This window comes from Bradyrhizobium sp. CSA207 (genome assembly GCF_029051685.1).
GTDB lineage: Bacteria > Pseudomonadota > Alphaproteobacteria > Rhizobiales > Xanthobacteraceae > Bradyrhizobium.
In genome coordinates, this window is sequence record NZ_JAACFT010000012.1 from 112,596 (window position 1) to 222,695 (window position 110,100).

Sequence of the window (110,100 nt, forward strand, 5' to 3'; positions counted from 1 at the left end):
GCGCGCACGCTGGTGCATGCGCTGAAATACCAGGACCGCACCGATCTGGCGCCTGCCATGGGCCGCTGGATGGCGCGCGCCGGCACCGAACTGCTCATCGGGGCCGATATGCTAATTCCCGTTCCCCTGCATTGGCGACGGGCCTGGCGGCGCCGCTACAACCAGTCCGGGGCGCTGGCGCGAATCATCGAGCGGCAGAGCGGGGTTAAGGTGCGGGGCGAGGTGCTGCGCCGGGTGCGCGCCACCGAGCAGCAGATCGGCCTGTCGCGCGCCCAGCGCGCCACCAATGTACAGGGCGCATTCCAGGTATCCCCCGACCGTCAGGCCGAGGTTCAAGGCCGCCGAATCGTGCTGATCGACGACGTCCTGACGTCAGGCGCGACGCTGGATGCCTGCGCACGGGCTTTGCTGCGCGCCAAAGCGGCCCAGGTCGACGTGCTGGTGTTCGCCCGGGTTGTCGAGAGCCGGTGAAGTCCCATATAGTTCAATGAATTCATGACATGAGAGCGCCAGACAACATGACCGCTGCTGTCGAGATCTACACGAGGCCGGGCTGCGGCTATTGTTCCGCCGCCAGGTCGCTTCTGACCCGCAAGAAGGCCGCCTTCACGGAATTCGACGTCGCCAAGAACCTGTCCTGGCGTGAGGAGATGTACGATCGTGCCGGTGACGACGCGACCTTCCCGCAGATCTGGATCGGCGGAACCCATGTCGGCGGCTGCGACGATCTCTATGCGCTCGACCGCGAAGGCAAGCTCGACGGGATGCTCGAAAGCATCAAGGCCGTCTCATGAGCCAGGATCAAGCGAAGGAACATCAAGCCAACGATCGTAGCTTCACCGCCGCCATGGTGCAGATGCGCACCGGCCTGATGCCCGAGCCGAGCCTCGATCAGGCAACCAAGCTGATCCGGCAAGCGGCGGCGAACGGCGCCGACTACGTGCAGACGCCCGAAGTCAGCAACATGATGCAGCTGAATCGGAAGGCGCTGTTCGAGCAGCTTCAGAGCGAAGACGACGACATATCGCTGAAGGCCTACCGCGCGCTCGCGTCCGAGCTGAAGATTCACATCCATGTCGGCTCGCTGGCGCTGCGGTTCTCGCCGGAGAAGGCGGTCAACCGCTCATTCCTGATCGGGCCCGAGGGCAATGTGCTCGCGAGCTACGACAAGATCCACATGTTCGACATCGAACTGCCGGACGGCGAGAGCTATCGCGAATCCGCCAATTACCAACCGGGCGAGACCGCCGTAATTTCCGACCTGCCCTGGGGCCGCATCGGGCTGACGATCTGCTACGACGTGCGGTTTCCCGCACTCTATCGCGCGCTCGCTGAGAGCGGCGCGTCCTTCATCACGGTGCCCTCTGCCTTCACCCGCAAGACCGGCGAAGCGCACTGGCACGTGCTGCTGCGTTCGCGCGCGATCGAGACCGGCTGCTTCATCTTTGCCGCAGCACAGGCCGGCCTGCATGAGAACAAGCGCGAGACCTTCGGCCATTCGCTGATCATCGATCCCTGGGGCGAGATCCTCGCCGAGGGCGGCGTCGAGCCCGGCATCATCATGGCGAAGATCGACCCCGCCAAGGTGGAGACGGCGCGGAGGGCGATCCCGTCGCTGCAGCACGGCCGCCGCTTCGGCGTCACCGACCCCAAAGCAGGCCCCGACCACCTGCACCTCGTGCGGGGATCGGCATGATCCGCTACGCGCTTCACTGCGATCGGGGCCACGCATTCGAAAGCTGGTTCCAGAGCTCGTCCGCGTACGATTCGCAAGTGAAGCGCAAGCTTGTGACCTGCCCGGCCTGCGGCTCGGCCAAGGTCGACAAGGCGATCATGGCCCCGCGCATCGTCGGCAAGAAGGGCCGCGGACGCGCCACGCCGCCGTCGGAGCCAGCCGCCGCGACGACGCCCGAGGCTGCATCCTCCGGACCGACATCGCTGATGATGGCGCAGGAGCGCGAGCTGCGCGCCAAGCTCAAAGAGCTGCGTGATCACATCGTCAAGAACGCCGACAATGTCGGCGAGCGCTTTGCGAACGAAGCGCGCGCGATGCATTACGGCGACAAGGAGCACCGGCCGATCTATGGCGAGGCCTCGCCCGACGAGGCGAAATCGCTGATCGAGGAAGGCATCGAGGTCTCGCCGCTGCCGACGCTGCCGGAAGACCGGAACTAGACTCCCACCAGCACCGCAACGCCGATCACAATCAACGCGATACCTGCCAGCTCACGCGGCGCGATCGGTTGCTTGAACGAGTAGTAGGCGACGCCTTGCGCGAACAGGACCTCGATCAGTGCGAGCGTGCGGACATTGGCGGCCGCCGTCAGCGCGAAGGCCAGGAACCAGAACTGCGAAGAGAAGGCGCCCATGAAGCCGGCGAACAGCGACGGTTTCCACAAGTCCAAAATCGCCTGGAGCACCTTTGGCGCACGCCACAGCAGGTAGATGGTCAGGATCAGCGTCTGCACGAACAGGCCGAGCACCAGCGTGAACGAGGCGGCCGTCACGAAGGACACGCCCGGCACGGCGATAATGGCTCCGCGGAAGCCGACCGCGGATAGCGCGAATGCCGCGGCCGCCACAAGCCCCAGGATGGTCGGCTTCAGTTCGGCAAAACTTTTCTCGCCGCCGGGCCGCAACGCGGTGATGACGACGCCGACGGTTGCGATCACGATCGCGAGCACCTTCAGCCAGGTCAGGTGATCGCCGAGAAAGACGAAGCCGAAGATCGCGGTCTGGATCGCCTCGGTCTTGAGGTACGCCGTCGTCACGACGAAGGAGCGGTCATTCATCGCCAGCAGCATCAAGCCGGTGCCGACGATCTGACTGAGTGCTCCGAGCAGCAGCCACGGCCAGAATGCCGATGGCGGCATGCCGAGATGATCGCCGGAGAAGATCAGCACCACGCCCAAGAACAGCACCGAGAACGGGAAGCCGAACAGGAAGCGAATATTGGTCGCGCCCCAGGTCCCCAGCGGCTTGGTCAGCGACCGCTGCATCGCATTGCGCGCGACCTGCCCGGACGCGGCAATGATCGTGAAGGGAATCCAGAGGCTGGTGATGGAGAGCATGGGGGGATGCAGGTGGGAGAGGAAGTTACGGCCAACGTGCCGTCAGTGCTCCAGCAGGTCAATCACGCCCACGTCATAGGAGCGATGCTCTCGCCACAAATTCAGTGTCGTCCCGGCCTAGTGCGCAATTGCGCACTAGGCCGGGACGACAGCTTTGTAGTTGCTGCAGCTGACCTCTTACAAGCAACTCAGCCACTATGGGCAACGCCTCACACCATCGCTTCCGCCACGACCATGTAGTTCACGTCCATATCGGAGGAGAGCGTCCATTTGTCGGCGAAGGGGCTGTAGACGACGCCGGCCTGCTCGGTAATGACGAGGCGATTGTCGAGGAGATGTTTGATCAACTCGTCGGGGGTGACGAACTTGTTCCACTCGTGAGTGCCGCGCGGCAGCCAGCGCAGGACGTATTCGGCGCCGACAATGGCGAGCGCAAAACTCTTCCAGTTTCGGTTCAGCGTCGAGACCACCATCAGGCCGTTCGGCTTCAGCATCGAAGCACAGCGCTTCAGGAACATGCCGACATCTGTGACGTGCTCAACCACCTCCATCGCGAGCACGATGTCGAAGCGCTCGCGCGGGTCGACTTCCTCGACCGTGGTGCAGCGATAGTCGATCGCAAGATGCCCCTTGTCGGCGTGCAGCTTGGCGGCGGCGATGTTGCTCTGGGACGGATCGATGCCGATGACCTGCGCCCCCAGCCGCGACAGCGGCTCGCACAGCAGGCCGGCGCCGCAGCCGATATCCAGCACGCGCAGGCCGCCGAGGCAGTTGAGGCTGCGTACATTGCGCTCGAACTTGCGGCAGGCGGCGTCGCGGATGTAGCCGAGGCGCAGCGGATTGATCCGGTGCAGCGGCGCCATCTTGCCCTTGGGGTCCCACCACTCCGCCGAGAGTTTTGAGAACTTCGCGATCTCGGCGGCGTCGACGGTCGAGCCCGGCTGGGGGGCTGCGGTTGCGGAAGTATTTTGCTGCATGCTCATGGTTACGCGCGGTCCTACCGCGTGGTGATCGAACTACGGAAGGCGAGCGGCGAGGCGATGGTCTCGATCGTCTCGATTCCCTCGCCGACGCCGCGAATCGTCACGTCGCCATAGTTAAGAATACGTCCAAGAATCGTCTGGTCGACGTCGACGCTCTCGACCTTGTCCAGCGCCATCTCGAAGGTGCGGCGCTTGATGAAGCCGGTCTTGTGCACGACCCGCAAATTGGTGACGTCGGTCTCGGTCGTGAAGCGGTGGAACCAGCCCTTCACGGTCCAGTAGAGCGCTGCCAGCGCCGCCAGGCCGGAGGCGACGAGACACAGCAGCACGAGCCCCTCGACGATGGTTTGCCGGGACAGGATGAATAGGATGAGGGCTGCGATCCAGGCCAGAATGGCAGGAAAATAAAAGATCCAGTGCGCATTGGTCGAATACAGTACCCGCTCGCCCGGCTGGAGGATCTCGTCGATATAGCGCGCCATAATCTCGATTAACCCATTACCCCCGTATCCGAGGCCGCAGGACCCGCTTGCCCCCGGCCCCGCCGCTATGTATACGCGCGGTCGGCATCCGTGGGCCCGTCTCGCGCGGGTCACCATACTTATCCTTATAAGGGAATGCACGCGTCGTCATGAGCCGCCTCGTGATGAAATTCGGCGGCACATCCGTCGCCAACATCGAACGTATCCGCAACGTCGCACGCCATGTGAAGCGTGAGGTCGACGCTGGCCACGAAGTGGCCGTGGTCGTCTCCGCGATGTCCGGCAAGACCAACGAGCTGGTAGCGTGGTGCACCGAGGCCTCGCCCATGCACGACGCGCGCGAATATGACGCCGTGGTCGCCTCGGGCGAACAGGTCACCTCTGGCCTGCTCGCCATCGCGCTCCAGGGCATGGGCATCCAGGCCCGATCCTGGCAGGGCTGGCAGATCCCGGTCAAGACCAGCGACGCCCATGCCTCGGCCCGGATCGAGGACATCGACGGCACCGAGATCATCAGCCGCTTCAAGGAGCGGAAGGAGGTCGCGGTCATCGCCGGCTTTCAGGGCATCAACCCCGCGACCGGCCGCATCACGACGCTCGGCCGCGGCGGCTCCGACACCTCGGCGGTCGCGATCGCCGCCGCCGTCAAGGCGGACCGCTGCGACATCTACACCGACGTCGACGGGGTCTACACCACCGACCCGCGAATCGTGCCGAAGGCGCGCCGGCTCGACAAGATCGCGTTCGAAGACATGCTGGAACTGGCTTCCCAGGGCGCAAAAGTGCTCCAGGTCCGCTCGGTGGAACTCGGCATGGTCTACAACATGCCGATCTTCGTCCGCTCCAGCTTCGATAAGCCTGAGGATATCGACCCGCATGCCAACCAGCCGCCCGGCACGCTGATCTGCAGCGAGGAGGAGATCATGGAAAGCCACGTCGTCACCGGCATCGCCTTTTCGAAGGACGAGGCCCAGATCTCGGTGCGCCAGATCGAGGACAAGCCCGGCGTCGCGGCGTCGATCTTCGGCCCGCTGGCGAACGCCAACATCAACGTCGACATGATCGTGCAGAACGTCTCCGAGGACGGCAAGACCACCGATCTCACCTTCACGGTGCCCGCCGCGGACTTCACCCGGGCCAGGGACACGATCACCGCGGCCAAGGGCCAGATCGGTTACGCCCGGCTCGATACCGCCACCGACGTCGCCAAGATCTCGGTGATCGGCAGCGGCATGCGCAGCCATGCCGGCGTTGCAGCCCAGGCGTTCTCGGCCCTCGCCGGACGGAATATCAACATCCGGGCCATTACAACCTCCGAGATCAAATTCTCGGTTCTGATCGACACCGCCTATACCGAGCTTGCGGTGCGCACCCTGCACACGCTCTACGGCCTTGATCAGACTTAGACGAATTTTCTCTTAGCAGTCGCAGCAAACGAGAAGGTGTACACACCTTTGCGTCTGGCAGGCGTTTTGCTTGGCAAAACAAGCCCCAATTCGCTATACGGCGAACAGGGTGGGCTGCCACAAACTGTGCCCCAGTGGAGGCGGTGCTGATTCGGCTCTGGCGATCGCCCGGGCCGGCGCCGGATGAGCAAATTCGTTGTTTTTCTGGATTTTCGGGCGAGCCGCCGGAGCCCCTCTCGGGCCCGGCTGACTGAGGAGATTGGCGGCACATGCGGAGCGCGTCGGGAGGTCCCCGCGTCTTGTTGAGACGGCTCCGCGAAACCATGGCGGAGCAGGTCTCGGCCCAGGAGCGGCTGGACAAGATCGTGGTGCTGATCGCCGCCAACATGGTGGCCGAGGTGTGCTCGGTCTACGTGCTGCGCGTCGACAACACGCTCGAACTCTACGCCACCGAAGGCCTCAAGCGCGAGGCGGTGCACCACACCGTGCTGAGCGCCCATGAGGGCCTGGTCGGCCTCGTCGCCAGCGAGGCGACGCCGCTCAATTTGAGCGATGCGCAGAGCCACCCGGCGTTCTCGTTCCGCCCCGAGACCGGCGAAGAAATCTACCACTCCTTCCTCGGCGTCCCGATCCTGCGCGCCGGCAACACGCTCGGCGTGCTGGTGGTGCAGAACCGCGCCAAGCGCACCTATGTCGAGGAGGAGCTCGAGGCGCTGCAAACCACCGCCATGGTGCTGGCGGAACTGATCGCCTCCGGCGAATTGTCCGCGCTGGCCCAGCCGGGCCAGGAGCCGGCCGCGCGGCATTCCATGCAGAAGGTCGGCGCCATCCTGTCGGAAGGCATCGCGCTCGGCCATGTCGTGCTGCACGAGCCGCGCGTCGTCATCAAGGACTACATCGCCGAGGATCTGCCGAAGGAAATCAAGCGGCTCGATACCGCGCTCGCCAAGCTGCGCTCCGACCTCGACCGCATGCTGGAGCGCGGTGACGTCGCCGAAGGCGGCGAGCATCGCGACGTGCTCGAAGCCTATCGCATGTTCGCCAACGACCAGGGCTGGTCGCACAAGCTGCACGAGGCCGTTGCCACCGGCCTCACGGCGGAAGCCGCCGTCGAGCGCGTACAGTCCGACACCCGCGCCCGCATGCTGCGTTCGACCGATCCTTATTTGCGCGACCGGCTGCATGATCTGGAAGATCTCGGCTACCGGCTGATGCGGCAGCTGGTCGGCCAGGACCACGCGCCCTCGCGCGAGCAACTGCCCGACAATGCCATCGTCATCGCGCGCGCGATGGGACCGGCGGCGCTGCTCGACTACGACCGCAAGCGCCTGCGCGGCATCATATTGGAGGAAGGCACCGCCAATTCCCACGTCTCGATCGTGGCGCGCGCGCTTGGCATTCCCGCGGTCGGCGAGGTGCCGAACGCGCCGGGCATCGCCGATCCCGGCGACGCCGTCATCGTCGACGGCACATCCGGCTCGATCTATGTGCGTCCCTCGCAGGAAATCGAGGCGGCCTTTGCCGAGCGCGTGCGCTTCCGCGCGCGCCGCCAGGCGCAGTATCTGGCGCTGCGCGACCGGCCTTGCGTCACCAAGGACGGCGAGAAGGTCGAACTGCTGATCAACGCCGGCCTCGCCATCGACCTGCCGCATATCGAGGACACCGGCAGCGCCGGCATCGGCCTGTTCCGCACCGAGCTGCAATTCATGGTCGGCCAGAGCCTGCCGCGCACCAGCGACCAGCTCGCGCTCTACCGCACCGTGCTGGATGCCGCGGGCAACAAGCCGGTCACCTTCCGCACCCTCGACATTGGCGGCGACAAGGCGCTGCCTTACATGGAGACGGTGATCGAGGAGAATCCAGCGCTGGGCTGGCGCGCGATCCGGCTCGGGCTCGACCGTCCCGGCCTGCTGCGCGGCCAGATCCGCGCATTGCTGCGGGCTGGCGGCGGCCGTGCATTGCGCGTGATGTTTCCGATGATCTCGGAGGTTGCCGAATTCGACGCGGCGAAGGCGCTGGTCGAGCGCGAGCTCACTTACTTGCGCCAGCACGGCCACACGCTGCCGGAGCGCATCGACATCGGCACCATGGTCGAGGTGCCGGCGCTGCTCTATCAGCTCGATGAGCTGCTGAAGAAGGTCGACTTCATCTCGGTCGGCTCCAACGATCTGTTCCAGTTCCTGTTCGCGGTCGACCGCGGCAACGCCAAGGTCTCGGAGCGGTTCGACACCATGTCGGCGCCGATCCTGCGCGCGCTTCGCGACATTGCCCGCAAGTCCCACGCGGCGAAGAAATCGCTCTCGCTCTGCGGCGAGATGGCCTCGAAGCCGATCGGCGCGCTGGCCCTGATCGCGTTGGGCTATCGCTCGCTGTCGCTCTCGGCGAGCGCGCTCGGCCCGGTCAAGGCGATGGTGATCGATCTCGATGCCGGGAAGGCCGAAGCAATGCTCGGCCCGCTGCTGGACGCACCGGCCGGCAGCGTCTCGATCCGGCAGAAGCTGACGGAATTTGCCGAGGCCGAGGGCCTGGCGTTGTAGCGGGCCTGTCCGCTCGCGCGTTCCGCCCTCCGTCCGCCCTTTGAGACCAGAACCGATGTCGTCACTCCCCGAAGCCAAACTGGACGTCCTGCTCGCGCATCACGCCTCGCTCGAGGCCGAATCGCTCGGCCAGCTCGCCTCCGAGCGCTACGTGCAGATCACGCGCGAGCTCGCCGAGCTCACGCCGCTGATCGAGGCGGTCAAGGCGTATCGTTCTGCCGTGAAAGAACTCGCCGACACCGAAGCGCTGATCGCCGATCCCTCGACGGATGCCGAAATGCGCAGCATGGCGGAGGCCGAACGCGACGAACTCAATCCCAGGATCGAAGAGCTCGTGCAGAAGATCCGCGTTGCGCTCTTGCCCAAGGACGCCATGGACGACCGCAACGTGGTGCTGGAAATCCGCGCCGGCACCGGCGGCGACGAGGCCTCGCTGTTCGCCGGCGATTTGTTCCGGATGTACGAGCGCTTTGCCAGCCTTCAGGGCTGGAAGGTCGAGGTGATCTCAGCCAGCGAGGGCACCGTCGGCGGCTACAAGGAAATCATCGCCGAGGTGCAGGGCCGCGGCGCATTCTCCAAGCTGAAATTCGAATCCGGCGTGCACCGGGTGCAGCGCGTGCCCGACACCGAGACGCAGGGGCGCATCCACACCTCCGCCGCGACGGTGGCGGTGCTGCCCGAGGTCGAGGACGTCGATGTCGACATCAAGAACGACGATCTGCGCATCGAGACCATGCGCGCGCAGGGCGCCGGCGGCCAGCACGTCAACAAGACCGAATCGGCGATCCGCATCACCCACATCCCGACCGGCATCGTGGTGATGATGCAGGACAGCCGCTCGCAGCACAAGAACCGCGCCTCCGCCATGAACATCCTGCGCTCGCGCATCTACGACGCCGAGCAGCAGCGCGTCGATGCCGTTCGTTCCGCCGAGCGCAAGGAGAAGGTCGGTTCCGGCGATCGCAGCGAGCGCATCCGCACCTATAACTTTCCGCAAGGACGCGTCACCGACCATCGCATCAACCTGACGCTCTACAAGCTGCCGCAGGTCATCGCAGGCGAGGCGCTTGGGGAGCTGATCGATGCGCTGACCACCGAGCATCAGGCCGCGCAGCTCGCTGCCCAGGGCGCTGCGGCGTGACCGGCGCGTGAGCAATCCCTTCACCGGACTATCCGTCGAGCGCGCGCGGCGCGCGCTGGCCGCGCAACTGAGATCGGCGCAGCTGGGCGAAGCCGAGCTCGACGCCCGTATCCTGCTCGGCGCGGCGCTTGGCCTCGATCTCACCGGCCTGGTTGCGCAGGCCGCCCGCCTCCTCACCGACGCCGAGGCGTTGCAGCTCGCGCGCCAAGCGCAGCGGCGGATCGCGGGCGAACCGGTGGCGCGCATTCTCGGGGTCAGGGAATTTTGGGGCCTGCCATTTCGCCTGTCGGAAGCAACGCTGGTGCCGCGTCCCGATACCGAGACCGTGGTCGAGCTTGCGCTCGAAATCTTTCGCGAACGGCGAGCTTCCGATCAAGTGCGCATCGCCGACATCGGCACCGGCTCGGGCGCGATCCTGCTGGCGCTGCTGCACGAAATTCCCGGCGCTTTCGGCGTCGGCACCGATCTCAGCCTGACCGCGCTCGACACTGCGAGGAGCAATGCCGCAGCCTTGGGTCTTGGCGGGCGTTCCGCCTTCGTCGCCTGCTCCTATGCGGCGGCGCTCAGCGGCCCGTTCGATCTCATCGTGTCGAATCCGCCCTATATCCCCTCGGGAGAAATCCCAAAACTGGGCATCGAAGTGCGCGAGCACGATCCGCATCTGGCGCTCGACGGCGGCAACGACGGCTATGACGCCTATCGCGCCCTGATCCCGCAGGCGGCGGAACGCCTCGCGCCCGGCGGGGCGCTGATCGTCGAAGCCGGGCAGGGCCAGGCGCGAAATATTGAAACCTTGATGGTGGCTGCCGCGTTGCTGGTGGACAGGCCGCCGAGGGCCGACTTGGCGGGTATCCTGAGGGCCGTTTCGGCCCGAAAAATGCCCCTATAAAAGCCGGATTGGGCTGCAAAAACCTCTTGGAATATCCCGTTGGAACGACTACCTTCTGTTCAGCACATCGGTGTCGGCCCCGTAGACTTACGGGCGAAAGCCGGGCTCTCGGGCGAGAGCTTCACTGATTTACGGTTCCAAGCGAGGTCCTGTGAAGCGCGATGGCCATTTGAGCTGCGCTGCTTCCGACCGCAACGTGAACGAAAGCCTGAAATTGCGCGCGAAGACTAACGCAAGAAACCAGGGCTTGTTTTGGCAGGCAAAATGAATGGGTTCGCTGGCGATGAATGCTGGCGGGTGGGGAACGCGTCTTTGTTGAACGCGATGGTCGACGAACATCGGCAGGGCTCAATCCGCTCTTGTGCGCGGTGCGCGCGAGAAGCGTGAACCGTTGTCATTAGGTCACTCTCAGCAATCAGTAATGCGTGCAACCTTTAGGGCTGGAATTGAAGGCAGGACATGAGAAACGGTCAGAATAAGCAGCGGATGCGCAACCGGAATAACAACAATAATAACAACAATCATAACCGGCGCGGCCAGAACCCGATGACCCGGGTCTACGAATCGAACGGTCCCGACATCAAGATCCGCGGCACCGCTTCGCACATCGCCGAGAAGTACCTTCAGCTCGCACGCGACGCGCGCTCTTCCGGCGATCCGGTCGCTGCCGAGAATTACTACCAGCACGCGGAGCATTATTTCCGCCTAATCGCCACCGCCCAGGAGCAGTTCCGCCAGAGCCAGCAGCCGCGCGGCGACGAACCCTTGAGCAGCAGCGACGACGGCGAGGACGACGGCGAGAATTTCTCGAATTTCGGCCAGGAGCCGGGCTTCGTTCCCCAGCCCCCACAGCCGTCTTTCGTCCGCGACGGCCAGCGTGACCATCAGCAGCGAGATCATCAGCCCCGCGACAATCAGCCCTATCAGCGCGAGAACCAGCAGCCGCGCGAGCACCGCGAGCGCGACCACCGTCCGCAGCCGCAATATCAGCCGCAACCCCAGCCGCAGCCGCTCCCGCTGAACCAGCCGCAGCCTGTCGTCGCCGAAGCCGGCAACGTCGATCGCCTGCCCTCCTTCATCACCGGCGCACAGCCGCAGGTGAACGGTGGTGAGGGTAGCGGTGGCGGCGAACGCTTTCCGCGGCGCCGCCGCCGGCCGCATGGCGGCCCGCGCCCCGAGCGCGAAGCTGCTCCGGCCACCTCCAGCGACGATCTCGCTCCCGGCGAGTGAGCCGCAACGGTTCTTCTGTTTTGCTGAACTGCATCGTCCCGGCCTCGCCGGGACGATTTGCTTTCAGGTGTGCGTCACCGTCGTCGAAGACGGCACCAGCACCGGCTTCAAGGAGGGAATCAGCCGCGCCCGTTCCCGCTTGGCGGGGATCGCGCGGTAGACCTGTTTGGTGGCCTCGACGATATGGACGCCGGCAAATGGCAGCGACAACGCCGCGCCGGCCCGCTCCCACATTTGCGCCGATTTCAATACCCAGCGGCCGGCATAGGGCGGCATGAACAGCGCCTCGCCCCAGGCGGTCGGTGTGAACCAGGTCTGGCGCAACAGATCCGTGATCTGCGAGCGCGAATAGGGCCGGCCGTGACCGAATGGCGTATTGTCGGAGCGGGTCCACACCCCGCGCCGGTTCGGGATCACCGCCATGACACGGCCCGACGGCGACAGCACCCGCCACACCTCGCGCAACAGCGCAGCCGGGTCGTCCGACATTTCCAGCGCATGGACCAGCAGGATGCGGTCGACCGCGGCGTCCGGCAGTGGCAGCGAGAATTCGTCGACCAGCGAGGCCAGCGCGGGACGCCCCGTTGGCCATTTCAACACGCCCTGGGCCGCCGGCATGAAGGCGATGCAGCGCTCCGCATCCTCGCGGAACAATCCGAGATAGGGCGTGGGATAGCCGATGCCGAGCACGCGTTGGCCCTCGGCGCCCGGCCAGCGCTCCCTGATGCCGCGATTGATCATCTGCCGCGCCACGATCCCGAGGCGGCGGGAATAGAACTCGCGGAGATCGACGACGTCGATGGTCATGATGGCAATGTAACATGCGCAAGGCCGCCGCCGCGCGCTGAATATTGCATTGCCTGCGCAACGTTAACGCCATATTTGTCTGACGGGGCTGAGCGTGATGGAGATGTCATGGCCGCCGAAATTCGTACTTTCAGCTGTTTAAACGACAATTTCGGCTATCTGATCCACGATGTGGAAACCAAGGCGACGGCGTCGATCGACGCGCCGGAGGCGGGCCCCATCCTGGCGGCGCTGGAGCGCGAGGGCTGGCAGCTCACCGACATCCTGATCACCCACCATCACGGCGATCATGTCGGCGGGGTCGCCGAACTCAAGCAGAAATACAATTGCCGCGTCGTCGCGCCGCATGACAAGACGACGAAGATTGCAAATGTCGACCTGCGCGTCGCCAATGCCGACGTGGTCAAGGTCGGCACCCTGCTGGCGCGGGTGCTGGAGACGCCCGGACACACCCTCGACCACGTCTCCTACGTTTTCGACACCGAGAAGACGCTGTTCGCCGCCGACACGCTGTTCTCGATCGGCTGCGGCCGCGTGTTCGAGGGCACTTATCCGATGATGTGGGATTCGCTGTTGAAGCTGCGCGCTCTGCCCGACGACTTCAAGCTCTATTGCGGCCACGAATACACGGCGTCCAACGTCAAGTTCGCGCTGACCGTCGAGCCCGACAATGCGGCGCTTCAGGCGCGCGCGGCGGAGGTCGCAAAGCTGCGTGCCGAGAACAAGCCGACCATTCCGTCACTGCTTGGTGACGAGAAGCGAACAAACGTGTTCCTGCGGGCCGATGAACCCTCGGTCGCGGCCAGGCTACACATGAAGGGTGCGGATGCCGCCGCGGTGTTCGGCGAATTGCGCGAACGCAAGAACAAGTCCTGAAGGGGATCGATGCCGACCGCAGCCCAGATCATCGCGCGCCTTGAACTGCGGCCGCATCCCGAAGGCGGCCATTATCGCGAGACATTTCGCGACCAGACCACGGACGCCAATGGCCGTTCGCGCTCGACCCTGATCTATTTTCTGCTGGCGCGCGGCGAGCGTTCGCATTGGCATCGCATCGATGCGGTCGAGATCTGGCACTATTATGCCGGCAGCCCGTTGATGCTGCGCATCGCCCACGAAGGCTGCTCCCAGCACGAAGTGCGGCTCGGCACGGATCTGCTCGGCGGCGAGCGGCCGCAGGCGATCGTGCCGGCAGACGCCTGGCAGATGGCCGAGACCACCGGCGAATGGACGCTGGTCGGCTGCACCGTAGCGCCCGCATTCGAGTTTGCCAAATTCGAGCTCGCACCGAAGGGCTGGGAGCCGTAGGGCAAGCCGAATGCGCCAGCTTCCGTCCGCCTCGTCTCGAGCGATCTAGTCTTTCCGGTCGTTGGGCACGGGGATCCGCACCGGCAATCGCCGGACGACAATCATCGGAAGCGCTTCGTAGAGAGGCCAATAGCCCGCCGCCCTATACTCCTGCACAGTCAATCGAATGAAGGATTTTCCGTCGGTTACCGTGACGGTCTCGGGTTGGCCGCGCACGCCTTCGTTGCGATGAAGGCCGGTGAATGTTTCGGCGTTCGCGCTGACCTGCGCCTCGACGCTCGCACCGGAGAGCACTACGATCAGCATGAGGCTAACAGAGATCAAACGAGTCATCGCTTCCACACCATGTCCTTCGCCGCGATCAGGCCGCCGCCGGCGATCAGGATCGCGGCAATCGCGATGTTGGCGCTCGCCTTCGCGAAGCCGGCGGCGATGAGGAATCCGGTCGAGAGCAGCGGCGTCGCGTAGGACGCCGCACCGAGCACGCGGATGTCGCCGCGCTTCATGCCGATGTCCCAGGCGTAGAACGCGGCACCCACGGGGCCGACGCCGAGCGCGATCACGGAGATCCACTGCAGCGGCGTATCCGGCCACACCGTCGTCTCGAGCGCGGCATGCATCAGCGCGGCAAGCGCTGCGGTGGCGAGGCAAAACCCCGCGACCGCATCGGTCGGCACCGCTTTGAGCCGCCGCGACAACACCGAATAGGTCGCCCATACGAAGGCAGCGATGAAGGCGGCGATCAGCCCCGGCAGTTGGCCGGGCGCAAAGCCGCTCGTGTTGCCAGCGAACAGCAGCACGGTGCCGACGAGGCCGAGCACGGCGCCGATGACATGGTGCACGGCAAGCCGCTCGCCCGGCAAGAACGACGAGAACAGCACGATCAGGAGCGGCCAGAGATAATTGAGCAGGCCCGCTTCAGCCGGCGGCGCGAAGCGTAGCGCGAGGAAATAGAGCGCGTGATAGCCGAACAATCCGCCGACGCCGACGCCCCATACGACCGGCTGCTGACGCAAGCTTTTGGCCACCTCGCTGCGGCCGATCCAGGTGAGCAGGCCGACGAGACCGCCAATCGCAAAGGTCATCGCGGCGAGCTGGAAGGCCGGGATTATTCCGGTCGCCACCGTCATCACGGAGAGCAGCGACCACATCAGGATCGCGGTCAAGCCGATCAGCGTCGCGGTGCGGGGAGTCATCGGCCACTACTCTCGTCATGGCCGGGCTTGTCCCGGCCATCCACGTTCTGCCGTGGCGACCGCTGTTGTAAGGCCGTGGATGCCCGGGACAAGCCCGGGCATGACGAAGCTACCGATATGACGCGACGTGATGCGATCGCATCACACCATGTACTGGCCACCGTTGACGGTCAGCGTCGAGCCGGTGATGGCGCCGGCTTCATCGGCGGCGAGGAACACGACCGCGCGCGCGATCTCCTCGGGCTCGCCGAGCCGGCCGATCGGGATCAGCGGCAGGATGGCCTTTTCCAGCACGTCCTTCGGCACCGCCTGCACCATCTCGGTGTTGATGTAGCCCGGGCAGATCGCGTTCACGGTGACGCCGCCCTTGGCGTTCTCCAGCGCCAGCGCCTTGGTGAAGCCGATCTCGCCGGCCTTCGCCGCGGAATAGTTCACCTGCCCGAACTGGCCCTTCTGTCCGTTGATCGAGGAAATGTTGACGATGCGGCCGAACTTGCGCCCGCGCATGCCTTCGATGACCTGGCGCGACATGTTGAACAGCGAGCCGAGGTTGGTGCCGATCACGGCATTCCATTGCTCCAGGGTCATCTTGTGGAAGGCGCCATCCTTGGTGATGCCGGCATTGTTGACGAGCACGTCGATGGGGCCGATCTCGGCCTCGACCTTCTTCACGCCCTCGGCACAAGCGTCGAAATTGCTGACGTCCCATTTGTAGACGGCGATGCCGGTCTCCGCCTTGAATTTCTCCGCCGCAGTATCATTGCCGGCATAGCTCGCCGCGACCTTGTAGCCGGCCGCCTTCAGCGCCTTGCTGATCGCCGCTCCGATGCCCCGCGTACCACCCGTCACCAATGCAACACGTGCCATATCGTATTCCTTCCCTTGGACTCTTCGGACGTTTCTGAGTGATCGCTTTTAGATGCGGATTATGCGGGACGTTTGACGGACATCAAGAACAAAACGCCCGGCATCGAGCCGGGCGCTTCTCTTTAGTCGAGGCTTTCACGGTTGCGAAGAATATTTGATTTGCAACCGCCGCCTTTTTAATCGCGTGCAACGCACTCAATCACGTGTGCAGCGCACGCATCAGGCATTTTCAATCGCGCGCGATGCACATCGCAATGCCCATGCCGCCGCCGATGCACAGCGTGGCAAGGCCCTTCTTCGAATCGCGCTTCTGCATCTCGTGCAGCAGCGTCACCAGCACGCGCGCGCCGGAAGCGCCGACCGGATGGCCGATGGCGATCGCGCCGCCATTGACGTTGACCTTGGAGGTGTCCCAGCCGAGGTCCTTGTTGACGGCACAGGCCTGCGCCGCGAAGGCCTCGTTGGCTTCGATCAGGTCGAGGTCGCCGACATTCCAGCCGGCCTTCTTCAGCGCGGCGCGCGAGGCCGGGATCGGGCCAGAGCCCATGATCTTCGGATCAACGCCGGCCTGCGCCCAGGACACGATGCGCGCGAGCGGCTTCTTGCCTTCCTTGGCAGCCTGCTTCGCAGTCATCAACACAACGGCAGCGGCGCCGTCGTTGATGCCGGAGGCCGAACCTGCGGTGACCGTGCCTTCTTTCTCAAAGGCGGGCTTGAGCTTCGCCATCCCGTCGAGCGTTGCGCCATGGCGCGGATATTCGTCGGCGCTGACGACGACGTCGCCCTTGCGGGACTTGATGGTGACGGGGACGATCTCGTCGTTGAACTTGCCAGCCTTCTGCGCGGCCTCGGCCTTCTGCTGCGAGGCGACCGCAAACTCGTCCTGCTGGGCGCGCGTGATCTGCCACTGGCGTGCGACGTTCTCGGCGGTGTTGCCCATGTGATAGCCGTTGAAGGCGTCCCACAGGCCGTCCTTGATCATGGTGTCGACGAACTCGACGGGGCCCATCTTGACGCCGCCGCGCAGGTACTGGGCGTGCGGCGCCATGCTCATGGATTCCTGGCCGCCGGCAACGACGATTTCGGAATCTCCGTTGAGCAGGGCCTGATAGCCGAGCGCAACCGTACGCAGACCCGAGCCGCAAAGCTGATTGACGCCCCAGGCCGGGCTCTCCACCGGAATCCCGGCGGCAATCGACGCCTGGCGGGCCGGGTTCTGGCCCTGAGCTGCAGTGAGAATCTGGCCCATGATAACTTCCGAAACCCGGCCGGGCTCGATGCCACCGCGCTCCAGCGCGGCCTTGATGGCGATAGCGCCAAGATCGTGGGCGGGAAGGGTCGCGAACGCTCCGTTGAAGCTTCCGACCGGGGTGCGGGCGGCGCTGACGATGACGACATCGTCTGTCATGGGCATCTCCTGAGGTTGAAGGGGGCAGACGGGGCTGGGAAACGGCTCGCCAGTCTCGGATGGCATCCTGTTAACGTCGTTGAGGCATGTCAATCGATAGGTGGCCGAATTCATGCCGCAGCGCATTCAAAATAGCGTTCTTGGCGATTTCGCAAGCACGTTTTTGCTGCCCGATTAACCGTGGCGCACAAAACGGTAGCGTGACCCCTTTGAAAATGCTTATTTTGTTGCGTTGCGTACTCTTCCCGCCCTGCGGCATTTGCCCGCCGGGTTCCCGTTCTCCGCGTTTTGCAAGTGAGAGCCCATGGCGAAATCAGACCAACCCACCACAATCAAGAAATACGCGAACCGGCGGCTCTATAATACCGGAACGAGTACTTATGTGACGCTGGAAGACCTCGCCGCCATGGTCAAGGACGGCGAAGACTTCCTGGTCTACGATGCCAAGACCGGCGACGACATCACCCGCTCCGTGCTCGCCCAGATCATCTTCGAGCAGGAGAACAAGGCCGGCCAGAACCTGTTACCGACCACCTTCCTGCGCCAGCTCATCCGCTTCTACGGCGATAGCATGCAGATGGTGGTGCCGAAATATCTGGAGCAGTCGATCGCCACGCTGACTCAGGAGCAGGAGAAGTTCCGCAAGCAGATCGCCAACTCGCTCTCCGGAACCCCGTTTGCGCCGCTGGAAGAACAGGTCCGCCGCAACATGGAGCTGTTCCAGCAGACTTTCTCGATGTTCAAGCCGTTCGCGCCCACTACGGGCCGCCCGGGGACAACCACAGCGGAGCCCGAGCCGGATGCGAGCGCCGAGCCGGCAAAGGACACCAACATCGACGATCTGCGCCAGCAGATGAAGGAGATGCAGGAGCGCCTCGAGCGGATGTCGAAGAAGGAAGAGTAGACCCTTCATTCGCCCCGGAGCGCCCGTCGCCCACGGGCGCTTGTCCCGGGGGGCACTGCGACGCCGCCAACCGACCTGGATCGTCTCCGAAGGCCCGCTAACACTCCAGAAGGCCGAGGCATACGCCATGTCCGATCGAAGCACGCATTGGGACCACGTCTACACCACCAAGGCCGAGGCTGAAGTCAGCTGGTTTCAGGACACCCCGACGATCTCGCTGGAGATGATCCGCGCCGCCAGTCCAGATCATGCTGCCGCGATCATCGATATTGGCGGCGGCGCGTCGCGATTGGCCGATAGGCTTTTGCAGGAAGGATATCGCGACATCGCCGTGCTGGATCTCTCAGCCAGCGCGCTTGAGGCCGCGAAGAAACGAATCGGCGCGGCTGCCGCAACGATCGACTGGATCGTTGCCGACGCCACGACCTGGCGGCCGGAGAAGACATACGATGTTTGGCACGATCGCGCGGCATTCCACTTCCTGACCGATCCGCGCGACAGGGCAGCTTACGTCGAGCGCCTGCGCTCGGCGGTTGCAGCCGGCGGCTACGTCATCATCGGCACCTTCGCGCTGGATGGTCCAGAAAAGTGCAGCGGCCTGCCGGTCCAGCGGCATGACAGCGCAAGCCTTTCCATGGAGCTCGGACCGGCCTTCGAACTCGTCGAGACGCGCAGCGAGACGCATCATACGCCATGGCATTCGACGCAGGCCTTTCAGTTCAGCCGGTTCAGGAGACGGGCTGCTTAAGGCGTCGCCCGCGCACGCTCAGGCCCGTAGCTTCGCGGTGCTTCCGCAATTCGTCATTGCGAGCGCAGCGAAGCAATCCAGACTGCCTCCGCGGAAAGATTCTGCTCGCAATGACGGAGTTCGCGGAAGCAGTTAGCTCAAGCCGCCAGCTTCACCGCATGCGCAAAATCCCAATAAAGCTTGCGCGCTTTGGTGTAGAACGGGCCCGGCTTCAGCTCGCGGTCGTCGATGCGGATCACGGGGGCGACCTTGGCGAAATTGCCGGTGGAGAATATCTCGTCGGCGGCGAGGAAGTCCGCATAGCGTAGCGTCTTTTCGACCACGGTGACACCGTCGGCGCGGAGCAGACCGATCACGCGCTGACGCGTGATGCCGTTGAGGAAGGTGCCGTTCGGCACCGGTGTGTAGACCACGCCATCCTTGGCCATGAATACATTGGAATTGCCGAACTCCGCGACATTGCCGAGCATGTCGAGCATCAGCGCGTTCTGGAAGCCGCGGGAAGCGGCCTCCGACAGCGCGCGTGAATTGTTCGGATAGAGACAGGCCGCCTTGGCCTCGACCGGCGCGCATTCGGCGGTGGGCCTGCGGAACGGCGACAGCGTGATGGCGTTGCCGACCGGTTTGGGCATCGGCGCCTCGTAGAGGCATAGGCACCAATTGGTGGTCTCGGGGTCGAACAGCACGCCGCCGCCGGCACCATTCTGCGCCCAGTACATCGGACGTATATAGAGTTCGGCATTGGCCGCGAAGCGCGCCAGGCCCTCGCGAGCGAGCCTGAGCCAGGTGTCGGTCTCGACCACCGGCTTCAGGCCAAAATTGATCGCGGATTGATTGGCGCGAGCGATGTGGCGGTCGAGATCGGGCGCGACGCCCTCGAAGGCGCGCGCGCCGTCGAATACGACCGAGCCGAGCCATGCGGCATGCGTGCGCGGACCCATGATCGGCACGTTGCCGTCGTGCCATTTGCCTTCAAAAAAGGTCCAGCTCGGCGAATATTCGATGGGCTTTTTGATCTCGGCCATGCCTGGCGTCCCTTGGAAATATCCGGGCACTATTATCCCAATTCCTAAACGATTTCCTGCAGGAAAATGGTGCGTTATCCTCTCCCCCTTGTGGGAAGGAAAGATCCATGCCGCTCGATCCGCTTGCAAAGCGTCTGTTGACCATGATGGCTGCGGCTGCGCTGCAGGCACGGAGCCGGCCGAGCGTGGAAGCGCGGCGGCAATCCCTGGCAAAGCTGATGCAGTTTGCGCGAGCCGAGGCACCGGATGTCACGGCCTCCGACGGCAGGCTTCCCGGTCCCGGCGGTGAACTGCCCTATCGCCTCTATGCGCCCGCGAGCGCCGGTGAGCGCACGCCGGGCTTCGTGTTCTTCCATGGCGGCGGCCTCGTCGCCGGCAGCATTGCGACGCACGACCGCATCGCAGCAGCGCTTGCCCACGCGACCGGCTGCCGGCTGGTCTCGGTCGATTACCGCCTCGCGCCCGAGCACAAGTTCCCTGCCGCCGTCGACGACGCGGTCGCAGCCGCCGAATGGGTCGCGCGCGAGGCCTCCTCGCTCGGCATCGACGCCGGGCGGCTGGTGGTCGGCGGCGATTCCGCCGGCGCCACGCTGGCTGCCATCGTGTGCCAGGATGCAGCGCAGAACGCCGGCCTCTCCATCGTCGCGCAATGCCTGATCTGCCCGGTGCTGGATTTCGAGGAGACCTCGCCCTCTCGCGAGGCGTTCGCCGAAGGTCATCTGATCGACCGCGTCACGATCGAGGCCGATCTCGCCGATTATCTGCCTGACGGCATCGATGCCGCCGATCCCCGCATCTCGCCATTGCGCGCGACGCGGCTCGCGGGCCTGCCGACTGCGATCATCCACACCGCCGAATTCGACCCGATGCGCGACGAAGGCAATGCCTATGCACGCAAGCTGCTCGCCGCGGGCGTCACGGTCGAGCACGTTTGCCACGACGGCATGGTTCACAATTTCCACGCCATGGGCGCGATCCTGCCGCAGGCGCAGCTCGTGCTATCGCAGATCGGCGAGCAGGTGCGGCGGGCGGTGGAAGGATGAGATGCTTCTCTTCCCTCTCCCCTTGTGGGAGCGGGTGGCTCGCCGCGACAGCGGCGAGACGGGTGAGGGCTTTTTTCTCCGCGGACTCGAGGGCGATTGCGCGGAGACAGACCCCTCATCCGGCGCTTCGCGCCACCTTCTCCCACAAGGGGAGAAGGGAAGAAAGAATCACGCTCGCGCGTTGAGGACGGCCCTTGCCGCCACGACGTAGTCCGGCCAATGCGCGTCCGCGTAGCGCTCGGCCTGGCGCGCACAGGTGACGTCAGGCGCGTGCGCTATCGCGATCATCCGCGCAAAACGTTCTTCGGCCACCGTCGTGTCGTCGGTCACGGGCGTCGGCGCCGTGTTGGCTACGGCGGTCGGAGCCACGGCAAGCCCCGCCAGTCCGGCGAGCAGGATGCGGCGTGACGTCTTCATGGCTATCGTCCTTCATTGTCCGGCCCGCGCTATGGCGGGCGCGTGTGTCAGTGCGATCACGGTAGAGTAACCGCGCACATCTGCGCAGTCTATCGCTTGCGGATAGTGCTTGACCACACAGACGATCACGTTCCATCTAGCGAGTGATCCCGTCATCAAAGCGCCACGCGCCGGATGGTCACGTGTTCCACCGCAGCCAATCGTCCCGTCCGGCTTTGCGCGCTGTCGCAACGGGACTGCTCTGCCTGATGACGTCGGCAGGCACGACCCTAGCCGCTGAAGCTGACGACGACGCACCCGCAAAGCCGGCTGTTCCGAACATCTATCTCGATCTGCGCACGACATATGCGGCAATCCCGGCCGGGACGCTCGGGCTCGGCTTCGGCAACAATTCGCTATCGGCAGCGCTCGAAGCGCTTGCTGCCCGTCGAGGCGCGGCGCTCCCGAACGGCCTGCCGGCCGCAAAGTCGATCACCGTCGACCTGCCGCTGACCGTCGACGTCAGCGATCGCGTGTCGCTCTATGGCGGCGTCTCCGGCTCGACAACGGATATCGGCGGCGGCTGGACGCGGTTCGACATCACGAGCTGGAACATCGGCGTGCAGGCCGACCTCTACCAGCAGAACGGCGGGAGGATCCCGACCATCACGCTGCAATCGACCCTGACGCAGTCGGTGCCGAACGAACCGGGCATGACGACGTCGTTCAATAACATCCTGGAATTCGACTACGCGCTGGACAAGGACGAGACGCGGGGCTGGCTTGCCGGCGTGCAATACACCCACACCGACATCGCGAACCAATTCGCCAGCATCCGGCCGAACACGATCCTCTATGGAGGTGGCTATTATCAATGGCCGAGCAACTGGAAGTTCACGGGGCGCCTGGGCGTGCAATCGTTCGGCGGCGCGCAGCTCGGAGGCCGGACACTGGCGGAACCCTTCACCCAACCGATCCTGCGGCTCGATCTCGACCGCATGGACGACAACGACAACCGCCTGTTCGGCCTCACGGCGCAGGTCGCATGGATGCCGAAACCGTCCTACCAACTGACGCTGCGGACGCCGCTCTACGCCGTACGCAACTGACCGGGCTCGTCGGCCGCCTCAGTGGCGAGGAATTTGCGGTGCTTCTGCCGGAAACCAGCCCTGCGTGCCGATCAGTCCGGCACCGGCACGTCGAACGTGTTGAGTGTAACGGAGACCATGCAGTAGACGCCGACCAGATAGGACAGCTCGGCCGCACCGTGCTCGCCGAACTCCTTGACCGCGGCCCGATAGGTCAGCTCCGGCAGCACACCGCCGTTCACCAGCGCCGACGCCACGTCGTAGGCGACCGCTTCCTGCTTGGTAAGATCCACTGGCCGCTGCCCGGCGACGATGGTCGCGAGTTTTTCGTCGGACAGGCCGCGTTGCTCGGCGACCAGCACGTGGGCGTAGAGCTCGTAGCCGGAGCGGAAATGCGAACCGGTGACGAGGATCGCGACCTCGCGCACCGCCGCCGGCAGCAGCGGGTTCGATGCGATCGCCTTGACCAGCTCCCATATCGGCTTGCCGAAGCGCGGCTCGCGGATCCAGGGATTCCAGGGCCCGAGCAGCGCGCCATCGTCGCGCATGTTCACAAAGCCCTTGAAGTGGTCCTTGATGCCCGCTCGCATGTCGTCATAGAGCGGCTTCTGTTCGTCGGTCAGATCTTTCGGATCGAGAATGGGAAGGCGCACGGCATATCTCCTCGTTGAGAAGGCGCGAAACTCGCCCGCACCCGCGCGCAAGGCAAGTGAAGTTGCCGTGACATGAAGGGCGCCGCCGGCGTCAAGCCGTGTCGGACGCGCTGGCAATTGCTGCGATCAGCGCCGCTACTCAGGACTCTGCGGACTCTGTGGATTGACGACGTCGTCGACCGCGAGCGTCAGCGGCTGCGCGGTATCGAGGAACGACGACAAGGCGGCTTCGAACGGCGCCGGATCGAGGCCGCGCGCTTTCAGCCATTCGGGCTCATAATAGGTCTGCCGGTAGCGTTCGCCGGAATCGCAGATCAGCGTCACCAGCGATCCCGTCTGGTTCGCCTTGTGCATCTCCGCGGCGAGCCGGCACAGCGCCAGGAAATTGGTGCCGGTGGAGCCGCCTACCGCGCGGCGCAACCGGCGCGACAGCACGTTCATCGCCGCGATCGACGCCGCATCCGGAATCTTCATCATGCGATCGACCACGCCCGGCACGAAGGAAGGTTCGCAACGTGGCCGGCCGACACCTTCGATCAGCGAAGGTCTTTCGCAGGTCCGGGAGCGATCCTGGGAACGGAAGCAGTCGAAGAAGGCGGAATGCTCGACGTCGGCGACGCATAGCCGCGTCGGATACTGGCGGTAGCGCAGATAGCGGCCGATGGTCGCCGAGGTTCCGCCGGTGCCCGCGCCCATCACGATCCAGTCCGGCAACGGACGCGTCTCGCCCTTCAATTGCGTGAAGATCGACTCGGCGATGTTGTTGTTGCCGCGCCAGTCGGTGGCGCGCTCGGCGAAGGTGAACTGGTCCATGTAGTGACCGTTCAGGCGGGCGGCGAGCGCGGCGGCCTCCGCATAGAGCGCGCGGCCGTCATCGATCAGATGGCAGTTGCCGCCATAATGCTCGATCGCGGCGATCTTCTCCGCCGACGTCGTGCGCGGCATCACGGCGTAGAAGGGCACGCCGATCATCTGCGCGAAATAGGCTTCCGAGACCGCGGTCGATCCCGACGATGCTTCGATGACGGGCGTGCGTTCGCGGATGTGGCCGTTGCAGAGCGCGTAGAGGAACAGCGAGCGCGCCAGCCGGTGCTTCAGGCTGCCGGTCGGATGCGTGGACTCGTCCTTCAGATAGATGTCGATGCCGGCCAGCGCCGGCACGATCAGGCGGATCAGATGGGTGTCGGCCGTGCGGCATTGGTCGGCCTCGATCGCAGCCACGGCCTCGTCGACCCAGCCGCGGCTGTAGGCTGGTGCGACCGGATCTTGCTGGCGGAAGGGAAGTGGCTGCATCGACTGAACCTCTCATGATGCGGATCGCGCATCAATAGCTGCCGCTCAGAACTCCAGCGGCGCGTTGTCGACGACTTCCTTCATCACGAAAAAAGTGCGGGTCTGGCGTACACCGGGCAGCGCGATCAGCTGCTCGCCATGGATGCGGTTGAAATCCTCCATGTCGCCGACGCGGATCTTCAGGAAGTAGTCGAAATCGCCGGCAACCAGGTGGCAGTCGAGCACGAATTTCAGCTTCGTGATCGCCTGCTCGAAGATCGCAAAACTTTCCGGCGTCGAGCGGTCGAGCACGACGCCGACCATGACCAGCGTGCCCTTGGCCACCTTCTTTGGCGCCACCATGGCGCGGACGGCGGCGATAAAACCGTCCTCGAACAGGCGCTGGGTGCGGCGATGGCAGGTGGCGGGGCTGATCGCCACCGTCCCGGCCAGCTCTGCGTTGCTGAGCCGTCCATTATTTTGCAGCAATCGCAAGATCTTAAGGTCGATACGGTCTAGCCGGGACGCCATGAAAGAATCTTCCCAGGGTTGGCGGATTCTCGGAAGAAATTAAAGCTCCGAGCCGAATTTGCGCAATAGATTCCTCATCTGTTGCGCAATATTTGAGAGCACATTTTGCTCGGCTGATGATAGGCGCAGGGGGCCAATTCAACGCCAATCGGGATCACCTCGCATGTTGGAAAAATTCGCGCGCTATCCGCTGACCTTCGGTCCGACGCCCATCGAGAAGCTGGAGCGGCTGTCCAAGCACCTCGGCGGCAATGTCGAGATCTATGCCAAGCGCGAGGACTGCAATTCCGGCCTCGCCTATGGCGGCAACAAGCTGCGCAAGCTCGAATACATCATCCCGGACGCGATCGCCTCGAACGCCGACACGCTGGTCTCGATCGGCGGCGTGCAGTCGAACCATACCCGCATGGTCGCGGCGGTCGCCGCCAAGATCGGCATGAAGTGCCGCCTGGTACAGGAAGCCTGGGTGCCGCACGAGGACGCCGTCTATGACCGCGTCGGCAACATCATGCTCTCGCGCATCATGGGCGCCGACGTGCGCCTCGTCGACGACGGCTTCGACATCGGCATCCGCAAGAGCTGGGAGGAGGCGATCGAGGAGGTGAAGGCGGCGGGCGGCAAGCCCTACGCGATTCCGGCCGGCGCGTCGGTGCACAAATTTGGCGGCCTCGGCTATGTCGCCTTCGCCGAGGAAGTCCGCAAGCAGGAAGCCGAGCTCGGCTTCAAGTTCGACTATGTCGTGGTCTGCACCGTCACCGGCTCCACCCATGCCGGCATGCTGGTCGGATTCGCCGCCGACGGCCGTGCGCGAAAGGTGATCGGCATCGACGCCTCCTTCACCCCGGCGCAGACCAAGGCGCAGGTGCTTTCGATCGCGCAGAACACGGCCAAGCTCGTCGAGCTCGGCAAGGACCTCGTCGCAGACGACGTCGTGCTGATCGAGGATTACGCCTATCCCGCCTACGGCGTGCCGTCGGAGGAGACCAAGGAGGCGATCCGCCTCACCGCGCGGCTCGAAGCCATGATCACCGACCCCGTCTACGAGGGCAAGTCGATGCAGGGCCTGATCGACCTGACGCAGAAGGGCTATTTCGAGAAGGGCGCCAAGATCCTTTACGCCCATCTCGGCGGTGCGCCCGCGCTGAACGGCTATGGCTATACGTTCCGGAACGGCTGAGGCATAAGGGAGGCAGGACACTCTCGCCCCCCCAATCTTCGTAGCCCGGATGGAGCGAAAGCGTAATCCGGGACTTGTCCAATAGGGAAAAACTGCCCCGGATTTCGCTTCGCTCCATCCGGGCTACAAGTCAGGATGCGCTACCGTGTCCTGACAATCCGCAGCAGCTCGTCTCCGTAATGCTCGAGCTTCTTGTCGCCGATGCCGGGCACGTTGCGCAATTCGTCGAGCGTGGTCGGCCAGGCCCGGACGATGCCGTCGATGGTGGCATCGTGCAGCACCACATAGGCGGGCACACCGCGCTCGCGCGCGATGTCTGAACGCCAGGACCGCAGCCGCGCACGCAATTCCGGATCGACATCGCCTTGCGGCGCGCTTGCCGCAGGCGCGAGGTCGCCGCGGCGGGATTTGGCGCGGCTCGACCGGTTGCGGGTGCCGGGCGCCTCCTCGCGCAGCCACACCTCGGTCTCGCCGCGCAGCACGCCGCGCGAGGAGTCCGTCAGCTTCAGCGCGCCAAAGGCCTCGCTGTCGCTCTGCAAATGCCCCATCGCCATAACCTGCCGCAGCACGGTGCGCCACTGCTTCTCATTAAGCTCGCGGCCGATGCCGAACACCGAGAGCTTGTCGTGGCCGAACTGCGTCACCTTGTCGGTGAGGCGCCCGATCAGCACGTCGATCAGGTGCATGGCACCAAAGCGCTGGCCGGTGCGATAGACGCAAGAGAGCAGCTTCTGCGTCAGCACCTTGCCGTCGCGCATCTGCGGCGGCGTCAGGCAATTGTCGCAATTGCCGCAATTCTCGCCATGCAATGTCTCGCCGAAATAGCCGAGCAGCCGCTTGCGCCGGCACTGTGCGGTTTCGGCGAGGCCCACCAGCGCGTCGAGCTTGCCGATCGAGACCCGCTTGAAATCATCGGACGCCGAGGACTCGTCGATCATGCGGCGCTGCTGCACGATGTCGGAGAGGCCATAGGCCATCCAGGCCGCGGACGGCTTGCCGTCGCGGCCGGCGCGCCCGGTTTCCTGGTAATAGGCCTCGATGCTCTTGGGCAGATCGAGATGGGCGACGAAGCGCACGTCCGGCTTGTCGATACCCATGCCGAAGGCGATCGTCGCGACGATGACGATGCCGTCCTCGTTGAGGAAGCGGTCCTGGTTGCGCGAGCGCACGCTGCTGTCGAGCCCGGCGTGATAGGGCAGTGCGGTAATGCCGGCATCGTCGAGCGCGGCGGCGACCTCCTCGACCCGGTTGCGCGACAGGCAATAAACCACGCCGGCATCGCCTGCATGGCGCTCCCGGATGAACTCCTTCAGCTGCGACACCGCATTGCGCTTGTCGACGATCTCGTAGCGGATGTTCGGCCGGTCGAAGCTGGAGACGAATTGCGGGCTGCCCCCGAGCTGAAGCCGCTCGACGATCTCCTTCCGAGTCAAATCGTCGGCTGTCGCGGTCAGCGCGATGCGCGGCACTGTTGGAAAACGCTCCGCGATGATGGAGAGCCCGACATATTCGGGCCGGAAGTCATGGCCCCATTGCGAGACGCAATGGGCTTCGTCGATCGCAAACAGCGCCACCTTTGCCTGCGCCAGCATCGACAGGCAGCGCGGCGTCACCAGACGTTCCGGCGCGACATAGAGCAGGTCGAGATCGCCCGCCATCAGGCGGCGCTCGATGTCCGAGGCCTCCTGCGGCGTCAGCGAGGAGTTTAGCGCGGCAGCGTTGACACCCGCCTCGATCAGGCCGGCGACCTGGTCGCGCATCAGCGCGATCAGCGGCGACACCACGATGCCGCAGCCTTCACGCAGCAGCGACGGCAATTGATAGCACAGCGACTTGCCGCCGCCGGTCGGCATCAGCACCAGACAATTGCCGCCCTCGGTGACATGCCGGATGATCTCGCCTTGCGCGCCGCGAAACCCCGGCAGACCGAACACCGAATGCAGCACCGAGAGCGCGTCGCGGCCGTCGGCCGGCGCAGGCAACGAAGCGGTGGAGGGAGCGGACATGGGCGGAGCGGAACCGGACCGTGAGATTCGACACAAGGCCAGTCGCATGACGGCGCAGTCGTGGCAAGACTGTTTGCGCGGCAAGACGATGTCTTCCCCTCTCCCCTTGGGAAGAAGAAGCGTCTACGCCCCGATTCGCCGCAACGCTTCGGCGACCGTGACGATCGGCATGCTGCGCCTCTCGGCTGCCTCCAGCGCGTGAAGCAGCAGGTTCGGCGAGCAGCCGTAGGGGCTTGGCGCATCCGCAACGTCATGGCCGTAGAAGATCAGCCAGCCGCCGCTTGTGATCGCCGCGTCGAAATAGCGATCGATGCCGGGCGAATCGATCTCGCAATCGATCAGGGGCGAGGCACGCAGGAACTGGAGGTCGACGACGTCGCGATTGACGCCGGGAAGTATGCCACGTGCCGAGCGGAAGGCTTTTGCCAGCTGCGGCTTGCGCCAGACCGAGGCGAGCCCATACGGATAGGCGAAATTCTCCAGCACGATCGAGGAATCGATGGCACGAAAATAGCTGCGGTTCCGCTCGATCTCCCGCGCCATGGCTGTCTCGTCGAGATCGACCGCGCGCAGATGCGAGAAGGTATGGCAGGCGATCTCGTGGCCGGCGCGATGAAGCCGCACGATCGCGTTATTCGACAGTCCGCGCCAGTGATCCCCGGGCTGGTCGATCAGGCTGCCGGCCAGATAGAATGTGCCGCGGCCGCCATGCTGTTCCAGCAGCGAAGCGCCCTCGCCCGCAGCACTGTCGGGCGCATCATCGAAGGTAAAGCTGACCATTGGCGCATGAGGCGGCAATCTGTGCGGTGCGGCGCGGAAATGCCGGGCCAGCCGATTGCTCACGCGTCCCTGGAGTGCCGACCACACGATCGCGATTCCTGTTTGCCCGACCTCGTCACTGAAGCATTCATGTGTCGTTTGAGGCAAGCATCACACTTTATTAGCCCTAACGCGGAATGCGCAATCTGACCCTAGCGCGCGTGCAGCGGAGCTTCGGTGTCGGCTGCGAGATATTGCAGCCAGTTGCGGAAAAGTGCCGCTGCGGCGCTGCCGGCCGCGATATCGGCGCGCAACATCAGCGCGGGCAGATCGTTCGTCAGCGCCGGATGACGCTGGTGCCTCACCCGTTTCTCGAATCGGGCAAGTTTCTCTTCCGTCTCTGCGTCAAAATAACTCACGGGCAGGTGCGGATAAGTCTCGCGCTCGCGGGCGAGATAGCGGCCGATATCGCGCAGATATTCGCGCTGGAGCGACAGCGCGTCGTATTCGGGATGGCCCTGGAAGAAGACGAACCGGCTGGCATATTGCCGGACGAAAATGTCGATACCGGCCTCGACCGAGCGCGTCAGCACCTGATAGCCGGCCTGCGTGAGATCGCTCTCGGCGACTTCGTTCAGACGCGAATGCGAAACCTTGAGCGGAGCAGGCGCCGCCCGTGTCAGCGCATCATTGGCGACCGGTTCGCAGTCGAAGATGCCGTGACATTTCGCCGGCAGCCGCCGCCGTCCGATCCGATCGAGATGCAGCACCGCTGCGTGCGCCGCCAGGCACGACCAGATTGTCGAGCGCGTGTTGGCCTTGGCCCAGTCGATCAGCTCGGTGAGATCGCGCCAGTACGGCTCCTGGTCGAGTTCGGGCGCGACCGGTTCGGCGCCGGTCACGATCAGCCCGTCGAACTTGTGCCGCTTGAGATCGGCGAGATCGGAATATTCGCTTTCGACATGCCATTTCGCTTCGGGTGAGCGTTTGACCGACGGCAGCGAAAAGCAATGGAAGCGGATGCGGCGTGGCCCAGCGGCGGCCTGGAGCAGCTTCATGAACTGCCGCTCGGTCGCCTTCAGCGCCGGGTCCGGCATGTTGTTGATCAGTCCGATGGTGAGTTCGGTGCCGCCATGATCGCGTGCGCGATCGGCCTCTCCGGGCACCAGGGCCGGGCTCGAGATACCTTGATCCCTGTCGATCAAGAGCGTCATCGGCGCCGCCGCCTACTCCGCAGCCTGGAGACGCGCCGACGGGCAGGCCTTTTCCAGCGCCTGGTCGATGTCCTCGATGATGTCTGCGGCATGCTCGATGCCGATCGAGAGGCGGATCGTCTCCGGCAGCACGCCGGCGACGCGCTGCTGCTCAGCCGACATCTGCCGGTGCGTGGTCGAGGCCGGATGGCAGGCCAGCGACTTGGCATCGCCGATATTGACCAGACGCGTGATCAGCTTCAGCGCGTCGTAGAAAGTCTTGCCGGCTTCCATGCCGCCCTTGATGCCGAAGGTGAACAGCGAGGAGGCGTTGCCGTCGAGATATTTCTGCACCAGCGGATAATAGGGACTGTCGGAGAAACCCGTGTAGTTGACCCAGGCCACGCGGCGGTCGGCACGCAGGAATTCGGCGACCTTGCGCGCGTTCTCGACGTGGCGCTCCATGCGCAGCGCCACGGTCTCGATTCCTTGGAGTAGCAGGAAGGCGTTGAACGGCGACAGCACCGAGCCCATGGTGCGCTGATAGATGCTGCGCGCGCGCTCGATATAGGCGGTGCGGCCGAAGCGCTCGGCATAGACCAGGCCGTGATAGGAAGCATCAGGCTTGTTGTAGCCGGGGAAGCGCTCGGCATGTTTCGCCCACGGGAAATTTCCGGAATCGACGATGGCGCCGCCGAGCGTGGTGCCGTGGCCGCCCAGGAATTTGGTCAGCGAATGCACGGCGATGTCGGCGCCGTAGTCGAATGGCTTGAGCAGGATCGGGGTTGCAACCGTGTTGTCGACGATCAGCGGCACGCCATGCGCATGTGCAATTTTCGCCAGCGCTTCGATGTCGCAGACATTGCCGGCGGGATTGCCGATGGTCTCGGCGAACACCGCGCGGGTGTTCTCGTCGATCAGCCTCTCGATCGCATCTGGTTTGTCGCTCTCGGCGAAGCGGCCGGCGATGCCCTGGCGCGGCAGGATGTGGGAGAGCAGCGTGTGCGTAGTGCCGTACAGCTGCGGCACCGAAACGATGTTGCCGCCATGGTCGGCGACGTTGACGAAAGCGAAATGCAGCGCGGCCTGGCCGGTCGCGACCGCGAGCGCGCCGACGCCGCCCTCGAGCTGGCTGATGCGCTTCTCCAGCACCGCGCTGGTCGGATTGGCGATGCGGCTGTAGCGATAGCCTTCGGCTTCGAGATTGAACAGGGCTGCACCGTGATCGGCGCTGTCGAAAGCGTAGGCCGCGGTCTGGTAGATCGGCACGGCGACCGCGTGCGTGGTGGCTTCGGGTTCGTAGCCGGCGTGAATAGCGATCGTCTCGTTGCGCATCATCCACCTCCGCGTGGGGCCGGCCACACTTAATTGGCCTTTATGGGCATGTGCGTTGTCCGCCGTCCCCGTGTTAGAGGCGGGTGGTAAAGCGGGCAATAATTCGTCTAGAGATCGAGGAAGTAACCCTAACAGTTGTTGGACAATTGCCTAAAATTTGAATGAAATTGGATTGATGGAATTGGATTAATGAACCGCGAAATTTGCCGCGACAGTCGCGATGCCGTCCCTTCTCCCCCTTGCGGGAGAAGGTGGCATAGGCGGCCTTCGGCCGCCGTTCTAAAGAACGCCGATGCCTTGCATCGGCCATGGCGCCGGATGAGGGTGCTATCCTCGCATTCACCGCGAGACGTTCATTCGCGGAAGCAACCCCTCACCCGTCTCGCCGCTGCGCGGCGAGCCGCCCTCTCCCGCAAGGGGCGAGGGTGGCACTGTCAACGCGGCACAGTTCTCGAGCGTTTAGGCCATCATCTCCCACAGACGATGTGTGAGCACGCCGGCACGCTTCTCGATCGCGGCAGCTGCATCGATTGCGAGGTCCTCGCGGTAGCGGCCTGCGATGAGTTGCACGCCGATCGGCTTGCCGCCGTGCAGGGCCACCGGCACCACCGCGCCGGGCAGGCCCAGCACGTTGATCGCGGAAATGAAGCGGATCTCGCCCCAGAAGATCTCGCGCACGCGCTCGGCGCTGATTGTGTCGTCGCGCGGGCCCGGCGTCGGCTTCACCGTGGTCGGCGCCAGCACGACCGGATACTCCTCGAAGAACAATTGCCAGGCGCGAATATGGCCGCTACGCGCGGCGGTGGCGCGCATCCAGGCGGGAAGATCGAGCACGCTCGCCTTGGCCTTCATGCCGTTCCACGCCTTGTGGAAGTCTTCCGAGGTGACCTTCAGCATGCCGGCTTCCTGCATCACCATTGTCTCGTTGGTGATGATGTCGCACCACGTCTGCCAGACGCCGTTGATGTCGGGCACATCGACCTCGCTGACGCGATAACCGGATCGCTCGAGATGATCGGCGGCCTGGCGCAGCGCCGCGGCGACCTGCGGATCGACATCCATGTCCTCGGGGATCTTGGCGAGCGCGACCTTGATCGGCCGCTTCGGCTTCGGCCCGACCAGCGGCGCCGGCACCCACCAGGGGTCGCGCGGATCGCGCTGGCTCATCACCTCCAGCGCGAGGCGAACGTCACCGACGTGGCGGGCGAGCGGCCCCTGCGCCGACATCAGATGCGCCAGCATCGGCCGCTCCGAGGTTGCGCTTTCGTTGAAGGCAGGAATGCGTCCCTGCGTCGGCTTGATGGTGGCGACCCCGTTGCAATGCGCCGGCCAGCGCAGCGAGCCGCCGATGTCGTTGCCATGCGCGATGGTGCCGATGCCGGCAGCGACCGCCGAACCTGCGCCGCCCGAGGAGCCGCCGCAGGTGATGTTCGGATCCCAGGGATTGAGCGTCAGCCCGTGCAGCGGATTGTCGGTGAAGCCGCGGAAGGAGAATTCCGGCGTGTTGGTGAGGCCGAGAACGATCGCGCCGGCCTTCTTCAGGTTGCGCACCACTGGCGAGTCCGACGGCGCGACGAGGTCTTGATTGGCAGGAACGCCGTTGAAGTTGGGCCGGCCTTGGTAGTCGACGTTCTCCTTGATGGTGATGGGAACTCCGTGCAGAAGACCAAGCTCGCCGCCCCTGGCGCGCTGCTTGTCGGCCGCATGTGCAGCCTTCAACGCTTCCTCGCCGAGATCGACGACGACCGCATTCAGCCTGGGATTAACGGCGCGCATCCGATCGAGATGCGCTTCGACGGTCTCGACCGCAGAGATCGCGCCGGCGCGAATCGCCGCCGCGGTCTCCACCGCCGACCATTGCCAGGCCGGCCCCTTCGGGCGGCGCGCCGCTGTCGATTTGCGCGGTGAGGACTGCTTTGCCGTCTTCGTAACGAGGCCCTTACGGGCGGTGCTCCTCTTGCGCGATGGCTTCGCTGCTTTCTTCGGAACGCTTTTGTTCTTGGTCGCCATCTTCTTCGCCACGTCGCATCTCCTTGAATCGCGCGGCGGACGTTACGGAGGGCGACCGGGCCTGTACAGCGGCGTTTCTGCATGGCGCATTGGCAGTGACCGCTAACGTGACCAAGCGTCAACAACCACGGGCTTCACACCGCCGGCGGATTCAACCGCGCAAAGCCCGCCTGGATGCGATAGGGATAATAGGGGTAAGGAGGCATCACCGCGCTGACCTCATCGAGCCGTTTGATCTGGTCAACACTCAACGACCAGCCGAGCGCACCGAGATTGTCGCGCAACTGGGCTTCGTCGCGGGCGCCGATGATCACGGAGGATACGCTCGGACGCGAGAGCAGCCAGGCAATCGCGATCTGCGGCACAGTTCGGCCCGTCTCCGCAGCGATCCGGTCCAGCACGTCAACGACCGCGTAAAGCCGCTCCTCGTTCACGGGCGGGCCGAACTGAGCGGTCGCGTGCAAGCGGCTGTTTTGCGGCAGCGGCTGGCCGCGCCGGATCTTTCCGGTAAGCCGGCCCCAGCCGAGCGGGCTCCACACCAGCGCGCCGATGCCCTCCTCGCGCGCGAGCGGCATCAGCTCCCACTCGTAGTCGCGCCCGAGCAGCGAATAATAGATCTGATGCGCGACATAGCGCGGCCAGCTATGTCGATCGGCGATGGCGAGCGACTTCATCAGCTGCCAGCCGGCGAAATTGGAGACGCCGACATAGCGCAGCTTGCCCGCACGAACGAGTATATCCAGTGTCGCGAGCACCTCCTCGATCGGCGTGAAAGCGTCGAAAGCGTGGAGCTGGAGCAGGTCGATGTGGTCGGTGCCGAGCCTGCGTAGCGCCGATTCCACCGAAGCCAGCAGGCGATGCCGCGATGAGCCGGCGTCGAGCGGTCCATCGCCCGTCGGCAGGCTCATCTTGGTGGAGATCAGCACCTCGTCGCGGCGGCCCTTGATCGCAGCGCCGAGAATCTCCTCTGACGCACCATTCGAATAGACGTCGGCGGTATCGAACAGGTTGATGCCCGCCTCCAGGCAGATGTCGACCAGCCTGCGCGCCTCGTCGACGCCACTGCGGCCCCAGGCCGAGAACAGCGGGCCCTGTCCACCGAAGGTACCGGTGCCGAAGCTGAGCACGGAGACTTTCAGGCCGGAGGCGCCAAGATTGCGGTATTCCATGATGGTTCTCCTTCCCTATTCCGCGGGGCAAGCCGCGACTGCGGCCTGTGTGCGGTCAAGCCGGAGACTCCACATTGCCAGCATGAGGCCGACCGTCGTAACGCCTGCCGCGACCAGCGGCAGCGCGGAGAGACCGAGTCCGCGGTCGATCGTGAAGCCACCGACCCAGGCGCCGAGCGCGTTGCCGAGATTGAACGCCGCGATGTTCAGGCTCGAGGCGAGCGTCCGGCCGCTGGAGCCGGCCGCTTCCAGCACGCGAAGCTGGAGCGGCGCGACAGTTGCAAACGCGGCGATGCCGAGCAGCAGGATCAGCGCGATGGCGAGGAGCTTGATCGACAGCACCGCGGCAAGACCAAGCAGCACGGCGGCAAGCGCGGCGAGCGCACTGATCAGGGCCCGCGCGAGGCCACGGTCGGCGAGCTTGCCGCCGGCCACATTGCCGATCGCAAGGCCAACGCCGAACACCAGCAGGATCGGCGAGACCGCAGCTTCCGAAAAGCCGGTGAAGCGCGTCAGGATCGGCTGGATATAGGTGAACACGACGAACAGGCCGGCGAAGCCGAACACGGTCATGGCAAGGCCGAGCAGAACCTGCGGACGGCCGAGCACCGAGACTTCCTCGGCGAGCGAGACCGGCTTGTCGCCGTTGCCGACATGGCCGGGCACCAGCACCGCGACCACCGCAAAGGCGATCACGCCGATCACCGTCACCGCCCAGAACGCCGCGCGCCAGCCCAGCATCAGGCCGAACCAGGCGCCGAAGGGAACGCCGAGCAGGGTTGCAACGGTCAGGCCGATAAACATGGTCGATATCGCGGACGCCCGCTTGTCCTCGGCAACGAGACTGGTTGCCACCACCGAGCCGACACCGAAAAAGGTGCCGTGGGCGAGCGAGGTCAGCACACGCGCCGCCATCAACAATTCGTAGTTCGGCGCTAGCGCACAGGCCGCATTGCCAAGGGTAAAGATCGCCATCAGCGCCAGCAGCACGGTCTTGCGCGGCATCCGCCGCGTTGCCAGCGTCAGCACAGGTGCACCGACGAACACGCCGAGTGCATAGCCGGAGATCAAGAGGCCCGCGACCGGCACGGAGACATGCATGTCGGCGGCGACCTGAAGCAGCAGGCCCATGATGATGAATTCGGTGGTACCGATGCCGAAGGCACCGGCGGTGAGGGCGAGGACGGCGGCAGGCATGTATGGCTCCGATGAATGGGTACCAGCCACGGAGATAGAAGCCTCGCGGCAAATCCATTAGAATGTCCGCAATCCAATCATTTGTGACGTGAATTCAACATGGCTCGCTTCGACACCAACCGTTCCGCCGAGATGGAAGTCTTCGTCGGCGTCGTCGATCTCGGCGGCTTCTCCCAGGCCGCGCGAAAACTGCGCCTGACCCCGTCGGGGGTGAGCAAGCTGATTTCGCGGCTGGAGACGCGGCTCGGCACGCGGCTGATCAACCGCACCACACGCAAGCTCACGCTGACGGAAGAAGGCCAGGCCTTCTACCAGCGCGCGGTGCGCATCCTCGCCGAGATAGAGGAGGCCGAGCGCGAGGCGGCGTCAGGTGCGGCGCCGCGCGGCCGCCTCGCCGTCAACAGCAACATTCCCTTCGGCATGCTGCATGTGATGCCGCTGATCCCGCGCTTCCTCGAACAACATCCCGACGTCACGCTCGATCTCGTGCTGACCGACACGCTGATCGACCTGATGCAGGAGCGCGCCGACGTCGCGATCCGTGTCGGCCCCTTGCGAGCCTCACGCCTTGTCGCGCGAAAACTCGGCACCAGCCGCATGGTCGTGGTCGGCGCGCCGGATTATCTGGCCCGCTTCGGCACGCCGAAGACACCGGCGGATCTTGCAGATCACCGCGGCATCGGCTGGACCTTCCCGCGCTCGATCCGCGCCTGGCCGTTCAAGCGCGGCGAACGCACCGAGGAAGCCGCGCCGCCGCCGGCCGCCCGCGCCAGCGACGGCGAAGCCGCCCGCCGCCTCGCACTCGGCGGTGTCGGCCTCGCCCGCCTCGCCCTCTTCCACATCGGCCCCGACATTGAAGCGGGCCGCCTCGTGCCGGTTCTCCAGAGTTACAATCCCGGCGACCGCGAAGACATCCACGCCGTCTATGTCGGCCACAGCGCACCCCTCCCCGCGCGCGTCCGCGCGTTCATCGATTTTCTGGGAGAGCATGTGCGGGTCAGCGACCCGGCGCTGAAGCGGGCCGGCGATGGGAGGTGGAAGCTGGTGGAATGAGGCTGATGGCGGAGAGAGTGGGATTCGAACCCACGGTACGGTTTCCCGCACACACGCTTTCCAAGCGTGCGCCTTAAGCCACTCGGCCATCTCTCCGGAGCGCTCTCTCTTGAAGGGGCGCCAATGATTTTGCAAGGGATCGCGGGGAAATCGGGTGAATTTTCCGTAAGTTACTGTATTTTCTAGTAAATCTTTGCTGTGGCGAGGCAGCCCGGAACCGTCCGCCGGTTGAACCGGGGGCCCGTTTGGCGCGACGATTCTTCAGAGAACGCCAAATCGCGTGGGGACGCCATGACCATCCGCAAAACCATCGCCGCGCTTTGGCTTCGCCTTCGCTGCGCCGGCTCTGGCGCAGGTCTGCACCCGCCAAGGGGTCGACGTCAGCTGCGACGACGGCCGGCGCGGGATCCTTTCGGGCGACGCCATCATCTGGCCGGATGGCACGCGCTCGAGCGCCTCGCCGCATCCGAGCGTGATCATCGGCAACAAGAGTTCGGTACGTGTCGGGCCCGGCGTGTTCGTCGGCCAGGGCAACGGCATGGTGCCGCTGGATGATCCCAATGCGCTGAACAAGCGGCGCTGCGCGATTCTAGATGGGGTGTCATATTGCTATTGAGGTCCGGCAGTACCTGAGGCTCGCCGTCGTGCCCGGGCTCGTCCCGGGCATCCACGTTCTTAGATCCCGCGGCAAGGCGTAGATGGCCGAGTCAAGCCCGGCCATGACGAGTGGATAGACCGTGCAGCCTTACACCGACCCTCTCTGTAAGAATGGGGAGAGGGAAACGAGGATTAAATCAACCGCACGCCGGAGATCGCCGACTTCAGCCAGCGCAGCGCTTGCGGCGGCTGGACGGCGAGCGGGGCGACCGCGGCCTTTTCGGTGCGGCACTTTTCCAGCTCGGCGACGAAATCGGCGGACCATTGCTGGATGGTGTGGCCGCGCAGCTTCTTCATCATCGCGTCCCAGCGCATCTTGCGCTCGGTGAGCGGCATCGCGGCAGCGACCGCGATCGTGCGCGCCATGCCGTCGATGTCGTGCGGATTGACCAGCAACGCGGTGTCGAGCTCGTTGGCGGCGCCGGCGAATTTCGACAGCACCAGCACGCCGGGATCCGCCGGGTTTTGGGCGGCGACATATTCCTTGGCAACGAGGTTCATGCCGTCATGTAGCGGCGTCACCACGCCGATCTGCGCGGTGCGATAGAGACCCGCGAGCACGGTCTGGCTGAAGCCCTTGTTGAGATAGCGGATCGGCGTCCAGTCGACCTCGCCATGGCGGCCGTTGACGTCGGTGACGAGGCGCGCGACCTCGTTCTGGAGATTGCCATAGGCCTCGATGGCTCCGCGCGAGGGGTTAGCGATCTGCAGCAGCGAGATGCCGCGCGCGAGCTGCGGATAACTGGTCCAGAGTCGATCGAACGCGCTGATGCGATTGACGAGACCCTTGGAATAATCGAGCCGATCCACGCCGATCGCGAGCCGCTCGCCGTTGAGGCTGCGGCGCAGCCGCGATACGTCGGGATGGGAGGCCGATTTCGCGGCATAGGCGGCGAACTTCTCGGCATCGATACCGATCGGAAATACCTGGCAGCGCGTGCGGCCATGCTGCGAGCTGACAATCCCATCCTCAATGGTGAGGCCGAGCTCGCCGCCGACATAACCCAGAAAATTCTCGCAATCCTCGTGGGTCTGGAAGCCGATGAGATCGTAGGCCAGCATCGCCGTGAGCAGCTCGCGATGATTTGGCACGCCCTGCATCACAGCGGTCACGGGCCACGGCGTGTGCAGGAAGAAGCCGATCGGATCGTCGACGCCGAGGTCGCGCAGCTCCGCGCCGAGCGCGAGGAAATGATAATCCTGCACCCAGAACGCGGTCTTGGGCTTGCGGAAGCGCAACAAGGCGCGCGCCATGAAGGCGTTGACCTCGCGATAGCTAAGATAGTCGTCCTGGGAAACGCGGATCAGATCGCTGCGCGAATGCAGCGCCGGCCACAGCGCCGAGTTGGCAAAGCCTTCGTAATAGCCGCCATAATGCGCCGCAGGCAGATCCAGCGTCGCGATCGCGCCGGTGCCGAGCGCCTCGATCTCGGCGAACGGTTCCTTCTGATGGCCGTCGCGCACGCGGCCGGAGGACCCCACCCAGATCGCTCCCGAATGTTCCACGACCGGAAGCAAGGCCGCAGCCAAGCCCCCCGTCATGGGTTCGTTAGGTTTGCCGCGCGCAACACGATTTGAAACGACGACTAAGTTCACAGGTCGTCCCCTCCTGTTCATTCCACCCCGTTTAACTGATGTTCATCAATATGGTTCCTGATCATCGTTTCAACCAATTGAAACCAAAATCGGGCGAGCACGTTGGAACCGGTTTGGCTCGCGGAACCCCTGGATTCTGCTGCAAGAACAGAGTTTGCGGGCTATATCGCGCAGCACGGATTGTGCTGCGCGACGGAACTGTGCCGCTCGCATTGTGTCTACCGCCTGGTTCCGCCTTGCTTTTACCTGGCGTCGTCCAGCAGACGCGCGAGAAACTCACGCACATCGCTCGGCGCATCGAAGTGACCGTCGACGCCGATGACACGACGCCCGACCGAGAAGGCGAGCCCGTTCATGTCAGGCATGATTGCGAACACAGTTTCATCGGTGACGTCGTCGCCGATGAAGATCGGGCGGCGCCCCCTGAACGGATCATGGTTCAAGAGTTCCCGCACGCCGGTCGCCTTGGTGAAGCCGGAATGCTTGATCTCGCAGACGAACTTGCCGGGCAGCACCTCGATCGGCGCGTTGGGCAGGTCGGCGCGGATCAGCGAGACGGCCTCGAAGATCGCCTTCTCCGCGTGCGGCGCGAGGCGATAATGCAGCGCCAGCGAATAGCCCTTGTCCTCGAGCAGAATGCCGGGGCTGAGCTTCGCGATCGCGGCGAGACGCCGCTTCAATTCCTTGTCCATCGGCGGGGCGTGCGCGGCCGCGGCTTCATTGTCCACCGACAAGCGCATTTCCGCACCGTGACCACCGACCGCGCGGTAGACATCAGGCGCGAAGATCAGGTCGATGTCGTTGAGCGAGCGGCCGCTGACCAGCGCCAGCGCGCCTGACGTGCGTTCGACCAGCCGGTTGAGGGTGTTCGATAGCCCCGGCGGCACCCAGACCTCGCGCGGCGTCGGCATCAGTTCGAGCAGCGTGCCGTCGATGTCGAGCAGGATCGCGATCTCGTCGAGATGCGGCACCAGCGCATGCGGCACCGGTACAGCGTCCGGCTTTTCGCTGTCGTCGCTCATGGTTCGTTCATCGACCATCTGCATTTCCGCAAGTTCCGATTTCATAGCTTACTCCATAATAGAGGCGAGCGGCCGGGCGATTTCTTCGAGCGATTTGCGCTCCGCGGAGACGGCATAGCGCCACGCCACGATCGCGGCCGCGATCATCAGTGCTGCCCCCAGCAAATAGCCAGCGAACACGCTGGTCCGTGATCCCGTGTCGATCAACGCGCCGAACAGCGCCGGCCCGATCACGCCGCCGATGCCGGTGCCGACCGCGTAGAACACCGCGATCGCCAGTGCGCGGACTTCCAGCGGAAAGTTCTCGCTGACGGTGAGATAGGCGGCGCTCGCCGCAGGCGAGGCGAAGAAGAAGATCACCATCCAGGCGATGGTCTGTCCTTGCGCGCTCAGTGCGCCGATCGAGAACAGAAAACCGGACAGCGCCAGCAGCAAGCCGGAAACGCCATAGGTGAACATGATCATGGTGCGGCGGCCGAACGTATCGAACAGGCGGCCGAGCAGCAGCGGGCCGAGGAAGTTTCCGGCGGCAAAGGGCAGCAGATACCAGCCGACATGATCGGCGCTGATGCCGTAGAAATCGGTCAGCACCAACGCAAAGGTGAAGAAGATCGCGTTGTAGAAGAAGGCCTGCGCGACCATCAGCATCAGGCCGACCATCGCCCGCCGGCGATAGGTGACGAACAGCGTGTGCACGACTTCACGGATCGGCGTGTGATCGCGCATCTTCAGGCGGATCTTCACGAAGCCGACGTCGCGACCGTCCTGCCTATCTCCGACCACCGATCGCTCGATCTCGTCGACAATTTCATGAGCCCGGTCGGGGCGGCCGTGGATCATCAGCCAGCGCGGACTTTCCGGGATCCACATCCGCATCAACAGCACGACGAGACCGGTGGCCGCTCCGATCAGGTAGGCGAGGCGCCAGCCGAGATCCGGTCCGATTGTTGCGGGGTCGAGCAGCACGATGGCGGCCACTGCGCCCATCGCGGCGCCGATCCAGAAACTTCCATTAATGATGAGATCGGTCCAGCCGCGATAGCGCGCCGGCACCAGTTCCTGGATGGTCGAGTTGATCGCGGTGTATTCGCCGCCGATGCCGGCGCCGGTGAGAAAACGGAACAGCGCGTAGCTCGCGATGTCCCAGGACAGCGCGGTCGCGGCGGTCGCCGACAGATAGAGCGCGAGCGTGATGAAGAACAGCTTCTTGCGACCGATCCGGTCAGTGAGCCAACCGAAGCCGAGCGCGCCGAGCACCGCGCCGGCGAGATAGGCGGAGTTTGCGACGCCGAGATCGAGATTGGTGAAATGCAGCGCCGGGCTCTGCTTCAGCGCGCCGGATAGCGCACCGGCGAGCGTCACCTCGAGGCCGTCGAGGATCCAGGTGATGCCGAGCGCCAGCACGACGCGGGTGTGAAAACCGCTCCACGGCAGGGCATCGAGCCGTGACGGAATGCTGGTCTCGACGATGCGCTCCGCCGCGACTACCGCTGCGACCGAAGGACCAGGATTCAGCGCTGGGCTTTGCTGCAATTCCATCGCGTTGTTGCGTCTGACCAATACCACGTTGCACGCGACGTGGACCAATTCGATCCGATCAAGAGGGTGCGGCATTCCGTCTGCCACCCGCGACAACGCCTGCAGCGATGGCAAGTTCCCTTGGGAACACCGCCCGGGCTCGTCCGTTTCCGGTGGAGCCGCAAGGAGTTGACGCATGGCTCAAGTCAGAAAGACGACACATTCTCGCAAAACCGGATCGCGCAAAGCCGGATCGCGAAAGACGGCTCGGCGGAAGACCAGCGCGCGGAGCAGCGCCACCACGCGCAAGACCTCGAAACGTGGTGCGCCGAAGCGCTGGTCGCAGCGCGTCACAAGAGAAAGCGACGCGCTCGACCTGAAGCGCGGGGTATTCAAGCTGACGAGCCCGAAGAGAATTGCAGCATCGTTGAAGCGCTCGGCCGAGCACAGCTCACGCCGCAAGACCGGCGCCTATCGCTCGGCGCTGTCGATGCTGACGTTCTACATCAATCGTGCGGGGACGACGCTGCCAAAGGCGCAGCGAACACGATTGGAGCGCGCCAAGGTGGAGCTGAAGCGGGCGTTCGGGAGAGAGTGATATCTATCCGCTCGTCGTCCCGGCCTAGTGCGCAATTGCGCACGGGGGGCCGGGACCCATACCGCGGAATCTATCGATTGCGGATGGTAGCAGTGCCGGACCACGAATCTTCGCCAAACCACGTCCTGTGGTTATGGATCCCGGCCTGCGCCGGGACGACAGCGGAGAGTGAGGCGACAGCGAGCGCCTAACGCGCAGCGAATGCTTACGCCGCCCTGATATTCGCCATGAAGCGGTCGAGTTCGGCGCGCAGGCGGGTGCTTTCGGACGATAGCGTCTTGGCCGAGTTCAGCACCTCTTCCGAGGCCGAGCCGGTCTCGGCGGCGCCGCGGTTGACCTGGCCGATGTCGGTGGCCGCGGTCTGGGTGCCCTGCGCGACGGTCTGGACGCTGCGGGCGATCTCCTGGGTGGCGGCCCCCTGCTGCTCGACGGCGCTGGCGATCGAGGTCGCGATCGACGAAATCTGGCCGATCGTGGCGCCGATCTCCTTGATCGCGGCGACCGATTCGGCCGTTGCTCCCTGCATCCCCGCGATGTGCGAGGAAATCTCATCCGTCGCCTTCGCGGTCTGGCTCGCCAGCGACTTCACTTCGCTGGCAACCACCGCAAAGCCGCGGCCGGCCTCGCCGGCGCGCGCCGCCTCGATGGTGGCGTTCAGCGCCAACAGGTTGGTCTGCTCGGCGATCGCCGTGATCAGCTTGACGACCTCGCCGATCTGCTGGGCGGCATGCGAGAGCTTGCCGATCCGGCTGTCGGTTTCCTTGGCCTGCCCGACCGCGGCCTCGGCGATGCGGCTGGAATCGCGGACCTGGCGGCCGATCTCCTCGACCGAGGCCGACAGCTCTTCCGTCGCGGTTGCGACGGACTGCATGTTGGATGAGGCCTGCTCGGAGACGTCGGCGACCTGGCTGGACAGGCTCTGCGTGGTCTCCGCGGTACGGGTCAGCGTCGACGCCGCCGATTCGAGCTGCACGGCCGAGGCTGAGACGTTGGAGACGATGGCGCCGACCGCGCTCTCAAAATCATCGGCAAACCGAATCAGCTCGGAGCGGCGGCTTGCGGCCTGCTCCTTGTTCTGGGCTTCGCTGGCGGCGGCATCGCGTTCGGCTTTCGCCACCGCCTGAACCTTGAATTCTTCCACCGCGCCGGCCATCTCGCCGATCTCGTCCTTGCGGCCGAGACCGGGCAGCACCACGTCGAAATTGCCCGAGGCCAGCTCGCGCATCGCCTTGCACATCGCGATCATCGGACGCGAGATGCCGTTGCCGAGCATCCAGGCCAGCACGGCGCCGATGGCAAGGCCACCCAGCGCCAGCATCAGCATCAGCCGCTCGGTCTCTCCGATCGTCGCATTGGCGCTGGCCTCGATGCGTTGCTGATCGGCGGTCAACTCCGACCGCAGCTCGGCCGAGAGCTTGAGGATGGACGTCGCCGTCTTGGTCATCTCGCCGTTCAGCTTGACGATGATCTTCACGTTCTCCGACAGCTTGGTGAAGGAGGTGCGGTACTGCTTCAGGAGATTGCCGATCTCGGTGACGCGATCGGTGATCTTCTGGTCGTTCGCATAGATCGAGACCAGCAGGGTCTCCAGGAACTTGACGCGCGCGATCACGCCATCGGCGGTCTTCGGCTCCGGCTTGGCGACGAAGGCGCCGACCGAGGTCGAGACCGCGAGATATTGCGAGGTGATGTCCTTGACCGTGGTCTGGACGGACGCAAGCCCCGCCAGCGCCGCGGTGTCGGCGAGATCGTCGAACTTGAAGCGGATCTTGTTGCCGACGCTGTTCAGCTCGTCGCTTGCGATCTTGTTGTTTTCGCGCGTCAGCGTGATGATCTCTCCGAACACCTTCGTGAAGCGCTGGAAATCGGCCTCGAGTTTGCCGACCTGCTCGCGCCGCGCCGCGCCGGTTGTGGCGGACATCGACTTCGAGATCGCCGTCTTCAGATTCTCTTCGGCCGCCTTGGCCGCGGTCTCGTCGTCCGTCGCGCCGGTCAGCGTGTAGGCCCTTGCCAGTCCTTGATAGGCGACGAGCTCGCGATCGACGGTCCGCGCCAGATCGGCTTCCGACACGCTGGTGCGGTAGGAGGCCACGGCGCTCGCGATTCGCTCGAAGCCGAAATAGGCGAAGGCCATGCTGACGGCCAGAATGGCGAGCACCGCCACGAAGCCGAGGATGATTTTTGCGCGAAACCGCAAGGTGAGCAGCTTCGCTTTGTTGTTCGGCTTAGACATGACAGTAGACTTGGCAGACATTCCCCCACCCCATTCCATTTGCGGAAAACCAGGCGCAGCCCGGAAGCAGCCCGCTCCCTGACCCTCCGCCACGTTACGGGGTAAAGGATAAGCGGCGGTAAATTTGTGGCGCCGCAACTCGCGGTTCGGTGATGCGGGGCGCAGCCGCGAGCGCCTAACGCGCGACGGACCGTTACGCCGCCCTGATATTCGCCATGAAGCGGTCGAGTTCGGCGCGCAGGCGGGTGCTTTCGGACGATAGCGTCTTGGCCGAGTTCAGCACCTCTTCCGAGGCCGAGCCGGTCTCGGCGGCGCCGCGGTTGACCTGGCCGATGTCGGTGGCCGCGGTCTGGGTGCCCTGCGCGACGGTCTGGACGCTGCGGGCGATCTCCTGGGTGGCGGCCCCCTGCTGCTCGACGGCGCTGGCGATCGAGGTCGCGATCGACGAAATCTGGCCGATCGTGGCGCCGATCTCCTTGATCGCGGCGACCGATTCGGCCGTTGCTCCCTGCATCCCCGCGATGTGCGAGGAAATCTCATCCGTCGCCTTCGCGGTCTGGCTCGCCAGCGACTTCACTTCGCTGGCAACCACCGCAAAGCCGCGGCCGGCCTCGCCGGCGCGCGCCGCCTCGATGGTGGCGTTCAGCGCCAACAGGTTGGTCTGCTCGGCGATCGCCGTGATCAGCTTGACGACCTCGCCGATCTGCTGGGCGGCATGCGAGAGCTTGCCGATCCGGCTGTCGGTTTCCTTGGCCTGCCCGACCGCGGCCTCGGCGATGCGGCTGGAATCGCGGACCTGGCGGCCGATCTCCTCGACCGAGGCCGACAGCTCTTCCGTCGCGGTTGCGACGGACTGCATGTTGGATGAGGCCTGCTCGGAGACGTCGGCGACCTGGCTGGACAGGCTCTGCGTGGTCTCCGCGGTACGGGTCAGCGTCGACGCCGCCGATTCGAGCTGCACGGCGGAGGCCGAGACGTTGGAGACGATGGCGCCGACCGCGCTCTCAAAATCATCGGCAAACCGAATCAGCTCGGAGCGGCGGCTTGCGGCCTGCTCCTTGTTCTGGGCTTCGCTGGCGGCGGCATCGCGTTCGGCTTTCGCCACCGCCTGAACCTTGAATTCTTCCACCGCGCCGGCCATCTCGCCGATCTCGTCCTTGCGGCCGAGACCCGGCAGCACGACGTCGAAATTGCCCGAGGCGAGCTCGCGCATCGCCTTGCACATCGCGATCATCGGACGCGAGATGCCAGTGCCGAGCAGGAAGGCCAGGACGGCGCCCAGCAGCGTGCCGCCAATGGCGAGCATCAGGACCAGGTGTTCGGTCTGCCCGATAGTTGCTTCCGACTCCGAATCCAGCCGCTGCTGTTCGGCGACGAGGTCCGCCTTCATGGCAGTCGCCCCCTGAAGGATCGCTCCCGCCGAGCCGCTCATCTCGGTGACGAGCTCATCGACCATCTTGGCGTTGGCGATCAGCTTCTCCAGCGCCTCACGGTAGGCCCTCAGCAGACCCTTGGCGTCCTTCAGCCCGACGACGATCTTGTCGTCCATGGAATAGACCGCGCCGAGCGAATTCTCGACGAATTTCAGCCGCGCCAGCGCACTGGACGCGATTGCCTGGTCCGACGTCAGCACGAAATTGGTCGCAGCCGAGCTTGCGGTCTGGAACTGGGCATTGACCTGCTTGGTGCCGAACTCGATTGCCTGCGCCTCGGAATCGGAGGCGTTGTTGCCGATATCCTCGAGCTTGAACTTGAGGAGATTGGCATTGCGCGTGAGCTGATTCTGCAGCAGCAGCGCGCTGTCGCGCTTGGCCTGGAGCACCTTCGCGAAGGTCGCGGAGAAATTCGAAAACTCCTTGGCGAGCTTGTCCAGGCTTTCCTGCCGGGCCGACTTCTTGGCACTCTTGACCGCTTGGCCAATGGCGTTCTTCAGGCTGGCCTCGGCATCCAACGCTGTCTTGGCATCGTCCTCCTTGCCGGTGACGACGAAATATTTGACCGCCGAGCGGTAGGCGAGCAGTTCGCGGTCGATATTGCGGGCGAGATCGGCCTCCGTGACGCTGCTGCGGTAGGACCCGACACCGGACGAGACCCGTTCGAAGCCGAAATAGGCGAACGCCATGCTGCCGGCGGAGATCACCAGCACCGCGGCAAAGCCGAGGATGATCTTGGCGCGGAACCTGAGGGTCGGAAATATGGTGCGCTTTGACGGCGACGCGATACGCCCGGACATTCCAACCCCCATTTTTATGAACAGCCCCGGTCCGGAGGCGCCCCGCCCCCAACCCGATGCGCAAAACTAAGGCAGAATCGATAAGGGGCGGTAAATTCGGCGCACAAGTGCAATTTTTTGGCTTCATCAGCCGAAGACCGGGCGAGCGGGGGACGGGCGGCCGGCATCCGCGCCGGCGGTCCGTTTGGCCGACCCACCCGCGCAACTTATTGCGCGATCGTCGCGATCGATGACTTTTCCATGACCGGGGCGGCCAAAATCGTAGTTGCAAAGTTCCGGGTCGCTGGTCTCTAATTAGAAACAATCAAAATCAATCCCGGGAGGACTTCACCGTGTCTACAGTCAAACTGACAGTGAACGGCAAGGCTGTTGCCGTTGACGTCGAGGACCGCACCCTGCTGGTCCAGCTCCTGCGCGATCACCTCAACCTCACCGGGACCCATGTCGGCTGCGACACCAGCCAGTGCGGCGCTTGCGTCGTGCACATGGACGGCAAGGCGGTGAAATCCTGCACCATGCTGGCGGGACAGGCCGACGGCGCCAACGTCACCACCATTGAAGGCATCGCCAGGGGCGACGAGCTGCACCCCATGCAGGCCGCCTTCCGCGACAATCACGGCCTGCAGTGCGGCTATTGCACGCCGGGCATGATCATGTCGGCGATCGACATTGTGCACCGCCATGGTGGCGAGCTCGACGAGGCGACCGTCCGCCAAGAGCTCGAAGGCAATATCTGCCGCTGCACCGGTTACCACAACATCGTCAAAGCCGTGCTGGATGCGGCCGGACGCATGAAGGTTTCGCAGGCGGCCGAGTAATACGGCTCGCCTCGAACAAGAATCACCACCGCCGCTTTCGATGGAAAGGGCGGGCAAAACACAGAATTCCAGTCGGGAGGACAGGACATGGGTGTTGAAGGCATCGGCGCAAGCGTCGTGCGCAAGGAAGACAAGCGTTTCATCACCGGCAAGGGCCGGTACGTCGACGACATCAAATTGCAGGGCATGACCCATGCCCATTTCATCAGAAGCCCGCACGCGCATGCCAAGGTGAAGGGGATCGACTCCGCCGAGGCGCTGAAGATGCCGGGCGTGGTCGCGGTACTTACCGGCCAGCAAATTGTCGACGACAAGGTCGGCAACCTCATCTGCGGCTGGGCCATCACGTCGAAGGACGGCAGCCCGATGAAGATGGGCGCATGGCCGGCGATGGCGCCCGAGACGGTGCGTTTCGTCGGTCAGGCCGTCGCGGTGGTGATCGCCGAGACCAAGAATCTCGCGCGCGATGCGGCGGAAGCGGTCGTCGTCGACTATGAAGAGCTTCCCGCGGTCGCCGACGTGCATGCCGCGATCAAGGCTGGCGCGCCGCAGCTTCATCCCGAGGCCCCCGGCAACCAGGTTTATGACTGGGTCATCGGCGATGAGGGCGCGACCGACGCCGCCTTCTCGAAGGCCGCCAATGTGGTCAAGCTCGACGTCACCAACAACCGCCTCGCGCCCAATGCGATGGAGCCGAGGGCGGCGATCGCCGATTACGATTCGGCGGAGGAGCATTTCACGCTCTACACGACGTCGCAGAATCCCCACGTCGCCCGCCTCGTGCTGTCGGCATTCTACAACATCGCGCCCGAGCACAAGCTACGCGTGATCGCCCCGGACGTCGGCGGCGGCTTCGGCTCGAAGATCTTCATCTATCCCGAAGAGATGGTGGCGCTGTGGGCTTCGAAGAAAGTCGGCCGTCCCGTGAAATGGACCGGCGACCGCACCGAGGCCTTCCTCACCGACGCGCATGGCCGCGACCATGTCACCCATGCCGAGATGGCATTTGACGCCAACAACAACATCACCGGCTTGAAGGTGAAGACCTACGCCAATTTCGGCGCCTACATGTCGCTGTTCTCGTCGTCGGTGCCGACCTATCTCTACGCGACGCTGCTGTCGGGCCAGTACAACATCCCGGCGATCCATGCCGAGGTGATCGGGGTCTACACCAACACCACCCCGGTCGACGCCTATCGCGGCGCGGGCCGCCCCGAGGCGAGCTATCTGATCGAACGGCTGATGGAGACGGCGGCGCGGCAGCTGAAGGTCGATCCGGCCGCGCTGCGCCGGCAGAACTTCATCACCCAGTTCCCGCACCAGACGCCGGTGATCATGGCCTATGACACCGGCGACTTTAACGCCTCGCTCGATGCCGCGATGAAGGCGATCGACTATGCCGGCTTTGCCGCACGCAAGGCCAAGGCGAAAGCCGACGGCATGCTGCGCGGCATCGGCGTGTCCTGCTACATCGAGGCCTGCGGCATCGCGCCCTCGAAGGCGGTCGGCAGCCTGGGCGCCGGCGTCGGCTTGTGGGAATCCGCCGAGGTACGCGTCAACCCGGTCGGCACCATCGAGATCCTGACGGGCTCGCACAGCCACGGTCAGGGTCACGAGACCACGTTCTGCCAGCTCGTCGCGGAGCGACTCGGCATTCCCATCAGCCAGGTCTCGATCGTCCATGGCGACACCGACAAGGTGCAGTTCGGCATGGGCACCTACGGCTCGCGCTCCGCGGCCGTCGGTCTCACCGCGATCCTCAAGGCCATGGAGAAGATGGAAGCCAAGGCCAAGAAGATCGCCGCGCATGCGCTGGAGGCATCGGAGGCCGACATCGTCATCGAGAATGGCGAGTTCAAGGTGACCGGCACCGACAAGGCGATCGCGCTGCCGATGGTCGCTCTCGCGGCCTACACCGCGCACAATCTGCCGGATGGGATGGAGCCGGGCCTGAAGGAGAGCGCCTTCTACGATCCGACCAACTTCACCTTCCCGGCAGGGGCGTACATCTGTGAAGTCGAGGTCGATCCCGGCACAGGCAAGACCTCCTTCGTCAACTTCGTCGCGGCCGACGATTTCGGCCGGCTGATCAACCCGATGATCGTCGAGGGCCAGGTCCATGGCGGCCTCGCTCAAGGCATCGGGCAGGCGCTGCTCGAGCACGCTATCTATGATGCCAACGGCCAGCCGGTCACGGCCTCGTTCATGGACTACTCCATGCCGCGCGCCGACGATCTGCCGTCGTTCAAGCTCTCCCACACCACGACGCTCTGCCCGGGCAATCCCTTGGGCATCAAGGGTTGCGGTGAGGCCGGCGCGATCGGCGCCTCTGCGGCCGTGATCAACGCGATCACGGATGCGATCGGCAAGAACAATCTGGAAATGCCTGCCACCCCGGACCGGGTGTGGCGCACGATCCACGCGGCCTGAGAGGAGCATCAAAGATGTATCAGACCACTTATCATCGCGCCTCCTCGGTCGATGAGGCCGCCGCTCTCTTCGCGAAGGGTAGTGAGGCGAAATTTCTCGCCGGCGGCCAGACGCTGCTGCCGGTCATGAAGCAGCGGCTCGCCAGCCCGTCGGATGTGATCGATCTCGGCAAGATCAAGGAGTTGATCGGCATCGAGGTCTCGGGCGACACGCTGACCGTCAAGGCCGCAACACCGCATTATGACGTCGCGACCAGCGACGCCGTGAAGAAGGCGATACCCGCGCTTGCCTATCTGGCGTCGCTGATCGGCGATCCCGCCGTGCGATACCGCGGCACGATCGGCGGCTCGATCGCCAACAACGATCCTGCCGCGGATTATCCCGCCGCGCTGCTCGCGCTCGGCGCCACCGTGAAGACTAACAAGCGGTCGATTGCGGCGGAGGATTTCTTCAAGGGCCTGTTCACGACCGCCCTCGAGGACGGCGAGATCATCACGTCGGTGTCGTTCCCGGTTCCGCAGAAGGCGGGCTACGCCAAGATGCCGCATCCCGCCTCGCGCTTCGCGCTCACCGCCGTCTTCGTCGCGCAGACGAAATCGGGCGAGATCCGAGTCGCCGCGACCGGCGCCTCGCAAAGCGGCGTGATGCGGGTGCCCGCGATCGAGGCCGCGCTGAAGACAAGCTGGTCGCCGTCAGCCATCGATGGCGTGACCATTTCGGCGAGCAATCTGCTGTCAGATATCCACGGCACGTCGGAGTACCGTGCCAATCTGATCAAGGTGATGGCGCAACGCGCCGTAGCCGCGGCTGGTTGATAGCGCCTCAACACAAATTTTCCGCGGCGCGCACTTCGGTGCGCGCCGCTTTTATTTCGGCTATGCGGCATGAAAATCGCTTGCCTCGCTGGCGTGAAGGCGGGAAAAGTTAATCAGCCAATTAACTCGCCCCACAGAGGAACGTCCCGAGCGCCTGTCGATCATTGGCGATCCGCGCCTCGAGACCCGAGGAAACAACAACGTGCTCGACAAATCAGCCCAAGAAAAATCAGAAGGCTCCTCCGTCCGCACCTCAGGCCCGCTTTCAGGCTTCCGCATCGTCGAATTCGCCGGCATCGGCCCGGGTCCGTTCGCCAGCATGATGCTGGCCGACATGGGCGCCGAGGTCGTTACCCTCGACCGCGTCGGCGCGAAGAAGAGCATGAAGTCGGTGGCCGGACGCGGCCGCAAGGTGGTCGAGCTCGACCTCAAGGACAAGGCTGCAATCGCAGAGGTGCTCGACCTGCTTGCCAGCGCGGACGCGCTGGTCGAAGGTTTCCGTCCCGGCGTGATGGAGCGGCTCGGGCTCGGCCCTGACGTGGTGCTTGCCCGCAATCCAAAGCTCGTCTACGGCCGCATGACCGGCTGGGGCCAGGAAGGCCCGCTTGCAAACGCCGCCGGCCACGACATCAATTACATCTCGATCACCGGCGCGCTCGCCGCGATCGGCACCAAAGAAGCGCCGGTGCCGCCGCTCAACCTGGTCGGTGATTTCGGCGGCGGCGCGCTCTATCTCGTCGTCGGCGTGCTCGCCGCATTGCTGGAAGCCTCGAGGTCGGGCAAGGGCCAGGTGGTCGACGCTGCGATGTGCGACGGCGCGGCATCGCTGATGTCGTTCTTCTTCGACATGACCACGATCGGCCGCTGGACCGAGGGCCGCAACCAGAATTTCCTCGACGGCGGCGCGCATTTCTACGGCGTCTACGAATGCGCCTGCGGCCATTTCGTCTCGATCGGCTCGATCGAGCCGCAGTTCTATGCGCTGCTGCGCGAGCACGCTGGCCTAACCGATGCCGATTTCGACGCGCAGATGGACCGCAAGGCCTGGCCCGCGCTGAAGGAGAAGCTGAAGGCCGTGTTCAAGAGCAAGACGCGCGAGGACTGGTGCAAGATCATGGAAGGCACCGACATCTGCTTCGCGCCGGTGCTGACCATGTCGGAAGCGACCGAACATCCGCACATGGTCGCCCGGAACGTCTTCGTCGAGCGCCACGGCGTCAAGCAGCCGGCACCGGCGCCAAGGTTCTCGCGGACGCCGTCGGCGGTGCGCGAGCCGGAGGCGGCGGAGCTCGGGGCGGTGACGAAGGCGTGGAAAGCGGGAAGATAAACTCCCGGTCAGCGCACCAACCTCCTCTCGTCATCCCGGACAAGCGCGCCCCCTAAGCGCGCGCGCCGATCCGGGATCCATAACCACAGGCGGATGTGGTTGCGAAGACTCGGAGTTGGCGCCTCGCGCCGCGACTACGTCCTGTGGATATGGGTCCCGGATCTACGCGCGCTTTGGCGCGCTTGTCCGGGACGACACCTGTTGGTTGGCAGCAGTCGCGTCCAACGCGGCGGCCTAAGCCGCCGCATCCACCTTCAGCACCCCACGGCGGATCTGATCTTCCTCGATCGACTCGAACAGGGCCTTGAAATTGCCCTCGCCAAAGCCGTCATCGCCCTTGCGCTGAATGAACTCGAAGAAGATCGGGCCAATCGCGTTGGCCGAGAAGATCTGGAGCAGCACCTTGGTCTGGCCGCCGTCGACGACGCTCTCGCCGTCGATCAGGATGCCATTGTTCTGAAGCCGCGCAACGTCCTCGCCATGCTGGGGCAGACGGGCGTCGATCCGCTCGAAATAGGTGGCGGGCGGAGCCGGCATGAACGGCAGGCCGACTTCGCGAAGGCCCTCGATCGTGCTGTAGATGTCGCGGCAGCCGCAGGCGATGTGCTGGATGCCTTCGCCGCGATAGATCTTCAGATATTCCTCGATCTGGCCGGAATCGCCGGCATCCTCGTTGATCGGAATCCGGATCTTGCCGTCGGGGCTGGTCAGCGCCCGCGAGAACAGGCCCGACGCACGTCCTTCGATGTCGAAGAAGCGGATCTGGCGGAAATTGAAGAGCTTCTCGTAGAAGCCGGTCCAGACATCCATGCGGCCGCGGTGGACGTTGTGGGTGAGGTGGTCGAGATAGAACAGGCCGGCACCTAGGGGACGCGGATCGCGCGCGCCGAGCCATTCGAACTCGGCATCATAGGCCGAGCCCTTGGCCCCATAGCGATCGACGAAATAGAGCAGGCTGCCGCCGATGCCCTTGATCGCGGGGACGTCGAGCGCCTTCTGCGCGGATGACACATCGGCCGGTTCGGCGCCGAGCGCAATCGCCCGATCATGAGCCGCCTTGGCATCGACCACGCGGAACGCCATCGACGGCGCGCAGGGGCCATGCGCGGCGACAAAGTCATAACCGTGGGTGCCGGGCTCCTCGTTGACGAGATAGTTGATGTCGCCCTGGCGATAGACCGTGATTGCCATGCTCTTGTGGCGCGCGACGGGCGCATAGCCCATCAGCTTGAACAGCGCGTGCAGCTCTTGCGGGTTGGGGTGCGCATACTCGACGAACTCGAACCCGTCGGTCCCCATCGGATTGTCGGCGCTGATCGTGGCCGGCGGTGCATCGTGCGGAAACGGACCCATGGTGCTCTCCCAATTGCTGCTGCCCTGAACTATCCTTCATCAAGCGCGCAAGGAGCGTGCAATCGGGACGCATTTTCGCTACCCTACGCACAGTTTGTGCATGGATTGGACATTTCGCGCATGATTTCAGTAGACGCCTTCGACGTCAGGATTCTGAGCGCGCTCCAGGATGACGGTCGCCTCACCAACCAGGAACTTGCCGAGCTCGCGGGCCTCTCGGCCTCGCAATGCTCGCGGCGGCGGATGCGGCTGGAGGAGGAGAAGGTGATCGCGGGCTATCACGCCGACCTCTCCAGCGAGGCGCTCGGTTTCGGCGTGGTCGCCTTCATCCAGGTGACGCTGGCCACGCACTCGCCGGACAATTCCAAGCGCTTCCGCACGCTTGTGAACCGCATCGACGAGATCCAGGAGGCCTATTCGCTGACAGGCGATGCCGACTACGTGTTGAAGGCCGTGCTGCGCGACCTCAAGGGGCTCTCCAACCTCGTCAACGATGTGCTGATGCCGCACCAGAGCGTGGCGCATGTGCGCTCATCGATCGTGCTTGACAGGCTGAAGGAGAGCACGCGGCTGCCACTGAAGGATTTGAAGGCTGGCTGAAATCGAGGGAAATGCGGCATTCGCGATTTCTGCCTGATTTGCGATGATGCGTTCGCTTCGAGCGAGGGCTTTCAAAATGGCGCTGCAACTTCGACCGAACTGCGAATATTGCGATCGCGACCTGCCGCCGAATGCAACGGATGCGCGGATCTGCTCCTATGAATGCACGTTCTGCGCGGAGTGTGTCGAGACGAAACTGTCCAACGTCTGCCCGAACTGCGGCGGCGGCTTTGCCCCGCGCCCGATCCGCCCCACGCAGGAATGGCGGCCGGGCGTGTGCACGTCCAAGCAGGCACCATCAGACAAGCGAGTGCATCTGAAGTACAGCCTGGAGGACGTTGCCGCGCATTGCGCGAGGATACGCGACGTGCCGGCTGAGAAACGGTAGGTCTCTCCACGCGTCATTGCGAGGAGCCCTTCGCGACGAAGCAATCCAGACTGCCTCTGCGGAAAGATTCTGGATTGCTTCGCTGCGCTCGCAATGACGGAGTGGGTGGCGACGACCGAGCCTCACTCCGCCGGCAAAATCGTGCCCTCGACCTCGCCGAAGCCGACGCGGTAGCCGTTGCCCTGGCACCAGCCGCGCATGACGAGGCTATCGCCGTCTTCCAGGAACGACCGCTTGGCGCCGCCGGGCAGTTCGACCGGCTCGGTGCCATTCCAGCTGATTTCCAAGAGGCTGCCGCGCTGATTCTTCTCCGGGCCGGAGATCGTGCCGGACCCCAAGAGATCGCCGACGTTCATCGCGCAGCCGCTCGACGCATGATGCATCAGCTGCTGCACCGAGGACCAGTACATGTATTTGAAGTTGGTGCGGCTGATGCTCGTTGGCGCATTCGCGCTGCCCGGGCGCAGGTAGACATCGAGCTCGATGCTGTAGTTCTGTGCCTTGCCCTGCTTGAGATAATCCAGCGGCGCCGGCTCCTGCTCTGGCCCGTTCAGCCGGAACGGCTCCAGCGCCTCGCGCGTCACCACCCACGGACTGATCGAGGTCGCAAACGCTTTCGCCAGGAACGGCCCCAGCGGCACGTATTCCCATTGCTGGATGTCGCGCGCGCTCCAGTCGTTGAGCAGCACGAAGCCAAAGATCATCTCCTCGGCTTGTTGCTCGGTTAGCATGCCGCCCATGGCTGAGGCCTGGCCAATCACGACGCCCATCTCCAGCTCGAAATCGAGCCGCTTGCACGGCGCAAAGCTCGGCGTCTCCACGTTCGGCGGCTTCAACTGCCCGCGCGGCCGCCGCACTTTGGTGCCGCTGACGACGACCGTCGAGGCACGGCCGTTATAGCCGATCGGCATATGGAGCCAGTTCGGCTGCAGCGCATTGTCCTTGCCGCGGAACATCACGCCGACATTGGTGGCGTGCTCCTTGGATGAATAGAAATCGGTGTAGCCGGAGACCGCGAATGGCATGTGCATTGTCACATCCGCCATCGGCACCAGCGCCCGCGCGCGCAGTTCCCTGTTGTCACGCAGCTCCGGATGATCGGCGCGCAACAGCTCGCTGATTCGCGCCCGCGTCTTCGACCAGACCTTGGGCCCGAGGGCCATGAAGGCATTGAGCGACGGCGCTGAAAACACCCCGAGCGGTCCGACGTCGAGCCGGGAGTCTTGCTCGAGCTCCCAGAGATCGAGCACGTAATTGCCGATGGCGACGCCGACGCGGGGCGTCGGATTGGCTACGGTCGAGAACACGCCGTAGGGCAGGTTCTGGATCGGGAAGTCGGACGCGGCATCGACGTCGATGAAGGAGCGGAGGCTGGGATCGTTGGGATGGGGCATTGGTTGTCCGTTGGCTCTGTCACCCTCCCCTGGAGGGGGAGGGTCGTTTCGCATGAGCGTAGCGAAATGCGAAGCGGGGTGGGGTGATCTCTCAACACGGGCACCGCCTCAATGGAGAGACTGTCACCCCACCCCGCTCGCTGACGCGAGCGACCCTCCCCCTCCAGGGGAGGGTAAGAAGAACTACGGCCGGTTCGGATCGAACCGCTTTTCGAGGCCCGTCCAGCAATCCGCATAGTCGTCCTGCAACGTGGCGGAATTTGCGGCATGCGCCGTCACGCGCTGCGGATAGCGGGTCTCGAACATGAAGGCCATGGTGCCTGTCAGCTTCACCGGCTTCAATTCGCCGTTGCTGGCGTGCTCGAAGGCGTCGCGATCGGGGCCGTGCGGCAGCATGCAATTGTGCAGCGACATGCCGCCGGGGACGAAGCCTTGCGGCTTGGCGTCATAGACGCCGTAGATCAGGCCCATGAACTCGCTCATGATGTTCATGTGGTACCAGGGTGGACGGAAGGTGTTCTCGGCAACCAACCAGCGCTCGGGGAAAATGACGAAATCGATATTCGCGGTGCCCGCCGTCTCAGACGGCGAGGTCAGCACCGTGAAGATCGAGGGATCCGGATGGTCGAAGCTGATCGCGCCGACTGGCGAGAACGTGCGCAGATCGTATTTGTAGGGCGCATAATTGCCGTGCCAGGCGACGACATCGATCGGTGAGTGCGGCAGCGTGGTCTTGAACAGCGCGCCGCCCCATTTCACGAACAGCTCGGTCGGCGTGTCCTTGTCCTCGTAGCAGGCGACCGGCGTCAGGAAGTCGCGCGCATTGGCGAGGCAGTTGGCGCCGATCGGCCCGCGTTCCGGCAGCGTGAAGGCGCCACCGTAGTTCTCGCAGAGGTAGCCGCGCGCCGGCCCGTTCGGAATCTCGACGCGGAATTTGACGCCGCGCGGGATTACCACGATCTCACCCGGCTCGGCGTCGATGCGGCCGAACTCGGTGACGACGCGCAGATTGCCCTGCTGCAGCACGAACATCAGCTCGCCGTCGGCATTGTAGAAATGTTGGTCCACCATCGACTTGGTGATGAGATAGACATGCGCGGCCATGCCAGCCTGCGTGTTGACGTCGCCGGCCGTCGTCATGGTCTGCACGCCCTGGAGGAAGGTCATGTCCTCCTTCGGGATCGGCGCTGGATCCCAGCGCAGTTGCGCGATCGGCAGATCGTTTTCATGGCATGGTGCCGAGCGCCACAACCCGGCATCGGCCTTCTCGAAACGTCCCGAATGCTTCACCGACGGGCGGATGCGATACAGCCAAGATCGCTCATTGGTGCCGCGCGGCGCCGTGAAGGGCGAGCCGGAGAGCTGCTCGGCGTAGAGCCCATAGGCGCAGCGCTGCGGCGAGTTGCGCCCGATCGGCAGCGCGCCCGGCAGCGCCTCCGTTTCAAAGCTGTTGCCGAAGCCGGACATGTAGCCCGGCGTGACCTGTGCGGTGCTGCGAACGATCTGATCCGGCGAGGTATTGATGTTCATGATGATCCTCCTCCTTGCAGGGCGGCCCACATCTCCTGGTCGCGCTTGTCGGTCCAGATCACGGGGTCATCGATCCCCGAGGCCTCGTCGAAGGCGCGCGACACGTTGAACGGCAGGCAGTGCTCGTAGATGGCAAAGCTGGAAAATTTTGGATCCATCACCTCGCGCGCCGCCGCCATGGTGTCCTTGAGCGAGCGTCCCTTAGCGACGGACATTTCAGCGGCGCCGTAGAGCGTGGTGACGAAGTCGCGCGTCATCGCGATCGCCTCGCGCCCCGTTCCGAGCCCCTTCAGCGCATCGCCGCGGCCGGGCGCAATCGCCTTCGGATTGAAATTGCGGATTTCGTTCAGTGTCAGCGGCCATTCGCGCAGATGCGCGTCCCCGCAATAGCAGGCCGAGTGATATTCGATGAGATCGCCCGAGAACATGACTTCGGCGTCCGGCACCCAGGCAACGATGTCGCCGGAGGTGTGGCCTGCGCCAAGCTGCATCAGCCGCACCTCGCGCTTGCCGAGATAGATCGACATCTCGCCTTCGAAGGTCAGCGTCGGCCAGGTCAGGCCGGGAATGCTCGCCGCATCCTGGAACAGACGCGGAAAGCGGCCGTATTCGGAATCCCAGTCCTGCTGGCCGCGCTCCTCGATCAGACGATAGGTCTCCTGCGAGGCGACGATGCCCTGCGCCTTGTAGGCGGATGCGCCGAGAACGCGCACGGCGTGATAGTGCGACAGCACGACGTATTTGATCGGCTTATCGGTGACGGCTCGCACGCGCTCGATCACTTTGTTGGCCATTGCGGGCGTTGCCTGAGCGTCGAACACGAGGCAGCCGTCGTCGCCAACGATGACGGCCGTGTTCGGATCGCCTTCCGCGGTGAAGGCGTAGAGATCGGTGCCGATCTCGGAGAAGGTGATCTTCTTCTCGGAGAGATCGCCGGTGGATGCGAAGTTCTTCGCCATCAATTTATCCTTTGAGAGCTGGCTATTGTTGTTGCTGTTGTTGCTGCTGACCGTCGATCATGCGGCGCTTTGCCAGCACGATCGCTTCCCGCAGCAGGTCGATGTCGCCGATGTGGTTGGCGAGGATCAGCACCAGCGCGGCGTCGACATCGGCGCTCTGCTCGTCCGTGAGGCCGCGATGAGCCTCGACGATGGCGCGAAAGGCGTCATCGGGCCGTGCGAAATTGGAAGCGGTGGACAACGGCATGCTGTAACCTCAATTCAAGCACTTTAGTTCAAGCCTTGGGCCCGCGACAGCGCGGCCGCGACGCGAGCGCGTGTCGGGTGGCGGAAGCGTGCCGCGACGTAGCCATCCGGCCTGAGCAGATAGGTGGAGCCGGGCTCGGCGTCGTAACGCTTTGCGACAAGACTTGCCGGATCGGCCAGACCGCCCGCGCCGATGCGGATGTCCTTGACACCATCAAGGGGCTCGATCGCTGCTCCATTGCTGAACGACAGCAAGGTGAACTCCGTTCCCCCCTCGCGGAACGCGTCCGTCAGATAGGCCTGCCCGCCCGCGCCGGCCGCAACGGGCGCATCGAGCATGGAACAACCGGGCTGCGGTCCGCCGCGCCATGCGTCGACGTCGGGCGATGACAGCGGCGTATCGTAGCTGCATGGCACCGAGAGCCGCCCGCCATTGACCATGCGCTTGCCGAACTCTGTCTCCTTCGCCAGCGACAGCACCGCCTTGCGCAGCCGCGCTTCCTGCGACGTATTCGGCGCCATGAAATCGGTCGATCGGGTGGACTCGCGAATGTTCTCGTCAGCCGCCATGCTGCGTTCGACATGGTAGCTTTCGAGCAGACGGGCAGGCGATGCCCCGCGCAACACTCGGTCAAGCTTCCAAGCGAGATTTTCCGCGTCTTCGAGCCCTGAGTTGGCACCGCGCGCGCCGAACGGCGAGACCTGATGCGCGGAATCGCCAGCGAAGAGCACACGGCCATGGATGAAGCGGTCCATCCGCCGGCACTGGAATTTGTAGAGCGAGATCCACTCGAACTCGAACTTGTCATGCCCCAGCATGCGTGCGATGCGTGGCCGCACGTTCTCTGGCTTCTTCTCGACGACGGGATCGGCATAACGATTGAGCTGAAGGTCGATCCGCCAGATATCGTCGGGCTGTCGGTGCAACAGCGCAGACCGGCCAGCGTGAAACGGCGGATCGAACCAGAACCAGCGCTCGGTCGGAAATTCCGCAGTCATCTTCACGTCGGCGATCAGGAACTGGTCCTCGAACACCTGTCCGGCAAAGTCGGCGCCGACCATCTGGCGCAGCGAGGACCGCGCACCGTCGCAGGCAACGACATAGTGTGCATGCACGCGGTAGGCACCTTCAGGCGTCTCGATCGTCAGCGCAACGGAATCGTTGCGTTGCTCCAGCGCCGTCACCTTGTTACGCCAGCGCAGGTCGATTTCCGGTAAATCATTGATGCGATCGACCAGATAGGCCTCTGCGTAATATTGCTGGAGGTTGATGAAGGCCGGCCGCTTGTGGCCGTCCTCCGGCAGCAAGTTGAACTGGTAGAGCTGGGACTCGCCGTGAAAGATCCGGCCGACGCTCCAGACCACGCCCTTGTCGACCATGCGATCGCCGACGCCGAGCCGGTCCCAATATTCCAGCGACCGCTTCGAGAAGCAGATCGCGCGCGAGCCTTCGCCGATGCGGTCGGCATCGTCCAGAAGCAGGACGCGCTGGCCGCGCTGGGCGAGATCGATCGCCAGCGACAGCCCGACCGGGCCTGCACCGACAACCACGACCGCGTGCTCGGCCGGGTTCTGGACGGAGCGATCCTGATCGGGGTGACGGCGATAACCGAACTGGGTCTTGGCCAGTTGGGTGTTGGCCTGTTGGCTCTTGGCCTGCGCCATGCGCTAAACCTCGGCTCTGGTCAGAAGAGGACTGCTCTGCTATATAGTCTCACGTGCAACTATTTTGGACCGGAGCTAGCCGGCCGTCAACCGGAATTCGGAGCGCATTCTTGGCGAGGACATCAGACACTGCGCTGAAGGCACGAGAAGCGGACGAGGCATCGCCGAAAGCCAAGGCGGGATTCAAGGCGGGGTTCAAGGCGGGGTTCAAGGCGCGGCTCGACCTGTTCAGGTTCGTGCCGTTCCGCCTGAACCGGCTCGCGGCGGAAGTGAGTTCCGCGCTCGCGGTCGAATATCAGGAGCGTCACGGCCTCGACATTCCAGCCTGGCGCGTGATTGCCACGCTGGGCTTCCGCAACGACGCCTGTAGCGCGCAATACATCGCGCAATGCACCCGCACGCACAAATCGACCATCAGCCGGGCGGTGACGACGCTGCTGCATCAGGACCTGATCGAACGCGTCGAGAACGAAGCCGACCGCCGTGAATTCCGCCTGCAACTGACGAAGAAAGGCCGCGCGCTCTACGAGGAGCTGTTTCCGCAACTGTTGCGGCGGGAGGACGAGATCCTCGCCTGCCTCTCCGTGCAGGAGCGCAAGCAATTGTCGGCCCTGCTGGGCAAGATCGAAGAGAGCCTCGACCTGATCCAGACCAGCGAAGAGGCCGACGCCAAGCAGGCGTATTAGTCGTCCCCGCACAACGCGAGCCCCTCATCCTGAGGAGCGCGCTCTTGCGCGCGTCTCGAAGGATGAAGGCCGAGGTGTAGCAGCGGGGCCTTGATGGTTCGAGACGGCGCTTCGCGCCTCCTCACCATGAGGTGCTATACGGTCACTTCGCAAACGATCTCGACGGCGGCAGATGCAGCGCCCAGGCGTCGACCTTGTCGCTGGCGCGCGGATAGATCTCCGTCACGATCGGATCGTGGCCGGGAATGAACCGGTCGGGATGGCCGGCGAGGCGCTCGATCGTCTCCCAGCCGACCGCCATGTCGCCGACATTGTAGACGATCGGAAACGGGCTCCGGCGCTGGAGATTGGCGTAGTAGTGTGCGGCATCGGAGGCGAGCACCACCGGCCCGTGCGCGGTCTCGACCCTGACAACCTGCAGACCGTCCGAATGGCCGCCGACGCGGTGCACGGTGACGCCGGGCGCGACCTCGCCGTCGCCGGAATAGAACGTGACGCGCTCACCATAGACATGGCGCACCATCTGCGTGACGTGCTCGACCGAGAACGGATGTCGCAGCAGGCCGTTGCACATGCAGCGCCCCGTCGCGTAAGCCATCTCGCGCTCCTGGAGATGGAAGCGCGCATTCGCAAAGCGATCGAGATTGCCGGCGTGATCGTAATGCAGATGCGTCACGATAATGTCGCGAATGCCTGACGCCGCGACGCCAAAGCGCTCGAGCGCGTCGACCGGATTGAGCGTCAGCTTGCGCGCCCGCGCGGCAGCCTCCTCGGCATTGAAGCCGGTATCGACCAGGATATCGCGCCCGCTGCCGCGGATCAGCCAAACGAAGTAGTCGAGATCCTGCGCCGCGCTGTCATGCGGATCCGGCGCCAGGAAGTTCATGTTCGGGGTGCGCGGCGACATCGTCGCATAGCGCAGTGCGTAGATTTCGTAGGCGTTTCCCATGGTTTTATTTTTGGCTCTGCTTTTTCTGATTGGACCTTCAAGGATCGATCCCAACAAGCCATTGACCGCCGCAAACGTCAAACACCGCTGGTTGCTTAAGGACGCCGGCCCGCAATGTGAGACCAATCACATTTTTTGTCGCCATCACGGCCCTAAGATGACTGCCCTGACTGCCCTGACATGACTGCCCTGACATGGCCGCCGCAATGCCCAACCAGAATGCGTCGAGTGCAACCGTGACCGGTCGTTTATTCCCCTCGCAACGCGCCCCTGCGTCGCGGTTAATTGTCGCGATAACGCCGAATCTGCAAGCGGTTGACGCCCCCCTTCCCCGGTTTGATAATGCTCATTGCGTAAGTTAAGGTCGCCGCGGCGCAAGCTGGGAACGGCGCCTTTTTGGCTGGACCGCGCTGATTATGAAAATTCGCTTCCTTTTTCTTCTGCCATTGCTCGTTTCGCTCGTCCCGACCGCGCCATCCTGGGCGGCCGGCGATCGCTATGCGCTGGTCATCGGCAATGCCAAATATCCGGACGCGGACGCCCCGCTCAAGGAACCGCTCAACGACGCGCGCGACATCGCCGACGAGCTCAAGCGCGACGGCTTTTCGGTCGAAATCGGCGAGAACCTGACCAGCGACGGCATGCGCCGTGCCTTCGAGAAGCTCTACGGCAAGATCAAGCCGGGCTCGGTGGCGCTGGTGTTCTTCAGCGGCTTTGGCATCCAGTCGGCGCGCCAGAGCTACATGCTTCCGGTCGATGCGCAGATCTGGACCGAATCGGACGTGCGCCGCGACGGTTTTAGCCTCGAGATGGTCCTTGGCGAGCTCAATACCCGCGGCGCCGGCGTCAAGATCGCGCTGATCGACGCCTCCAGGCGCAATCCGTTCGAGCGCCGGTTCCGCAGCTTCTCGGCCGGCCTGACGCCGGTCATCGCGCCGAACGGCACGCTCGTGATGTATTCCGCGGCGCTGGCCTCCGTGGTCTCCGATGCCGGCGGCGAACACAGCCTGTTCGTCCAGGAATTATTGAAGGAAATCCGCGTCCCCGATCTGATGGCGGAAGAAACGCTGAATCGCACCAAAATGGGCGTCACCCGCGCCTCCCGCGGCGAGCAGGTGCCGTGGATTTCTTCCTCGCTGGCCGAGGATTTTTCGTTCATTCCGGGGACCAGTGGATCGCGCCCGTCAGCAACGACACCGCCGCCGCCGCCACCAGTAAAACCGGTCGATCCCGTCACAGCACCGAGCATCGACAGCGGTCCGAGCCAGGCCGCGCTGGCCGACGATCCCACCATCAAGGGCCTGACGGCCAAGATCGCCGCCAATCCGGACGACGTGAACGCGCTGTACCGACGGGGTCAGGTCTATGCCAGCAAAGGGGCCTATGGCCTCGCCATCAAGGATTTCGATGACACGTTGCGGATCAATGCGAAGGACGTCGAGGCGCTGAACAACCGCTGCTGGACCCGCACCGTGGTTGGCGATCTCCAGGGCGCACTGAAAGACTGCAACGAGGCGCTGCGGCTGCGGCCCAATTTCGTCGATGCGCTGGACAGCCGGGGTCTGGTGAACCTGAAGTCCGGGGCGGTCAAGAACGCCATCGCCGATTTCGACGCCGCCCTGAAGGTCAACCCGCGCCTGACCTCCTCGCTCTATGGCCGGGGGATCGCCAAGCAACGCAATGGCTCGGCCCAGGAAGGGGCGCTCGACGTCGCCAATGCCAAGGCGATGGACCCGAACATCGTCCAGGAATTCGCAAGCTACGGAGTACGTTGATATTTTTTTGAGTTGGGGCCGGTGCGTCTCGAACCCTCGGTAGCCCGGCGAAGACTAATTGGACGGATGCCGCAAGCGGCCTTTAGGGGGCCTTATTGCAGAATTTTTGGAACCGCGCGGCTGGCCTGCGCAGGAGGGACTGGCAATGAGATTGGCTGTCAAAGGACTTACCGCGATCCTGTCCATCATCACCGTCGGCGCCGCACTGTCGCTGCCCGTGTCACCTGCTCGCGCGGCCGACGACGGCAACAGCAAGAACGTCACCGAGGACGAGATCGTCCGCGCGCTCGCGCCGCCGGCGAAGAAGCCCTTGACCCGCGGCCTCTCGATTGGCCCACAGACCGATGCCGCGCCGAGCGCGACCGAGACCAAGCTGATCCAGTCCGTGCGCGGTCGTTCAACGCGCTCGCTCTCGTCGGCCGAGCGCGAGGAGATCGCGTCGGCGGCCAAGGATAAGCCGAACATCGACCTTGAGATCACCTTCGACTACAACTCAGCCAATATCAGCCCCAGATCGCTTGCCTCGGTTCAGGCGCTCGGCCGCGCGCTGACCAGCCCGGACCTGAAGGGCTCGACCTTCGTCGTCGCGGGCCACACTGACGCCGCCGGCGGCGAGGCCTACAATCAAGACCTGTCGGAGCGTCGCGCGGATTCGATCAAGCGCTACCTTGTCGACAAGTACAGCATCTCCGCGACCGACCTCGTCACCGTCGGCTATGGCAAGAGCAAGCTGAAGGACCCGAGCCAGCCGATGGCGGAGGTGAACCGCCGCGTCCAGGTCGTCAACATGGAAAACAAGACCACCGCATCGAAGTGAGCACGGCGTAATCTTTTCGAAGTGACAAGTCGTGATGTGGTGTAACAACTCGCTTCCGAAGCGCGTCCCGCAGCCTTGCGGGACGCCGCTTCGTTTCAGGGAAATGCTCTCGCAAGGCCATGCGCGGACGGCCGCGAGCCAGGCCAGGATGATCCGGCGATGAAGATCACCGAATATCTCAAGCCTGCCGGAACCGTCGTGTTCATCGTCGTGCTCGGCTTCGGCTATTATTTGTTCGAGCATCGGCATCGCCCCGAGGCGAAGGAAACGCCGGGCGAGGCGCTCGTCATCGTGACGAAGTCGACCAATGCCTGCTTCTCGGACCTCGTGCGGGTGACTGGCTTCTTCGTGCCGCGGCGCGAGGCCGTGGTCGTCGCCGAGCAGGAAGGATCCAGGGTTACGGACGTCTTCGTCACCGAAGGTGCGACCGTGACCGAAAATCAGGAGCTCGCGCGCCTGACCGCGCCGCCGCAGATTCCGGGCCAGCCCCAACGGCCCGGCCCGCAAGGCCCGATCTCGCTGAAGGCGCCCGCTCCGGGCCTCGTCACCGAAGTCCGCACCATCGTCGGCGCGCCGGCTTCGCCACAGGCTGGTCCGATGTTCCGCATCGCCGTCAACAACGAGATCGAACTCGACGCCCAGGTTCCGGCCGTGCACATGCCCAAGCTGAGCGCCGGCGCCACCGTTCGCATCAGCCGCGACGACGCGCCCGACCTGATCGGGCGGGTCCGGCTGGTTGCTCCCGAAATCGACCGCACCACGCAGCTCGGCCGCGTCCGCATCAGCGTCACCAACAACCCCTCCCTGAAGATCGGCACGTTCGCCCGCGCTTCCATCGACGCCAAACGAAGCTGCGGCGTCGCGGTGCCCAAGACCGCGATCGACCATCTCACCGTACAGGTGGTCAAAGGCAACACGATCGAGACGCGCAAGGTGCGGGTCGGACTGACGTCCGACAGCGCAACGGAAATCCTCGAAGGGGTCGCGGTCGGCGAAATCGTCGTGGCCGACGCCGGCTCTTCGCTGCATGACGGCGACCAGATCAAAACCATGTTCGCCGATGAACTCGATCGCACGCGGGTACGCTGATGGCTCTCAATATCTCGGCTTGGTCGATCCGCAATCCGCTGCCGTCGGTCGTCTTTTCGATCATCCTGCTGATCCTCGGCTGGGTCTCCTTCACCAAGCTCGCGGTGACGCGGCTGCCCTCGGCCGACATTCCCGTGATCTCGGTGGCGGTGTCGCAGTTCGGCGCCGCCCCCGCCGAACTCGAATCACAGGTCACCAAGACGGTTGAAGACGCGGTCTCCGGCGTCGAGGGCGTGCGGCACATCGCATCGTCGATCACCGACGGGCTGTCGGTCACGACCATTCAGTTTGCTCTGGAGACCAACACCGACCGCGCGCTCAACGACGTCAAGGACGCGGTGACGCGCGTACGCTCGAACCTGCCGCAAAACGTCACCGAACCGCTGATCCAGCGCGTCGACGTCATCGGCCTGCCGATCGTCACCTATGCCGCGATATCGCCCGGCAAGACGCCGGAGCAGCTCTCCTATTTCGTCGACGATGTGGTCAAGCGCGCACTCCAGGGCGTGCGCGGCGTCGCACAGGTCGAGCGCATCGGCGGTGTCGAGCGCGAGATCCTGGTTTCGCTCGATCCCGATCGCATGCAGGCAATGGGGCTCACCGCCGTCAATGTCAGCCAGAGCCTGCGCGGCACCAATGTCGACGTCGCCGGTGGACGCGCCGAGATCGGCAAGAACGACCAGGCGATTCGCACGCTGGCGGGCGCCAAGACGCTCGGCGACCTGACCGGCACCATGATCCCGCTGTTCGGCGGCGGCGAGGTCCGGCTCGACGATCTCGGCACCGTCACCGATACCATCGCCGACCGCCGCACCTTCGCCCGCTTCAACGGCGAGCCGGTGGTCGCGCTCGGCATCAAGCGTTCCAAGGGGGCCAGCGACGTCGTGGTCGCGGCCGCGGTGCAGAAGCGCATCGACGCGCTCAAGGCGTCCTATCCCGACGTCGACCTCAAGCTGATCGACACCTCCGTCGAATACACCAAGGGCAATTATACGGCAGCGATCTCGACCTTGTTCGAAGGCGCCATCCTCGCCGTCGTGATCGTGCTGTTGTTCCTGCGCGATGTGCGCGCCACCATCATCGCCGCGATCTCGTTGCCGCTGTCGATCTTCCCGGCGTTCTGGGCGATGGATATCCTCGGCTTCTCGCTCAACCTCGTCAGCTTCCTCGCCATCACGCTGTCGACGGGCATTCTGGTCGACGACGCCATCGTCGAGATCGAGAACATCGTGCGGCACATGAACATGGGCAAGTCGCCCTATCGTGCCGCGCTCGAAGCCGCCGACGAGATCGGGCTCGCTGTGATCGCAATCTCGCTCACGATCATCGCGATCTTCGCGCCCGCCAGCTTCATGTCGGGCATCGCCGGACAGTTCTTCAAGCAGTTCGGCATCACCGTCTCGGTGCAGGTGTTCTTCTCGCTGCTCGCGGCGCGCTTCGTGACGCCGATGCTGGCGGCCTATTTCCTCAAGCACTCAAATCACCAGGAGCCGCCGCCGGGCCTGGTGCTGCGCAACTACCACAAGATCGTGAAATGGTCGGTGAAGCATTATTTCATCACCGTGCTGATCGGCTTCGGCGTGTTCGCCGCCTCGATCTGGAGCATCACGCTGCTGCCGCAGGGCTTCCTGCCCGCGCAGGACAGCGCGCGCTCGCTGCTCGCGATCGAGTTGCCCCCCGGCACCCAGCTCTCCTATACCGAGAAGGTGACCGAGGACATCGTCGCGCGCCTGCGCAAGCGCTCCGAGGTGAAGAGCATCTTCGTCGACGGCGGCCGGGTCCCGCCGGGGACGCAGGAAGTGCGACGTGCGGCCCTGATCATCAACTACACACCCAAGGACGATCGCGACATCACCCAGCGCGAGCTCGAGTTCTCGATCAGCCAGGAACTGGAGAACATTCCCGACATCCGTTTCTGGTTTCTCGACGAGAACGGCCTGCGCGCGATCTCCCTGGTCGTGACTGGCGTCGACGCCAACATCGTCAACAACGTCGCGAGCGAGCTTGCGACGCAGATGAAGCGGATTCCGACCATCTCCAATGTGATCTCGGAAACCGCGCTGGAACGCCCCGAACTGCGCATCGAGCCGCGGGCCGATCTCGCCGCGCGGCTGGGCGTCTCGACCGAAAGCCTGTCGCAGACCATCCGTGTCGCGACCATCGGCGATGTCGGTCCCGCGCTTGCCAAGTTCGACGTCGGCGACCGCCTGGTGCCGATCCGCGTGCAGCTCGAGGATGCCGCCCGCGGCAATCTCAGAACGCTCGAGCAGTTGCGCGTGCCGCTCGGCGAACACGGCGAGAAGGGCGGCGTGCCACTCTCGGTCATCGCCGACGTCAAGCTCGACCAGGGCCCGACCAGCATCAATCGCTACGATCGCGAGCGGCAGGCCACCGTCGCCGCCGACCTCGTCGGCTCCGCGGCGCTCGGCGACGCAACCAAGAAAATCTCCGACCTGCCGGTGATGAAGACCTTGCCCAAGGGCGTGAAGGTCAGCCCCTCAGGCGATGCCGAAAGCCTCAACGAACTCTCGGACGGCTTTGCCACCGCGATCACTGCGGGCCTGATGATGGTCTATGCGGTGCTGGTACTCTTGTTTGGCACCTTCCTGCAGCCGATCACCATCCTGTTCTCGCTGCCGCTGTCGATCGGCGGCGCCATCGCAGCCCTGCTCATCACCGGCAAGCAGCTCACCACGCCGGTCTGGATCGGCATCCTGATGCTGATGGGCATCGTCACCAAGAACGCGATCATGCTGGTGGAGTTCGCGATCGAAGCGATCCACGCCGGCAAGCCGCGTGAAGAAGCGATGATCGACGCCGGCATGAAACGCGCCCGCCCGATCGTGATGACCACGATCGCGATGGCCGCAGGCATGATGCCGAGCGCGCTCGCAGTCGGCGCCGGCGGCGAGTTCCGCTCGCCAATGGCGCTCGCGGTGATCGGCGGCCTGATCTTCTCGACCATACTGTCACTGGTGTTCGTGCCGGCGATGTTCATGGTGATGGACGATCTCGGCGCCCTGATCTGGCGCTTCGGCAAGCGACTGATCGTGCACAGCGAGGACGCCGAGGCCGACGATCACCACGCGGCTCCGCCAGCCGGCGCAAAGCCCGCGGCAGCGGCGCCGAAGAGCATCGCGCACCCTGCGGCGGAGTAGAAATTGGGCGATCAGGCCCTGAGCCCCATCTGGCGAATATCGGCTTCCCGCGCTATCTTAAGAGCATGACATTCACACGCATCACGATTGACCCCGCTGTCTGCACCGGCAAGCCCTGTGTCCGTGGGCTGCGGTTTCCGGTCGCCCGGCTGCTCGGCCTTTTGGCGGCTGGCGAAACTCGGGAATCTGTCTTGAAGGACTACCCGTACCTCGAAAGCGAAGACATTGATGAAGCCTTGCGCTACGCGGCATTCCTCGCAGAGGATGAAGCTGTTGAGCTCAGGCCAACCGTACCGGCAAAGTGAAATTCCTTGTCGACATGCCACTCTCGCCAACATTGTCGGGTTGGCTGACGGAACTGGGGCACGACGCCGTCCATGCATCCGAGATCGGCCTTCACGCTGCCAGCGATGTAGAAATCATCGAGCGAGCCAGGCACGAGGCTCGTACCGTCGTCACCGCAGACCTTGATTACCCTCGCCTGATTGCGACCGCGGCCAGCGATAGCCCCAGCCTCATTCTTTTTCGGAGTGGCGACTGGGCAGAAGCCAATGTCCGATCCCGACTAGCCGAGGTGCTGTCCGCCCTGACAGAGAACGAGATACAGGGCAGTATCATTACCATCGACCGAGATCGTGTCCGGCGACGCAGACTTCCGATCGCTTGATCCCTACTCGTTCCGCGCGATCGCCGTCAGCTTGGTCATATTCCTCAGTAGGATGCGGCCGCGCTGGAGATCGAGGATCGCTTCCTTGCGCCAGGCCTGGAGCTGGCGGTTGACGCTTTCGCGGGCAGCGCCGACGAAAACGCCGAGCTGTTCCTGCGAGATGTGCACCTCAGAGCCGAAATCGGCGGCGAGGGCGCAGAGCCGCCGGGCCAGCCGCACCGGCAGCGGTTGCAGCATGGATTCTTCCATACGCTCGCTCTGCCAGCGGATGCGCTGGCAGAGCAGCGCGATGATCTTGATCGCGACCTTCGGCTCACGCTCGAGGAAGGCGAGAAAGTCTTCGCGCCGCAGCACGAACAGCTCGCTGGCTTCGCCGGCGGTCGCGTCGGCCGTGCGGCTCTGGCTGTCCAGCACCGCAACCTCGCCGAACAGGTCGCCCGGGCCCATGAAGTTCAGGGTCAGCCGGCTGCCGTCGGCGGCGCCGGTCTCGATCCGGACCTGGCCGCGGCGCACGCCGAACAGCGCATCACCCGGATCGCCCTTCTGGAACAGCACCTCGCCGTTCGCCAGGTGCTGGGTGTGGCAGAGATTGGCCAACCGCTGGAGTTCGTCCGCGCCGAGATCCGCGAACATCGCGTTCATTTTCAGGATGACCGCAAATTCGGCCTGCTTGCTCATTTCAATGTCCTTGTGAATTTCCTTAAGCCAGTTTCCCTGGCAAATCGCTTGGAACCATCAACGTCAGAATCGCGTAAAACCGCGCCGGAGAAGTGTGTCACAAGTCACATAACTTTGCAGCACCCCCGGATTATTTTTAGCCGCTTGGAGCGGCTTCCCGGCCCGGGCTAAACTCACGCGCGAGGGACGGGTGACCGGCCGGCTTCGGCACCGCCTGTCCATCGTTGGAAAGTCGACATGAGAGCAGTCAAATTCGCCGGCGCGGCGATAGCCGCCGTCATCATCGCGATCGCGCTTCTCCTCGTGGTCGGGATTCCCTCGGGTTTCCTGACCTCGACGATCGCAGCGCAAGTCGAGAAGGCAACCGGTTATCGGCTGACGATCGACGGCACCACGAAGATCAGCCTGTGGCCGACGCTGAACGTGACGCTGAACGACCTGACGCTTCAGGATCCGAAGGACCGCAGCGGCATCACACGCCTGACCATCGACAGCGTGCAGGCCGAGATGTCGCTCTCCAGCGTGTGGTCGGGCCGCCCGAAGATCACCGACCTCGTCGTCACCCATCCCGTGCTCTACCAGCCGCTGCTGCGCGAACGGCTGCCGAATGCCGATTCGTCGCCAAAGCTGCTCGCGATTGACATGGCCGGCGCGAGCATCGACCGCGTCAAAATCGTCGACGGCGAAATCGCCTTCGCGCGCGTACGCGATCGCGCCGAGGGCCGCGTTAGCGCCATCAACGCCGACGCCGTCACGGGCCCTGATCGCAAGGTCGACATCACCGGCACCGCACGTGCGGGCGACCACGCCGTCAAGTTCGACATCAAGGCGACGACGCCGGCGCCGCCGATCGATCGGCCGACGATCCCGGTCGATTTCGCCATCGACATGCCCGACGTGCTGAAATCTCAGCTCTCCGGACGTGCCGAGATCCGGCTCAATGGATCCATCGTGATGTTCAATGCCGTCAATGGCACGCTTGGCGATGGCGCGTTCAACGGCTGGGCCTCGGTCGACATCGCGAGCAAGCCCCTGGTCAAGGTCGATCTCGACTTCCAGCGGCTCGCGTTTCCATTGTCGAAATCGCCCGACGGCGCGTCCGGGCAGCCCTGGAGCAATGCGCCGATCGACCTCTCGGGGCTCAATTACGTCGACGCGCAAGTCAGGATCTCGGCGAACGAAGCCGTCATCGGCGAGGCGCGCTTCGCGCCGCTCGCGCTCGATGCAAAGCTCGCGGGCGGCGTGCTGAAGGCCGGCACCGCCAATCTCGGCGCCTATGGCGGCCAGGTCTCGGGCGAGGTGATCCTGGATGCGACCAGCGGCGCACCGAGCTTTGCCATGCATTCCGACCTCGCTGGCGTTCGCGCGCTGCCGCTGCTTCAGGGTCTTGCCGAGTTCGACCGCATCGACGGCAAGCTGCAAGCCAAGCTCGCACTACGCAGTGCCGGCACCAGCCAGCGCGCGCTGATGGCCAACATGCAAGGCACGGCCTTCGTCAATTTCCAGGATGGCGCCATCCGCGGCATCAATGTCGCGCAGATGATCCGCTCGCTGACATCGGGCACGCTGTCCGGCTGGCAGGAAAACCAGAATCCCAGCCAGGAGCAGAGTACGGATTTGTCGCAGCTCTCCGCCTCCTTTCGCATCGACAAGGGCCAGGCGGTGACGACCGATCTCAATCTGATCGGCCCGCTGGTGCGCGTGACCGGCGCCGGCACCATCGCCCTCGACACCAAGATGATGGGCTTCCGCGTCGAGCCGAAGCTGGTGATGACGACCGAAGGCCAGGGCCGCAACTCCGAACCGGTCGGCTTCGGCATTCCCGTGATGATCCAGGGCTCCTGGTCGCAGCCGCGGATCTATCCGGATATGGCCGGCATGCTCGACAATCCGGACGCCGCCTATGCCAAGCTGCGCGACATGGGCAAGGGCCTGTTCGGCGCGGATGGCGCCGGGCTCGCCAATATCTTGGGCGGGCTCGGCGGCGCTTCGCCGGGTGGCGGCAATGCGGCTGGCAATGCCAATCCGCAAACGCAGCAGCCCGGGCAGAACAATCCGCTCGGAGGCCCGCTGGGCGAGGCGATCGGCAATCTGATCCAGCAGGGACTCTCCGGCGGCGCTGCAACTGGCGCGGGCACCGGCACTGGTACCGCCACCGGCCGGAGCCGCAGCCTGCCCGCTACGCCGTCCACGCCGGCACCGCAGGCCTCGCCGGCGCCTCCCGCCCAGGCGGATCCGCCGGTTGCGCAGCAGGACAGCCAGCCGATGAACGACGTGCTGCGACAGCTCTTCAATCGGTGATCTCCCGCTGCGACAATTCACCACCCTGCCGGGCCGACTTCGCCGCCCGCAGCGGGTAACCACGCCCGGCGCTCGACCGGTCCCTCGGCCCAAATTGTGGTAGAAGGGCGCTCGGGCTCGTACGGCCCGTAGCGCTGGCGTCGGTCGTGGCGCGAGAGGATCCGGATGGCAGGAGCGACAGACAAGACCAGGTTCTTCCGCGAGGGCCTGTTCGCCAAATATGTCGTCTCCCTGGTCGGCCTCGTCGTGTTCGTGCTCGCCGTCAACGGCGCGATGGAGACCTGGATCTCCTACCGCGCTACCAAGACGTCGCTGACCGACGGGCTGGAGGACAAGGCGCAGGCCGCCGCCCGTCGCATCGAGCAATCGGTCTCCGAACTCGAGCGCCAGATCAGCTGGGTGACCCGGGCAAGCCAGGACACCCTCGAGAAGCGCCGCGCCGACTATGCCCAGCTGCTGCACCAGGTCGCGGTCGTCTCCCAATTGTTCCAGCTCAATGGCGACGGCCGCGAGGTGCTGCGGGTCTCGCGCCAATCGACCTCGACCGGCGGCAACGCCGACCTCTCCCGCGACATGCGCTTTACCGACACGGTCGCGCGCGGCGTCAGCTACGCGCCGGCCTATTTCGTCGATCGGACGCCGTTCATGTCGATCTCGGTGGCGCATTCGGGCTTCAACGCCGGCGTCACCGTGGCCGAGATCGATCTCAGCTTTCTCTCCGAGTCGCTGTCCGATGCCCAGGTCGGCAAGGCCGCCTTCGCCTATGTCGTGGATCCGCGCGGCCGCGTGCTGGCGACGTCGTCGAAGGGGCCCGATGTCGGCAAAGACCTGTCCAAGCTGCCGCAGGTCGCCGCCGCGATCGCGCCGGGCGGCGAACCCGACACCTCCGGCACCGACTTCAACGGCCATTCGGTGCTGGCCGCCGCGAGCACGGTGCCGAAGCTCGGCTGGAGCGTGCTGTTCGAGCAGCCGACCACCCAGGCGCTGACGCCGATCCGCGACCAGCTGGTGCGGATCGCGCTTCTGATCGGCATGGGCCTGATGGTCGCGATCCTCGCCGGCACGCTGCTCGCCCGCCGCATGATCATCCCGATCACCGCGCTGCGCGACGGCGCGCACAAGCTCGGCGAAGGCGACTTCAGCCATCGCATCGAGGTGCACACGTCCGACGAGCTGGAAGACCTGGCCGGACAGTTCAACCGCATGGCCGGTCAGATCCAGGAGACCTATTCGGACTTGGAGACCAAGGTCGAGGAACGCACCCGCGACCTCGCGCAGTCGATCAACGAGCTCAAGGTGCTGGAAGAGGTCGGCCGCGCGGTGGCCTCCTCGCTCGATCTCAACGCCGTGCTGCCGACCATCGCGGCGCGCGCGATCGAGATCACCCATGCCGATGCGGTGCTGATCTACGGCTACGATGCCGAGACGCGCCGGTTCAACCTGGTCGAGGCCAATGGCATCGACAAATCGGCCGAGGGCGCCCATGTCACCATCGACGAGGCCCAGAACATCCTGAGCGATGCCGCAGGCTCCGGCGAGCCGATCGCGCTTGCCGATCTCGACCACGCCGCCGAACAGCCGCTGCGGGACGTTGCGATCGAAGCTGGCTTCCACTCGGTGCTGGTGGTGCCGTTGCTGGACCAGCAGGGCACGCTCGGCTCGCTGGTGGTGCTGCGCCGCGCCAGCGGCGAGTTCGCCAGCAGCCTCACCGGATTGATGCGCACCTTCGCGCACCAGGCCGTGCTGGCGATGCGCAATGCGCGGCTGTTCAGCGAGGTCGACGACAAGGGCCGCGAGCTCGCCGCCGCGCACCAGACCGTGCAGCAGCAGGCGGCCAAGCTTCAGGAGCAGACCGAGCAGCTCCGCAACTGGAATCGCTCGCTGGAGGAACGCGTCGAGAAGCAGTTAGGGGAGATCGGCCGCATCAAGCGGCTCGAACGTTTCCTCGCCCCGCAGGTCGCCCAACTCATCGCCTCGTCCGACGGCCACGATGCGCTGCTCGACAGCCACCGCCGCGAGGTCACGGTCGTGTTCTGCGACCTGCGCGGCTTCACCTCCTTCACCGAGGCGACCGAGCCGGAAGAGGCGATGAACGTGCTGCGCGAATATCATGCGGCGCTCGGCGAGCTGATCCACCGCTATGAAGGCACGCTCGACCGCTTTGCCGGCGACGGCGTGATGATCCTGTTCAACGCGCCGATTCAATTCGCCGACCACACCAAGCGCGCGGTGAAGATGGCGGTCGAGATGCGCGACGAGATCGGCAAGCTGACCGAGAAGTGGAAGAACCGCGGCCACTCGCTCGGCTTCGGCGTCGGCGTCGCGATGGGCTACGCCACGCTCGGCCAGATCGGCTTCGAGCAGCGGCTCGAATATGCCGCGATCGGCAGCGTCACCAACCTCTCCTCGCGCCTGTGCGATGAAGCCAAGGCCGGTCAGGTCGTGGTCTCCCGCCGCGTCTACGGCATGGTCGAGCCGTTCGTCGAAGCCCGCGCGCTCGACGATCTCGTGCTCAAGGGCTTCAACCACCCCGTGCTGGCGATGGAGATCCTGTCGTGGCGCGAGGAGGTGGAGAACGTGGTGGACGCGGCGGCGGCAAGGCGGAGGATGTAGGCGCAAACAAAAAGTCGAAAACAACCCCATGCACAGTAGACGGTACGTGTCGGATCAATGACTTACGTGCGCGTGCCAAAAGCCGGTTTGACCCGTCGGGCAAAACACTGGCAGAATGGCATGATCGGGCCGTCGTGCCGAACCTCCCGGATCATCGGGCTCCTGTGTTGCTTTGCCCTGGGGTCAGTCGACCCTGCGGTCGCGATCCCGCTCTGACAGGCTCTCTGCGCGCGCGAGCTCAATCACGCCGTTGCGGACCGCAACAACTTCCAGCTCGTCACCCTCCTTCAGGCCGAGCGCATCAACTAGCGCCTGAGGAAGCTCAACTGCGAGGTCCTCGTCCATTCTGAAAATCTTCGCCATCTTTTGAACCTCAGATGAGGAGCTCGATGTTCTCATCGGGCATGTCAGCACCCAAGGCATTCATCCAAGAGAGGCACAGATCGCGCGATGCATACTTTCCCCATTGTTCTTGCTCATCGCGCTCAACGACCGGGAAGGTTGAATAGATATACCGAATCTGTTCACGATCTACGATGCCGTAAAGATGAAAATACAGAGCATCCAGCTTGGCACGAAGAGACAGGCGCCGCCGCTCATCCCACAGGAAGGGTGACTTCACATCACCATCAGCGTCGAGATAATTCATATCGCGAGCGAAAGGAGCCATGTCGTTTGAGGTGTAGGTCAGCTCAAGGACGACCTCTCGAACAATTTCCTCGGCGGACTTAGAGCCGAACTTCCGCCGATAATCCCGCTTGGAAAGAAGAGGAAGTTGCTCAATAAGGTACCACGCGAGATGGTTTCCGTGAACTTTCTGACGCGAAAGATAATCTAGAACGACGCAATTGAGATTTGCGAGCACAAGCACCGCGAACTCTGAATACGGAGGCGAAGGACATTCACTGCCACCATCTGGTGCTGGAAATATCACTGGCAACGTATGTCCAGCAGCTACGCGAGGAATAAGTGTCGCAATCGTTGTTCGCGCGTTGGTAACAGACGTAACGTCCTTAATTGCTATGCACCATTCCGTTTGAGCATCCCAACGCAGGGACGCTGCTTGCACCCAGTAGCGACTCTTCGCGGTGCGCCCCGGATCCAGATGATCCTCAACTGTCAACTCACTGCCTTGACCTGTTCGAAAGAGATTCTGATCGGCCAGGACGATATCCGAAGCTCGATGATCATAAGCCTGGACCATTTTTCCTTCATATAGAGGAAGCCAATCGCCCAGCGCAGAACGCCAACGATCGCCTTCCAGGCGCCAAGCGCCCTCTTTTTCCTCAAGCTCCTTCTCGGTACGGAAAAGTTCAGAATCGTTCGCCATATCAAACATGCGCACGTATCGCACGGGCCACGACCTCGACTCGTCCCCATGCGATCGATCAACTAACACAGGGAACTTGCGGTAGACTGTCAAAGCCAGTTCTGCATCGCGTCGGCTTCGCAAAATGGGCGCGGTGCGGCTATTTGGATTGATCCGCGCTACATCCTCGGAGGAAACAGCGAACACCCGATCAGGATTGTTCAATTCCTCCAGGTCTCGAACAAAGAACCCAAAAGATATTTGGGCAAATCGACGGGACAAGCCGCCAGCCACGTAGGCACAGAACTTGAAGCGATAGTATACGTCGGGAAAAAATAGCGTACCGTCGGCTCTCTTGTTGAAGAAATCTATGACGCAAGCCAGCCGTTTATCGTCAGTCAGCTTGCGGAAGAAGTTCGCAGAACTCTGGTCCGACGCAATTCCCGACGGGACGAGAAGCCCAATCATTCCGCCAGGCTTTACCAACGCGTGTGCTCGCTCGATAAAAAGCGAGTTCAGATTCGTATCTCCCCCAGAAAGAAGGGGATAATCAGGACCACTTCTCGCAACACGACTCGCCGCTTCCGCGCGCTCAACAGCCAAATTGAAATCTGCCGCAAGAGAAGGATCACTTTTCTCCGACGACTTGATCAGCGTCTTTCGCTTAGCCGCTGTCTCGGCTCTAGCGATCTCGGGCTTTCGCGCCGCCCACCACTCTACCTCTTGTAGCTTCAGCCTATCCCAAGGCGGGTTTCCAATTATCGCATCAAATCCGCCGCCTCTTTCAGCGCTTTCCCAACTCGACCAGACGCCTGGAAAGGCGACCTGCCAATTTAGAAATCCTTCCTCACGAACCAAGCGTCGGGCCTTGGTCAAGATTTCAGCAAACTTCGAACCCTCAGTCCGATCATTTAAAGAGGGCTCCGCGCCGAGGGAGATCTGAACTGGATCACCAAACTGGCCATCGAAGTAAGCTGCTAGTGCGGCTCGATCCTCGCGACCACGAATGTTCAGCCAATCAAACGCATGAACCAAAGATAGGAAGGCGTTTAGTGGCGAAGTCATCTCGTAGACCTCGTCAAAAACGTCTTTGGATCGATGGGCCTCCGCAATTTCGGCGTCGGTTAATCCCTCGATGATTTGCATGGACGCAGCTGCGCGCATCGCTCGAGTTGTGGGCCCATGCAGCAGGAGCGGCGCACCGAGCGCCGAAGCACGATCCATGCCTGCCCTAACCCAGGAGCCGAATAGACTGTCCCCGCAGCGCAGGTGGTGGTCAAGAAATGACAGAGGGGCTCCGACAGTAAATGTGTGAAGCCAAAGCGAAACCTTCGACAGCTCCACTGCCATTGGGTTTTTGTCCACGCCGTACACGCAGCGTTTTAGAACCATCCGGCGAATAATGTGACGATCATCAAGCTGGTCAAAATCCAACGACCAATTGTTATCCGTTGCATTCTTGAAGATTGTGTTCCTGATGTCCTCGATCCGATTGCCCAACGGGGAGACGTACTCCGCCCATTCGCCCACCTTCTCAGATTCCGCAACCGCTGCGATTACTTGGTCGGTGAGATAGTCCACCAGAGCAACCAGGAAGTGCCCCGAACCCATGGCGGGATCACAAATGCGCAGCGCCAATATCTGAGTTGCCGGATCTAACGTCGCCAAGGTGGCACGCCGAACTGCGGCTGAATCCCGCCTCTTCGCTAGCTCTTCGCTCTTATCGCGAAACGCAGACATCTTTTCCGCGATAAGAGGCTCAATTGTTCGTTGGATGATGAGAACGACGAGATCATCGGGCGTGTAGTAGCTTCCGGAGCCTTTGCGAGCAAAGATGTTAGGTCTGATTTCGAGTGAGCCGGATTTACGACGAACCTCATGCTCAAGCAGTCGTTCATAAATGGAGCCGAGCTGTCGAACGGAAAGGTCCCGGTAATTGATGTACTTTCGTTCTCCGGAAGAGTGATCAAACGAAAGGGCATCAATCACATCGGCGATAACAGCATCGCCGAGGCGGAAGGTGGTAAGAAGTGGGGTTCGCTGTTGATCGAAAAGACCACCGTTGTAGGGGGGCAGCCCTATGGAGCCATCGCCTTTGTCAATTGCTCGGCAGAGATCATCGATGACCGCCCAGTATCGCGAAGCAGTCTCCGAGAAAGTATCGCCGGCGCCCTTTCGTCGTCCGACGTCGAGGCGGACTTTGTCACGTAAGCTGTAGTTATCGTAACGGGCATCACGCACCGGAAGCAGATCTCGATCTTCCGCGTATAGGATAAATAGCAGTCGGTACAAGAGGATCAGCGAGGCATCACGCACCTCGGATAGCGCGGCAGACGGCGCGGCCCCAGCTATCGCTCGGACTAACTTCGGAAATACGTCTTGGAATACCAAGGTCGAAAGATTAGCTGCGACATGCTCCTCGTAGAAGCGTCCAAGCTCTAATGCACGTTGATGGAACGTCGTCCCAACCCCTGGCGAAGGAAGAAAGGAGCCGCGAGAGAAAACAACAAGAAATACACGGAGCCAGTGGCGCTGCTCTTCCGCGCTCAAGGCAAAGAGGCCACCTTCGTATCCCACGATCTGCAACGCGTGGGCTAAGTCCAGCTCAAAGAACTCTTCGGAGATGGACCTAGCTCCTTGGAAGTACAATCGCCAGCGGGCCCCGTTGGTCAACATCCCCCAGCGAAGCTTCCCTCCAGTGATATCGTCTGCACGGCGAAGATACCGAAGCATTTGAGTAGAAGGTGCGGTGACCTCCTCCCCAGAGCTGCGTCCGCCAGTTCGTCGATCCAGCGGGCGTCCCCAACGTTTAGATTCAACTAATACGAGGCCGTGCTGGTAACGCTTCCAAGTTTCATCGAACTTGTTAGCTTGAACCTTTGCACCCGCGTTCGCAAATAATAGTCCGTCGGGAACGTCGTCCCGCCCCCTTACAGCTAGGTTCTGCTGACGCAGCCAATCAATCCAATCGAGTCGCTCCAGAACTGGCCAGATAAGTTCGTCCTCGGTCTGGCTCTCACTTGTTGCTCGGTTGAGGGGCAGCCGACGAAAGATGGCTACGAGGTCATCTTTCAGATTGTCGACGCTGGCGTCGTCGAGCGCCAGCCATTCGGGCGTCCGACGAATTCCGTCGAGAAGGAAATCTCGTGAGAACAGATTTCCTTGGATAATCATGGCTGTGTCGATCATTTTGACGTTTTGGGGCCAGTCCGAACCTGGAAGCAACAGTTGAATGTCTAGTGCCTCGGTTTTTCCAAGCTTAATCCTACGGGAAAAGCCCTGGCCCACGCTTGGGCGCGCTCCTACCGGCAGCGGCGGCGGCCGGTTGGCCTCGGAATTCCTGGCTGACAATTATGATTAGCTGATTCGCCGCGCGCTGGACGCAGCGGAACAAATCATTGATCGAGTGCCCGCAAGCCGCGCGGCGCCTCCGACTCAGTCAAGGGCAACGATGTGCCTGCATTTGCCGCCATGCGAGCCGGCGGCGCGTGCGTTTATTCAAATCGCAGCTTGTAAGAATCTCTTACAAGTTCAGCAGCAGGGCGCTCGATCGCAGGCATCTCAGCACGTCTTCGCGAGGTAATCACGCCCCCCGCTTCGGCCCGATCGCCTCAAACCCCGCCTTCTGCTCGTCGCTCAGATCCGCCTCGAAATCATCCAGCGCATCGGCGACGCCGTTCACGGCTTGCAGCATGGTTTCGAGCCGCGCTTTGGCCGCTTTGAGGCGGGCTTGCGGGGTTGCTTCGGGCTTCGTTGGGCAGGCGCTCAGCGTCTGCATGGTGCGCAGCGCGGTGTCCTGGAGCACCTCAAACCTGGCGCGGGCGACCTCGTCGAGACGGAGCGTGGCGGCGATGTCGGCCGCGGGCCATTGCTGCTGCACCAGTTGCTCGTACTGTCGCTGCATCTGCTCGTCATAGCGGGGATCGCTATCCGCCTTGCAGGCCGAATTCGCCTGGGGGTTCTTTTGCTGGATTGAGGCAAGCGCGGCGCGGCGGTCTTTTGCCAGCGCATCGAGCTTTGCTTTCTGGTCGTCACTAAGGAGATCGACGAATTTTGCGAGCGATGGCGCCACGGCGTCCGCTGCCTTGATCATGGCCTCGAGGCGATCGCGCATCAAAGCGAGGCGATCCGGTGCGTTCGCTGGCGCCTGCGCCGGGCAGGCGCCGCGGATGGTGTCGCCCGCCGCAGTCCAGGCCGACGCGAGCTCGTCGAGCGCGGTGCGCTGCGATTCGTTCGGCTGCACCGCGGCGGCGATGCGCTCGACCGGCAGGCCGCCGGTGTCGCTGGCATCGCAGACGTTCTCGACGGACGGGACCTTTCGCGCGCGCCGACCTTGCGGCGCGGTGTAGGCGGCGAGCTCTGCGGCCGCATAGGGCGCGAAGAGCGCGGCATAGATGTCGCCATAGCCATAGAGCGAGAGGCTGGTCGGATCGCCGAAGATGACCGCGTTGGTGAGATCGTCATGCGCGAACGGCCAGAACACCGGACCAGCCCAGCCGTAGCTGCCGTCAGGATGCCGCCACCAGCCTTGCGGGCGGCGGCCGCCGTGCCAGCCCGACAGCGCAGCTTCCGCCGTAAGCGCGGCACGCAGAACGTAGGGATTGGCGAGCTGGTCACGCTCGGCGCCGCGGGGGTCATTACGAGGATCTTGCGATCGCAGCGCAGCGGAGCGGGTGCGCCCGCCTCGCACCGCCATGCGGGCATGGCGCAGCCGCGACAGGCCGATCACATGGCCGACGGCAAAGCGCGCAACACCGAGCGGACCGCCGCGCAATCCGAACTGCGCCTCGGCCCGATTGGGCAGCAGCACTGCGAGAGCCACCAAGGCCGCGCTGGCCAGCGCAAGTCCCATGCGCGGTCTCGATGGGACCACTGACCTGACCACTAAGCCGACCACTTCTTGGCCCTCCTCCCACGCCAAGCGCGCATCACGCCGTATCACAATGACGCACAAGGGAACTGAAGGTTCCGCGGTCCCGGATGCGACGTGCTGCGTTTCACGGGGATTGTCCGCGGGCTTGCTCCGCCTCTCCCGCTTGCGGGAGAGGCCGACGCGCCCCGGGCGATGCGAAGCATCGTCCCGAGCGCGGCGGGTGAGGGCTCTCGCCACGGCGGGATATCGTCCCCAATCTCAACAATCCCGACGCGGAGACACCCCCACCCCGACCCTCCCCCGCAAGCGGGAGAGGGAGCGCACCTTCATCGCAACTGCGGCCGAACTCCGCCGGCCAGGTTCAGGAGAGACCGCCGGCTCACTGCGGCTTTTGCGGCAGCACGACGGTCTGGCCGGGATAAATCAGATTGGGATTGTGGATCTTGTCGCGGTTGGCCTTGAAGATCACCGCGTAGCGCGCGCCGTCGCCGTAGGCAAGGCGGCTGAGGGCCCAGAGGCTGTCGCCGCGGGAAATCACCCGGCTGCCACCCTGCTGCGTCGGCGCAGTGCCGAACACCTCGGCGGGCGAAGCCGATGCGACCGCTGCGCCAGCGGCCTCGGCTGGCGCCCTTGCCAAAGCCCTCGGCTTCGCTGGTCCCATCATCCTGGGCTGCGCCCTGTCCGACGCCGAGGCATGGCGCGGCGCGGCTGACGGCAACGATGCCACGATGTCCGCTTTGTCGTCCGGCTTGTCGACTTGCTTCGCCTCCTGCTTGACGGCTGGTGCCGGACGCGCGGGCGGCGGCGCGGCTTCGGCGATCGTCACCGACATGGTGCGGCCGGATTGCGTGACGGTGCCATCCGGCGCCCTGGCGCGCAGCGTCAGCTCATAGCTGCCAGCGGGAAGCTGCGGCGGCGTCATGACGAACTGGCCCGAAGCGTCGGCCACCACGGCATCGAGCGGCTTGCCGTCACGCAGCAGCTCGACCTTCGCACCCGGCGCGGCCTGGCCGGCGATCACCGCCGACTCGCCGTGGTCGTCGATGCGGGCGACGTCGAAACGGGGACCTGTGTCGGCTGCGGCCGGCGGCGGCTTGACCGGCGCGAGATCGGCGAGCGCGGCCGTGACCTGCTTCTGCGTCTCGGCCACGGCGCCCGCCTGCGGCGCGGCGGCCGGCGCTGCGGATGGCGCGGGCTGCGCGCCGGCGGCGAGCTTTGGCTCCCCTGCTCTCGGCTCGGGCTTGACCTCGGGCTTGGCGGCGATCTCGGCCGGCGCACCGCCCGGCAGAAACCGGCGCAGCTCTGTGGGGCCAATCACCAGCGCGGTGCCGACGACCGCAAGCACGCAGAATGCAATGAGGGCCTTGAATGCGGTTATCATCGAAAAACAAACCCTTGGTCGTAGATCAACCGCGCCAGCCTGCGCCGATTTGGCCACGGCAGCAAGCCGGCCGATGGGATGATCGCCGCTTCGCTTCCAGGCGCCGCGGATGAACCGGCGCGCCGCCCTGGCCGGCTTCACCTGCGCTCGCCGGAACCCGCCGATTTGCTTCCGATTCATACTTCCCTAACCCTTGCAGATAACAAGCCTTGCAGGTAACCCGGTCTTGTCGGTTTTGCCGCATCTTGCATCCCACGGGAGGGCTGGATGGGCACATCGATCCGATGGAGCGCGCGCATGCGCGTATTGCTCCGCCGCTGGCGCGGCGCGCCGCTGACATGGCTGATCGTCGGCGGCTTCGTGCTGATGGTCGCGACCGCCATCGGCACGGCGCTGACCGTCGACCGCTTCCGGCAGAACGCGATCGAGAGCGGCCGCGACAGCCTGGAGAGCGCGGTGCGGCTGCTCGCCCGACATTTCGACCGCGAGTTCGAGGATTTTGCGGTGCTGCAGAAGAGCGTCATCGCCGAGCTCGAAAGCCATGGCATCGAATCCGCGGACGTCTTCCGCAGCGAGATGGCCACGCTCGCCGTGCATGAAGCGCTGCGCGCCAAAGCCAGCGGCTGGACCGATGTCGCCGGCGCCAATGTATTCGACGCGAACGGCGTGCTGATCAACTCGTCGCGGCGCTGGCCGGTCGCCGATATTTCGATCGGCGACCGCGGCTATTTCAACCGGCTCAAGAATGATCCGGCCGCGCAGGAGGAGATCGAGGTCGTAGCGGGCCGGATCGGCAACGCGCCGGTCATCGTGTTCGCCCGGCGCGTGTCGGGGCCTCGCGGCGAGTTCTTCGGCATCGTCTCGCGCGCGATCGCGCCGGATCAGCTCGAATCGTTCTTCGCCTCGACCGGGCTCGGCGAGGACTCCTCGATCGCCATGCATCACCAGAACGGCCAGTTGCTCGCGCGCATTCCGCATGTCGACGCCATGATCGGGCAGAACTACCGCACGGGCTCGCCGGAGCAGATGGCCGTGTTCCAGCGCACCTTCGTCACCACCCAGCTCGCAAGCCCGATCGACGGCAAGGACCGCCTCGTCGCCGCGCGCCTGCTCGCCGGCGAGCCGCTGGTCGTGATCGCGACCAAATCGCTCGACGCCACGCTCGCCACCTGGCGCACGCAAACCAAGTTCTTCGTCACCGTCGCGGTGCTGTCGGTCGGCCTGCTCGTGCTCACGCTGTTCCTGATCTTTCGCCAGGTGACGCACCGGCTCTCGCTGGAGAAGCAGCGGCTCGACACCGCGCTGAACACGATGACGCAGGGCCTTCTGATGTTCGACCAGGACGAGCGGCTCATCGTCTGCAATCGGCGCTACGTCGAGATGTACCAACTGTCGACTGCCGTGGTGAAGCCGGGCGTCCATTTCCGCGACGTGATCCAGCACCGCCACGACACCGGCTCGTTCCACGGCGACGTCGATTGCTATTGCGACGGCATCTTGAGCAATGTCGGACTTACGCAGAGCGCCATCGTGGAGACCGCCGACGGCCGCCTGATCGAGATCAAGAACCAGCCCGGCGCCGCCGGCGGCTGGCTCGCCACCCATGACGACGTCACCGAGCGCATCCGCGCCGACGAGCGCATCGCGCACATGGCGCATTACGACGCGCTGACCGATCTTCCCAACCGCGTGCTGATGCGCGGCCATCTGGAGCGCCGCGTCGCGGAGCTCAGCGAAGGCAAGCCGTTCGCGATCCTCTATATCGACGTCGACGAGTTCAAGGGCGTCAACGATTCGCTCGGCCACGAGGTCGGCGACGAATTGCTGCGCCAGGTGGCAAACCGCCTGCGCGCCTGCGTCAGCGGCAACGATCTGGTGGCGCGGCTAGGGGGCGACGAATTCGCCATCGTCAAGGCGGCTACCCGCGACCCGGCCGAGCTGACCGCGCTGGCGGAGCGGATCCTGAACACGCTGCGCACGCCGGTGGACTGCAAGGGCCAGGAGATCCCGACCGACGCCAGCATCGGCATCGCGATCGCGCCGGACCATGGCGACAATCTCGACGATTTGCTCAAGCGCGCCGATCTTGCGATGTACGCCGCGAAATCCGAGGGCCGCCGCACCTTCCGCATCTTCGTGCCCGAATACGATGCCAAGGCGAGGCAGCGCCGCCTCCTCGAGTTCGACCTGCGCCAGGCGCTCGCCCGCGGCGAGTTCGAGGTGCATTACCAGCCGCTGGTCGATCTTGCGGCCAATGTGGTGACCGGCTGCGAGGCACTGCTGCGCTGGCACCATCCGGAGCGCGGCATGGTCTCGCCCGCGGAATTCATCCCGGTCGCCGAAGACACCGGATTGATCGCTGAGATCGGCGAGTGGGTGCTCAAGCAGGCTTGCACGGAGGCGGCCGGTTGGCCCGGCGATATCCAAATCGCCGTCAACGTCTCGCCGGTGCAGTTCCGCTCCAGGACGCTGGCGCTGAAGGTTGCCGCCGCGCTTGCGGAATCGGGCCTCGCGCCCGGACGGCTCGAGCTCGAGATCACCGAGACCGTGCTGATCCGCGACGACGCCGAGGCGCTGACGATCCTGCAGCAGCTGCGCGAGCTCGGCGTGCGCATCGCGCTCGACGATTTCGGCACCGGCTATTCGTCACTGAGCTATCTGCACAGATTCCCGTTCGACAAGATCAAGATCGACCGCAGCTTCATCAGCGACATCGGCGAGCCCGAGGATTCCTCGCCGATCGTGCAGGCTGTGGTGCACATGGCCGCCGCGCGCCACATGGCGACGACGGCCGAAGGCGTCGAGACCGAGGCGCAGCGCGAGGTGCTGCGGCAGCTCGGATGCAGCCAGATGCAGGGCTGGCTGTTCAGCCCGGCGGTGCCGGCGGCGAAGTTGAAGCAGCTGCTGTCGGCGCAGGCGGCGGCCTGACTCGCCGCGAAGGCGAAGCCGCGATGGCAACGCCAGACTCAGGAATACCGGACGTTCACATCCCCAATCTGGCGGCGCGCACTTCAGCCAGCTCGGCGTCCGGATGGGCGACGATGGTGGCGAACATGATGCCGCTGATGATGAGCGACCAGGCGGTGTCCCAATAGATCCAAAACACGTGTCAGCCTCCGTTTGAGTATCCTCCGCCCGCGAGACCCGGGGGGACGCGGGACATGGCTGCCGTTTCCCGATATGCGGCCGGGCGGACGCCCGCGAATGTGCGGGCGAAGCGCGGGGCTATTTTTGTTGGTCGGCGGGACCCTGCGATCGGTTTGACCGGTGTGGCGCTTTGCCACGACGTCTTCATCCCGCTCGTGTTCGCGGGGGCGCGGCAGCAGTTTGGGCTGGCCGGCCTGACCGCCGTGCTTGCCGCCCATGTCGGACTTACCTTCGAGATCGTTTTTGAGATCGTTTTCTTGCGCGTTTTCTTGGGGCATGTCGGATCAATTCACTCGCGCGGCATTGGTTCGCAATGGCGTCGGCGCTCTTCGGCTGTGAACGAGTTCATAGGATCGTCGCGGTTTGCAGTGCACGATGGTTCTCGCACGGGATTTTCGACGACGGATCCGGCTGATGCGCAAACGACTGGTCGCCTGGACCCTCCTGACCTCGGCATTGCTTGCGGTCGCCGTGTGGACCGTGCTGGGACCGCCCGAGCGCGCCTCCGGCCTGCATGTCCCCTCCCGCAGCCTGGAAGCGGCGGTGCGATAGAAGGCGTGACCGATACAATCTCGGCATCGATCGATCCCAATTGGAGTTTGGTGCGACGGAGCGCCTGCCGCTATCCTCTGCCGCAAACAACAACGCCGCACCGGCTCAAGGAGGAACGCCCATGCTCAGACCGACACGCCGCATCGCATCCAGAGCGCCCCGCGCTGCGATCGCCGCCACTTTGCTCGCTTTCCTCGCCCTCATTTTGGGAGTCCGCACCGGCATGGCCGAAACCTTCGCCTATATCGGCAATGCCGACAGCAACGACATCAGCGTGTTCAAGATGGACGCGAGCGGTGAGATGGTGCCGGTGCAGACGGCCGCTTTCACCGGCGTCGAGAAGCCCGGCTCCTCGACGCCGCTGGCGGTCACCCCCGACAAGCGCGTGCTGGTCGCCGGCATCCGCTCGCAGCCGTTCCAGGCGGTGAGCTTTGCGATCGACCCCAAAACCGGACAGCTCAGCCGTATCGGCGGCGGACCGCTCGCCGACAGCATGGCCAATATCGCGACCGACCGCGGCGGCAAATTCCTGTTCAGCGCCTCCTATGGCGGCAACAAGGTCGCGGTGAATCCGCTGCTCGCAAACGGCCTCGCCGGCGAGCCGAAGCAGGTGATCCCGACCGGGCTGAACGCGCACGCGATCCTGCCCTCGCCCGACAACCGCTTCGTGTTCGCAACCAATCTCGGCTCCGACCAGGTGCTGAGCTTTGCGTTTGATGCCGCCACTGGCACGCTGACACCGGGCGATCCGCCGGCGATCAAGGTGCCGGAGAAATCGGGGCCGCGGCACTTCGTGTTCCATCCCAATAGCAAGCTCGTCTACCTCATCCACGAGCTCAACGCCGACGTCGCGGCCTTCAGCTATGAGGGGAAGAGCGGCGCATGGCACGAAATCCAGCGCACCACGGCGCTGCCGGAAGGCTTTTCCGGCAAACCTTGGGCGGCCGACATCCACGTCACGCCGGACGGCCGCTTCCTCTACGCCTCCGAGCGCACCACCAGCACGCTCACCGCCTACAAGATCGACGCGGCGAGCGGCAAGCTGACCACGATCGGCAGCGTGCCGACCGAAAAGCAGCCGCGCGGCTTCAACATCGATCCCACCGGCCGCTATCTCGCGGCGGTCGGCGAGACGTCCGACAGCATGACGGTCTATACAATCGACCAGACCAGCGGCGCGCTCGCCAAGCTGAAATCCTATCCCACCGGCAAGAAGCCGAACTGGGTGGAGTTCGTCAGCCTGCCGTGAGGGGAATCTCCTCGTACCCTCCCCTGGAGGGGGAGGGTCGGCTCACATTGAGCGCAGCGAAATGTGAGCCGGGGTGGGGTGATAGTCTCTCCGCATCGCTCACTGCCCGAATTGAGAGATCACCCCACCCCGCTCGCGCTTCGCGCGATCGACCCTCCCCCTCCAGGGGAGGGTGCGAACGGCGAACCTCATCTTCATTTCCGCGACTAATTCAACGGGCGGCATCGCGCCGCCTGCTGCGGCATCGTCGGCCCCCATCCGCCCATGGCCGGCCGCGACCGCTTCTGCTATCGATTGAGGCCTTGCGGCCAACCGGAATGACCTATGCGTCCATTGCCTGCGCGTTGCTTTTTCCAAAAACTCGTTGCACTCGCCGGACTGCTGGTGCTGTCCGCCCAGCCCGCGCCTGCCGCCGACGACGCCTCCAAGGATGCGCCCAAGGACACGCCGAAGGGGCCGGCGGTCACGGTGCTGAAGGCGGCAAAGTCCTGTTTCTCCGACATCGTCGAGGCCACGGGCACGATCGTCGCGCGCGAGGAAACCTCGGTGCGGCCGGAGCGGCCGGGGCTGAAGGTGACGGAGGTGCTGGCGGAAGCCGGCGACACCACCACGGCCGGCCAGTTGCTGGCACGGCTGGCGCTGCCCGAAGGCGGCACGCTCCAGGTCGCAGCCCCGGTGGCGGGCATCATCGCCACGTCGACGGCGCAGATCGGCGGACTCGCTTCGGCTAAGGGCGAAGCGCTGTTCACGATCGTGGCGCGCAGCGAATATGATCTCGTCGGCCTGGTGGCGACCAGCGACATCAGGAGGCTTGCGGTCAACCAGCCGGCGACCGTGCGCATCGCCGGCGCCGGCGATATGGACGGCAAGGTGCGCCGCATCGGGCCGACAGTCGAGCCGAACATCCAGCAGGGCCTCGTCTATATCGGCATCTCGTCGCAGAAGCGGCTGTTGCTGAACGCGAGCGGACGGGCGCTGATCAAGACCGGGCAGAGCTGCAACGTCGCGGTGCCGCTGACCGCCGTGCAATATTCGTCCGCCGGCACCGTGGTGCAGGTGATCCGGCGCAACCGCGTCGAGACCAAGCGCGTCGAGGTTGGATTGATGTCGGGCGGCAATATCGAGGTCCGCGACGGCCTCAATGAAGGCGACATCGTCGTCGCCCGCGCCGGCGCGCTGCTGCGCGAAGGCGACCCGGTGCGCCCGGTGATGGCGAGCGCGGAAGCGGCGAAGTAGGTCTCCAACGGCAGATGCGGTCCTTACCCTCCCCCGGAGGGCCCTGGAGGGGGAGGGTCGGTTCGCATGCAGCGAAGCGAAATGCGAAGCGGGGTGGGGTGACAGTCCATCCAATCAAGCGGTGCCCGAGTGGAGAGATCACCCCACCCCGCTCGCGCTTCGCGCGATCGACCCTCCCCCTCCAGGGGAGGGTGAACTAGCCGCCGGCCTCACTGAGGCGGACGTCTTCGAGCAGCGACGAGGACACGGTCGGGACCTGGTCGCCTTCGGAGGCGCGGGAGATGGCGACGCGGGTCTTGTTGAAGACGCTTTCGGCGCTGGCCTGGGCATCGAGGTTGTTGAGAAGCTCGCTGACCAGCGTGCTGTGCTCGCCCTTGCCGTCGTCGGCGACCTTGCCGGGCGACGCCGAGGAGAGGATCAACGCATTGTCGGGCGTGCCGATCGGCGCCAGGCCGTGGCTGTAGGAACGGAAGCGGCGCTCATAAGGATTGCGGCGGGAAGCATCGACGACAACGAGCTTGGCCTTGGCGCCCTGCTCCTTCATCATCTCAAGCACGCCCTCGATGGAGACGCCGTGGCGGCGGACGTCGCTCTCCTTCCAGATCACGGCATCGACCGGCATCATGTAGCTCTCGCGGCCGGCCTGCACGCCATAGCCGCCGAAGAACAGCATGACGACGGTATCGTGCTTGATCCGGGACTTCAGGCGGTTGACAGCACGGAGCATGTCGTCCTTGCTCGCGTCTTCCACCATGTCGACGTCAAAGCCGTTCTTGCGCAGCGCCGAGGACAGCGCGCGGGCGTCGTTGATCGACTGCGTCAGCGGTGCGCTGGCGTCGGGATAGTGGCCATTGCCGATGACCAGCGCCAGACGCGAGGCATGGCCGATCGAGCCCGTGATCTGGTCGGTGGTGACCGCCCTGGCGGCATCGATTGCGCGCATGTTGAGAGCAGCATGGGCGCCGATCGCCAGCGACACCGTGCCGATGAGGGCCGCGGCGACCGCAATCGTGCGTCGGGAGAGATCGAGCTGCCTTACATTCATCTCGGTTCGTTCCTGTCAGTGCCAAAGACCAGCCAAGCGCGCGCACACTGCTTGAGTAGCGCGAAGGCGGCATTGGGTTTGAGGGATTGGCCCGGGGTGTGCCCCCGAATAGCGCGCAATTTGCGGCACCGCACCAAACAAACCCTTAGCCGGATATAGGCCTCCCGGCAAGAGATTGCCCAAAATTTGAGCTAAGTGGCTGAATGCATTAGCCAATCCTACGGCCGCGATCTGCGTATTTTTTCATCGCCACCCCCTTGTCACAGCCCCTCATCATGCAGTCCTCGTGCCGGATTTTCCGTGACCCTCGTCACATTTGAATTTCCTGCGAATCCGGGTAGTTTTTTCAAAGACTTGCGGGGGTGGCGTGCAGCTGGGAGCATGCCGGCCGGCCCTCGGCCAAGGCCCCGCGACCAGGTATTTCATGAGCTTTCATTATTTTGCCGGCGCCGCCTGCCGGGCGCTGACGGCGCGGAAGGACGGCCCCTCGCTTTACGACGTCTGCGATCCCGTATTGTCGGGGCAAGCCAGCGGCGATCCGCATCTGGCCAAATTCTACAAGACCGCGCTCGGCAATCCCGCACTGCGGGTGCTGCTGCGCCGTGCCGGGCTGCCCGAATTGCGTGACGCGGCCAAGCTGAACCGGCTGCGCGAGGCGCTGGTCCGCGCCCGCGACGATGCCGAGCCCGACTGGGCAACCGCCGGTCAGCCCGTCGCCGACCTCGTCGACACCATCGCGCTCGATCATCCCAGGCCGCCGCCGGCGCCATTCGTCGGCGCCATGCCGGCGCAGGCGCAGCTCGACGGCGTGATCCGCGACTGCGCACAGCATCTGCTGGGCTCCTATCGCCGCAACGGCTTCCTGCCGACCTATGCCGCCTTCAACCTGATCGGCGATCCCGACTTTCGCGGGCGCGAGCTGATCATGGCGCTGACCGGCTTGAACGCGCGCGGCTACAAGAATTCGTCGCTGCTGTTCAACCTCGCCCGCGTCTTCATCGCGCGCTCGCCCGCACGCGCCGTCGTCAATCCGCCCTGGAAGGGCATTGCCGAGCCGATGTGGGAGCCGGTGCAGATCCGCCACCGTTCGGCCTATTACGACGCGTTCTTCATCGAGGCGCTGCTCGGTTATGTCGAGGCCGGGCTCGCCTCGTCCACCGACGCGATCGCGGCGAAGCGCGCCATCGCCGACATGGTCGATTTCTGCGTCAACGTCAGCCGCGAGCAGGTTCAGGGCAGCGACGGCGCGTGCTTTGACGTCATCACTGCGCTGGCGCCGGCGCCGCATCCGCGGTTTTCCCGCTTCTTCGCCCAGATCAAGCAGGAGCTCGGCTTCGGCGTCTACGTGCCGGATTGCGACACCACGGCCTGCTCGATCTCCGCGGCGACCCAGGCCGGCTGCACCGATCCGATCCTCGACCAGCCGCTGCTGGATTTCTATGCCGGCTACCAGGTGCGCGCGGGCGTCAACGAACCGCGCGTGACCGTGCCGCTCAACGACAATATCGACTACGAAGGTGGCGTTGCGACCTGGATCGACAATCTCAAGGGCGAGCGGCCCTATGGCAATGATCTCGATCCGACGCTCAATCTCGACATTCTCGATGTGAGTTTTCGCAACCTCGCGCGCTGGAAGGTCCTGGAGACGCCGGCGCGGCTGGCGACAGTGCATCGCATCATCGGCTTTCAGAAGCGGCTGGCCGCAAGCGGCGCCTTCGCCAATCCGCGTTCGCACATCTACTATCTGCCGGAGCTCTACAGCGCCTATTTCGGCCGCTGCTATGCGGCCTTCCTCGCGCTGCCGCTGGCGGCGCAGGCCGCGATCGATCCCGACGGCGCCTTCGATTTTATCCGCCACCGCGTGCTCTCCTACGTCCAGGGCGAGCTGATGGCCGCCGAGATGAACGTGTTTGACGCGGCGCTGGCGCTGATCGCGCTCGGCCATCTCGGCGCCGATCCGCGCGCCTTTGCGCCGGCGCTGAACGTGATCGTCGCGAGCCTCGGCGAAGGCGGCCGACGCGGCCCGTTCCGCGCCTATGAGTGGAACAAAATGAAGACGCCGACGCGGATCCTGGTCGGCGGCCCGGAAGTGACGTCGGCGTTCGTGCTGATGGGACTGGCGGTGGCGCGGCGGGCGATGATGGGGCGGGGGTGAGGCGCCTCTTACCCTGCCCTGAAGGGGTCCGAGACGAGCGTAGCTCGCTCGTGGGTCGGCTCGCGATCGAGCAAAGCGAGATTGCGTGACGGGGTGGGGTGATCTCTCCACTCGGGCACTGTTGGTCGCGGAGGGACCGTCACCCCACCCCGCTCGCGCTTCGCGCGATCGCCCCTCCTCCTCCAAGGGAGGGTAAGGAACGTCCGCGACAATGACGGGAAGTTGAAAGCCTGTCTGTGAGGCAAGCGCTGGCCGGGCGGCCCAAAGCCGACCACAATTGCAAGGCTTATCGAGATTTTCTTCACACGCGGACCGGCATGTTGCGAAAATTCCTGATTGCGCTGTCACTGCTTGCTTTCCCGTCGCTGGCGCAGGCCGCCGATATCACCGGCACTGCAAAGGTCCGCGACGGCGATTCCGTCCTGATCGGCAACAATCGGGTCCGGCTCGGCGGCATCGATGCGCCGTCGTCCGATCAGCTCTGTCTCAACAATCACGGCGAGCGCTGGACCTGCGGCGTCGCTGCGCGCGACGAGCTTGCGAAATACACCGAGGGCAAGAGCTGGGTCTGCCACGCCCGTTCGATCGACCGGCGCGGCCGCACCGTGGCCCGCTGCGAGGTCGGCGGCGAGGACATCCAGAAATGGCTGGTGCGCAGCGGCTGGGCGTTGGCCTACACCCGCGTGTCCCACGACTATGAGGCCGACGAGGCTGCCGCGCGCGAGGCCAAGGCCGGGATGTGGCAAGGCGCCTTCATCGCGCCCTGGGACTGGCGCGTGCGCAACAAGAAGACGACGATATTGGGCGCCACCAAGCCGCCCGATGGGGCGCATTCGGTGCTGCTCGCCTCGGCCTCGGGGCCGGTCGCGCCATCGCCGGACTGCACCATCAAGGGCAACGTCAACACCGCCGGCGAGTGCATCTACCACACCCCGAACAGCCGCTGGTACACCCAGATCAAGATGAAGATCAGCAAGGGCACCCGCTGGTTCTGCTCGGTCGATGAGGCGGAAGCCGCCGGCTGCCGCGAGACGAAGCGATAACCCAGTTCTGACCTGCGTTTTGCGTGCTTTTCTTGGGCGCCTCCAACGCGTAGAAGCGTAAGTCATCAATCCTCCAGACCGTCTTCACGACACAAGGACCAACAGCAATGACCGTTCGCGCGGGCCGGGAATTTCTGGCCATCCCCGGACCCACCACCATGCCCGACGAGGTGCTGCAGGCGATGCATCGTCCGGCGATCGACATCTACTCCAAACAGATGACCGATCTGACCGAGAGCCTGCTTCGCGACATCTCGAATCTGTTTGCGACCAAGGGCAGGTCCTACATCTACATCGCCAACGGCCACGGCGCCTGGGAAGCGGCGCTGAGCAACGTGTTGTCGCGCGGCGACAAGGTGCTGGTGCTGGAGAGCGGGCGGTTCGCGATCGGCTGGGGCAACGCGGCGGCGCTGATGGGCGCCGAGGTCGAGGTGCTCAAGGGCGACTGGCGGCGCGCGGTGCGGCCGCACGAGGTCGAAGAGCGCCTGCGCCGCGACAAGGAGCACGCCATCAAGGCCGTCGTGGTCGTCCAGGTCGATACGGCCTCGGGCGTGCAGAACGACATCGAGGCGATCGGCAAGGCGATCAAGGCCAGCGGCCATCCGGCGCTGTACATGGTCGACACCGTTGCCTCGCTCGGCTGCATGCCGTTCGAGATGGACAAATGGGGCATCGACGTCGCGATGTCCGGCTCGCAGAAGGGCCTGATGACGCCGCCCGGCCTCGGCTTCGTCGCCGCGAATGCGCGCGCGCTGGAAGCGCACAAGACGGCCAACATGAGCACGCCCTATTGGAGCTGGGGCGAGCGCGAGGGCAGCGAGCACTATCGCAAATATGCCGGCACCGCGCCGGTGCATCTGTTGTTCGCGCTGCGCCAGGCGATCGACCTGTTGCACGAGGAAGGCCTGGAGAACGCCTTCCGCCGCCACAGCCTGCTCGGCGAAGCCGCGCGCCGCGCGGTCGGCGTATGGTCGGAAGGCCAGGTGCTCGGCTTCAATGTCGCCGAAGCCAGCGAGCGCTCCAACACCGTCACCACGGTGACCATGAGCAACGGCCATGATCCGGCGGTGCTGCAACGCTATTGCAAGGAGAAGTGCGGCGTGGTGCTCGGCACCGGCATCGGCGATCTCTCCGGCCAGGCCTTCCGCATCGCCCATATGGGGCATGTGAATGCGCCGATGCTGCTCGGCACGCTCGGCGTCATCGAGATCGGCTTGAATGCGCTGAAGATCCCGCACGGCAAGGGCGGCCTCGAGGCCGCGGTGGCGTATCTCGGCGAAGAGGTGGCGGTGTAGGCGAGGCTTGCGCCGCGCCTGCTTTCTTCCTTCTCCCCTTGTGGGAGAAGGTGGCGCGAAGCGCCGGATGAGGGGTTCTTTCCGCTATCACATCCGCAAGATGGACTCGCGGAGAAACACCCCTCACCCGTCTCGCCGCTGCGCGGCGCGCCACCCTCTCCCACAAGGGGAGAGGGGAAGTTCAGCGCTCGACGCGGTATGCCTCGACCTGCGCTTTCAGCTCGTCGAGTGACGTGAGCGGCGCCTTCGGGTCCACCAGATACTTCCTCTGCGCCAGCCACGCCAACACCTTCGCATCGACCGCCGGCGAATGGTGAATGACGTCGCTGTAATTGCCGAGGTCGTGGGTCACTTCCCTGATCGCGCGAAAATCGTGGAGGCGCACGTTGGGAAGCTGCGTCAGGCGCTGTGCAACGCGCGCCGTGAGATCGTAGACGATCTTCAGCGTCGCCGGTGACGCCTCGCGCATGGCGACGAATTGCAGGATCGAATAGGGCGGGAAGTAGATGTCGAAGGTCACGTCCGGATGGCGCGCGATCAGGCCGACGGCATCGCGCTCGAAATGCCGCACCATGGCTTCATAACCATAGCCTTCGCCGAGAAAGCGGCTGCGCACGGGATCGGTGATATAGGCGAAGGCGGCAAATGCTCTCTGTGCGTTGTAGGCGCGCGCAAGGTCGAAATCCCGCGGCAGGGCGTAGATGTCGTCGACATCGGACAGCGCAAACTTGACCGGAAGAAAAGGCGCCGCCCGGGTCAGCGGCTGCCGCAGCGGCGGAATCGATCGCAGAACCGCGAACAGGGATTCCTTCGCCATCGCGGCGCTGAACAGATAGGTCGCGATCCCCTTTGTCGTCCCGCGATAGAGATCGGCCGACAGATAGGGATCGGCGTCGATGTCGGGCGCATCGACGAAAAGCCAATCGTCCATTTCCCAGATCACGCGCCGAGCGCCGCCGCCGAGCGCATGCGCCAGCACAAAGCCCTGCTGGCGCGAATTGGACCCGGTCATCGCCAGCTTGAGCGAATGAACGCCGAGCGCGCGGTCGATGTCGCTCTGGCGGAAATGGATCGCGAGCGAGCTGCCTATGAAGGCCGTGTCGAACGACCGACTGCGGATCAGCCCGGCATTCTGCATGCGCGTGTCGTCGGAATAGAACGGCGAGACGAGGCGGGATGGACGCAACAGCTGCAGCGGATCGACGACGAAGGTGAGCGCAGCCGCGCCCAGAACGCATATTGCGCTGGCGAGGAGAACACGCATCAAATGGGTGAACGTGCCCTGCATCAGAACCGGAAATAAATGAATTCGCTGTGGCTCTGGATGCCGAGAATCCCGAATGCCAGCACCAGCGACGCGCCATAAAGGAACAGCGACCGCATCCGTCCGGCCCGCAGGCCGTCGCCGACCTCACGATTGCGGTGATCGTAGCCCATGATCTCTTGCGTATTCGGCGCCAGCCACACCAGCGCAGCATAGATCGATACCATGACGAGGGCCACGATCTCCTCGCGGCCGAAGGCAATGTTCGAAGGCTCCGCCATGGCGCCGATAACTCGCATCGCCCAATCGACCCGTTCGGCGCGGAAGAACACCCAGGCGACGACGACGGCGAGGAAAGTCAGCACGGCTCCAAGGATGCGGGCCGGGCGCGCAAGGGACGACGAGATGTTGGGCACCAGCGCATTGAAGGCGTGATTGATGCAGAGATAAGCGCCGTGCAGCGCGCCCCACACGACGAATGTCCAGGCCGCGCCGTGCCAGAGCCCGCCGAGCAGCATCGTGACCATCAAATTGATATAGCGCAGCACCCGGCCGCGGCGGTTGCCGCCGAGCGGGATGTAGAGATAGTCGCGCAGGAATTGCGACAGCGTCATGTGCCAGCGGCGCCAGAACTCGACGATGCTTGTGGCCTTGTAGGGCGAGTTGAAGTTGACGGGCAGGAAGATGCCGAACATCAGCGATATGCCGATCGCCATGTCGGAATAGCCGGAGAAGTCGAAATAGAGCTGGAACGTGTAGGCGAGCGCTCCGAGCCAGGCCTGATCGAAGCTCGGCGAACGCGCGTCGAAGGCGAGCGCGACCAGGGGCTGGATGCCGTCGGCGAGGCAGGTCTTCTTGAACAGGCCGATCGCGAAGATGATCACGCCGCACAGCATCAGATGCGGGTCGGGATGCTTCGACTTCTCCCGCTCGAATTGCGGGATCATGTCCTTGTGATGGAGGATCGGTCCTGCGATCAGATGCGGGAAGTAGGTCACGAACAGTGCATAGTGCGGCAGCGCATAGGCCGCGACCTGGCCGCGCCAGGCATCGACCAGGAACGCGATCTGGGTGAAGGTGTAGAAGGAAATCCCGACCGGCAGCAGGATGTGGAGCGCGACATGCGTGCCGAGCAGCGCATTGAGATTGTCGGCGGCGAAGCCGGCATATTTGAAGATGCCGAGCACGAGCAGATCGCCGGCAACGCCCAGGGCAAGTGCCACCCGGCGCTGCGAGGGGGTGAGCTTTTTCTCAATCAGGAGATAGCCGACGCCATAGTTGAAGGCGATCGACGCCAGCAACAAGCCTGCGAACTGCCAATTGCCGATGGCGTAGAAGGCGAGCGAGGCGGCCGCCAGCCAGATCACCGGGGTCAGATTGCTGCGTCGCCCGAGCCAGAAGTACCCGACCAGCACGGCCGGCAGGAACAACAGGATGAACGGGTAGGAATTGAACAGCATCGGGCTGGATCGGTGGCAGGGACATAGCCCTAAAGCATACAAGGGCTTGATCAACAACCCGGCGACTTCGCGCAGTCCCGCTGGCAATTCGCGGAATCGGGACGATATAAGGCGGGACGCATCTTCTATTTCTCCCTCTCCGCGTTCTTACGGGAAGAGGGTTGGGGTGAGGGGCCTCTCTCCGCGGATGAGATTGTCGAGGGACCTGTACCCCCTCACCCGGATCGCAAGTGCGATCCGACCTCTCCCCGCAAGCGGGGCGAGGTGAACGGCGACGTACGGATACGCATATCAATGAGGATCGAGTGACACAGGCCAAGACACCTTCCCAGCCGCCAATCGCCCCCCGCCGGCCGCATTTCTTTACGCGGCACGGCATCACCGTGAGCGACGACTATGCCTGGCTGAAGGACGACAAATGGCAGGAGGTGCTGCGCGATCCCGGCGTGCTCGATCCCGACATCCGCAGATACCTTGACGAAGAGAACGTCTACACAGAGAGCCTGCTCGGCCACACCGGAGCGCTGCAAAAGACGCTGGTCCGCGAGATGCGCGGGCGCATCAAGGAGGACGATTCCAGCGTGCCGTCGCCGGATGGCCAGTTCGCCTACTTTCGCAAATTCCGGGAGGGCGGGCAGCATGAATTGTTCGGCCGCATGCCGCGCGACGGCGGCGATGGCCATATCGTGCTCGACGGCGATGCGCTTGCAAAAGACCACAAATATTTCAAGTTCGGTGGCAGCCGGCACTCGCCCGACCACAAGCTGCAAGCGTGGAGCGCGGACACCAAAGGCTCGGAATATTTTTCGATCCGGGTGCGCGATTGGGCGACGGGCCAGGATTTTGACGATGTCGTCGAGGAGACCGACGGCGGCATGGTCTGGAGCAAGGATTGCAAAAGCTTCTTCTATGTGAAGCTCGACGACAATCACCGCCCCATGCAGGTGTGGCGGCACCGGCTGGGCACCAGACAGGCCGACGACACCCTGGTCTATGAGGAGCCGGATTCCGGCTGGTTCACCCATCTGCACGAGAGCACCAGCGGCCGCTTCTGCGTGATTGCGGGCGGCGACCACGAAACCTCCGAGCAGCGGCTGATCGATCTCGAAACCCCCGAGGCGCCGCCGCGGCTGGTCGCAGCGCGCGAGGAAGGCGTGCAATATTCGCTGGGCGACCGCGGCGATGAGCTCTTCATCCTCACCAATGCCGACGATGCCATCGACTTCAAGATCGTCACCGCGCCGCTTGCCTCGCCCGAGCGCAAGAACTGGCGGGATTTGATCCCGTATCGCCCCGGCATCTACATCATCGATTTCGATCTTTACGCCGGCCATCTGGTGCGGCTGGAGCGCGCCAACGCGCTGCCGGGAATCGTGATCCGCGATCTCAGCTCAAACGAAGAGCATGCGATCGCCTTCGACGAAGCGGCCTATTCGCTCGACACGATGGGCTCCTACGAATTCGAGACGACCATTTTGCGTTTCGCCTATTCGTCGATGACGACCCCGTCGGAGGTCTACGACTACGACATGGCCAAGCGCACGCGCACCCTGCGCAAGCGCCAGGAGATTCCGTCCGGCCATAATGCCGCCGGCTACGTCACCACGCGCATCATGGCCAAATCGCATGACGGCGCCGAGGTGCCGGTGTCGATCCTGTACCGGCGCGGGATCAAGCTCGACGGCTCGGCGCCGCTGCTGCTCTACGGCTACGGCTCCTACGGCATGGCGATGCCGGCCTCCTTCAACGCCAACCGCCTGTCGCTGGTCGATCGCGGCTTCGTTTACGCCATCGCCCATATCCGCGGCGGCGCCGACAAGGGCTGGGGCTGGTATCTCGACGGCAAGCGCGAGAAGAAGACCAACAGCTTTGACGATTTCGCCGCCAGCGCACGCGCGCTGATCGCTGCGAACTACACCAGCGCAAAGCGCATCGTCGGCCATGGCGGCTCGGCCGGCGGCATGCTGATGGGCGCGGTCGCCAACCGCGCCGGCGAATTGTTCGCCGGCATCGTCGCCGAAGTGCCGTTCGTCGACGTGCTCAACACCATGCTCGACGACACCTTGCCGCTGACGCCGCCGGAATGGCCGGAATGGGGCAACCCGATCGAGAGCGAAAAGGATTTTCGCACGATCCTGTCCTACTCACCCTACGACAATGTCGCGGCCAGGGATTATCCGGCGATCCTGGCGATGGGCGGCTTGACCGATCCACGCGTCACCTACTGGGAGCCGGCGAAATGGATCGCGCGCCTGCGCGCCACCATGCGCGGCGGCGGCCCGGTCCTGCTCCGCACCAACATGGGCGCCGGTCACGGCGGCGCATCGGGGCGCTTCAACCGGCTCGACGAAGTCGCGATCGTGTATGCGTTTGCGCTGTGGGCGGCGGGGATGGCGGAAGCGTAACTTGTAGCCCGGATGGAGCGCAGCGCAATCCGGGATTCGTGCAGACGGCAACACCGCCCCGGATTACGCGGCGCTCCATCCGGGCTACGGGTCCGCATCGGGTCTATCTTCCGTTCGCCTTCCGCCATGCCGCAAAATCGGTCAGCGTTTGCGGATCGGTGGCGGGATAGAGACCGAAGATGCCGCGCCCCTTGTTCACTTCCTCGGTGACGAAATCCTCGAACGCGGTCATCTCGAAGGTTTCGCTCGCGATCTCATCGGCGAGATGCGCGGGGATCACGATGACGCCGTCGCTGTCGCCGAGAATGACGTCGCCGGGAAACACCGGCGCATCGCCGCAGCCGATCGGGACATTGATCTCGATCGCGTGGTGCAGCGTCAGGTTGGTCGGCGCTGAGGGGCGATGGTGGAAGGCTGGGAAGCCGAGCTTGGCGATCTCGGCGGAATCGCGAAAGCCGCCGTCGGTGACGACGCCGGCGACGCCGCGCTTCATCAGCCGCGTTACCAGGATCGCGCCGGCGGAGGCCGCGCGCGCGTCCTTGCGGCTGTCCATCACCAGCACGCTGCCTGCCGGGCAATCCTCGACCGCCTTGCGCTGCGGGTGCGAGCGATCGCGAAACACCTCGATGGTGTTGAGGTCTTCGCGCGCCGGCATGTAGCGCAGCGTGAAGGCCTCGCCGACCATGGTCGGCTGGTCCGGGCTGAGGGGGTGCACATCCTGGATCATCTGGATGCGCAGGCCGCGCTTGAACAGCGCGGTGGCGACGGTGGCGGTGGAGACGGATTTGAGCTTGTTGCGGGTGGCTTCGGTGAGTTTTGTCATGGTGTACTCTCTCTTGTCATTCCGGGGCGCGCGCAGCGCGAGCTAAGATGCGCAATTGCGCATCTGAGAATCCATCGGGCCGCAAATGCCGCGGTGAAATGGGTTCCGGGCTCGATGCTTCGCATCGCCCCGGAACGACAGCGTCAGTAGATGGACGGCTCGCCTATCGGCGCGCCGAAATCGGTCTCCAGGAAGTCGAAGTCGCAGCCCTCGTTGGCCTGCTTGATGTGTTTTGTGAACATCCAGCCATAGCCGCGCTCGAAGCGGCGCTCGGGCGCCTTCCAGGCGGCACGGCGCTTTGCGAGCTCGGCCTCGGATACATCGAGATTGATGGTGCGGGCGGCGACGTCGAGCGTGATGTGGTCGCCGTTTTGCACCAGCGCCAGCGGGCCGCCCACGTAAGACTCCGGCGCGACGTGCAGGATGCAGGCGCCGTAGCTGGTCCCGCTCATGCGCGCGTCCGAGATGCGCACCATGTCGCGCACGCCTTGCTTCACGAGCTTGGTCGGAATCGGCAGCATGCCCCATTCCGGCATGCCCGGCCCGCCCTGCGGCCCCGCATTGCGCAGGATCAGAATGTGGTCGGCGGTGACGTCGAGATTGGGATCGTCGACCGCCTGCTTCATCGAAGGATAGTCGTCGAACACCAGCGCGGGGCCGGTGTGCTTGAGGAAACGCGTCTCGCAGGCACTCGGCTTGATGACGCAGCCATCGGGCGCGAGATTGCCCTTGAGCACGGCGAGCGCGCCCTCCTTGTAGATGGGGTTGTCGACCGAGCGGATCACGTCGTCATTGTGCACTTCGGCGTGCGCGATGTTTTCCCCGACGGTCCGGCCGGTGACAGTGACGCAATCGAGATGCAGATGCGGCTTGATCTGGCCCATCAGCGCCGGCAGGCCGCCGGCATAGAAGAAGTCTTCCATCAGATAGGCCTCGCCGCTCGGCCGCACATTGGCGATGACGGGCACCTTGCGGCTCGCGATCTCGAAATCGTCGAGCCCGATGTCCTGGCCGGCGCGGCGAGCCTGGGCAATCAGATGGATGATCGCGTTGGTCGAGCAGCCCATCGCCATGGCGACTGCGATTGCGTTCTCGAACGCCTTCCGGGTCTGGATCGCCTTCGGCGTCAGATCTTCCCAGACCATCTCGACGATGCGGCGGCCGCACTCCGAAGCCATGCGGATGTGGTTGGCATCGGCCGCCGGAATCGAGGACGCGCCCGGCAGCGTCATGCCGATCGCTTCCGCGATGGCGGTCATGGTCGAGGCCGTGCCCATGGTCATGCAGGTGCCGTAGCTGCGAGCGATGCCGGCTTCGATATCGAGCCAGTCCTTGTCGGAGATCTTTCCGGCGCGCCGCTCGTCCCAATATTTCCAGCCGTCGGAACCCGAGCCGAGCGTCTTGCCCTTCCAGTTGCCGCGCAACATGGGACCTGCCGGCAGATAGATCGCCGGGATGTTCATCGAAGTGGCGCCGAGCAGCAGCGCCGGCGTGGTCTTGTCGCAGCCGCCCATCAGAACCACGCCGTCGACGGGATGGCTGCGCAGCAGCTCCTCGGCATCCATCGCCAGCAGATTGCGATAGAGCATCGTGGTCGGCTTGAGCAGCGATTCCGACAGCGACAGCGCCGGCAATTCCAGCGGCAGGCCGCCGGCCATGAGGACGCCGCGCTTGACGTCGTCGACGCGCGACTTGAAATGCATGTGGCAGGGCTGCGCGTCCGACCAGGTGTTGAGGATCGCGATGATCGGGCGGTCCTTCCACTCCTCCGGCGCGTAACCCATCTGCATGGTGCGGGAGCGGTGGCCGAACGAGCGGAGGTCGTCGGGCGCGAACCAGCGCGCGCTGCGGAACTGGTCGGGTGTTTTCTTCCTGGTGGTCATTTTCCTTGTCCGTCCGGGGAATCCGCCCTGCTCTTCCCACAGGCGATCCATCCCTCGCAAGACGCCGGACTGAGGGGAAACGGGCGTCTGCTATGCACACAGGCGTGCATACGTCCCGGTGCAATGCAATAACGAACCCGACGGCACGGCAACCGGGCGCGAAGCCCTTGCAGGTTGAGCGGAATCCGCGCAACAATTTCACATTTGGTGCGTCGACTTCGCACCCGATTTGCCTCGCATCCGGCGCAGAGGACTGGAATTTGGCCAACATCCTGATCGTGGATGACGATCCGGCCGTGCAGATCACGATCCGGCTGCTCCTCGAGAGGGCCGGTCATCACGTGACGGTCGCCGGCGACGGCCGCAGCGGGCTGGCGCTGTTCGAGACCAGCCAGTTCGACCTCTTGTTTCTCAACATCTTCATGCCCGGAATGGACGGGCTGGAGACCATGCGCCACGTCCGGGCGCAGCAGCCGGCTATTCCGATCATCGTCATTTCCGGCCGCTCGGTCACGCCGGATGCCTATGCCGAGCCGGATTTCCTGAGGATGGCAACCAAGCTCGGCGCGGTGGCGAGCTTGCAGAAGCCGTTCCGGGCCGACGCGCTGCTCGCCGCAGTCGACGGCTGCCTTGACGCCGGCAAGCCGGAGGGTCCCGATGTCAGCACCGGCCGCCGATGATGAAGACGTCCGTTCCGTTCCAGGCCCGAACAGGCGCGGTGACTCGAGCAACGATGCGAAGATTCCCATGACGCTCGCCACCCGGCTGGCCATCGCGATGATCCTGCTGGTGGCGGTTACCGTGGCCGCGGTCGGCTGGCTCGGCTATCGCAACATCACCCAAGCCGTCATTCCGCGGGTCTTGGAGCGCATTGAGGCCCAGTCGCGCCTGCGCGCTAACAATCTTGAATCCTACGTTGCCGGCGCGCGCGGCGATCTGGTCGGTTATCGCTCCGCCGCAGCCATCAATGGCCTGATCCGCGCTCACATCGGTGGCGGCGTTGACGCCATTGACGGCGTTTCGGAGCAAACCTGGCGCGAGCGCATTGCAGCGCGGCTCGCGGCCGAGATCGAGGCCAAACCCAGCTACGGACAGTTTCGAATCATCGGGCTTGAGGACGACCAGCGCGAGCTGGTCCGCGTCGATCGCTCGGGCCCGAATGGAGCGGCACGGATCGTCCCCAACGGCGAACTGGAGCGCAAGAGCGAGCGGGCCTATTTCCAGGAAACAATTCGGTTGGCGCCGGGCGAAATCTACGTTTCGCCGGTCGATCTCGCCACCCGCCAGGGCGGAACCACGGCCCTTCACACGCCGACTTTGCGTGTCGCGACGCCGCTGTTCACACCGGACGGCAAGCCGTTCGGTATCATCATCGCCAATATCGACATGCGTCCGGCACTCGACCGCGTCCGCTCGACCACGGGCTCGGGGGGAGAGATCTACGTCGTGAATTCGCGCGGCGACTATCTCGTCCATCCCGATCGTGCGCGAGAATTCGGCTCGGTGCGAGGTCACCCCACCAACTGGCGCAATGACTTTCCATTTTTTGCAGGCCAGGCCGGCACGCTGGAAGGATCCACGCAGCTCATCACCGACGGGTCGGGCCGGCCGAGCGGCGCGGCGATCGCGCCGGCGCTGCTTGCGGGCAAGGAATGGGTCGCGATCATCGAGACAGTTCCTCCGTCCGTGTTCGGCCGCGTGCCGGCGGCCATTCAAAAAACGTCCTTGCTCGTCGGCGTGCTTGCCGTCCTCGCCGCGGCGTCACTCGCGGTGCTCCTGGCGCGCTCATTGACTCGCCCGATCGGGCGCCTGACCACGGCGGTGGAGGCAATCGGCAGCGGACGTCCGGCGGACATTCCCGTCGATGCCGGCGGCGAGACCGGCGTGCTGGCCCGGGCTTTTGCTCGGATGGTCGAAGAGACGCGGGCGAAAACAGCCGCTCTCGAACGAGAGGTCCAGGAGCATCGCCGCACCGAGGCCGCGCGAAGCCATCATGCGACGCGCGAGCGCCTGTTCAGTGCCGCTGTCGAATCCTCCGACGATGCCATCGTGATGCAATCGCTCGATGCCGTCATCACGGGCTGGAATCCCGCCGCCGAACGCCTCTATGGCTATTCGGCCGACGAGGCGATCGGGAAATCCACCTCGATCATTGTTCCGCCCGACCGCCGCGAGCAGGGCAAGGATATTTTGCAGCGGATCGCCCGGGGTGAGCCGATCGAACGCTTCGAGACGGTGCGCCTGTGCAAGGACGGCACGCCGGTCGAGATCTCGCTCAGCCTCTCCCCGATCAGGGGGCCGTCGGGTGAGATCGTCGGCGCCTCCGGATCGGCCCGCAGCCTCACCGAGGCGCGACGGACCGAGCGCGCGCTACAGCAACAGATCGAGGAGCGGCGGCAGATCTTCGACACCTCACAGGATCTGATCATGGTCATGGACTCGCACGGGCATATCGCGCAGATCAGCCCGAGCAGCGAAACTATTCTCGGCTACCGGCCGGAGGAGATGATCGGCCGCAGCGGCGCCGACTTCATTCATCCCGATCATCTGGAGAAATCCCGCGAGGAGATGCGGGCGATGCGGCGCGGCGATCACCCCAAGCTCGACGACACCCGCTGCTTCCACAAGAACGGGCATGAGGTCTGGCTATCCTGGCTCGGCAACTGGTCGGAGCCGGCCAAACGCTTCTTCTTCGTCGGGCGCGACATGACCGAAGCCCGGCTCGCGCAGGAATCCCTGCGCGAGAGCGAACGGCTCGCCCACGACATCGTCGAGACCGCGCTCGACGCCTTCGTCCAAACCGACGCGACCGGCAGAATCCTGAACTGGAACTCGCAGGCCGAGCAGCTGTTCGGCTGGCAACGCGACGAGGTGCTCGGCAAGAGCACGATCGACCTGATCGTTGCCCCCAGCGAACGCGAGCGGGCCAGAACGGGTCTGCAACGCTTCCTGGAGTCCGGACAAAGCAGCCCGCTCAACCGCCGCCGCGAACTCGCGGTCCGCCGCCGCGACGGCAAGGAGTTCAAGGCCGAGCTGAGCGTCACGGCACTGAAGCGCCGCGAGGGCCTCCTGTTCAACATCTTCTACCGCGACCTCACCGACAAGATCGCGGCCGAGGAGCGGATCCGCCATGCCGAAAAGATGGAGGCGGTCGGCCAGCTCACCGGCGGGGTGGCGCACGACTTCAACAACATCCTCACCGTCATCACCGGAACGATCGAGATCCTGGCTGACGCCGTGGCCAAGGAGCCGGAACTTGCGGCGATCACGAAGATGATCGACGAGGCCGCTGGGCGCGGCGCCGAGCTGACCCAGCACCTGCTTGCGTTTGCGCGCAAGCAACCGCTGCAACCGCGCGAGATCGACATCAACTCGCTGATCATCGACACCGCGAAGCTGTTGCGGCCGACGCTGGGCGAGCAGATCCAGATCGAATCCGTATTCGAGGACGAGAGCTGCGTCGCGATCGTCGATCCCAACCAGCTCACCACGGCCATCCTCAACCTCGCGCTCAACGCCCGCGACGCCATGCCCGGCGGCGGCAAGCTGATCGTCGAGACGGGCGCGGCCTATCTCGACGAGGTCTATGCCAGCGTCAACGACGTCCCGCCCGGGCACTATGTGCTGATTGCCGTGAGCGACACCGGTGCCGGTATCCCCGCCAACATGCTGGCGAGGGTGTTCGACCCCTTCTTCACCTCGAAGGGACCCGGCAAGGGCACCGGACTCGGGCTCTCCATGGTCTACGGCTTCATCAAGCAGTCCGCAGGGCACATCAAGATCTACAGCGAAGAGGGTCACGGCACCACGATCAAGATGTATCTGCCGCCCGGCAAGACCGCCACGGCGGTTGCCGACGGCGTGACGCCGTCAACGGTCGAGGGCGGACGCGAAACGATCCTCGTGGTCGAGGACGACCGGCTGGTGCGCGACTACGTGCTGGCGCAGCTGCATGCGCTCGGCTACGTCACTTTGCAGGCCGCAAACGCCGCGGAGGCACTCGCGATTGTCGCCGCCGGCAAGCCGTTCGACCTGCTGTTCACCGACGTGATCATGCCCGGCAAGATGAACGGGCGGCAGCTTGCTGACGAGCTGTTGAAGACGCGGCCCGATCTCAGGGTGGTCTTCACGTCCGGCTACACCGAGAATGCGATCATCCATCACGGCCGGCTGGATTCAGGCGTCCTGTTGCTGGCAAAGCCCTATCGCAAGTCGGATCTCGCACGGATCATCCGCAAGGCGCTGAACGGCTGATGCGCGTGGGCCAGGTGAGATCCCGTAGCCCGGATTGCGCTGTAGCGTAATCCGGGAAACGTCTCGCCACGTACGCGGGGCCCCGGATTTCGCTTTCGCTCCATCCGGGCTACGAAGCTTACCGATCGACTTACGACGCGCGCTGGGCTGCTGTCATCACGATACGGATCAGATCGGCGGCATTGCGCGCGCCGAGCTTCTTCATGATGTTGGCGCGGTGGTCCTCGATCGTGCGCGGGCTGATGCCGAGCGTGCGGCCGGCTTCCTTGTTGGAAGCACCGGCGGCGAACTGTTCGAGCACCTCGCGTTCACGCCGCGTCAGCGGCTCGCGTCCGGGGAAATGCAGCGAGCCGAATTTCGGCGATACGCTCTCTGCCTGCCTGCGTGCATAGGCCCCGATCGCCTCGTCCAGCCGGCCGACGATCTCGCTGCCTCTGAACGGCTTCTCGATGAAGTCGAGCGCGCCGCTCTTGATGGCGCCCACCGCCATCGAGATGTCGCCCTGCCCGGAGATCATGAAGATCGGCGCAGGATAATCCTCGCCTTGCAGCTCCTTCAGAATGTCGAGGCCCGACTTTCCGGGAATATGCACATCGAGCAGGATTGCAGCCGGCGTGCGGCTTCGTGCGACGGAGAGCAACGCTGCGCCATCCGCGAAACAGATCACCTCATAGCCTGCCGCCTTCAACACCATCGACAAGGTGTCGCGAACGGCAGGGTCGTCGTCGACGACGAAGATTTCACCACGAGTGGTTTGTTCGGCCATATGCAGCGTCCATTCGGCGATACAAGGACTCGCGTCCGCGCCAACGGTTATGGCGTTCGGCGCAGATTCGGCCCACCCGTATTTGTACGGGACATGGACTTAACGCACAAGTAGCGGCAAGGCGTCTAATTGCAAGGGACGGAGAATATCCATGCTAAATTTTGCCGGGTCGTTCCCTCGCGCCACGACGCCCGAAGCCGACAGCCGTCAGTTGATCGCGGCAGATCTTCGCGCGTTGATCGCGCAGATCGAGAGCAGTATGCGCCTGCTCGACGCAGCGATGGCGGACGACGGCAACCAGGCGAGTTCCCCAGACATCTTCGTACTCGACGACCTCGCGCCCCATTATGCCGCGGCGAGCGCCGCCCTCAACGCCTGCCGCGCCGGCCTCGGTCACGCGCTGCAATCCTTGTCGGAATTCGGCGATCCGATGGAGATAGCAATGGGTCCGGCAAACCTGCCGCACCCGATCGCATAGCAGCTCCCCGCTTTACGCGCGGTGCCGTTCCACGATCGCGTCGGTCGCGACACCGCCCCAGGTGTGCATCGCCGGGAGGCCCATCGCGGCTTTGCCGAGATTGGCGAGGCTGATGCGCAGGGCAGCGAGGTCGAGCGGCTTCGGCAGGCTCTGGAGCTCGATCCCGACGGATCTGGCAAAGTTGCGGGCGGCGCTGCGGCGCTTGCCGTCCATGCCGCTGATGACGATCACGGCGCCTGCGAATTTCGCCGCCGCCATCTCGCGCAGCACGTCGATGCCGTCGCCGTCCTCCAGCACGAGATCGAGCGTCACGCAGTCGAAGCGGGCGGCGCGAAGCTTTTCGATCGCCTCCGCCACGGACGGCGCCACGGTGACTTCGTGGCCGGCCTGCCTGGCGGCGACCGTGATCAGGCTGCGCTGCGTGGCATCGTCATCGACCACCAGGAGCTGAAGGGCGCGCCGCTCGGCGACGTCGGGCAGGTTTGACGAGACGGGGGAGAGAGGGCTTCTTGGCATTGCCGAATCCTGAGTTGAGACCGGCAATCGATACACGGTTCGCGCTTAAGCCACGTAAAGCCAGTGCGGCGAATTCATCCGGATGTTTTCAGAAAATGTGAAGCAACGTGTCGGGAAAGCGCGATGGTGGATCCGCGCGCAGATCAGACGACCGCGTCGTGTCCGGTCGCGCGCTTCTTCCTGTTCTTGCCGCGCAGGAACTGGATGTCCATCTCGGCGCCGTTGACGCGCACGAGTTCGCAGCGGCGGTAGGCAAGCCCGGTGGACGACAACAGCAGGAAGAACTCCTTCAAGTTCAAGCCCTGGATCGATCCTTCCACCGTGAGAATGGCGTCGGTATCGGAGATCGCGTTGAGCTTGCAGTCGCGCCGCCAGGTGCCGTCGATGGCCATGATGCAGACATCATAGCCGCGGCTGAACGTTACCCGCTCCGTACCCTTTCCATCCTCTGCCATGCTTATCGTCCCGCCATCACTGCCATGCGGGGCGGCGCGCCGGCGAGCGCCGGCCTGGCTGCGGCTGCGCGCGCATCATTGGGCTTGTAGAGGCCGCGCCGCTCCGGAATCGGCTTGAAGGTATCGGTCAATCCGACCACGGTTTCGGCCGCGCCCAGCACCAGGAAGCCGTCTGGCTCGATCTGGCGGGCGAGGCGATTGAAGATATTGATCTTGGTGTCCTGGTCGAAATAGATCAGCACGTTGCGGCAGAAGATGACGTCGAACGAGCCGAGCTGAGCGAAATCGTGCAGCAGGTTGAGCTGCCGGTGCTGGATCATCGCGCGCAGCTCGGGATTGATCTGCCAGGTCTCGCCGGTCTGCTTGAAATATTTCATCAGCATCTGGATCGGCAGGCCGCGCTGCACTTCGAACTGGCTGTAGATGCCGGCTTTGGCCTTCTCCAGCACTTCCTGTGACAGGTCGGTTGCGATGATCTCGACACGCCAGCCCGTGAGCGCGGCACTCATCTCCTTCAGGCTCATCGCCAGCGAATAGGGCTCCTGCCCGGTCGAACCGGCGGCGCACCAGATCCGCACGCTGCGGCGGCCGGCGCGGGCCTTGATGACTTCGGGCATGATGGTATCGCGGAAATGATCGAACGGGACCTTGTCGCGGAAGAAGAAGGTCTCGTTGGTGGTCATGGCCTCGACCACGCTGGTGACCAGCGCGCTCGAGCCGCCCTGCAGCTTCTGCACGAGCTCGCCGATGCCCGAGAGTCCGGCCTTGCGGGCGAGCGGCAACAGCCGGCTTTCGATCAGATATTGCTTGTCTGCGGACAGGTCGAGCCCGGAATGATCCCTCAGGAACTTACGCAGATACTCATACTCGGTCGGGGTCACGGATGGCCTTTCGAAAGCTGTACTGGGAACACTCTGGCTAATGGGCTTGGGCCAGACACTCAGACCATGGCTTGTCCAACCGGGATCAGGCCGACTTCGGCAAATTTGTCGGCGATAATGTCTTTGTCGAACGGCTTCATGATGTACTCGTTGGCACCGCCGCTGAGCGCCTGGGCGATATGAGCCACGTTGTTCTCGGTGGTGCAGAACACCACCTTGGGCTGGTCGCCGCCGGGCAGACGGCGCATGTGGCCCATGAACTCGAAGCCGTCCATGACCGGCATGTTCCAGTCGAGCAGCACCGCGTCGGGCAATTTGCGCTGGCAGGCCTCCAGCGCTTTCGAGCCGTCTTCGGCCTCGGTGACTTCGAATTCGAGGCCTTCCAGGATCCTGCGCGCGATCTTTCGCACGACGCTGGAATCATCGACCACCAAACATGTCTTCATTTTGGTTCTCCGGCTTCGATGTTGTTGGGGCTCACGCAGCCATTTGCACTTCGGTTTTGAGCTCGAGGACGCGATCGACGTCGAGGACGACCATGAGCTGTCCGTCGAGGCGGTGGACGCCGCCGGCGAGCTTGGCCATGCGGGGATCGAGGTTGACGGGGTTGTCTTCCTTGCCGTCCTCGGAC

General features: G+C 64.3%; 92 protein-coding genes, 1 tRNA gene and 2 pseudogenes (1 of these 95 cut by a window edge). 45 read left to right on the top strand and 50 right to left on the bottom strand.

Annotation, left to right across the window (positions count from 1 at the left end; all coding sequences use genetic code 11):
- The 4 genes in view from GWG65_RS15570 to GWG65_RS15585 are tightly spaced (at most 47 nt apart) and all read left to right on the top strand, a layout consistent with a single transcriptional unit that may run on beyond the window.
- Window positions 1–471: the 3' portion of a ComF family protein gene (locus GWG65_RS15570; protein ID WP_275196440.1), read on the top strand. Its footprint begins 327 nt before the window's first position; the window shows 471 of its 798 coding nt (coding positions 328–798); the start codon falls outside the window, past its left edge; its stop codon occupies window positions 469–471.
- A gap of 47 nt (window positions 472–518) precedes the next feature.
- Entirely contained in the window at window positions 519–794 is a 276-nt protein-coding gene (grxC, locus tag GWG65_RS15575; RefSeq protein WP_275196441.1) for a glutaredoxin 3, read from the top strand.
- Entirely contained in the window at window positions 791–1,696 is a 906-nt protein-coding gene (locus GWG65_RS15580) for a carbon-nitrogen hydrolase family protein (protein ID WP_275196442.1), read from the top strand. Before grxC ends, GWG65_RS15580 begins: the two co-directional genes overlap by 4 nt.
- Window positions 1,693–2,175, top strand: coding sequence for a DUF1178 family protein (locus tag GWG65_RS15585; RefSeq protein ID WP_275196443.1), 483 nt, complete (start codon window positions 1,693–1,695; stop codon window positions 2,173–2,175). The genes GWG65_RS15580 and GWG65_RS15585 overlap by 4 nt, the downstream gene beginning before the upstream one ends.
- On the opposite strand, the gene GWG65_RS15590 is transcribed toward GWG65_RS15585, so the two are convergent.
- The 3 genes from GWG65_RS15590 to GWG65_RS15600 all read right to left on the bottom strand — a co-directional run bounded on the left by GWG65_RS15590 (window position 2,172) and on the right by GWG65_RS15600 (window position 4,536).
- Window positions 2,172–3,071 carry an EamA family transporter gene (locus GWG65_RS15590; protein WP_275196444.1) on the bottom strand — a complete coding sequence of 300 codons (900 nt, stop codon included), beginning with the start codon at window positions 3,069–3,071 and terminating at the stop codon, window positions 2,172–2,174. The genes GWG65_RS15585 and GWG65_RS15590 overlap by 4 nt on opposite strands.
- 209 nt (window positions 3,072–3,280) lie before the next feature.
- Complete coding sequence (gene ubiG, locus GWG65_RS15595) at window positions 3,281–4,054, bottom strand: bifunctional 2-polyprenyl-6-hydroxyphenol methylase/3-demethylubiquinol 3-O-methyltransferase UbiG (RefSeq protein ID WP_275196445.1); 774 nt, start codon at window positions 4,052–4,054, stop codon at window positions 3,281–3,283.
- A gap of 14 nt (window positions 4,055–4,068) precedes the next feature.
- Window positions 4,069–4,536 carry a PH domain-containing protein gene (locus GWG65_RS15600; protein ID WP_275196446.1) on the bottom strand — a complete coding sequence of 156 codons (468 nt, stop codon included), beginning with the start codon at window positions 4,534–4,536 and terminating at the stop codon, window positions 4,069–4,071.
- A gap of 149 nt (window positions 4,537–4,685) precedes the next feature.
- Here GWG65_RS15600 and GWG65_RS15605 point away from each other — a divergent pair, with 149 nt between their 5' ends.
- The 5 genes from GWG65_RS15605 (at window position 4,686) to GWG65_RS15625 (ending at window position 11,739) form a co-directional block, all read left to right on the top strand.
- On the top strand, window positions 4,686–5,942 hold the full coding sequence (locus GWG65_RS15605) for an aspartate kinase (RefSeq protein ID WP_275196447.1): 1,257 nt from the start codon (window positions 4,686–4,688) through the stop codon (window positions 5,940–5,942).
- A 269-nt stretch (window positions 5,943–6,211) separates the two neighbouring features.
- Window positions 6,212–8,479, top strand: a complete 2,268-nt coding sequence (gene ptsP, locus GWG65_RS15610; protein WP_275196448.1) for a phosphoenolpyruvate--protein phosphotransferase — start codon at window positions 6,212–6,214, stop codon at window positions 8,477–8,479.
- Window positions 8,480–8,534: 55 nt separating this feature from the next.
- On the top strand, window positions 8,535–9,620 hold the full coding sequence (prfA, locus tag GWG65_RS15615) for a peptide chain release factor 1 (protein WP_275196449.1): 1,086 nt from the start codon (window positions 8,535–8,537) through the stop codon (window positions 9,618–9,620).
- Window positions 9,621–9,627: 7 nt separating this feature from the next.
- On the top strand, window positions 9,628–10,509 hold the full coding sequence (gene prmC, locus GWG65_RS15620) for a peptide chain release factor N(5)-glutamine methyltransferase (protein WP_275196450.1): 882 nt from the start codon (window positions 9,628–9,630) through the stop codon (window positions 10,507–10,509).
- Window positions 10,510–10,968: 459 nt separating this feature from the next.
- Window positions 10,969–11,739, top strand: coding sequence for a DUF4167 domain-containing protein (locus GWG65_RS15625; RefSeq protein WP_275196451.1), 771 nt, complete (start codon window positions 10,969–10,971; stop codon window positions 11,737–11,739).
- A 63-nt stretch (window positions 11,740–11,802) separates the two neighbouring features.
- Here the strand turns inward: GWG65_RS15625 and GWG65_RS15630 are convergent, their stop codons facing one another.
- Window positions 11,803–12,546 (bottom strand): methyltransferase domain-containing protein, encoded by a 744-nt coding sequence (locus GWG65_RS15630; protein WP_275196453.1) that lies wholly within the window; start codon window positions 12,544–12,546, stop codon window positions 11,803–11,805.
- A 108-nt stretch (window positions 12,547–12,654) separates the two neighbouring features.
- Here GWG65_RS15630 and gloB point away from each other — a divergent pair, with 108 nt between their 5' ends.
- Together gloB and GWG65_RS15640 are read left to right on the top strand one after the other, a co-directional pair.
- Window positions 12,655–13,422: a hydroxyacylglutathione hydrolase gene (gene gloB / locus GWG65_RS15635; protein ID WP_275196455.1), complete on the top strand. Its 768-nt coding sequence runs from the start codon at window positions 12,655–12,657 to the stop codon at window positions 13,420–13,422.
- A 9-nt stretch (window positions 13,423–13,431) separates the two neighbouring features.
- Window positions 13,432–13,854 (top strand): cupin domain-containing protein, encoded by a 423-nt coding sequence (locus GWG65_RS15640; RefSeq protein WP_275196456.1) that lies wholly within the window; start codon window positions 13,432–13,434, stop codon window positions 13,852–13,854.
- 45 nt (window positions 13,855–13,899) lie between these two features.
- On the opposite strand, the gene GWG65_RS15645 is transcribed toward GWG65_RS15640, so the two are convergent.
- From GWG65_RS15645 to GWG65_RS15660, 4 genes are all read right to left on the bottom strand, one after another.
- The gene (locus tag GWG65_RS15645; protein WP_275196457.1) at window positions 13,900–14,196 is read right to left on the bottom strand and encodes a hypothetical protein; all 297 of its coding nucleotides are present in this window, start codon (window positions 14,194–14,196) and stop codon (window positions 13,900–13,902) included.
- Window positions 14,184–15,050, bottom strand: a complete 867-nt coding sequence (locus tag GWG65_RS15650; protein WP_275196458.1) for an EamA family transporter — start codon at window positions 15,048–15,050, stop codon at window positions 14,184–14,186. Before GWG65_RS15650 ends, GWG65_RS15645 begins: the two co-directional genes overlap by 13 nt.
- A 141-nt stretch (window positions 15,051–15,191) precedes the next feature.
- On the bottom strand, window positions 15,192–15,917 hold the full coding sequence (gene phbB, locus GWG65_RS15655; RefSeq protein WP_275196459.1) for an acetoacetyl-CoA reductase: 726 nt from the start codon (window positions 15,915–15,917) through the stop codon (window positions 15,192–15,194).
- Window positions 15,918–16,146: 229 nt separating this feature from the next.
- Entirely contained in the window at window positions 16,147–17,325 is a 1,179-nt protein-coding gene (locus tag GWG65_RS15660; protein ID WP_275196460.1) for an acetyl-CoA C-acetyltransferase, read from the bottom strand.
- Between the two features lie 304 nt (window positions 17,326–17,629).
- Here GWG65_RS15660 and phaR point away from each other — a divergent pair, with 304 nt between their 5' ends.
- Together phaR and GWG65_RS15670 are read left to right on the top strand one after the other, a co-directional pair.
- Window positions 17,630–18,229, top strand: a complete 600-nt coding sequence (gene phaR, locus GWG65_RS15665; protein WP_148740775.1) for a polyhydroxyalkanoate synthesis repressor PhaR — start codon at window positions 17,630–17,632, stop codon at window positions 18,227–18,229.
- A gap of 127 nt (window positions 18,230–18,356) precedes the next feature.
- On the top strand, window positions 18,357–18,977 hold the full coding sequence (locus tag GWG65_RS15670) for a class I SAM-dependent methyltransferase (RefSeq protein ID WP_275196461.1): 621 nt from the start codon (window positions 18,357–18,359) through the stop codon (window positions 18,975–18,977).
- Window positions 18,978–19,114: 137 nt separating this feature from the next.
- Here the strand turns inward: GWG65_RS15670 and GWG65_RS15675 are convergent, their stop codons facing one another.
- The gene (locus tag GWG65_RS15675; RefSeq protein WP_275196462.1) at window positions 19,115–20,002 is read right to left on the bottom strand and encodes a branched-chain amino acid aminotransferase; all 888 of its coding nucleotides are present in this window, start codon (window positions 20,000–20,002) and stop codon (window positions 19,115–19,117) included.
- 107 nt (window positions 20,003–20,109) lie between these two features.
- Between GWG65_RS15675 and GWG65_RS15680 the strand changes: the two genes are divergently transcribed.
- The gene (locus GWG65_RS15680) at window positions 20,110–21,045 is read left to right on the top strand and encodes an alpha/beta hydrolase (protein ID WP_275196463.1); all 936 of its coding nucleotides are present in this window, start codon (window positions 20,110–20,112) and stop codon (window positions 21,043–21,045) included.
- Between the two features lie 168 nt (window positions 21,046–21,213).
- Here GWG65_RS15680 and GWG65_RS15685 read toward each other — a convergent pair whose 3' ends face one another.
- Window positions 21,214–21,462, bottom strand: coding sequence for a hypothetical protein (locus GWG65_RS15685; RefSeq protein WP_275196464.1), 249 nt, complete (start codon window positions 21,460–21,462; stop codon window positions 21,214–21,216).
- A 215-nt stretch (window positions 21,463–21,677) separates the two neighbouring features.
- Here GWG65_RS15685 and GWG65_RS15690 point away from each other — a divergent pair, with 215 nt between their 5' ends.
- A complete protein-coding gene (locus GWG65_RS15690; RefSeq protein WP_275196537.1) occupies window positions 21,678–22,550 on the top strand; it encodes a hypothetical protein in 873 nt (290 codons plus the stop codon).
- A gap of 71 nt (window positions 22,551–22,621) precedes the next feature.
- On the opposite strand, the gene GWG65_RS15695 is transcribed toward GWG65_RS15690, so the two are convergent.
- The 3 genes from GWG65_RS15695 to GWG65_RS15705 form a co-directional block, all read right to left on the bottom strand.
- Window positions 22,622–23,182 (bottom strand): carboxymuconolactone decarboxylase family protein, encoded by a 561-nt coding sequence (locus GWG65_RS15695; RefSeq protein WP_275196465.1) that lies wholly within the window; start codon window positions 23,180–23,182, stop codon window positions 22,622–22,624.
- Window positions 23,183–23,317: 135 nt separating this feature from the next.
- Window positions 23,318–24,475 carry a PLP-dependent cysteine synthase family protein gene (locus GWG65_RS15700; RefSeq protein WP_275196466.1) on the bottom strand — a complete coding sequence of 386 codons (1,158 nt, stop codon included), beginning with the start codon at window positions 24,473–24,475 and terminating at the stop codon, window positions 23,318–23,320.
- A 45-nt stretch (window positions 24,476–24,520) separates the two neighbouring features.
- Entirely contained in the window at window positions 24,521–24,985 is a 465-nt protein-coding gene (locus GWG65_RS15705; protein ID WP_275196467.1) for an Lrp/AsnC ligand binding domain-containing protein, read from the bottom strand.
- Window positions 24,986–25,148: 163 nt separating this feature from the next.
- Between GWG65_RS15705 and GWG65_RS15710 the strand changes: the two genes are divergently transcribed.
- Complete coding sequence (locus GWG65_RS15710; protein ID WP_275196469.1) at window positions 25,149–26,162, top strand: 1-aminocyclopropane-1-carboxylate deaminase; 1,014 nt, start codon at window positions 25,149–25,151, stop codon at window positions 26,160–26,162.
- 140 nt (window positions 26,163–26,302) lie between these two features.
- Here the strand turns inward: GWG65_RS15710 and recQ are convergent, their stop codons facing one another.
- From recQ to GWG65_RS15745, 7 genes are all read right to left on the bottom strand, one after another.
- Complete coding sequence (recQ, locus tag GWG65_RS15715) at window positions 26,303–28,168, bottom strand: DNA helicase RecQ (RefSeq protein WP_275196470.1); 1,866 nt, start codon at window positions 28,166–28,168, stop codon at window positions 26,303–26,305.
- Window positions 28,169–28,291: 123 nt separating this feature from the next.
- Window positions 28,292–29,035, bottom strand: coding sequence for a polysaccharide deacetylase family protein (locus tag GWG65_RS15720; protein ID WP_275196471.1), 744 nt, complete (start codon window positions 29,033–29,035; stop codon window positions 28,292–28,294).
- Between the two features lie 104 nt (window positions 29,036–29,139).
- The gene (locus GWG65_RS15725) at window positions 29,140–30,141 is read right to left on the bottom strand and encodes a homoserine O-succinyltransferase (RefSeq protein ID WP_275196472.1); all 1,002 of its coding nucleotides are present in this window, start codon (window positions 30,139–30,141) and stop codon (window positions 29,140–29,142) included.
- 12 nt (window positions 30,142–30,153) lie between these two features.
- On the bottom strand, window positions 30,154–31,455 hold the full coding sequence (locus GWG65_RS15730) for an O-acetylhomoserine aminocarboxypropyltransferase/cysteine synthase family protein (protein ID WP_275196473.1): 1,302 nt from the start codon (window positions 31,453–31,455) through the stop codon (window positions 30,154–30,156).
- A 459-nt stretch (window positions 31,456–31,914) separates the two neighbouring features.
- On the bottom strand, window positions 31,915–33,477 hold the full coding sequence (locus tag GWG65_RS15735; protein ID WP_275196474.1) for an amidase family protein: 1,563 nt from the start codon (window positions 33,475–33,477) through the stop codon (window positions 31,915–31,917).
- Between the two features lie 122 nt (window positions 33,478–33,599).
- Window positions 33,600–34,634, bottom strand: a complete 1,035-nt coding sequence (locus tag GWG65_RS15740; protein WP_275196475.1) for an aldo/keto reductase — start codon at window positions 34,632–34,634, stop codon at window positions 33,600–33,602.
- A gap of 15 nt (window positions 34,635–34,649) precedes the next feature.
- On the bottom strand, window positions 34,650–35,831 hold the full coding sequence (locus tag GWG65_RS15745) for an MFS transporter (RefSeq protein WP_275196476.1): 1,182 nt from the start codon (window positions 35,829–35,831) through the stop codon (window positions 34,650–34,652).
- 99 nt (window positions 35,832–35,930) lie between these two features.
- Here GWG65_RS15745 and GWG65_RS15750 point away from each other — a divergent pair, with 99 nt between their 5' ends.
- The gene (locus tag GWG65_RS15750; protein WP_275196477.1) at window positions 35,931–36,884 is read left to right on the top strand and encodes a LysR family transcriptional regulator; all 954 of its coding nucleotides are present in this window, start codon (window positions 35,931–35,933) and stop codon (window positions 36,882–36,884) included.
- Window positions 36,885–36,890: 6 nt separating this feature from the next.
- On the opposite strand, the gene GWG65_RS15755 is transcribed toward GWG65_RS15750, so the two are convergent.
- Window positions 36,891–36,980 (bottom strand) — tRNA-Ser (locus tag GWG65_RS15755).
- A 195-nt stretch (window positions 36,981–37,175) separates the two neighbouring features.
- On the opposite strand from GWG65_RS15755, the pseudogene GWG65_RS15760 reads away from it, so the two are divergent.
- Window positions 37,176–37,500, top strand: a pseudogene (locus GWG65_RS15760) (hypothetical protein).
- Window positions 37,501–37,673: 173 nt separating this feature from the next.
- Here GWG65_RS15760 and GWG65_RS15765 read toward each other — a convergent pair.
- The 3 genes from GWG65_RS15765 to GWG65_RS15775 form a co-directional block, all read right to left on the bottom strand.
- Window positions 37,674–39,137 (bottom strand): trehalose-6-phosphate synthase, encoded by a 1,464-nt coding sequence (locus GWG65_RS15765; RefSeq protein ID WP_275196478.1) that lies wholly within the window; start codon window positions 39,135–39,137, stop codon window positions 37,674–37,676.
- Window positions 39,138–39,379: 242 nt separating this feature from the next.
- Window positions 39,380–40,204 (bottom strand): trehalose-phosphatase, encoded by an 825-nt coding sequence (gene otsB / locus GWG65_RS15770; RefSeq protein WP_275196479.1) that lies wholly within the window; start codon window positions 40,202–40,204, stop codon window positions 39,380–39,382.
- Between the two features lie 3 nt (window positions 40,205–40,207).
- Window positions 40,208–41,698, bottom strand: a complete 1,491-nt coding sequence (locus tag GWG65_RS15775; protein ID WP_275196538.1) for an MFS transporter — start codon at window positions 41,696–41,698, stop codon at window positions 40,208–40,210.
- Window positions 41,699–41,873: 175 nt separating this feature from the next.
- Between GWG65_RS15775 and GWG65_RS15780 the strand changes: the two genes are divergently transcribed.
- Complete coding sequence (locus tag GWG65_RS15780; RefSeq protein WP_275196480.1) at window positions 41,874–42,275, top strand: DUF3175 domain-containing protein; 402 nt, start codon at window positions 41,874–41,876, stop codon at window positions 42,273–42,275.
- Between the two features lie 205 nt (window positions 42,276–42,480).
- On the opposite strand, the gene GWG65_RS15785 is transcribed toward GWG65_RS15780, so the two are convergent.
- Both GWG65_RS15785 and GWG65_RS15790 read right to left on the bottom strand, forming a co-directional pair.
- Entirely contained in the window at window positions 42,481–44,508 is a 2,028-nt protein-coding gene (locus GWG65_RS15785; protein WP_275196481.1) for a HAMP domain-containing methyl-accepting chemotaxis protein, read from the bottom strand.
- A gap of 193 nt (window positions 44,509–44,701) precedes the next feature.
- Window positions 44,702–46,741 (bottom strand): HAMP domain-containing methyl-accepting chemotaxis protein, encoded by a 2,040-nt coding sequence (locus tag GWG65_RS15790; RefSeq protein ID WP_275196482.1) that lies wholly within the window; start codon window positions 46,739–46,741, stop codon window positions 44,702–44,704.
- A 332-nt stretch (window positions 46,742–47,073) separates the two neighbouring features.
- Here GWG65_RS15790 and GWG65_RS15795 point away from each other — a divergent pair, with 332 nt between their 5' ends.
- From GWG65_RS15795 to GWG65_RS15810, 4 genes are all read left to right on the top strand, one after another.
- Complete coding sequence (locus GWG65_RS15795; protein ID WP_275196483.1) at window positions 47,074–47,559, top strand: (2Fe-2S)-binding protein; 486 nt, start codon at window positions 47,074–47,076, stop codon at window positions 47,557–47,559.
- A gap of 87 nt (window positions 47,560–47,646) precedes the next feature.
- On the top strand, window positions 47,647–49,989 hold the full coding sequence (locus tag GWG65_RS15800) for a xanthine dehydrogenase family protein molybdopterin-binding subunit (protein ID WP_275196484.1): 2,343 nt from the start codon (window positions 47,647–47,649) through the stop codon (window positions 49,987–49,989).
- 14 nt (window positions 49,990–50,003) lie between these two features.
- Window positions 50,004–50,804: a xanthine dehydrogenase family protein subunit M gene (locus GWG65_RS15805; RefSeq protein ID WP_275196486.1), complete on the top strand. Its 801-nt coding sequence runs from the start codon at window positions 50,004–50,006 to the stop codon at window positions 50,802–50,804.
- Between the two features lie 202 nt (window positions 50,805–51,006).
- Window positions 51,007–52,131 (top strand): CaiB/BaiF CoA-transferase family protein, encoded by a 1,125-nt coding sequence (locus GWG65_RS15810; RefSeq protein ID WP_275196488.1) that lies wholly within the window; start codon window positions 51,007–51,009, stop codon window positions 52,129–52,131.
- A 234-nt stretch (window positions 52,132–52,365) separates the two neighbouring features.
- Here GWG65_RS15810 and hppD read toward each other — a convergent pair whose 3' ends face one another.
- Window positions 52,366–53,484, bottom strand: a complete 1,119-nt coding sequence (gene hppD, locus GWG65_RS15815; RefSeq protein ID WP_275196489.1) for a 4-hydroxyphenylpyruvate dioxygenase — start codon at window positions 53,482–53,484, stop codon at window positions 52,366–52,368.
- A 120-nt stretch (window positions 53,485–53,604) separates the two neighbouring features.
- Here hppD and GWG65_RS15820 point away from each other — a divergent pair, with 120 nt between their 5' ends.
- Both GWG65_RS15820 and GWG65_RS15825 read left to right on the top strand, forming a co-directional pair.
- The gene (locus tag GWG65_RS15820; RefSeq protein ID WP_275196490.1) at window positions 53,605–54,084 is read left to right on the top strand and encodes an Lrp/AsnC family transcriptional regulator; all 480 of its coding nucleotides are present in this window, start codon (window positions 53,605–53,607) and stop codon (window positions 54,082–54,084) included.
- Window positions 54,085–54,160: 76 nt separating this feature from the next.
- Window positions 54,161–54,472, top strand: coding sequence for a DUF1272 domain-containing protein (locus GWG65_RS15825; protein WP_275196491.1), 312 nt, complete (start codon window positions 54,161–54,163; stop codon window positions 54,470–54,472).
- A gap of 122 nt (window positions 54,473–54,594) precedes the next feature.
- On the opposite strand, the gene fahA is transcribed toward GWG65_RS15825, so the two are convergent.
- The 5 genes from fahA to GWG65_RS15850 all read right to left on the bottom strand — a co-directional run bounded on the left by fahA (window position 54,595) and on the right by GWG65_RS15850 (window position 60,266).
- A complete protein-coding gene (gene fahA / locus GWG65_RS15830) occupies window positions 54,595–55,866 on the bottom strand; it encodes a fumarylacetoacetase (protein ID WP_275196492.1) in 1,272 nt (423 codons plus the stop codon).
- A gap of 183 nt (window positions 55,867–56,049) precedes the next feature.
- Window positions 56,050–57,396, bottom strand: coding sequence for a homogentisate 1,2-dioxygenase (gene hmgA / locus GWG65_RS15835; protein ID WP_275196493.1), 1,347 nt, complete (start codon window positions 57,394–57,396; stop codon window positions 56,050–56,052).
- On the bottom strand, window positions 57,393–58,355 hold the full coding sequence (locus tag GWG65_RS15840) for an MBL fold metallo-hydrolase (RefSeq protein ID WP_275196494.1): 963 nt from the start codon (window positions 58,353–58,355) through the stop codon (window positions 57,393–57,395). The genes hmgA and GWG65_RS15840 overlap by 4 nt, the downstream gene beginning before the upstream one ends.
- Before the next feature lie 22 nt (window positions 58,356–58,377).
- Window positions 58,378–58,602, bottom strand: coding sequence for a DUF2783 domain-containing protein (locus GWG65_RS15845; protein WP_275196495.1), 225 nt, complete (start codon window positions 58,600–58,602; stop codon window positions 58,378–58,380).
- Window positions 58,603–58,625: 23 nt separating this feature from the next.
- Window positions 58,626–60,266: an FAD-dependent oxidoreductase gene (locus GWG65_RS15850; RefSeq protein WP_275196496.1), complete on the bottom strand. Its 1,641-nt coding sequence runs from the start codon at window positions 60,264–60,266 to the stop codon at window positions 58,626–58,628.
- A gap of 110 nt (window positions 60,267–60,376) precedes the next feature.
- On the opposite strand from GWG65_RS15850, the gene GWG65_RS15855 reads away from it, so the two are divergent.
- Window positions 60,377–60,952 carry a MarR family transcriptional regulator gene (locus GWG65_RS15855; RefSeq protein WP_275196497.1) on the top strand — a complete coding sequence of 192 codons (576 nt, stop codon included), beginning with the start codon at window positions 60,377–60,379 and terminating at the stop codon, window positions 60,950–60,952.
- 142 nt (window positions 60,953–61,094) lie between these two features.
- Here GWG65_RS15855 and GWG65_RS15860 read toward each other — a convergent pair whose 3' ends face one another.
- The gene (locus tag GWG65_RS15860; protein ID WP_275196498.1) at window positions 61,095–61,901 is read right to left on the bottom strand and encodes an N-acyl homoserine lactonase family protein; all 807 of its coding nucleotides are present in this window, start codon (window positions 61,899–61,901) and stop codon (window positions 61,095–61,097) included.
- Between the two features lie 416 nt (window positions 61,902–62,317).
- Between GWG65_RS15860 and GWG65_RS15865 the strand changes: the two genes are divergently transcribed.
- The 6 genes from GWG65_RS15865 to GWG65_RS15890 all read left to right on the top strand — a co-directional run bounded on the left by GWG65_RS15865 (window position 62,318) and on the right by GWG65_RS15890 (window position 69,407).
- Window positions 62,318–63,676: a caspase family protein gene (locus GWG65_RS15865; RefSeq protein WP_275196499.1), complete on the top strand. Its 1,359-nt coding sequence runs from the start codon at window positions 62,318–62,320 to the stop codon at window positions 63,674–63,676.
- A gap of 145 nt (window positions 63,677–63,821) precedes the next feature.
- On the top strand, window positions 63,822–64,493 hold the full coding sequence (locus tag GWG65_RS15870; RefSeq protein WP_275196500.1) for an OmpA family protein: 672 nt from the start codon (window positions 63,822–63,824) through the stop codon (window positions 64,491–64,493).
- 159 nt (window positions 64,494–64,652) lie between these two features.
- Window positions 64,653–65,582, top strand: a complete 930-nt coding sequence (locus tag GWG65_RS15875) for an efflux RND transporter periplasmic adaptor subunit (RefSeq protein ID WP_275196501.1) — start codon at window positions 64,653–64,655, stop codon at window positions 65,580–65,582.
- Complete coding sequence (locus tag GWG65_RS15880; protein ID WP_275196502.1) at window positions 65,582–68,740, top strand: efflux RND transporter permease subunit; 3,159 nt, start codon at window positions 65,582–65,584, stop codon at window positions 68,738–68,740. The genes GWG65_RS15875 and GWG65_RS15880 overlap by 1 nt, the downstream gene beginning before the upstream one ends.
- 65 nt (window positions 68,741–68,805) lie before the next feature.
- A complete protein-coding gene (locus GWG65_RS15885; protein ID WP_247987103.1) occupies window positions 68,806–69,045 on the top strand; it encodes a DUF433 domain-containing protein in 240 nt (79 codons plus the stop codon).
- Window positions 69,042–69,407 (top strand): DUF5615 family PIN-like protein, encoded by a 366-nt coding sequence (locus GWG65_RS15890; protein ID WP_275196503.1) that lies wholly within the window; start codon window positions 69,042–69,044, stop codon window positions 69,405–69,407. The genes GWG65_RS15885 and GWG65_RS15890 overlap by 4 nt, the downstream gene beginning before the upstream one ends.
- 3 nt (window positions 69,408–69,410) lie before the next feature.
- On the opposite strand, the gene GWG65_RS15895 is transcribed toward GWG65_RS15890, so the two are convergent.
- The gene (locus tag GWG65_RS15895; RefSeq protein ID WP_247387200.1) at window positions 69,411–70,085 is read right to left on the bottom strand and encodes a Crp/Fnr family transcriptional regulator; all 675 of its coding nucleotides are present in this window, start codon (window positions 70,083–70,085) and stop codon (window positions 69,411–69,413) included.
- 237 nt (window positions 70,086–70,322) lie between these two features.
- On the opposite strand from GWG65_RS15895, the gene GWG65_RS15900 reads away from it, so the two are divergent.
- Both GWG65_RS15900 and GWG65_RS15905 read left to right on the top strand, forming a co-directional pair.
- Window positions 70,323–72,386 carry an AsmA family protein gene (locus GWG65_RS15900; RefSeq protein ID WP_275196504.1) on the top strand — a complete coding sequence of 688 codons (2,064 nt, stop codon included), beginning with the start codon at window positions 70,323–70,325 and terminating at the stop codon, window positions 72,384–72,386.
- A 165-nt stretch (window positions 72,387–72,551) separates the two neighbouring features.
- A complete protein-coding gene (locus GWG65_RS15905) occupies window positions 72,552–74,999 on the top strand; it encodes an adenylate/guanylate cyclase domain-containing protein (RefSeq protein ID WP_275196505.1) in 2,448 nt (815 codons plus the stop codon).
- Between the two features lie 183 nt (window positions 75,000–75,182).
- On the opposite strand, the gene GWG65_RS15910 is transcribed toward GWG65_RS15905, so the two are convergent.
- The 4 genes from GWG65_RS15910 to GWG65_RS15925 all read right to left on the bottom strand — a co-directional run bounded on the left by GWG65_RS15910 (window position 75,183) and on the right by GWG65_RS15925 (window position 82,562).
- Window positions 75,183–75,362, bottom strand: a complete 180-nt coding sequence (locus GWG65_RS15910; protein ID WP_275196506.1) for an AbrB/MazE/SpoVT family DNA-binding domain-containing protein — start codon at window positions 75,360–75,362, stop codon at window positions 75,183–75,185.
- Between the two features lie 10 nt (window positions 75,363–75,372).
- Entirely contained in the window at window positions 75,373–79,497 is a 4,125-nt protein-coding gene (locus GWG65_RS15915; protein ID WP_275196507.1) for a hypothetical protein, read from the bottom strand.
- Window positions 79,498–79,891: 394 nt separating this feature from the next.
- Entirely contained in the window at window positions 79,892–81,160 is a 1,269-nt protein-coding gene (locus tag GWG65_RS15920) for a Spy/CpxP family protein refolding chaperone (RefSeq protein WP_275196508.1), read from the bottom strand.
- Window positions 81,161–81,560: 400 nt separating this feature from the next.
- Window positions 81,561–82,562: a LysM peptidoglycan-binding domain-containing protein gene (locus tag GWG65_RS15925; protein WP_275196509.1), complete on the bottom strand. Its 1,002-nt coding sequence runs from the start codon at window positions 82,560–82,562 to the stop codon at window positions 81,561–81,563.
- 267 nt (window positions 82,563–82,829) lie between these two features.
- Between GWG65_RS15925 and GWG65_RS15930 the strand changes: the two genes are divergently transcribed.
- Complete coding sequence (locus GWG65_RS15930; RefSeq protein ID WP_275196510.1) at window positions 82,830–85,490, top strand: EAL domain-containing protein; 2,661 nt, start codon at window positions 82,830–82,832, stop codon at window positions 85,488–85,490.
- Window positions 85,491–85,545: 55 nt separating this feature from the next.
- On the opposite strand, the gene GWG65_RS15935 is transcribed toward GWG65_RS15930, so the two are convergent.
- Window positions 85,546–85,668 carry a hypothetical protein gene (locus GWG65_RS15935; protein WP_275196511.1) on the bottom strand — a complete coding sequence of 41 codons (123 nt, stop codon included), beginning with the start codon at window positions 85,666–85,668 and terminating at the stop codon, window positions 85,546–85,548.
- A 455-nt stretch (window positions 85,669–86,123) separates the two neighbouring features.
- On the opposite strand from GWG65_RS15935, the gene GWG65_RS15940 reads away from it, so the two are divergent.
- The 3 genes from GWG65_RS15940 (at window position 86,124) to GWG65_RS15950 (ending at window position 88,746) form a co-directional block, all read left to right on the top strand.
- A complete protein-coding gene (locus GWG65_RS15940; RefSeq protein ID WP_275196512.1) occupies window positions 86,124–86,261 on the top strand; it encodes a hypothetical protein in 138 nt (45 codons plus the stop codon).
- Window positions 86,262–86,382: 121 nt separating this feature from the next.
- Window positions 86,383–87,510, top strand: coding sequence for a lactonase family protein (locus GWG65_RS15945; protein WP_275196513.1), 1,128 nt, complete (start codon window positions 86,383–86,385; stop codon window positions 87,508–87,510).
- A 324-nt stretch (window positions 87,511–87,834) separates the two neighbouring features.
- Window positions 87,835–88,746 carry an HlyD family efflux transporter periplasmic adaptor subunit gene (locus GWG65_RS15950; protein WP_275196514.1) on the top strand — a complete coding sequence of 304 codons (912 nt, stop codon included), beginning with the start codon at window positions 87,835–87,837 and terminating at the stop codon, window positions 88,744–88,746.
- A 196-nt stretch (window positions 88,747–88,942) separates the two neighbouring features.
- On the opposite strand, the gene GWG65_RS15955 is transcribed toward GWG65_RS15950, so the two are convergent.
- Complete coding sequence (locus tag GWG65_RS15955; RefSeq protein ID WP_275196515.1) at window positions 88,943–89,791, bottom strand: caspase family protein; 849 nt, start codon at window positions 89,789–89,791, stop codon at window positions 88,943–88,945.
- A gap of 424 nt (window positions 89,792–90,215) precedes the next feature.
- Between GWG65_RS15955 and GWG65_RS15960 the strand changes: the two genes are divergently transcribed.
- The 3 genes from GWG65_RS15960 (at window position 90,216) to GWG65_RS15970 (ending at window position 94,284) form a co-directional block, all read left to right on the top strand.
- Window positions 90,216–91,946: a hypothetical protein gene (locus GWG65_RS15960; protein ID WP_275196516.1), complete on the top strand. Its 1,731-nt coding sequence runs from the start codon at window positions 90,216–90,218 to the stop codon at window positions 91,944–91,946.
- 317 nt (window positions 91,947–92,263) lie between these two features.
- Window positions 92,264–92,989, top strand: coding sequence for a thermonuclease family protein (locus tag GWG65_RS15965; protein ID WP_275196517.1), 726 nt, complete (start codon window positions 92,264–92,266; stop codon window positions 92,987–92,989).
- Window positions 92,990–93,096: 107 nt separating this feature from the next.
- A complete protein-coding gene (locus tag GWG65_RS15970) occupies window positions 93,097–94,284 on the top strand; it encodes an aminotransferase class V-fold PLP-dependent enzyme (RefSeq protein ID WP_275196518.1) in 1,188 nt (395 codons plus the stop codon).
- 181 nt (window positions 94,285–94,465) lie between these two features.
- Here GWG65_RS15970 and GWG65_RS15975 read toward each other — a convergent pair whose 3' ends face one another.
- Both GWG65_RS15975 and GWG65_RS15980 read right to left on the bottom strand, forming a co-directional pair.
- A complete protein-coding gene (locus GWG65_RS15975) occupies window positions 94,466–95,572 on the bottom strand; it encodes a hypothetical protein (RefSeq protein ID WP_275196519.1) in 1,107 nt (368 codons plus the stop codon).
- Complete coding sequence (locus GWG65_RS15980; RefSeq protein WP_275196520.1) at window positions 95,572–97,008, bottom strand: MBOAT family protein; 1,437 nt, start codon at window positions 97,006–97,008, stop codon at window positions 95,572–95,574. The genes GWG65_RS15975 and GWG65_RS15980 overlap by 1 nt, the downstream gene beginning before the upstream one ends.
- A 305-nt stretch (window positions 97,009–97,313) precedes the next feature.
- On the opposite strand from GWG65_RS15980, the gene GWG65_RS15985 reads away from it, so the two are divergent.
- Complete coding sequence (locus tag GWG65_RS15985; protein ID WP_275196521.1) at window positions 97,314–99,413, top strand: S9 family peptidase; 2,100 nt, start codon at window positions 97,314–97,316, stop codon at window positions 99,411–99,413.
- Between the two features lie 103 nt (window positions 99,414–99,516).
- Here the strand turns inward: GWG65_RS15985 and GWG65_RS15990 are convergent, their stop codons facing one another.
- Window positions 99,517–100,236 carry a ribonuclease activity regulator RraA gene (locus GWG65_RS15990; protein WP_275196522.1) on the bottom strand — a complete coding sequence of 240 codons (720 nt, stop codon included), beginning with the start codon at window positions 100,234–100,236 and terminating at the stop codon, window positions 99,517–99,519.
- 143 nt (window positions 100,237–100,379) lie between these two features.
- Window positions 100,380–102,119 carry an L-arabinonate dehydratase gene (gene araD, locus GWG65_RS15995; protein WP_275196523.1) on the bottom strand — a complete coding sequence of 580 codons (1,740 nt, stop codon included), beginning with the start codon at window positions 102,117–102,119 and terminating at the stop codon, window positions 100,380–100,382.
- Between the two features lie 260 nt (window positions 102,120–102,379).
- Between araD and GWG65_RS16000 the strand changes: the two genes are divergently transcribed.
- Complete coding sequence (locus GWG65_RS16000; protein ID WP_275196524.1) at window positions 102,380–102,799, top strand: response regulator; 420 nt, start codon at window positions 102,380–102,382, stop codon at window positions 102,797–102,799.
- Window positions 102,777–106,373 (top strand): PAS domain S-box protein, encoded by a 3,597-nt coding sequence (locus tag GWG65_RS16005; RefSeq protein ID WP_275196525.1) that lies wholly within the window; start codon window positions 102,777–102,779, stop codon window positions 106,371–106,373. Before GWG65_RS16000 ends, GWG65_RS16005 begins: the two co-directional genes overlap by 23 nt.
- Before the next feature lie 130 nt (window positions 106,374–106,503).
- Here the strand turns inward: GWG65_RS16005 and GWG65_RS16010 are convergent, their stop codons facing one another.
- The gene (locus GWG65_RS16010) at window positions 106,504–107,139 is read right to left on the bottom strand and encodes a response regulator (RefSeq protein WP_275196526.1); all 636 of its coding nucleotides are present in this window, start codon (window positions 107,137–107,139) and stop codon (window positions 106,504–106,506) included.
- A gap of 151 nt (window positions 107,140–107,290) precedes the next feature.
- Between GWG65_RS16010 and GWG65_RS16015 the strand changes: the two genes are divergently transcribed.
- The gene (locus GWG65_RS16015; protein ID WP_275196527.1) at window positions 107,291–107,617 is read left to right on the top strand and encodes a hypothetical protein; all 327 of its coding nucleotides are present in this window, start codon (window positions 107,291–107,293) and stop codon (window positions 107,615–107,617) included.
- Between the two features lie 12 nt (window positions 107,618–107,629).
- Here GWG65_RS16015 and GWG65_RS16020 read toward each other — a convergent pair whose 3' ends face one another.
- The 5 genes and pseudogenes from GWG65_RS16020 to GWG65_RS16040 all read right to left on the bottom strand — a co-directional run.
- Entirely contained in the window at window positions 107,630–108,133 is a 504-nt protein-coding gene (locus GWG65_RS16020) for a response regulator (protein ID WP_275196528.1), read from the bottom strand.
- Window positions 108,134–108,276: 143 nt separating this feature from the next.
- Window positions 108,277–108,588 (bottom strand): PilZ domain-containing protein, encoded by a 312-nt coding sequence (locus GWG65_RS16025; RefSeq protein ID WP_148739177.1) that lies wholly within the window; start codon window positions 108,586–108,588, stop codon window positions 108,277–108,279.
- 2 nt (window positions 108,589–108,590) lie between these two features.
- Window positions 108,591–109,469 (bottom strand): protein-glutamate O-methyltransferase CheR, encoded by an 879-nt coding sequence (locus tag GWG65_RS16030; RefSeq protein ID WP_275196529.1) that lies wholly within the window; start codon window positions 109,467–109,469, stop codon window positions 108,591–108,593.
- A gap of 59 nt (window positions 109,470–109,528) precedes the next feature.
- Entirely contained in the window at window positions 109,529–109,915 is a 387-nt protein-coding gene (locus GWG65_RS16035) for a response regulator (protein WP_275196530.1), read from the bottom strand.
- A gap of 31 nt (window positions 109,916–109,946) precedes the next feature.
- Window positions 109,947–110,100, bottom strand: a pseudogene (locus GWG65_RS16040) (chemotaxis protein CheW); the annotation flags it as partial.

Coding starts and splice junctions, on each gene's coding strand:
- GWG65_RS15900 (WP_275196504.1), top strand. CDS start 70,323: ATGAGAGCAGTCAAATTCGCCGGCGCGGCGATAGCCGCCGTCATCATC.
- GWG65_RS15820 (WP_275196490.1), top strand. CDS start 53,605: ATGATTTCAGTAGACGCCTTCGACGTCAGGATTCTGAGCGCGCTCCAG.
- otsB (WP_275196479.1), bottom strand. CDS start 40,204: ATGAAATCGGAACTTGCGGAAATGCAGATGGTCGATGAACGAACCATG.
- GWG65_RS15590 (WP_275196444.1), bottom strand. CDS start 3,071: ATGCTCTCCATCACCAGCCTCTGGATTCCCTTCACGATCATTGCCGCG.
- GWG65_RS15990 (WP_275196522.1), bottom strand. CDS start 100,236: ATGACAAAACTCACCGAAGCCACCCGCAACAAGCTCAAATCCGTCTCC.
- ubiG (WP_275196445.1), bottom strand. CDS start 4,054: ATGAGCATGCAGCAAAATACTTCCGCAACCGCAGCCCCCCAGCCGGGC.
- GWG65_RS15600 (WP_275196446.1), bottom strand. CDS start 4,536: ATGGCGCGCTATATCGACGAGATCCTCCAGCCGGGCGAGCGGGTACTG.
- GWG65_RS15940 (WP_275196512.1), top strand. CDS start 86,124: ATGCGCAAACGACTGGTCGCCTGGACCCTCCTGACCTCGGCATTGCTT.
- GWG65_RS15730 (WP_275196473.1), bottom strand. CDS start 31,455: ATGCGCAACGAGACGATCGCTATTCACGCCGGCTACGAACCCGAAGCC.
- GWG65_RS15960 (WP_275196516.1), top strand. CDS start 90,216: ATGAGCTTTCATTATTTTGCCGGCGCCGCCTGCCGGGCGCTGACGGCG.
- GWG65_RS15675 (WP_275196462.1), bottom strand. CDS start 20,002: ATGGCCGAGATCAAAAAGCCCATCGAATATTCGCCGAGCTGGACCTTT.
- GWG65_RS15945 (WP_275196513.1), top strand. CDS start 86,383: ATGCTCAGACCGACACGCCGCATCGCATCCAGAGCGCCCCGCGCTGCG.
- GWG65_RS15840 (WP_275196494.1), bottom strand. CDS start 58,355: ATGGCGAAGAACTTCGCATCCACCGGCGATCTCTCCGAGAAGAAGATC.
- GWG65_RS16035 (WP_275196530.1), bottom strand. CDS start 109,915: ATGAAGACATGTTTGGTGGTCGATGATTCCAGCGTCGTGCGAAAGATC.
- fahA (WP_275196492.1), bottom strand. CDS start 55,866: ATGCCCCATCCCAACGATCCCAGCCTCCGCTCCTTCATCGACGTCGAT.
- GWG65_RS15965 (WP_275196517.1), top strand. CDS start 92,264: ATGTTGCGAAAATTCCTGATTGCGCTGTCACTGCTTGCTTTCCCGTCG.
- GWG65_RS15780 (WP_275196480.1), top strand. CDS start 41,874: ATGGCTCAAGTCAGAAAGACGACACATTCTCGCAAAACCGGATCGCGC.
- GWG65_RS15630 (WP_275196453.1), bottom strand. CDS start 12,546: ATGACCATCGACGTCGTCGATCTCCGCGAGTTCTATTCCCGCCGCCTC.
- GWG65_RS15860 (WP_275196498.1), bottom strand. CDS start 61,901: ATGGGAAACGCCTACGAAATCTACGCACTGCGCTATGCGACGATGTCG.
- recQ (WP_275196470.1), bottom strand. CDS start 28,168: ATGTCCGCTCCCTCCACCGCTTCGTTGCCTGCGCCGGCCGACGGCCGC.
- GWG65_RS15915 (WP_275196507.1), bottom strand. CDS start 79,497: ATGATCGACACAGCCATGATTATCCAAGGAAATCTGTTCTCACGAGAT.
- hmgA (WP_275196493.1), bottom strand. CDS start 57,396: ATGAACATCAATACCTCGCCGGATCAGATCGTTCGCAGCACCGCACAG.
- GWG65_RS15895 (WP_247387200.1), bottom strand. CDS start 70,085: ATGAGCAAGCAGGCCGAATTTGCGGTCATCCTGAAAATGAACGCGATG.
- GWG65_RS16015 (WP_275196527.1), top strand. CDS start 107,291: ATGCTAAATTTTGCCGGGTCGTTCCCTCGCGCCACGACGCCCGAAGCC.
- GWG65_RS15950 (WP_275196514.1), top strand. CDS start 87,835: ATGCGTCCATTGCCTGCGCGTTGCTTTTTCCAAAAACTCGTTGCACTC.
- GWG65_RS15925 (WP_275196509.1), bottom strand. CDS start 82,562: ATGATAACCGCATTCAAGGCCCTCATTGCATTCTGCGTGCTTGCGGTC.
- GWG65_RS15920 (WP_275196508.1), bottom strand. CDS start 81,160: ATGGGACTTGCGCTGGCCAGCGCGGCCTTGGTGGCTCTCGCAGTGCTG.
- GWG65_RS15650 (WP_275196458.1), bottom strand. CDS start 15,050: ATGACTCCCCGCACCGCGACGCTGATCGGCTTGACCGCGATCCTGATG.
- GWG65_RS15870 (WP_275196500.1), top strand. CDS start 63,822: ATGAGATTGGCTGTCAAAGGACTTACCGCGATCCTGTCCATCATCACC.
- GWG65_RS15805 (WP_275196486.1), top strand. CDS start 50,004: ATGTATCAGACCACTTATCATCGCGCCTCCTCGGTCGATGAGGCCGCC.
- GWG65_RS16010 (WP_275196526.1), bottom strand. CDS start 107,139: ATGGCCGAACAAACCACTCGTGGTGAAATCTTCGTCGTCGACGACGAC.
- GWG65_RS15800 (WP_275196484.1), top strand. CDS start 47,647: ATGGGTGTTGAAGGCATCGGCGCAAGCGTCGTGCGCAAGGAAGACAAG.
- GWG65_RS15605 (WP_275196447.1), top strand. CDS start 4,686: ATGAGCCGCCTCGTGATGAAATTCGGCGGCACATCCGTCGCCAACATC.
- GWG65_RS15930 (WP_275196510.1), top strand. CDS start 82,830: ATGGGCACATCGATCCGATGGAGCGCGCGCATGCGCGTATTGCTCCGC.
- phaR (WP_148740775.1), top strand. CDS start 17,630: ATGGCGAAATCAGACCAACCCACCACAATCAAGAAATACGCGAACCGG.
- GWG65_RS15975 (WP_275196519.1), bottom strand. CDS start 95,572: ATGCAGGGCACGTTCACCCATTTGATGCGTGTTCTCCTCGCCAGCGCA.
- GWG65_RS15710 (WP_275196469.1), top strand. CDS start 25,149: ATGTTGGAAAAATTCGCGCGCTATCCGCTGACCTTCGGTCCGACGCCC.
- gloB (WP_275196455.1), top strand. CDS start 12,655: ATGGCCGCCGAAATTCGTACTTTCAGCTGTTTAAACGACAATTTCGGC.
- GWG65_RS16005 (WP_275196525.1), top strand. CDS start 102,777: ATGTCAGCACCGGCCGCCGATGATGAAGACGTCCGTTCCGTTCCAGGC.
- GWG65_RS15885 (WP_247987103.1), top strand. CDS start 68,806: ATGACATTCACACGCATCACGATTGACCCCGCTGTCTGCACCGGCAAG.
- ptsP (WP_275196448.1), top strand. CDS start 6,212: ATGCGGAGCGCGTCGGGAGGTCCCCGCGTCTTGTTGAGACGGCTCCGC.
- GWG65_RS15580 (WP_275196442.1), top strand. CDS start 791: ATGAGCCAGGATCAAGCGAAGGAACATCAAGCCAACGATCGTAGCTTC.
- GWG65_RS15775 (WP_275196538.1), bottom strand. CDS start 41,698: ATGGAATTGCAGCAAAGCCCAGCGCTGAATCCTGGTCCTTCGGTCGCA.
- GWG65_RS15785 (WP_275196481.1), bottom strand. CDS start 44,508: ATGTCTAAGCCGAACAACAAAGCGAAGCTGCTCACCTTGCGGTTTCGC.
- GWG65_RS15705 (WP_275196467.1), bottom strand. CDS start 24,985: ATGGCGTCCCGGCTAGACCGTATCGACCTTAAGATCTTGCGATTGCTG.
- GWG65_RS15685 (WP_275196464.1), bottom strand. CDS start 21,462: ATGAAGACGTCACGCCGCATCCTGCTCGCCGGACTGGCGGGGCTTGCC.
- GWG65_RS15910 (WP_275196506.1), bottom strand. CDS start 75,362: ATGGCGAAGATTTTCAGAATGGACGAGGACCTCGCAGTTGAGCTTCCT.
- GWG65_RS16020 (WP_275196528.1), bottom strand. CDS start 108,133: ATGCCAAGAAGCCCTCTCTCCCCCGTCTCGTCAAACCTGCCCGACGTC.
- GWG65_RS15750 (WP_275196477.1), top strand. CDS start 35,931: ATGGCTCGCTTCGACACCAACCGTTCCGCCGAGATGGAAGTCTTCGTC.
- GWG65_RS15725 (WP_275196472.1), bottom strand. CDS start 30,141: ATGACGCTCTTGATCGACAGGGATCAAGGTATCTCGAGCCCGGCCCTG.
- GWG65_RS15740 (WP_275196475.1), bottom strand. CDS start 34,634: ATGGAATACCGCAATCTTGGCGCCTCCGGCCTGAAAGTCTCCGTGCTC.
- GWG65_RS15955 (WP_275196515.1), bottom strand. CDS start 89,791: ATGAATGTAAGGCAGCTCGATCTCTCCCGACGCACGATTGCGGTCGCC.
- GWG65_RS15970 (WP_275196518.1), top strand. CDS start 93,097: ATGACCGTTCGCGCGGGCCGGGAATTTCTGGCCATCCCCGGACCCACC.
- GWG65_RS15850 (WP_275196496.1), bottom strand. CDS start 60,266: ATGGCGCAGGCCAAGAGCCAACAGGCCAACACCCAACTGGCCAAGACC.
- GWG65_RS15980 (WP_275196520.1), bottom strand. CDS start 97,008: ATGCTGTTCAATTCCTACCCGTTCATCCTGTTGTTCCTGCCGGCCGTG.
- GWG65_RS15880 (WP_275196502.1), top strand. CDS start 65,582: ATGGCTCTCAATATCTCGGCTTGGTCGATCCGCAATCCGCTGCCGTCG.
- GWG65_RS15585 (WP_275196443.1), top strand. CDS start 1,693: ATGATCCGCTACGCGCTTCACTGCGATCGGGGCCACGCATTCGAAAGC.
- GWG65_RS15865 (WP_275196499.1), top strand. CDS start 62,318: ATGAAAATTCGCTTCCTTTTTCTTCTGCCATTGCTCGTTTCGCTCGTC.
- GWG65_RS15745 (WP_275196476.1), bottom strand. CDS start 35,831: ATGCCTGCCGCCGTCCTCGCCCTCACCGCCGGTGCCTTCGGCATCGGT.
- GWG65_RS15790 (WP_275196482.1), bottom strand. CDS start 46,741: ATGTCCGGGCGTATCGCGTCGCCGTCAAAGCGCACCATATTTCCGACC.
- hppD (WP_275196489.1), bottom strand. CDS start 53,484: ATGGGTCCGTTTCCGCACGATGCACCGCCGGCCACGATCAGCGCCGAC.
- araD (WP_275196523.1), bottom strand. CDS start 102,119: ATGACCACCAGGAAGAAAACACCCGACCAGTTCCGCAGCGCGCGCTGG.
- GWG65_RS15670 (WP_275196461.1), top strand. CDS start 18,357: ATGTCCGATCGAAGCACGCATTGGGACCACGTCTACACCACCAAGGCC.
- GWG65_RS15700 (WP_275196466.1), bottom strand. CDS start 24,475: ATGCAGCCACTTCCCTTCCGCCAGCAAGATCCGGTCGCACCAGCCTAC.
- GWG65_RS15905 (WP_275196505.1), top strand. CDS start 72,552: ATGGCAGGAGCGACAGACAAGACCAGGTTCTTCCGCGAGGGCCTGTTC.
- GWG65_RS15680 (WP_275196463.1), top strand. CDS start 20,110: ATGCCGCTCGATCCGCTTGCAAAGCGTCTGTTGACCATGATGGCTGCG.
- GWG65_RS15660 (WP_275196460.1), bottom strand. CDS start 17,325: ATGACAGACGATGTCGTCATCGTCAGCGCCGCCCGCACCCCGGTCGGA.
- GWG65_RS15875 (WP_275196501.1), top strand. CDS start 64,653: ATGAAGATCACCGAATATCTCAAGCCTGCCGGAACCGTCGTGTTCATC.
- grxC (WP_275196441.1), top strand. CDS start 519: ATGACCGCTGCTGTCGAGATCTACACGAGGCCGGGCTGCGGCTATTGT.
- GWG65_RS15640 (WP_275196456.1), top strand. CDS start 13,432: ATGCCGACCGCAGCCCAGATCATCGCGCGCCTTGAACTGCGGCCGCAT.
- prfA (WP_275196449.1), top strand. CDS start 8,535: ATGTCGTCACTCCCCGAAGCCAAACTGGACGTCCTGCTCGCGCATCAC.
- phbB (WP_275196459.1), bottom strand. CDS start 15,917: ATGGCACGTGTTGCATTGGTGACGGGTGGTACGCGGGGCATCGGAGCG.
- GWG65_RS16025 (WP_148739177.1), bottom strand. CDS start 108,588: ATGGCAGAGGATGGAAAGGGTACGGAGCGGGTAACGTTCAGCCGCGGC.
- GWG65_RS15825 (WP_275196491.1), top strand. CDS start 54,161: ATGGCGCTGCAACTTCGACCGAACTGCGAATATTGCGATCGCGACCTG.
- GWG65_RS15845 (WP_275196495.1), bottom strand. CDS start 58,602: ATGCCGTTGTCCACCGCTTCCAATTTCGCACGGCCCGATGACGCCTTT.
- GWG65_RS15625 (WP_275196451.1), top strand. CDS start 10,969: ATGAGAAACGGTCAGAATAAGCAGCGGATGCGCAACCGGAATAACAAC.